Raw genomic sequence first — 113,271 nt, 5'->3', positions numbered from 1 at the left:
GGCCACTGGTTGGGTGTGTAGTCGACCCGGCAGCCCTGTGCGGCTACGGCCGGGCCGGTGAGCAGGGCCGTACCGGCCGCGGTGACGGCGGCCAGCGCGGCGACGGCCGCCATGAGCGGGGCGGGGCGGGCACGGAGAATCGTCATGGGAAGTCCTTCGGCGTCGGACAGGGCGCAGCCGCGCGTCCTCGTCGGACGCGGCGGTGCGCGAGGGTGCGGCGCGGCGGTGCGCCACGGTGAGTGGTCGATGCGTACGACCGATGTGCCCGGCTCGAAGGCGGCCCGGTCAGCCGCCGGGGTCCGGTTCTCGCGGACCTCGGCGGCGCCCGAGCCCAATCTATTTACCGTCGCCTATCCAATCAAGGCCTCCGCCCGCGCGGATGCCCGTCATCCCGGATCGGCGCCCACGCCGCTGCGCAGGGGTTGCCAGCCGTCGCGGTAGCGCACGCCGCCGGGTCGCAGCCGGACCCGGTCGTGCGGCGTACCGGGGACCGGCTCTGTCCGGATCACCTGTGGCCGGTCCACCACGACGCAGACGTCCTCCCCCGGCCACCACCAGCCGCAGGAGCGGGCCAGGTCGGCCCAGGTGTCCAGGTGTCCGGCCTCGTCCGGCCCGTACCGGGCGAGGCCGAGCCGGCGCAGCACGTCGTAGTAGGCGATCCAGGACGCGTCCTGCTGCCCGTACCAGCACACGGGCACCGGACCGTCACCCGCGAGCGCCGCACGCACCGGTAGGTAGAACCCGTGCGCGAGGCTGCGGTGCAGCGCCGCGCGTACCCCCTGGTGCAGCACGACGGCGAGCGGTACGCCGCCGTCGAACGCCCGCTGCGGCGCCAGCTCGGGCCACGGCTCCTTGGCCTTGCCCCGGCGCGCGGGCGTCAGCTCGGGATCGGTGTGCACGACGCCCGCGCTGAGCGCGCCCCGGAGCTGGGAGACGACCATGGCGATGTCGCTCGCCAGCAGCGGCGTCCGGGGCGGCCGCACCGCCCGGATGCGCTCGTGTAGCCGGTCGAGGGTGGGCCAGCCGCTGACCAGAGGCAGTGCCTTCGCCGGCGAGTCGACCCATTCGAAGCGAGGTCGCGGCCGCGACGCCCTCGCGTAGACGGCGGTCAGGCAACGCTCGGCGGTCTGCCGGTCGGCCGGCTGTGTGGACAGGGCGTGGTCGAGCCATTCCTGGCGGATCCGGACGGCCTGCTGCCACAGATCGTACGGGATCTTCGCGGCGTCGTCGCGCCGCGGGGAGGCGCTCATCGCGCCGGGGCGTCGCCGCCCTTCCGGTAGGAGATCATGGAACGACTCTGACCCATGTCTCGGCACCGCTCAAGCGAATTCCGTACCGTGACCGCATCCGCAGTGCCCGGCCAGGAGAGAAGGGAACACCGTTGCCCGTGGACAGTGACCGTTTGACCCGACCCCCTGTCATCACCGCGCAGATGCTCATCCGCCGGCCCGCCGCCGAGGTCTTCCAGGCGTTCGCCGACCCGGCGGTGACCACGAGGTTCTGGTTCACCAGGAGCAGCGGCCGGCTGGAACCCGGTGCCGTCGTCACCTGGGACTGGGAGATGTACGGCGTCTCCACGGTCGTGACGGTCAAGGACGTGGAGGAGAACCGCCGCATCCTGGTCGAGTGGGATCCGGAGTCCCCCACCCGGGTCGAGTGGCGGTTCCTGCCGGGTGCGGACGACACCACGCTGGTCCGGGTCACCGAGACCGGCTTCGCCGGCACCGCCGACCAGGCCGTGAGCAAGGCGATCGACTCGATGGGCGGCTTCACCATGGTCCTCTGCGCCTGCAAGGCGCTGCTGGAGCAGGGCGTGCTGCTGAACGCCGTCGGCGACGCCCACCCGGCGGGCTTCGAGGACTGACCACGCCCGCCGCAAACGAAAGCGGCGTCCCCGCCGTCCGGCCGCCGCTGCCGGCTCGGCGAACCGGTCAGGCGCCGGCCACCGGCGCGAACAGGGGCGGTGCCGGATCGGTTGCCCGGATCGCGGCCACGAGCTGCGCCAGCTGCGGGTAGTCGTCGCGGGCCGCGCGGAGAAGGTGGTCCGCGTCGGCGTGGTTGCCGAGGTACGACTCGGCGGCCGCCCGCAGAAGGAGCGCGACGGCACAGAGGTCGACCGGCTCGGCACCCGGGCGGACGTCGAGGAGCAGCGAACGCGCATCCTCGGGCCGCTGGTTGAGCAGATGTGCCAGGCTCATCGCGATCCGGGCGGAGAACGCGTGCGGCTGTGTCCGGGCGGCGATCCCGGCGAGTTCCGAGATCTCCCGCACCTCCCGCCATGCCACCGGCGAACCGGTCACCACCGCGGCGTACAGGTACCACAGCCCGAACTGGACGCTCAGCATCTGCCCGATGGCCGCGGCGGTCGCGGGATCGGTGCTGCCCGCGCGAGCCAGCGCCGCGAGCCGCTCCGCCTCCGTGATCAGTTCCGCCGACCGGGTGGATTCCGCCATCAGTCTCTGCTGGTAGGCAGCGAGCGGATCGCTGCCGGCCCGCGGCTGAATCCCGACCCGGTGGACGTCACCACCCGCTCGGGTAACCGCCCACAGTGCCCTGATCACCTCCTCCTGGTAGTAACCCGCCCGCAGCCCGTCACGGGCGGCTGCCGGAGCCCGGAGCCAGCGGAGCAGGTTCTGGCCGTCGCTGCAGGTCGAACGCCCCGGAAGGAGGAGGTTGGTCAGGCCGAGCAGCGCCCCGACGAACGCGGCGCAGAGCAACGTCAACCGCGTCAACGCCGTACCGGTGGACGTCGACGCGACGGCGAGTGCCGTCGCGACGCACAGGTTGGTCAGCGGGCCACCGAGATTGAACAGCACCATCCGCAGCGGCAACCCCGGCATCGACGGCGAAGGCCGGACCGCCACCTCGTTGCGCCAACCGTTGAACGGCGCGATGCGGACCGCGACGACCGGCAGACGCAGCAGCTTCGCCACGACGAGGTGCCCGCACTCGTGCAGCACGAGGTGCAGCCACAGCGACGCGCAGGTGAGGCCGGCGGCGGCGATCGCATCCGTCACGGACTCGGTGACGAGCAGCGCGAACGCCGCCGTCTCCACCGCCAGGAGGAGTGACACGGCGACCAGCCGGCGGCGGAGCTTCACCAGGAGAGGGTACGGCCGGACGGGCGGCCGCGGGGGTACACGCGCCCTCGCGCCCGGCATCACCGCAGCCCCACAGTACGGCCGTCAAGCCGCTGCCCGGGTTGGACGACGTGTCGTAGGCTTCGCCGGTGCTTGAGGTGTCGGGGGACTTCGAGATCCATGTGACGGCCCAGCCGCACGACGCGGAGAGGCTGTCCGCCCTCGCCGCGCGGCACGGACTGAAGTTCGTCCACATCGTCCTCGACCGGGGTGCCTACGCCTCCCAGCCGATGGTCACGCTGACCGGGCGGGGCACGCACGCCGAGCAGCAGGCCGCGGCGGAGCGCCTGCAGGGCGAGGTGGAGGCGTCCGGGATCCACGTGTGCCGCACGAAGATCGAAGTGGCGCCGTGGGCTGCCGGTGTGCCGAAGTCGGACGAGGAGGCCGCGGCGGAGCCGCCCGCCCGCTACTTCGAGCATCACATCAAACTGCTGCTGGCCGGGCCGACGGTGGCGCGGACACTGGCGCTCACCGGCCTGGTCGAGCCGCACGGGGCACGGCTGTCCCGCAACGCACGCCGGGTACGCGCCGACGGTGTGCAGGAGCGGTTCGTCACCCAGCGCTGCTACCGCGTCGGGCTCGCCACGGCCGGGCAGCGCCTGGAGGCCCTCGTCGCGGCCGTGTCCGCCGCCGGCTTCGAGATCGCCGCGGTGGAGCAGGAGTACGTGGTGTTCGACAGCCGACCGGTTCGCGACCTCGGCTGGCTAAACCCGCCCGGAAGCCGGGAGGAGCCGCGGCCGAACGACTGGGTGACGAGGCGCGAGAACGCCATGCGGTCCGCGCCCGCCCGGTCCCGGGGTTTTCCGCCGACCTACCAGCCGCTGCCCGCCGACGCTCCCGTCCGCCAACGCGCCGCGTTCGATCCCGCTCTGAAGCACTACCCGAACGCGTACCGTGCCGGTGAGCCGGACTTCCTCGTGCCCGAGACCGGCCGGCGGTGGAGCGCCGCCCGGCGTACCGCGCTCACCGGCGTGCTGGCGGCGATCGCGGCGGCGCCCGTCGGCCGTCACCTGGTACTGCGGGGCAGTGCGCTGATGCCGGTCCAGGTCGGCGCCGCCGCACGTGAGCCCGGCGATCTGGACTTCGTCGTCGTCCCGCACACGGTCACCAGCGGCAGCGACGAGGCCCGTACGCTGCTCGACGCCGTCAAGGCCGCCGTCCGGAGCGTGCCGGACGCCGGCCTGCGCCCGGACCGGATCAGCGAGGCGGCCATCTGGACGTACGAGCGGGCCGACGGCCGCCGCCTCGTCGTCCCGTTCGGCATCGCCGGAGCGCCGGATGGCCACGTACAGATCGATGTCGTCTTCGGCGAGGAGCTGCCGCTCCCGCCGGAGACGGTGATGCTCCCCGGTGTCGCCGCCGCGGTGCTCGCCGCGCCCGCCGCGCTGGCGCTCGCCTGGAAGCTGCTGTGGCTTGCCACCGACGCGTACGCGCAGGGCAAGGACCTGTACGACGCGGTCCTGCTGGCCGAGACCACGAGCGTGGACCGGGACCTCGTCCGCCGTCTGATGCGGCCGGAGCTGGGTGCCGAGGCGGACGGCTTCAGCGCCGAGGATGTGCTGACGTGGAGCATCGACTGGGACAACTTCGTCGACGAGTACCCCGGGATCGAGGGAACCGAAGAGCAGTGGACGAGGCGGCTGGCTCTGGCCCTCGAACGCGCCTGGGGATAGCCGGACCACTAGCGGCGCGGACAACCGTCGGCCTGAAGATCGAAGAAGGAGGCCCGGCTCGACCGGTTGCCGCCGGATGACACGCTTGCGCCGATGGACGCGTTCGTCTCACAGTTGCCGGCGCTGCTCGGCGTCGTCGTCGGTGCCCTCGGTACGGGTCTGGTGACCTTCCTGTCCACCAGAAGTCAGTGGAAGCGCGGTCAGTCCGTACGGTGGGACGAACGACGACTGGAGGCGTACGGCGAGTTCGCACAGGTGCTCAAGGAAATCCAGGCGATCTCGCTGCGGGTCCTGTCCGCGGCGGACGGCGACAAGTACCGCTCAGGGTTTGACAAAGCCGCGGCGCTGCCCCGGCTCGCCGACGCCGACATCAGGCACACCCTCGCGTGGGAACGCCTGTTGCTGCTCGGGGACGCCGCCACAGTCGCCGCCGCGCAGGACTGGCGCGAGGCGGTCTGGCGGCTGGAGCACCGAGCCCGCGAGGTCGGGGAGACCACCGAGCCGCTGAGCGGCCTCTATCAGCAGGCCAACGCGAGCCGTGATCGCTTCTATGATGCGGCTCGACGCGGCCTGGGCGTGAGCGGCGGATCAGTCGCCCAGTCCGACCGCCTGCAGCAACGCCTCGCATCCCCCGAGGACCACCAGCCCGAGGCCCCCCGCAGCTGATTCTGGACTTCGTCCCGCTCCGGGTGCGATGAGTTCGCCCGCCCTGGCCGGTCTGAACTGTGTATCCGATCGGATACGGAGAACCGGCAGACCGCCAGGAGGGACGAGAACCATGACCGTTGCCGACACCACTCCCCAGCCCGTCGCCCGCGGATTGCACCGGACGTTGTGGGTGCTCCAGGTTTTCCTCGGCGTCTTCTTCATCGTCGCCTCGGCCGCTCCCAAGCTGTTCGGCGAGACGAACGCGGTCCAGACCTTCGAGGACATGGGCGCCGCGCCCTGGTTCCGCTACCTCGTCGGCCTGCTGGAACTGGCCGGCGGCATCGGGCTGCTCGTGCCGAGGCTGGCCGGCCTGGCCGCTGTCGGGCTCGCGCTGCTCATGATCGGCGCCGCCGTCACCCAGGCGTTCATCCTGGACGGCGGCGCGCTGGTCCTCACACCGGTGGTGCTGTTCTTCCTGTTCGTGTTCATCGCCTGGGGCCGACGCGACTCGACAGGCCGGCTCTTCAGGCGATGAGCGGGCGGTCCACCAGGGGGTGCGTCCGGCGGCCGGTCAGGGCGTCCAGCGCACCCCCGGGTTCACCCGCCCGGACCAGTCGAAGAGGGCCATGTTGTCCCATCCGTTCCCGGTTCCGTTGATGTTCGCCGGGTCCCAGCCGTTGCCGGGGACGGCGTACCAGGTGGGTTCCCAGTAGAAGACCCCGAGCGCGCCGGCGTTGCGCGCGGTGTTCTGGACCCAGTCGAACTGCTGGGCCTGCCCGGCCCACGTCGCGCTGATGCCGTCGCAGGTGGCGTCGCCGATCACGTTCGGCTGGCCGTCCGCGTCGTCCCGGGTGAAGGGGTACGCGGTCTCCACGATCACCACCGGCTTCCCGTAGCGGTTCCGCAGGTCGACGATGTTGTTGTAGAGGTTCGCCAGGCTGCCGTGCCACATGCAGTAGTACGACAGGGCCGTCGTGTCCCACTGCACGCCCTGGGCGCGGATGCCGTCGTAGAACCAGCGGGCGTTGGCGTTGCTGTCGGCGTTCGCGGTGTGGATCATGACGGGGATGCCGCCGCCGCACGCCTTCACCGCGTTGTAGCCCTGCTTGAGCAGCCCGGCCAGCGGGGCGAAGTCGTTGTTCACGACCTTGCCCTCGTTCCACAGCATCCCGACGTTGATCTCGTTGCCGATCTGCACGCTGTCCGGCAGGGTGCCCTGCCCGCGCAGGGCGGCGCAGACGTCGTAGGTGAAGGCGTACACGTCGTTGCGCAGCTGACCGAGGCTGTGCCCGGCCCAGGCGGCCGGCTTGTACTGCTTACCGGGGTCGGCCCAGGTGTCGGAGTAGTGGAAGTCGATCAGCACCTTGAGGCCCTTGGCCTTCGCGACGCGTGCCTGGGCCAGCACCTTGGTCTTGTTGTTGTAGCCACTGGCCGGGTTGTTCCAGACGCGCAGCCGGACGTAGTTGAGACCGACGGACCGCAGGATGTCCAGCGGGTCACGGGCCACCCCGCCCGCGTCGTAGTACTTCGCGCCCAGGTCCAGGCTGCGCTGCAACGAGGAGACGTCGGCACCGCGCATGCTGAGCGTGTTCGCGGCGGCGACCGGCGTGGGCGTACCCCCGAACGTGGTGGTGACGGCGAGGACGACGGCCGTGACGGCCCCGACCAGGGCGCGGCGGCGGTGGCGTGTGGTCACGAGACTCCCTCTCAGCCGACGGTGCACGGGGCGCCGTTGAGCGAGAACGCGGTCGGCGGCGCGTCGCTGGCGCCCCACCGGCCCTGGAAGCCGAAGGTCGCGGATCCGTTCGGCGCGATGACCCGGTTCCAGTCGACGTTGCGGGCGGTCACTGTGGCGCCGGTCTGCCCGACTGTGGCGTTCCAGGCGTTGGTGACCTGCTGGTCGCCGGGGAATCCGAACGTGACGATCCAGCCGTCGACCGGCGCCGTCCCGGTGTTCTGCACCGTCACCGTGGCCACGAAGCCACCGGCCCACTCGGACTGGTTCCGGTAGGTCACCCGGCAGGTCGAGGGCGGCGGTGGCGGCGGAGTGGACGTCGTGGGCACGGTGACCGTGTTGGAGGCGATCGACACGTTGCCGGCGGCGTCCCGGGCCCGCACGTAGTACAGGGTGCGCAACGGCGTCGACGGGGGCAGCGGCCCGGTGTACGTGGTCCCCGGCACGGTGGCGACGAGCGTCGAGGTGAACCAGCCGTCGAACCGGTAGACGTTGTACCCGAGCACGCCGACGTTGTCCGTCGACGGCGCCCAGGACAGCGTGGCGGCGGAGCCGGTGACCTCGCCGACTGTGAGGTTCTGCGGGGCGCTCGGCGGGGTGGTGTCCGGGCCGGTGTCAGTCACCGGGGTGACCACCGTCAGCGTGTCGGTGGCGGCCGAGCGGCGGCCGTCGCCGTCGCGGGCCGACACCCGGAACGAGTACTGCCGGCCCGGCTGGATGTAGTTGGTGATCGTGGCGGTGGTGACGTCGCCGAGGCTGAGGCTGTAGATCACGTCGTCGAACGCCTGGTAGTAGGTGATGTCGTACCCGACGACGGGGCAGCAGCCGCGCGTGGCGGCCGTCCAGGTGAGGGTGACCGAGGTGGTCCGCACCTGGGTGGCGGTCAGGTTCGTGGGCGGGCTCGGCGGGAACGGCGTGGTGCTGGGCGGTTCGGGCGTGCTGGGCGTCGACGTGGGCGGCGAGACGGTCCCGGTCGGGTCCGCGGCGGGCACCGCCACGCCGCCGGGCGCCGGCGCGGCAGCGGGGTACGCGGTGCCGGCGCCGGCCGACGGCACGGCGATCAGTGCGCTGCCGAGCACGGCGGCGGACAGCACGACGGCGGCCGGCAGACCCGGCCGCAGGCGGCGGAACAGCGAGGACGACGAGACGGCAGCCATACGTCGACGATGCCGCCAATACATCGATGATCGCCAACGTATCCCACGCCTCGGTCGGCGCGGCAGCCCGTCGCGGGGCGCAACCTCTGCCTGATTCATCGTTTTGCGCCGCTTATGTCAGCAATCAGCCACAATCGGGACGACAGGGTGAGCCGCTGCGGAACGGCCACCGCACGCACGAGCGGCTGGACGGGAAGCGGCGATGGCCACCTTCGAGTACCGCTGCCCGCAGGACGGCAGCTTCGACGTCGTGATGCCGATCGGCACCGCGGGCCCGTCGACGAGCTGCCCCCGGTGCGGACAGCCGGCGACACGGGTGTTCTCCGCGCCGCGGCTCGCCCGCATGCCGGCGGCGCTGCGCGAGGCCGTGGACCGGACCGAGCGCAGCGCGGAACAGCCGGAGGTGGTCGGGCGGGTGCCCGGCCGTCGCCCGGCGCGCCGCTCGACGAACCCGGCCCACGCCCGCCTGCCCCGATGGTGACCACGAGAAGGGCTCAACGCCGTGCCTGAACTGCTGTTCTCTCTCGACTCCACGAAGAGGTTCACCGACCAGGAGAAGGTCGGGCACAACCGCTGGCATCCCGACGTCCCGCCCGTGGCGACGGTACGGCCCGGACAGTCGTTCCGTGTCCACTGCCGCGAGTGGTTCGACGGCGCGATCCACAACGACGACTCCGCCGAGGACATCCGGGACGCTCCGCTGACCCGGGTGCACGCTCTCAGCGGCCCGTTCGCCGTCGAGGGCGCCGAGCCGGGCGACCTGCTCATGGTCGACATCCTCGACATGGGCCCGATCCCCCAGGAGTCCGGTCCGCTGGCCGGCCAGGGCTGGGGTTACACGGGCATCTTCCCCACCGGCAACGGCGGCGGCTTCCTGACCGAGCAGTTCCCCGACGCCTACAAGGCGGTCTGGGACTTCACCGGCCGCAAGGCCACCTCCCGGCACATCCCCGGCGTCTCGTTCACCGGGATATCCCACCCGGGACTGATGGGCACCGCCCCGTCCGCGTCGCTGCTCGCGACCTGGAACCAGCGGGAGGGGGCATTGATCGCCACCGCGCCCGACCGGGTGCCGCCGCTGGCCCTACCTCCCGAGCCGCAGGACGCGATCCTCGGCAGCCTCACCGGCGCCGACTTCGACCGGGTGGCCGCGGAGGCGGCGCGAACCGCTCCGCCCCGGGAGAACGGCGGGAACCAGGACATCAAGAACTTCACCGTCGGCAGCCGGGTCTTCTACCCGGTGTTCGTACCGGGAGCCAACCTGTCCCTCGGCGACCTGCACTTCTCCCAGGGCGACGGAGAGATCACCTTCTGCGGCGCCATCGAGATGGGCGGCTTCGTCGACCTGCACGTCGACGTGATCAAGAACGGCATGCAGACGTACGGCGTCGCCGAGAACACGATCTTCATCCCGGGCGACACCCCGCCGCAGTTCAGCCAGTGGCTGGCCTTCTCCGGGCTCTCGGTCACCCTCGACGGCGAACAGCGCTACCTCGACTCGCAACTCGCCTACCAGCGCGCCTGCCTGCACGCCATCGACTACCTGACCCGCTTCGGCTACCAGCCGGAACAGGCGTACCTGCTGCTCGGTGCCGCACCGATCGAGGGCCGGCTCTCCGGCGTGGTGGACATCCCCAACTCCTGCGCGACCGTCTACCTGCCCACCGAGATCTTCGACTTCGACATCCGCCCCTCGGCCGCCGGTCCGACCCGGATCGACCCGGGCAAGGGCGCCCCGAAGGCCACCATGCCGTGAGCAGGTGACCCTGAAGGCCGGTGGTCCGGCGACGGGCGACCACGCTACGGTTCGCGGATGACCGTCCTGCCCGGCGCGACGAGGAGAGGGGACACCTCATGCAGAAGTCATCCCTGACCGCACTGGCCCGCGAACAGCTGAAGCTCGCGCACGCCTCCTCCAGCGGCCGCAGCAGCTCCACCGTCTACGGCGGTCACGAGCACAGGCTCCGCCAGACGATGATCGCGCTGACCGCCGGGCAGATGCTCGGCGAGCACGAGAACCCCGGCGAGGCCACCGTCCACGTCCTGCACGGGCGGGTCCGGCTCGGCGCCGGCGAGACGTCCTGGGACGGCGCACCCGGCGATCTGCTGATCGTGCCGGACCGCCGGCACACGTTGGAGGCGCTCGAAGACTCGGCGGTGCTGCTCACCGTCGCCAAGCGCTGACGACCCGGCCCCCGGGGGCATCCGGCGCCCGCCCCGGGCGGCCGGTCGTGGGCAGTGGCGCGAACCGGGCCTAGACAGCCTCCGCCAGGTCCGGACGCGTCCGTTCGCCCCATCGGACGACCGCCGGGGCGGCCAGACCGACCGCGACGAAGACGGCGCCCATCAGCAGCCAGCCCGGTGCGCCCCAGGCGATGCAGAGCAGACCCAGGATGGAGGGGGCGGCGACGTTGGCCAGGCCCGCGCCGAGCCCGGCGACTCCCGTGTACTGCCCCTGCGCGTGTGCGGGCGCGAGGAGGAACTGCAACTCGAGCGAGCCCGCCGTGTGCCACAGCTCGCCTACCGTGTGCGCGGCGACTCCCAGCGTCATCAACGCCACGGCGAGCCATCCGGGCATCGTCGACGTGGCGGCGATCAGGGCCATCCCCAGCAGGAACGCCAACCCGGAGCGACGCATGGCCCGGCCGGCCGCCGGGCCGGTGTCGATCCCCCGGCTCGCCCGGACCTGAAGCGCCGCCACGAGCGCGGTGTTGACGAGCACGGCCACCCCGACGAACCAGCGCGGCGCGTCGGTGCGCGAGATGATCCATACCGGCAGCGCGAAGACGAGCACCTGGCCCTGGATTCCCATGACGGCGTCGAGCACGGTGACCGCCATGAAGGGCTTGTCCTTCAGGGCGATCCAGCGTCCGCTCGTGCGGGGCACCGCGATGGGCGGCAGTGAGGGCAGCCGGGTGATGACGGCGGCACAGGCCACGAAGCAGACGGCGTTGCCGGCGATCAGGGTCAGGTAGGCGGCGCGGGTGTCCAGTTGCACCGCGGCGCCGGCGACGAGGGCTCCGCAGGCTCCGGCGAGGTTGGCGACCGAACGCAGATAGGCGCGGTACCGGGACAGGTTCGTGCCGCCGAAGCCGCGCACCAGCGGGCCGCGAGAGGCCCCGCCGGCTGATTGGGCGAGTTGGTTGAGGCAGACCAGGACGACGAACGGCCAGAACGTGTGGACGAAGACGAGGGCGGCCGTGGTGGCGGCCCGGACGACAAGCGTCAGCAGGTAGATCTCGCGTGGGCCCCGCCGATCGGCGAGATGCCCCGTCGGGATCCCGGCGAGCATCCCGACCAGAGCCGCGATGCCCATCCCCAGGGCCACCTGCGCGAGGGGAAGCCCGACGGAGCGGGTGAAGAAGAGCACGGCGCTGGTCATGAAGACGCCGATTCCCACCATGTTGACGAAGGTCGCGACGGCCAGGACGCGCCGAGGGCCGCGCTCGGGGACGAGTCCCCGAGCCAAGGGCCAGGAACTGCGCGGCGGAGGTGTGGAGTGGGAGGTGACGGCTGCACGCAAAGGGTGAGACCTTCCGTCGAGGGTCGTGGACCGGTGGCGGGGCGCCGCTAGTCGAGGCCGGCCAGTTCCTCGGGCGACAGGCGCAGCGCCCCGGCGGCCAGGTTCTCGACCAGATGGTCGGGGTCGCCCGTACCGGGGATGGCGAGCATGTGCGGCCCGCGGCTGAGGGTCCACGCGATCCGTACCTGCGCCGGCGTCGCGCCGTGGGCCCGGGCGACGGCCGCGACCGCCTCGTTGCCGGACACGCCACCGGCCTCACGTCCGGCGCCGGCGATCGCGAAGAACGGCACGAAGGCGATGCCCTGCTCCCCGCAGGCGCGCACGAACTGGTCGTGCCCGCGTCGGGTGTCGACGCCGTACGGGTTCTGCACGCAGACCACCGGGGCGATCGCCTGTGCCTGCGCGAGGTGCTGCGGGCGGATGTTCGACAGGCCGAGATGCCGGATGAGGCCGGCGTCGCGCAGGTCGGCCAGCGCGCCGAAGTGCTCCGCGACCGACTCCAGCCCGTTCTGGCGCAGGTTGACGACGTCCAGGTGGTCGCGGCCGAGCTGGCGCAGGTTCTCCTCGACCTGTCCGCGTAGCTGGTCGGGCCGGGCGAGCGGCAGCCACTCCCCGGAGGGATCGCGGCCCGGCCCGACCTTCGTGGTGATGACCAGTTCGTCTGCGTACGGCGAGAGCGCGGTGTTGATGATCTCGTTGGCCGATCGCAGCGGGGAGAAGTAGAACGCCGCCGTGTCGATGTGGTTGACCCCGAGCTCGACCGCCCGGCGCAGCACGCCGATGACGCGTTCGCGGTCGCTCGCCGCACCGCCCTTGCCGGTCAGGCGCATCGCGCCGAATCCGATCCGGTTGACGGTCAGGTCGCCGAGCGTCCAGGTGCCTGCGGACGCGGCAGTAATCATGGTGGGCACCGGGCGAAACTAGCCATCCCCGCTGGCCTGCACAGCCGGTCATCTGCCCGATACCGATCCCCGGAGATCACTGTTAACTTATCTACAGTGAACGACGATGCGTTCCCCGTAAGGAACGACGGCACTGACGTCGCCGGGGTCGAGACCCTACGCGCCGCCGAACGGCGCCTTCAACGTGCCCAACTGTCCTCCGACGTCGCGGCGCTGGATCGGTTGATCGACGACCGCCTCGTGTTCAGCGGGCCCGACGGCCGCCTCTACTCCAAGCAGGACGACCTGCACGTGCACCGATCCGGCCGGCAGACGATGACCCGGGTGGCTGAGGCTGCCGTCAGATCGCGGCGAGCGCCCTGGTGATGTTCCACTCGGCGAGGTCCAGCATCCACTTGCGGTCCGGGAAGTCGGTGTCCGCGATCCGTAGTGGCCCTTCGATCAGGGACAGGGTCTGCGCGTACCGGTAGAGCTCCAGCCGGTGGGGATCGAGATCGACCGGACGCAGCGCTGAGTAGGCCTCGTCGAAACGCATCTGCAGCCAGGCATGGTCCCACTCGACGTCGAAATACGTCAGCCCTTCGAAATCGATCATGACGGCCTCACCGGCGGGTGTGACGAGCACGTGATCCGGCCCGAGTTCGCCGTGCACCAGCCCGTACTCCTCGCGCGGGGCGACCGCGCTCCTGAGACGGCTTACGTGGGCGGTGATCCGGTGATGGGCATCGGCCAGCCGGGCGTCGCGGGCCGCTGCCGCGTCGAGGTGGCCGAGCGCGCGGTCGACGATCACGTCCTCGGTCCGCCGCGTCTGGGATGCCTCACCTCGGGCGACGGCCGCGACCTTGCCGTAGTGCGGGCCGAAGGCGGTGTGCATGCGGCGCAGGGCGTCGCCGAGCGCGGACAGCGGCGTGGCGGCGGTGGCCGGATCATCTTCCAGTAACGCCTCGAGCCGGAGCGCGCCGGCGTCCTCGACGAGCGCGATGTCGGCGTCGAGGTGCCGGCCGTCCCGGTCGATCATCATCAGACGCGGTACGCGCACACCCGCCGCCGTGAGCGCCGCGTGGGCGGCGGCGAAGAGATCGGCGCCCGATGCATCCGTGAACGGGTCGTCCGGGACTACCGGTGACGGAGGCCAGTAGTTCTCGGCCGCGGCCCACACGTACAGCATCACGGTCGTCCGGTCGTCCAGCCGGAGCCGGTAGACGCCCTTCTTGGTGCCGCCTGTCAGTCGGTCCAGGACGGCGAGGCGCCGGTCGGAGCCGAACTGGTCCGACACGAGGTCGTGCAGGTCGTCCGGTTGCAGGAAGGTCCGAGTCATGGTCGCCTCTCGTCAGGCCGAGGCAGCCAGGCTGCCAGGCCGGGCAGCGGCACACAACCGAGTTGACGGCCGTCCGGTGCGCCACCGCCCGCCCGCCGATCAGGCGCGGGTGCGCTGCCGCTGCCGCGTCGACACGATCGCGACGACAGCCATGAGGACCGCGACGACCAGGGACGGCAGGGCGTCCGGCCGGCGCAGCAGTTCCCCCGTCAACCCGGCGTTGTCCAGCTGGTGCAGCGTGCCCAGCAGCAGGGTGGGGACGACGGCGATCAGCAGGCGCTGGTCGGCCGTCGCCACCCACAGGAAGGCGCCCACCCCGGCGATCACCAGGGCGGCGGCGACGATCCGCGGACCCGCGTCGACCATGCGGAGGCCACCCGCGGGGATGAGATGCAGGGCGAGAATGCCGGCGGTGACCAGGACGGCGTTGGCCCGGGGCGCCGGCGGCACGTCCGCCGGGCGCCGCAGGCCCAGCACGATCAGCGGCGCGGCGACGACCGGCGCCCACCACTGCGGCAGGCCGTTGAGGAACAGGTACGGCGAGATCAGGCTCGGCACCACCGCCGCGGTCACCGCCAGGACGGCGGCGGTGCGGGTACGGCCCGCGACGAGCGCCACCAGCGCGGCGGTCAGCACGACCTCGTGGACGCCCTGGTAGCGCAGGACGGTCAGCGGGTCCGTGAGCCCGCCGTACTGGAACGCCTCGACGAGGTCGTCCAGGCCGATGAGGACTCCAAGCGCCAGCACCGCCAGGGCGCCGAGGTGGAGGCCCTGCCAGAACAACACGGCGGTGGGACGGGCGGCGGTGCTGCCGCCGTACACCCGCAGGCCGCCCTGGACGAGCGAGGCCGCCTCCCGGGCGCTGGGCCAGCGACGGGTGGTGGGTTCGTCACCGATCAACGTGTCGAGCAGTTCGTCGGCGCGGTCGCGGCGGTAGCCGGCCGGGTAGGCCCGCAGCAGCATGCGGTAACGCTTCTCCAGGACATCGGAAGTCATGCGGGTCTGATCCTCACGGTGGAAGGGTGACGGGCACTTGCCTGCGATGCGACCCGGCCTGGCAGGCGGTCCATGACCACCCGGGCGGCCTGGGCGAGCCGGTCGGCCTCTTCGGTGAGTACGCGACAGCCCTCGTCGGTGAGCCGGTAGTAGCGACGGGCACGCCCGTTGACGATCTCCTCACCGTCGGCGGTGACGAGGCCCTCGCCGAGCAGCCGGTCGATCACCGAGTACAGCGATCCGGCGGCGAGGGTCACCCGCCCGTCGGACAGCTCGGTCACCCGCTTGATCACGGCGTAACCGTGGAGCGGCCCGCCGAGCAGGGCCGCGAGGACGAAGTACGACGGTTCCCGTAGCGCGGAACGCGATGCCGATCCCATGAACCGAATATACATCCTACTTGAGTATCCGTCCAAGGTGACTGTTCACAGTGACCCTTGCCCAAATCATCTTAATGATTAAGGTAATTGGATGAGCACATCGACGGACTTCTCGGTGGCGATTTCCGGAGCCGGCCTCTCCGGCCTCTGTCTCGCCCAGTACCTGACGCGCGCCGGCATCGACGTACACGTCTACGAGCGGGACCCGGGCCCTTTCGTCCGGCGGCAGGGATACCGGATCATCCTCGACCGGTACGGGCTGGCGGCACTGCGTGAGAGCCTGCCCCGGCCCCTGTACCGGCTGGCGCTGGCCACCGGCGACGAGCCCGGCGGGCACCTGCGCTTCACCGACAGGCGGCTGCGGGACGCCGTCACGATCACCTTCAAGGACGACCCGCACGAGACCCGTCAGGTGGACCGGCTGACGCTGCGGTCGATCCTGCAGTCCGGGCTGGACGGACGCATCCACTACGGCAAGGACGCCGTCGCGGTGGACAGCGGCGGCCCGGCCGGGCTGCGGTTGCGGTTCTCCGACGGCGGAGCCGCCGCGGCAACAGTCGTGGTGGGCGCGGACGGCGTCGGCTCGGCGCTGCGCGCGCAGCTCATGCCGGACGCCCACCCGGCGGACACCCCGATGGCCGGCATCTACGGCCGGTCGCCGCTACGGCGTGACGGCGCGAGCGTCATCCCGGACGCGCTGCGTACCAGCGGGGTCCTCGCCATCGCCGACCGGCCGGGCAGCGCCTTCTTCTTCACCTCGATGCGGTTCGGCGAGAGCCCGCGGGAGGCGTTCACGCGCCTGGCTCCGGGCAGCTACGCCCCCACCGGCGACGACTACGTCATGTGGGCACTGCTGCTCCGGCGGGACGAGTTGCCCACCGGCGTCCGCGGGGACCTGCGGGCGCTGTGGCACGTGGCCGCCCGGAAGAGCATCGACTTCCATCCGCTCGTCCGGCGGCTGGTCGACACGGCCGAACTGGACGCCACGGTGCTCAACCTGTTCGCCACCGGCCGGCGCCCGCACCGGTGGACGGTGCCCCGGGCGACGATGATGGGCGACGCCGTACACGTCATGCCGCCGTTCGGCGCTCACGGCGGCAACACCGCGCTGCGCGACGCCGCCCTGCTCGGCCACAAGCTGGTCGAGGCCCGGCGGAACGGCACACCGGTGGAGGAGGCGATCGCGCGATACCAGAACGAGATGGTGCCGTACGCCTTCCACGCCGTCGACAACGCCGCGAGGCTGATGCACCGCCTCACCGGCGGCGCCGCCGCACCGCACTGGGTGCTCACCCGCGTGCTACCTCGGCTGCACCGGGTCACCGTGCCGGAGGCATGATTGCCCGCATGTCCCACGATTCGGCCCGCGCTTCCGCGATCGCCGACCTCATGCGCGCCGGGCGGGAGACGTCGCGACTGTCCATGGTGTTCCGGTACGCCATCGCGGAGCGGCTGGGCCTCGCGGTGAGCGACCTGGAGTGCCTCGACTACCTGGCGGACATCGGCTCCGCTACCGCGGGGCAGATCGCCGAGCGGACCAACCTCACCACCGGTGCGGTCACCAGCATGCTCCGCCGGCTCCAGCAGGCCGGCTACGTGACGACCGAACGCGACCCGGCAGACCGGCGGCGGGTCGTCGTCACCATACGGCCGGAGCGGATCGCCGACCTGGAGCGGCCGTACGAACGTTTCGCCGAGCGGGCGGGACGGCTCGTCGAGGGCTACAGCGCCGAGGAGGTCCGGCTGCTGGTCCGGCACCACGACCGCCTGCAGGCGATGTACCTCGCCGAGTTGGATCACCTCCGCGACGGCGACACCGCGCAACGGTCCGTCTGAGCCGGCGTCTCCCGCCGCTATCCCACGGTCGCCAGGAAGTCCGAGTAGAACAGGCCCAGGCCGGCCGCGACGCAGACGCCGGCCACGATCCAGAAGCGGACCACGATGGTGGACTCGCTCCAGCCCGCCAGTTCGAAGTGGTGGTGCAACGGCACCATCCGGAAGACGCGCCTGCCGGTGGTCCGGTACGAGACGATCTGGATCACCCAGGTCGTGGTGATGATGACGAACAACCCGGCGATCAGGATCGAGAGCAGCGTCGTACGGGTCACCACCGCGAGCCCGCCGATCAGGCCGCCCAGCCCGAGCGCCCCCACGTCACCCATGAAGATCCGCGCCGGGGAGGTGTTCCACCACAGGAAGCCCACGCAGGCACCGGCCGCGGCGGCCGCGATCATGGCGATCTCCAGCGGGTCGCGGACCTGGTAGCAGTACTCGTTCACGCGGGCGTACCCGTCGTCGGCGCACCAGTGCCGGTACTGCCAGAAGCCGATCAGCGAGTACGCGCCGAGCACCAGGATCGACGCGCCGGTGGCGAGGCCGTCGAGGCCGTCGGTGAGGTTCACGCCGTTGGACATCGCCGTGATCACGAAGATGAAGACCATCACCGCGCCGACCTTGCCGACGTCCAGCCAGCTGATGTCGCGGATGAGCGAGATGTGCTCGCTGGCCACGGTCTGGCCGTTGGTGCTGGGCACGTACAGCGCGGCCACGCCGAACCCGCCGCCGACGAGCGCCTGGCCGAGCAGCTTGCCCTTGGCGGACAGCCCGTCGGAGTTGCGCCGGCGCACCTTGAGGATGTCGTCGAAGAAGCCGACCGCGCCGCAGAAGACGAACAGCCCGAGCAGCACCAGGGCCGTCATGGTTGGCCCCTCCTGCGCGATCTGCCGTTCGGGCAGCGTGGTCAGGGCGAGGTGCCCGGCGACGTATGCGAGGACCGTCGCCACGATGAAGACGACGCCGCCCATCGTGGGCGTACCCACCTTGTGCTCGTTGCTGGCGAGCCCGATGGACCGGATCGGCTGACCGGCCTTCAGCGCGGTGAAGACGCGAACCGCCACCGGCGTACCGAACAGGGAGATGACGAACGCGACAGCGGCCGCGACGATGACGGCCCTCACCGGCGTACCTCCACGAGGTCCGGATCTCGTACCGCGTCCCCACCGCTGTTCGCGAAGTCGTCGACCACGACTCGTGAGCTTGCCATCCGGCGGCGGACGGAGCAGCCCCCCGACCGTCACCACGCCGAGGCTGGCGCGTACGCCGTAGCGTCGACGGCATGAGAACGGTGCTGGTGTCGCTCGCGGTGATCGTGGTGGTGGTGCTCGCGCTCGTCGTCTTCGTCGCCCGGCGCGACCGGACGAGGCGCCCGTCGGACGAGGACTCGGCTGCGGTTCACCAGGCCCGCGCCGACCGGCACCGGCACGACGCGCAGCGGCAGGTCGCGTCGGGCCTCGCCGAGCGGCACCGCAACCCGCCGAGCACATAGTCGCGACCCGGCGGTGTGGGCCGGTTTTATCGGTGGCCCCGCGGCGACCCATCGCGCAGGATCACCTGGTGGTCCCACCCGACACGGTTCTCTCCGACCTCCGCGAGGCGTGGCGCCGCACGCTGGCGGACAGCCTTCTCGGCCTGTACCTGCACGGCTCGCTCGTGACCGGCGACTTCGACGTGAACCGCAGCGATCTCGACCTGCTCGCGGTGCTCGCCGGTGACCCGGACGAGAAGCTCCTCGACGTCCTCGCCGACCTGCATTCCGGCCTCGACCGGCGGCACCCGCTGTGGGCCGGCCGGATCGAGGTGGAGTACGTGTCACTGGACGCGGTGCGCGCCGTTCCCGGCCGGGACCACATGATCGCCCGGATCAGTCCCGGGGAGTCGCTGCACCTGCTGCCTGCCACCACTCACCGCGTCGTGACCTGGGTCGCCGTGCGCGACTACGGCCGTACGCTGCTGGGACCGCCGGCCGGCGAGCTGCTGCCCGCCGTCGAACCCGGCCTCGTGCGCGCTGCTCTGCGGGACCACGTGCGCGACTGGCCGGTCTGGGTACTCGAGATGACCCCACCCGGAGCCCAGTCGTACGCGGTGCTCACGCTCTGCCGGGCCTACCAGCGCCTGGGCGACGGGCGGCAACTGTCCAAGCGGCAGGCCGCCGAGCAGACCGCCGCCGCCCTCCCGCGATGGGCGGACCTGATCGTCTGGGCGCGCGACTGGTGGTACGACTCCGGCCAGGACAGCGATCCCGGCCGGTTCGACGAGGTCCGGGCGTTCGTGCACGAGGTCAGCGGCGCCATCCTGGCCGAGGAACCCGACAGGCGATGACAGCTCGCCTACTCCTTCAGGCCGATGTTGTCGATCGGCGGAGCGTTGAGCAGCCGCCGGACGGGCCACACCGTGCTCACCAACGCCAGCAGTGCCGTACCGCCGAGCACCGCCGCCCACCCGAGCGGCGGCACGTACGGGATCGGGCTGCCGGTCAGTCCGTTGACGATCGCGCTCAGCGTCAGCACCGCGATCGCCGCGCCGATCAGCACCGCGGTGCCGAGCAGCCCGGCCTGTTCGGCCCGGACCATCCGGCGAATCTGACGCCGGGTGACCCCGACGAGTTGCAGCAACGCCAGCTCGCGGCGGCGGGCCAGTGCCGCCATCACCATCGTGGTGGCCGCCGCCAGCGCCGCGTACCCGACCATCACGCCGATCAGCAGCCGGTTCAGCCAGGCGCCGAGCGCCAGATCGGTGCCGAGCAGGCGCGTACGGGTCGCGGCGTCGAGGATCTCGGTGCCGGGCCGTGCCGCCGCCCACGTGGCCAGCGCGGTGCCGGCGTCCGGGCCGCCGCGGACCAGCACCTCGTCGACGGTGTTCCCCGCCGTGTGCCCGGCGACCGTCCCGGCGGCCAGTGTGACGTCGCCGAAGCCGAGGCCACGGTCGTAGATCGCGATGACGTCCAACGTGACCGGGGTGCCGTCGCCCAGCCAGAGGTCCGCCTTGTCGCCGACGTCCCAGCCGGACGAGGACGCCTGCATGGTGGACAGGGCGACGGTGCCGGCGCGCAGGTCGGCCAGGGTGCCCTCGCGCACAGCGAGGTCCATCGTCGACGTGAGGCCCGCCGGGTCGACTGATTGCGCGCCGACCGGCTCGATGCCGCCGAGCGCCCGCACCACGACCTGGGTGCGGCGTACCCCGGTGGCTGCCTGCACCCCGTCCAGCTCGCGGATCTCCCGCGCCGCGTCCGCCGGCAGTCCGCCCGGAGCGGTGAGCACCCGCTCGGCGAGGGTTCCCGCGCTGCTCTGCGTGGCGGTCTGCCGTTCCAGGTTGTCCTGCAGGAACCAGACCGAGCCGCCGAACCCGACGGACAGCACGAGGGCGGTCAGGACGGTCGCCATGCCCTGCGCGTTCGCCCGCAGATTGGCTGCGGCCAGGTAGCCGCCGGCCCGCCAGATGCGCGGCAGCACCGGGGTGAGCAGGCGTGCCGCGTACGCGTTGATGTGCGGTGCGAGCAGCGCCACCGCGATGACGAACAGGTAGAGCATGCCGACCGCGCCGGCCAGCGCCCCGGCCGACCCGGCGGCGCCGAGCGTGAACGCCCCCGAGCTGCCGGCCGCCATCAGCGTCAGCACGCCGGCGATCAGCCGTACCGGGCCGCTGCGCCGAGGTTCGACGGCGATCTCACCGAGCGCCTCGATCGGCTTGATGGCGGTGACCCGGCGTGCGGCGATCAGTGCGGCGACCACCGCGACGAGGACCGCCGTACCGATGGCGGCCGGCACCGCGAACAGACCGCCCGCCATCGGGAAGCCGGCCGGCACGAACCCCCGCCCGACCAGTTCGCCGTGCACCCAGCGGGCCGCCAGCAGGCCGGCCGGGCCGCCGATCGCGGAGCCGGCCAGGGCGAGCACCGCGGCCTCGGCGACCAGCATGCGGCGTACCTGCCCCGGTGTGGCGGCGACCGCGCGCAGCAACGCCAGATCACGCCGTCGGTGCCGGACGGACAGCCCGATGGTGCCGGCCACCACGAACACGATCAGCAGGACGACGTACCCGCCGAAGGCCGACCCGGCACTGACCAGCAGACTCCGGGCGGCCAGGTTCGCCGACTGCTCGGCGTTCCCGCGGTCCTTCCCGGCGTACGTCGTGGCGCCGGCCGCCGTCGCGATCTCGCGCACCGCACCGAGGTCGGCGCCGGGCGCCATCCGTACGCCGATCGCGTCCACCCGGCCCGGGTGGGCGGACAGGCGCGCGGCCTGCGCGTCGGTGAAGAACACCTCGGCCGAACCGGTATCGGCGGTCCCGCTCACCCGGTACGACCGGCCGATCCCGCCCACGACCAGCTCGATGCGGTCGCCGGGTGCCACCCCGAGCCGGGTGTCGGCCACCACCTCGCCGTCGTTCTGCGGTGCGGCGCCGGCGGTGAGGGGACGACCGGTGAAGACGTACGTGTCCCAGCCGTGTCCCACGGCGGCGGGTGAGCCGATCAGCACCCGGTCGTCACCGGTGACTGCGGTGACGCCCGGCACCCGGCGGATCCGGTCCACCAGGTCGGCGTCCACAGTGCCGCCCTCGGGCAGCGTCACGGTGCTCGTGGTGGTCTCGCCGTCGAACTCCCGGAACGTGTGGCTGACCGTGCGGTTGGCGACGACCACGTCGGCGCTCGCCCAGAGCCGCGGCTCCGGGCGGAACCGCAGCCCTGATTCGACGAGCGTGCCCATCGCCACCAGGATCAGCACGCCGACGATCAGGGCCAGCAGGGTCGCGGCGGCGGGGCCGGTGCGGTGCCGCAGCAGGCGGGCGGCGAGGCCGGTCATCGGAGGACCCGCCCGTCCAGCGACGCCAGGTGCTCGGCGATCCGGACGGCGCCGAGCTGCGGGAGGTCCGCGACCATCGCACCGTCCGCCAGCACGAGCACCCGATCCGCGTACGACGCGGCGATCGGATCGTGGGTCACCATCACCACCGTCTGCCCGTGTTCGTCCACGACCGCGCGCAACAGCGTCAGCACCTCCGCCGCGGTCCTCGAGTCGAGGGCGCCGGTGGGCTCGTCCGAGAAGATCACCTCGGGGCGGGTGGCAAGCGCCCGGGCGATAGCCACCCGCTGCTGCTGACCGCCGGACAGCGCCGCCGGCCGGTGGTGCAGCCGATCGGCGAGGCCGACCCGCTCGACCACGTGGGTCAGCCAGGCCCGGTCCGGGCGGACGCCGGCCAGGCGCAGGGGCAGCACGATGTTCTCCTCGACGGTGAGCGCGCCGATCAGGTTGAACGCCTGGAAGACGAACCCGATCCGGGTACGCCGCAGCTCGGTCAGGCGCGTCTCGGACAGCCCGGACAGGTCGGTGCCGCCGACGACCACCCGGCCGTCCGTGGGGCGGTCGAGTCCGGCCGCGATCTGCAGCAGCGTGCTCTTGCCGGAGCCCGACGGCCCCATCACCGCGGTGAAGGTGCCCCGGCCGAAGCCGACATCGACGCCCGCGAGCGCGGTCACCTGGTTGCGGCCGGTGCCGTATACGCGGGTGAGTTGTTCGACGCGTACCGCCGGCTCGACGGTCTGTCCCATTCTGGTGGCCTCTCTCCGTGTCATCGGCAGCAACTGCGCGCACCAGAAACGCTATTGACGTGGGAGAACGGCAACCATCCAGCGGGCTGCCCAGTCCGGGTACAGCAGGCACTACCACCACCGCCCTCCGGGCCTGGGCAGCGCCCACTGGCGCATTGCTCCGCACGGCTACGGCGGCCGGGTCGCTACGCTCCTCGGGTGACGAATGGTGCCGGTGTCGCACTGGGTGTCGAGGCCGCTCGGCGGTTGGCACAGCTGAACCTGGTGGACATCCACCCCGGGCTCACGGACGCCGAGTTCGCCGGCATCGAGCGACGGTTCGGCTTCGAGTTCGCCGACGATCACCGCGCCTTCCTCGCGGCCGGGCTGCCAGTCCGGACACCTGGCCGCGACGACCACCCCGACAGAGCGAGTTGGGGTTGGCCGAACTGGCGCCGGCTCGACCGCACCGATCTGCGGGAGCAGGTCGACTGGCCGCTCACCACCGCTCTCGACCACATTCGGCAGGGCGAGTGGCCGCCCGGCTGGGGCAATCGCCCGCGCGACCTCGTCCGGCGCATGGCCGAGGCGGAGCGCCTCATCGCGGACGTTCCCCGGATGATTCCCGTGTACGCCCACCGCTACCTGCCGGCCGGCACCGGCTCCTTCGGGCATCCCGTGCTGTCCATCCACCGGCTGACCGACACCATCGTGTACGGCCACGACCTCGCCCACTACATCGACCAGGAGTTCCGGCAGCCCGAGGTGACCGCGCCCCTCTGGCGTGACTACGTGTGAGACGCGAAGGCCGGCACCTGTCAGCTCCTCACGTCGGCCGCACCTCAGCGGGCCGGCGCCGGAAGGTGGAGGCGGCCGTCGTGGACCTCGGCGATCTGGTCGACGGCGGTGAGGTGCGTGCGGTCGTGGGTGACCAGGACGGTGGCGGTGCTCTGCTGGTGGGTGAGGCGGGTGATCAGGTCGATGACGGCGGCGCCGCGTTCGTGGTCGAGGGCGCTGGTGGGTTCGTCGACGAGCAGGACGGTGGGGTCGTTCATCAGGGCGCGGGCGATGTTGACGCGCTGGCGCTGGCCGCCGGAGAGCTGGTGCGGCCGGCGGTCGGCCTGGCCGGCGAGGCCGACCGCGTCGAGGAGTTCCACGGCGCGGCAACGGGCTCCGGCCGGCGGGCGGCCGTCGATCTGGGCCATGACCTGGAGCTGCTCGGCAGCGGTGAGGGAGGGCAGCAGGTTGGGCTGCTGGAAGACGATGCCGATCTTGTGGCGGCGCAGGTCGGCGAGTTCGCTCCGCATCAATCCGGTGGTGGGGGTGCCGTCGATGGTGACGGTGCCGGAGTCGGGCGTGATGAGTGTCGCGGCGACCGCGAGGAGGCTCGACTTGCCGGAGCCGGAGGGACCGATCACGGCGGTCAGGCTGCCCTTGGGTACGTCCAGGCTGACGCGGTCGAGGGCGGTCAGGCGGCCCTCGCCGTCGGGGTAGGTGAGGGTGATGTCGAACAGGTTCAGGCTCATCGGGCGCTCCCCAGGGCGGTCAGCGGGTCGACGGAGGTGATGCGGCGGATGGCCAGAGCGGCTCCGAGGGCGCCGAGGACGACGATCACGGCCGCGGGAAGGAGGACGGTCACCGGGGTGAGGAGGAACGGCACCGTGGACCCGGCGACGAGGGCGCCGAGGGCGGCGGCGATGCCGGTGCCGAGCAGGGTGCCGCCGGTGAGCAGCACGACGGCCTGTCCGAGGGCGTCCTTGAGAAGGTTGGCGGTGGGGGCGCCGAGCGCCTTGAGCACTGCGACGTCGCCGCTGCGCTGGATGGTCCAGACGGTGAAGAAGGCCCCGATGACGAGGGCGGAGATGGCGAACAGGAAGCCGCGCATCAGCTGCAGGGAGCCGTTCTCGGAGGTGTAGGAGCCGATCGCGGACAGCGAGTCGGCCACGGAGACCGTCCTGGTGCCCGCCTGCCGGTCGGTGGCTCCCGGATCGGCGTCGGAGGTGGTGGTCAGGGCGACGACGGTGGCCGTCTGGCTGCCGTCACCGGTGCCGGTGGGAGGCGCGCTCTTCTGCCACACGCCCAGGCTGATCCACACCACGGGGGTGTGGCTGAAGGAGGCGTCGCCGCGTACGGCCGCCACCGTGAGTCGCTGCCCGGCCAGGGAGACGGGGTCGCCGGCCTGCACCCCGAGGTCGTCGGCGGCCTTGGTGGACAGCACCGCCGAGCGGTCGTCGATCCGGCCGCTGTCGGGGGCCAGGCGGGAGCCGGGCTGGACGCCGAAGGCGGAGACCCCGGCGCTCCTGTTCCCGGCGGTGGCCCTGGTCGTGGTGATGCCCAGCGGTTCGGCGCCGGTGACGCCGGGGGCCTCGGCCCACTGCCGCCACTGCTTCTCGGTGACCGTGGAGTTGGAGTACGACACGTCCTGGCCCTCGCCGGGCGTCTGGAAGGCGATCCTGTCGACGGGCAGGTCGGTGATGGCGGAGATGTTCTGCCGGCCCAGTCCGGCCGTCAGCCCGGACAGCAGCCCGACCAGCAGGGTGATCAGCACGATGACGGTCCCCATCAGGGCGAAGCGTCCCTTGGCGAACTTCAGGTCTCTCCAGGCGACGAACACGGCAGTGGCCTGTCCTTTCGGCGGTGGAAGCGGTACGACTCCACCATCGCGGCCGGCGCCCGTGTGCGCGTCTGGCGTAGGGCGGCACTTCGCGGGCCGAAGGACGGCGCCCGGGTTCTAACTTTCGATAGAGGCCCTCGGGGCGCCGGCGTCGGTAACGTGGGACGCACTGTGAGCACCGCTGCCCCTGCCCTGACCCCGACCACCCGAGCCCTGGCCTGGTGCCTGCACCTGCTGATCGTCGGCCTGCTCGTCCTGGCCGCGGGCCGGGCGGTGGCCGACGACCGGCCGCACGCCGGGTCGATCGTGGCCGTGGCGGTGGCGTGCGGTCTGGCGTACGCCATCGGGCCGCTCCTTCCCCGCATCCGGCGTTCGCGGCGGGCCGCCGCCTGGTGGCTGGCCGCCGTCGGGGCCGTGTGGCTGGTGTTGCTGGGCCTGTCCCCCGACGCGATCTGGGTGGCGTTCCCGCTGTACTTCCTCCAGCTCCACCTGTTGCCGCGCCGCGCCGGCCTGGCCGCCGTGATCGTCACCGCCGTGGCGGCCGTCGCCGGGTTCGGCGCCCACACCGGCTCCTTCACCCCGGCCACGGTGATCGGTCCCGCGCTCGGTGCCGCCGTCGCCGTCGGGGTGGTGTGGGGATACCAGGCCCTGTATCGGGAGAGCGAGCAGCGCAGGCAGCTGATCGAGGAACTCACCGCCACCCGGGCCGACCTGGCCCGGGCCGAGCACACCGCCGGCGTACTCGCCGAGCGCGAGCGTCTGGCCCGCGAGATCCACGACACCCTCGCCCAGGGCCTGTCGAGCATCCAGCTGCTGCTGCGCGCCGCCGAGCGCGCCCTGCCCGGCCGGCCCGGTGCCGCCTCCGGTCACGTCGACGCGGCCCGTCAGGTCGCCGTGGACAACCTCGCCGAGGCCCGCCGCTTCGTCGCCGCGCTCACCCCGCCAACCCTGGAAGGCACCACCCTGGCCGGGGCCCTGGAACGCCTGTGCACCACCACCAGCGCCCGCCACCGCCTCACCGCCCGCTTCCACCTCGTCGGCGACCCCGTATCGCTGCCGACCGCCCACGAGGTGGCGCTCCTGCGCATCGCCCAGTCCACAGTCGCGAACACGGTCCGCCACGCCCAGGCCACCACCGCCGAGGTCACGCTCAGTCATCTCGGCGACCGCATCGTCCTTCACGTCGTCGACGACGGGCGCGGCTTCGACCCGGACCACCTGCCCGCCCCCGACGTCGACGGCGGCGGCTTCGGCCTGGCGGCCATGCGCGCCCGCATGGCCGCCCTCGGCGGCACCCTGGCCGTCGCATCCGCGCCCGGCCACGGCACCGCCGTGACCGCCGAGCTTCCCCTCACCCCGCCCACCAGGACCGAGCCCGAGGGCCGCCCGTGACCGACGACGTTCCCATCCGCCTCCTCCTGGCCGACGACCACCCGGTCGTACGGGCCGGACTGCGCGCCGTGCTGGAAACCGAACCCGGCCTGGTCGTCGTAGCCGAAGCCGCCACCGCCGAGGAGGCCGTCACCCGCGCCGCCGCAGGCGACATCGACGTCGTGCTGATGGACCTGCAGTTCGGCAAGGGCATGGGCGGCGCCGAAGCCACCGCCCGGATCACCGCCCGCCCGGAGGCGCCGCGTGTGCTGATCGTCACCACGTACGACTCCGACGCCGACACCCTGCCCGCCATCGAGGCCGGCGCCACCGGCTACCTCCTCAAGGACGCCCCACCCGAGGACCTGGCCGCCGCCGTCCGCACCGCCGCCGCCGGGCGCACCACGCTGGCGCCCACCGTCGCGAACCGGCTGATGAACCGCCTGCGTACGCCGGGCACCACCCTGACCCGGCGCGAGACCGAGGTACTCGCCCTGGTCGCCGACGGTCTGTCGAACCACAGCATCGGCACCCGGCTCCACCTGACCGAGGGCACCGTCAAGTCCCACCTGGCCCGCATCTACGCCAAGCTCGGTGTCGAGTCGCGTACCGCCGCCGTCGCCACCGCCACCGAACTCGGCCTCATCCGCCGCTGACCCCGGGCAGGTGCGGGTCGTCACGGTGCGTCGGCCACGCCGGCTGCCGGCTCAGCGATTGAGCAGGTCACGGCCGGGGTAGTGGGCCTCCTCGCGGAAGATCGATCGGCGGCCGGTCCCGGTCCGCCCGGCGAGAGGGGGACGACCGGTGCGGACCTGGGTACGCGACGCCGCCGGGCGGTTGCGCAGCGACGGGATGACAGTGGTCGAGCTGACCGCCGCCGCTGTGGTCGCCTGGATCGTGGCGGCGCTGGTGATCCGTCACCCGGACCCGTTCTTCGCACCGACCGCCGCGCTCGTCGTGCTCGGCGAGTCCCGCGGGCGACGGCTGCGGCAGACCGTCGAGATCCTGCTCGCCGTGGCAGCCGCCGTGCTCGTCGCCGAGCTGCTGGTGTACGCGCTGGGCCCGGGCACCGAGACGGTCCTGCTGGTGCTGCTGCTGACCACCACGACGCTCGTGGTGATCGGGGCCCGACGTGCCCTGGTCGTGCAGGCCAGCGTCTCGGCCATGTACCTGGTCGTGGTCTCCGCGCCGAACGGGACGCTGATGCCGTTCCGCTTCGTCGACGCGCTCATCGGCGGCGCCGTGGCGCTCGCCGCCAGCCAGCTGATGGCCGCCCGCGACCCGCTGGCACCGCTGGTGGCCCAGGCCCGGCGCAGCTACACCGACCTGGCCGACCTGCTCGACCAGGTCAACGCGGCACTGAAGGGCTGCGACGAGGACGCCGCCCGCGCCGCGCTGGACCGGGCGCGGCAGGTGGACGACTGCGTCGCCGAGATGCAGGCCGCGGTGCTCGCCACCGGCGAGACGCTGCGGCTGGGACTGCGCCGCCGGCACCTGGGCAAGCTCGCCGAGGTGGAGGCCACTCTGCGGCAGCTCGACTACGCCGCCCGCAACATCCGCGTGCTGGCCCGGGCCGGCGTGACCCTGACCCGCCGGCACACCGCCACGCCGCCGGAGCTGGCCGCCGCGATCGGCGCGCTGACCTCCGCCGTACGGTCGGCTGGTGAGGCCATGGCCCACGACCTCACCGGCGCCGACGCCGACCGGCACGCGCAGCGGGCCGACGCGGCGGCGCTGGAGGCGGTCCGGATCGCCGCGGGCCTGCTGCGGACCGATCCGCCGCTGCCGGTCACCATGATCGTCGGCCAGATCCGGGCGACCGCGATCGACCTGCTGCGCGGGGTCGGCCACGACGACGTGACGGTGCTGGACCGGGTCGACGAGGCGCTCGGCCTGACCCGGGGGTGACGAGCATGCCGCCGGCTCGGTCAGCGATGGTGGATCGGGGTGTCCAGTTCCGTCAGCCGGCGGCCGGACCCTCCCGCGGCCAGCGCGACGAACTCGGCGGCGATCGCCACGGCGGTCTCCTCCGGCGTCCGCGCCCCCAGGTCGAGTCCGATCGGTGAGGAGAGCCGGGCGAGGGCGGCCTCGTCCACACCCGTCTCGCGCAGGCGGCGCAGCCGGTCGGCGTGGGTACGGCGGCTGCCCATCGCGCCGATGTAGCGGGCCGGGGTGCGCAGGGCGACCTGGAGCAGCGGGACGTCGAACTTCGGGTCGTGGGTGAGGACGCAGAGCACCGTCCGCTCGTCGACGGCTGTCGACTCCAGGTACGTGTGCGGCCACTGGACGACGAGGTCGTCGGCATCGGGGAAGCGCTTGCGGGTGGCGAACACGGGACGGGCGTCGCACACCGTGACGTGATAGCCGAGGAAGCGGCCGATCCGGGCCACCGCGACGGCGAAGTCGATCGCGCCGAAGACGATCATCCGTGGTGGCGGCAGGTACGACTGGACGAACACGGACACCTCGTCGTGCCGCTGCTGCCCGCGCGTACCCAGCTGGATGGTTCCGGTGGTGCCGAGGGCGAGCATGCCCTCGGCCTGCCGCGCCACCGCGCGGTCCAGGTCGGCGTCGCCGAGCGTGCCGGCCACCCGGTCCGGCCAGACCACCATCTGGGCCGTCCCGGCCGACGCCGTCGCCACCGGCGCACCCGCGCGGATCGCGGCGAGCACCGCGTCCGGCTCGGTCAGCACGACGTCCGGCTGGACCAGGACCTCGATGGTGCCGCCGCAGGTCAGGCCCACCTCGAAGGCGTCGTCGTCGCCGACACCGTACGTCTCGGTACGTGCCTGGCCGGTGCGTATGGCCTCCTGGCAGAGCTCGTACACCGCGCCCTCGACGCAACCTCCCGAGATGCTGCCGACGACCTCACCGTCGGCGCCCACCGCCATGGCCGCGCCCGGCGGCCTGGGCGCCGACTTCCAGGTCCGCACGACTGTCGCTACGGCGAACCGGACGTCTGCGGCACGCCACGCGGTCAAGCCGTCGACGATGTCTCGCATTGCCGCACGATCCGTGAGCAGCAGCGGACCGTCAACGCCGACCTAAGGACTTGCTTAGGTCGGCGTTGACTTCCGCGGGCACCGGCACCACATTGACGACTTCCGGAGGTGCGATATGCAGGTGCCGGCCCCGTTCGAGTACGAACGAGCCACCAGTGTGGACCACGCCATCAGCCTGATGGAACGGCTGGGCAGCACGTCCCGGCTGATCGCCGGCGGGCACAGCCTGCTGCCGATGATGAAGCTGCGGCTGGCCACTTTCGACTATCTCATCGACATCAACGATCTCCACGACGAGCTCGGCTACATCGAGGCGGGCCCGGACGAGCTGCGCATCGGTGCGCTGACCCGGCATCGGGAACTGCTCGAGTCCGCCACCCTGACGGCGGCCTTCCCGATCTTCGCCGACGCCGAACGGGTGATCGCCGACCCGGTGGTGCGCAACCGGGGCACACTGGGCGGCTCCCTGTGCCAGGCGGACCCGTCGGAGGACCTGTCCGCGGTCTGCACCGCCCTGGACGCGAGCTGCGTGATCCGCGGGCCGGGCGGCGCCGAGCGGGTGGTGTCCATGGAGGAGTTCCACGTCGGGCCGTACGAGACGGCCGTCGGCGACGGGGAGATCCTGGTCGAGGTCCGGCTGCCGGTGCGGCCGGGCTGCGGCAGCGCGTACGAGAAGGTGGAACGCCGGGCCGGAGACTGGGCGGTGGTCTCGGCCGGCGCCGCGGTCTGGCTCGACGGCGACGTGATCTCCGACGCTCGGGTCGGGCTGGCCGCCGTGGGCCCGAACACCACCGGTATCCCGGAGATCTCCGCGGCGCTGCGCGGGCAGACACCCAGCGAGAGCCTCTTCGAGCAGGCCGGTGCGATCGCCGCGCGCAGCTGCGATCCGGCCACCGACCAGCGGGGCAGCGCGGACTACAAGCGGCACCTGGCCGACGAGCTGACCAGACGGACCCTGCGCCGGGCCGTGGAACGGGCGAGGAGCTGAGCATGCAGGTCACCATGACCGTCAACGACGTCGAGGTCACCCGGGAGATCGAGGGTCGCCTGCTGCTTGTGCACTTCCTGCGCGACGTGCTGGGCCTGACCGGAACGCACTCGGGCTGCGACACCAGCAACTGCGGCACCTGCGTCGTCTGGCTCGACGGCGAACCGGTGAAGTCGTGCACCGTGCTGGCCGCGATGGCCGGCGGCCACCAGGTGCGTACCGTCGAGGGCCTGGCGAAGGGTGCCGAGCTCGACCCGGTCCAGCAAGGTTTCATGCAGTGCCACGGCCTGCAGTGCGGCTTCTGCACGCCCGGGATGATGATGACTGCTCGCGCGCTGCTGAACCGCAACCCGGACCCGACCGAGGCGGAGATCCGCGAGGCGATCTCCGGTCAGATCTGCCGCTGTACGGGCTACGCCACCATCGTGCGATCGGTGCGCTGGGCCGCCGTACACGAGGCGAACGCGGCCGCCGCGGTCACCGAGACCACCGAATCACGCGAAGCCGGCGAGATCGACAACGCCGGCCGGCCCGCCGGGAGCGTCGTATGACGACTGTGCACGAGCGCGTGGACACGTTCCACGACAACGACCAGAAGCCGGTGGGCTACGGCCGCATGCTGCGGAAGGAGGATCCGCGGTTCGTCCGCGGCCGGGGCCGGTTCGTCGACGACGTCCGGCTGCCCGGCATGCTGCACCTGGCCATCCTCCGCTCGCCGGTGGCCCACGCGCGGATCCTGAGCATCGACACGAGCGCCGCCGAGGCATCCCCCGGCGTCAAGGCGGTGGTGACCGGGGCGATGCTGGCCGAGCAGGGTCTGGCCTGGATGCCGACGCTCTCCAACGACGTGCAGGCCGTGCTCGCCACTGACAAGGTGCGCTTCCAGGGCCAGGAGGTGGCGTTCGTCGTCGCCGAGGACGGGTACGCGGCGCGGGACGCGCTGGAGCTGATCGACGTCGAGTACGACGTCCTCGATCCGGTCGTCGACGCCCGCCGCGCGCTCGAGCCGGACGCCCCGGTGATCCGCGACGACCTCGAAGGCAAGACCGACAACCACTGCTTCGACTGGGAGACAGGCGACGAGGCGGCCACCGCGGCGGTGTTCGCCCGGGCGGACGTCGTGGTGAGCCAGGACCTGGTCTATCCCCGGGTGCACCCGGCGCCGATGGAGACCTGCGGGGCGCTCGCCGACTTCGACGCCGTCGAGGGCAAGCTGCGCCTCTGGTCCACCACGCAGGCGCCGCACGCGCATCGCACCCTCTACGCCCTGGTGGCGGGCATCCCCGAGCACAAGATCCAGGTGATCTCGCCGGACATCGGCGGTGGCTTCGGCAACAAGGTGCCGATCTATCCGGGATACGTCTGCGCGATCGTCGCGTCGATCGTCACCGGGAAGCCGGTGAAGTGGATGGAGGACCGCTTCGAGAACCTGATCAGCACCGGATTCGCCCGCGACTACATCATGCGTGGTGAGATCGCGGCGACCCGCGACGGCCGGATCCTGGCCATCCGCACCAACGTCCTCGCCGACCACGGCGCCTTCAACGGCACCGCCGCGCCGGTGAAGTACCCGGCCGGCTTCTTCGGGGTCTTCACCGGCAGCTACGACATCGAGGCCGCGTACTGCAAGATGACGGCGGTCTTCACGAACAAGGCGCCGGGCGGCGTGGCGTACGCCTGTTCGTTCCGCATCACCGAGGCCGTCTACCTCGTCGAGCGGATCGTCGACTGCCTCGCCGACGAGCTGGGCATGGACCCGGCCGAGCTGCGGCTGAAGAACTTCATCCGGCCGGAGCAGTTCCCCTACACGACGAAGACCGGCTGGGTGTACGACTCCGGCGACTACGAGCCGACCATGCGCCTGGCGATGGAGATGGCCGGCTACGCCGACCTGCGGCGGGAGCAGCAGGAGAAGCGGGCCCGGGGCGAGCTGATGGGCATCGGCATCGCGTTCTTCACCGAGGCCGTCGGCGCCGGCCCGCGCAAGAACATGGACATCCTCGGCCTGGGCATGGCGGACGGCTGCGAGTTGCGCGTGCACCCGACCGGCAAGGCAGTGGTCCGGCTCAGCGTGCAGTCCCAGGGCCAGGGGCACGAGACGACGTTCGCGCAGATCGTCGCCGAGGAGATCGGCATCCCGCCGGACGACATCGACGTGGTCCATGGCGACACCGACAACACGCCGTTCGGTCTCGGCACGTACGGCAGCCGGTCGACACCCGTCTCCGGCGCTGCGGCGGCCCTGGTCGCCCGCAAGGTGCGCGACAAGGCCCGGATCATCGCCTCCGGCATGCTGGAGGTCTCGGTCGCCGACCTGGAGTGGGACAAGGGTTCCTTCCGGGTCAAGGGCGACCCGGGAAAGAGCGTGACGATCCAGGACATCGCGATGCGGGCCCACGGTGCCGGCGACCTGCCCGACGGCATCGAGGGCGGGTTGGAGGCGCAGATCTGCTACAACCCGTCGAACCTGACGTATCCGCACGGGGCGTACATCTGCGTGGTGGACATCGACCCCGGTACCGCGCAGGTCAAGGTGCGGCGGTTCATCGCCGTCGACGACTGCGGCACCCGGATCAACCCGATGATCATCGAGGGGCAGGTGCACGGCGGGCTGGCCGACGGGGTCGGCATGGCTCTCATGGAGATGATCGCGTTCGACGAGGACGGCAACTGCCTCGGCGCGTCGCTCATGGACTACCTGCTGCCGACCGCGCTGGAGGTGCCCGACTGGGAGACCGGCTTCACCGTCACCCCGTCCCCGCACCACCCGATCGGCGCGAAGGGCGTGGGCGAGTCGGCCACCGTCGGGTCGCCGCCGGCGATCGTCAACGCGATCGTCGACGCCCTCGAACCCTTCGGCGTACGGCATGCCGACATGCCGTTGACGCCGTCGCGCGTCTGGGACGCGATGCGCGGCAACGCCCGCCCGCCGGTCTAGGGGAGGTGGCCATGACGACGATCGCCGGCCGTACGCGTGAGCTGACCGTCTCGCGCGCGCCGTTCGTGCACGCCACAGTGGTCCGGGCGCAGGACCCGACGTCGGCCCGGCCCGGCGACGACGCCGTGATCCTGCCGGACGGCACCATCGAGGGTTTCGTCGGCGGGATGTGCGCCGAGAACTCGGTGCGGGCGGCTGCCCTGGACGCCCTGCGGGACGGCAGCGCGCTGCTGCTGCGGGTCCTGCCGGACGGCGCGCCCGCCTTCCCCGACACCCCGGGAGCGCGAGTCGTGGTCAACCCGTGCCACTCGGGCGGCGCACTCGAGATCTTCCTGCGCCCGGTGCTACCGGTACCCGTACTGGGTCTGGTCGGCGACACGCCGATCAGCGCGGCGGTGGCCACCCTGGCCGCCTTCCTCGACTTCGAGGTGGCCACGCCCGGCGACTACGCCGGCGCGACCGCGGTCGTGGTCGCCGGCCTCGGCAAGGGCGAGCAGGACGCCATCCGCGCCGCGCTTGATGCCGGCGTGGGCTACATCGCGCTGGTCGCCAGCCGGACCCGCGGCGCGGCGGTGCTCGACGAACTGGCACTGTCCGACGCCGAACGCGCCCGGGTCCGGACCCCGGCCGGGCTGGAGATCGGGGCGCGCTCACCGCAGGAGATCGCCCTGTCGATCATGGCCGAGGTGGTGCGGGCGCTCCGGGTGGACGGCCTCTCCTCCTCCCCCGCCGCGCCCGTCGCGCTCCCCCAGCAGGCAGTCGACCCGGTGTGCGGGATGACCGTCCTGGTCGGGCCGGACACCCCGCACGTACGGATCGACGGCACCGACCACTGGTTCTGCTGCCCCGGCTGCCTCGACCGGCACGTGGCGGCGTAACCGTGTTCGTGACCGGCCTGGTCCTGGCCGCCGGGGCGTCGGTGCGCCTCGGTGAGGCCAAGCAACTGCTGCCGTACCGCGGGCGGACGCTGCTCGACGCCACCCTCGACCTGGCCCGCTCGTGCGCCTTCGACCAGTTGCTGGTGACCCTCGGCGGCGCCGCCGACCTGATCCGCGAGCGGGTGGACCTGACCGGGGTCCAGGTCGTCGAGAACGCCGAGTTCAGCACTGGTTGCGGTTCGTCGATCCGCGCGGCGACACAGGCGGTTGACCCGCGCGCCGACGGGCTCGTGCTCCTGCTCGGCGACCAACCAGGTGTACGGGCCGCCGACGTACGCCGGGTCGCGGCGGCGACCACCCCGCTCGCGGTGTGCCGGTACGCCGACGGCCTGGGACACCCGTTCTGGTTCGCCAGTGACGTCCTGCCGGAGCTGCGTGTCCTGCACGGCGACAAGGCGGTGTGGAAGCTGCTGCACTCCGGCCGGCACCCGGTCACGGAGGTACCGGTGGACGGGCCGGTGCCGATCGACGTGGACACCCGCGCGGACTACCGGCGGCTGCTCTCGGGCGAGGCGCGGTGAAGGATCCGCAGGCCGTCCGGCGCCGGCTCGACGCCGTCGACTACCTGGCCGACGACGGCATGGCGATGGCCGTCTTCCTCGCGCTCAAGCTGGGCAAGCCGCTGCTGCTCGAAGGCGAACCCGGTGTCGGCAAGACGGCGGCGGCGAAGGCGCTGGCGCGGGCGCTGGACACGACGCTGATCCGGCTGCAGTGCTACGAGGGCCTGACCCCCGGCGAGGCGCTGTACGAATGGAACTACCAGCGGCAGTTGCTCGCCATCCGGCTGGCCGAGGCCCGGCACGCCTCGCTCACCGACGCCGACCTGTTCGCCGCGGAGTTCCTGCAGGAACGGCCGATCCTGCGGGCGGTACGCCACCCGGGGCCGGTCCCGCCGGTGCTGCTGATCGACGAGATCGACCGGGCCGACGACGAGTTCGAGGCGCTGCTGTTCGAGTTCCTCGGCGAGTCCGGGATCACCATCCCCGAGCTGGGCACGTTCACCGCGACCACGCCGCCGGTCGTGGTGCTCACCTCCAACCGCAGCCGCGACCTGCACGACGCACTGCGCCGCCGCTGCCTGTACCACTGGATCGAGTTCCCGGAGCCGGACCGGGCCACCGAGATCGTCCGGCGGGCGGTACCGGGCGCCACCGAAGGGCTGATCCGCACGGCGACCGCCTTCGTCGGCGACGTCCGCGCCCTCGGCCTGGACAAGGCGCCCGGTATGGCCGAGGCCATCGACTGGGTAGCCGCGCTATCAGTGCTCGGCGCCGCCGACCTCGCCGCCGACGACGTCGTCCGGACCATCGGCACCATCGCCAAGACCCCCGACGACCGCGCCGCCGTCGCCGCCGCGCTCGCCGCACACCAGGAGAGGCCGGCATGAAGATCACCAACGAGTTCACCGTCGACGTCCCGATCGCGCGGGCGTGGGCGATCCTCACCGACCTGGAGGGCATCGCACCGTGCCTGCCGGGCGCCCGGCTGACCGGCGTCGACGGCGACGTCCACCAGGGCACGGTGAAGGTCAAGGTCGGGCCGGTCGTCTCCGAGTTCGCCGGCACCGCACGCTTCGTCGAGAAGGACGAGGAACGGTACCGGGGTGTGATCGAGGCGAAGGGCCGCGACCGGCGGTCGGCGGCGAACGCGTCCGCGCTGGTCACCGCCCACCTGCGGCCGGACGAGCAACGCACAGTCGTCAGCGTGGACACCGATCTGAAGATCTCCGGGCGGCTGGCCCAGTTCGGCAGCGGCATGATCAAGGAGGTGTCGAGCAAGCTGCTGGCCCAGTTCGTCGCCAACCTCGAGGCGAGGCTGGCGGCCGAGAGGACTGGCGACAGCACGGCCGGCGACCCGCACGAGACCACCGCGCCTGACGCATCCGGGCCCGCACCCGCAGTCGCCGCCGCACCCGAGCGCGCCACGTCCGCCGTGACCGGCCCCGACGCCTCCGCGGCTCGCACCCTCGCGGCCGAGGCGGCAGCGCCCGACACCGCCTCGCCCGGCACCGCCCCGCCCGCCGGGCCCTCGTCCGCCACACCGCCCGGAGCCACCGTGGCCGGTACTCCCGTGGCCGCCTCGGCGTCCACCGGTCGACCGGATGCCGGCACCGAACCGGAGACGCTGGACCTGCTCGGCATCGCCGGTGGTGCCGTCGTCAAGCGCCTCGTGCCGGTGCTCGTCGGGATCGTGGTCGTCGGTGGGGTGATCGCCTGGTGGGTCGCCCGCCGGTGAGCGACGGTCTGCTGCGCGGCGTCGACCGCGCGGCGTTCGCCACGGCGTTCGCCGGCCGGTTGCGGCGGGCCGGCGTGCACGCCGGACTCACCGAGGCCGGTGACTTCGTCCGGGCGCTCGCCGTGTGGACGCCCGGGGAGACGAGCGCGCTCTACTGGGCCGCCCGGATCAGCTTCGTTCGGCGGCACGCCGACCTCGCCGCCTTCGACCGCGTCTTCGCCGCCGTCTTCGCCGACGCGCCACCGCTGCCGCTCACCCGGTCCACGGCCCCGCCGGCCGCCCGTGGCGACGTACACCTGCCGGTGCCCGCCGCCACCGACGACACCGGCGACGGTGGCGGGCTGCCGTGGGCGACGCTGCCGGCGCCCGTCGCCGAGGCGGAGCCCTCCGACGCCGGGGTGCGGCTGCCCGAGCGACGGCCCAGCGCCCTCGCCGGGCTCGCCGACCGGCCGTTCGAGGACCTCGACGACGCCCAGCTCGAACTGCTCGGCGAGGCCCTGCGTGAGGCCGTCGCGCGCTGGCCGTCCCGGCGCACCAGACGGCACGCCGCGGGCCCGGCCGGGCGGCGGGTCGCGCTGCGCCCGACGATCGCCCGGGCCCGTCGCACCGCGTGGGAGCCCGTCGAGGTCGTCCGCGAGCGACAGCTACGCCGCCCGCGCCGGGTCGTGCTGCTGTGCGACGTCAGCGAGTCGATGCGGGCCCAGGCCCACGCGTACCTGCACCTGCTGCGGGCCTTCGCGGTGACCACCGACGCGGAGGTGTTCGCCTTCGCCACGACGCTCACCCGGCTCACCGTCGCGCTGCGGCAGACGTCGGCGTCCGCGGCGATCGCGCACGCCGGCGCCGCCGTGGCCGACCGGTTCGGGGGTACGCGCATCGCGACGAACCTGCGGGCGCTGCTCGCGTCCCCGCACGGCGAAGCGGTTCGCGGGGCGGTGGTGCTGATCGGCTCGGACGGCTGGGACAGCGACCCGCCGGCCGAACTCGCCGCCGTGATGGCACGGCTGAGCCGCCGCGCCCACCGGATCGTCTGGCTGAACCCGCGGGCCGGCGCCCCCGGCTTCGCTCCCCTGGTGGCGGGCATGGCCGCCGCCCTGCCCTACTGTGACCGGCTCCTGCCGGCCGCGACGTTCCGGGACCTGCTGGACGCCGCCGGTCAGCTCCAGAGCGTCACGTGCACCGAGGGCCGGAAACGGTTCACCGCGACGCCCACGCCGCGCATCATCGCCTGAATCGCCCGGGGCGTCGACGCGAAGCGGCACAGCTCGGCTGCCGCGGACGGAGTGCCGGGGGTGACGAGTACCAGCGAATGCCACACCGCCTCGGCCGTCGCGTGCGGCCCCGGCAACGCCACGAGCTGGCCGCCCCGGACGTCCGGCGCGACGGTGAACGACAGCGCGGGCGCGATCCCCCGGCCGCGCTGGGCCTCACCCAGCGCCGCCGCGTGGCTCTGGAAGATCTGCTGCCGCTCCTCGGGTACGCCGAGCCGGCGCAGCATCGCCGGGACAGCGCCCAGGGTGTTGGTGGCCGAAGGCCCGAGCAGCCAGGTCTGGTCGCGCAACTGCCCCGGTGACGCCGGCACACCGGCCAGCGGATGATCCGGGCCGGCGACAGTCACGAGCCGGTAGTTCATCATGGGCCGGCAGGAGATCGCCGGATCGGCCACCGGCGGCAGCGGACCCATCGCGATGTCCGCGGCCCGGGTCACCAGCAGCGACTCGAAGGAGCCGGGGTCGCAGACGCTCAGCTCGATGTCGAGGTCGGCGGCGCGTCTGGCGAACAGCTCGATCAGTCTCGGCGCGGCGTACTCGGCGAACTCGCTGGACGCGGCGACCCGCAGCATCCGGCGGCCGTGTGCCGCCGAACTGACCTCCAGGACCGTACGGTCCTGCAGGCCCAGCATCTCGGCCGCGCGGCTGGCGAGCCGCAGCCCGCCGGGGGTGAAGGCCAGCCCCGCCGCCGTCCGGGTGAACAACTGATCTCCGAACTCCCGCCGCAGTTGGCCGATGAGCAGCGAGACCGCCGACTCGGAGACCTCCAGCTGCGCGGCGGCCTGCTTGACGGACCCCAGCCGGACGACAGCGACGTAGGCCCGTAGCTGCGTCGGAGTCATCGGCGTCGACCCGCCCTTCTGCGGCGCCGTGGACTGCTGCGGGCAGCCCGCGGTGTACCCCGATCATTCCCCGCCGATCGCCCCGCCGCCAGGGACAGCGGACCTCGGAGCGATCCGGCCGGTACGCGGGGTGAGGGCCCGATCAGGCGTCGGCGTCGGTGAGCAGTCGGGCGGCCAGGGCGCGTATCTCGTCCTTGAGTTCGTCCGGACGGTCGATCGTGAACGACCAGCCGAGCCCGGCGAGCATCTGTGCCGCACCGTCGAGCCGTTCGGCTCGGGCGGTGAGGCGCACTCCGCCGGGAACCTCGGTGAGCGTGCCGACCGAGGGCGGGATCCGTCGCTGCGCCTGCGCCAGGCTGGTGTGCAGCACCACGGAGATCTCGTGCGCGTACGGCACTGCTGCCAGACCGGTGAGTACCTGCGTGGTGGGATCGAAGCCGGCCGGGATCTCGAACCTGCCCGGGGTGGGGCGGGCGGTCCCGATGCGGTCGAGCCGGAACGTCCGTACGGCCCGGCGGTCGTGGTCGTGGCCGGTGACGTACCACCGGCCGGCGTGGAAGACCAGCCCGTACGGGTCGAGCCGGCGCTCGCCGGACTCGCCGCGCCAGGTCGTGTAGGTGATGTTCACCGGTTGCTGATGTCGGGCCGCGTCCGCGAGCACCAGCAGCACCTCGATGCCGGCCGGCGCGGACTTCCGGACCCGTGCGGTGAAGTCCACTGTGTCCAGCAGCGAATCGATCCGCCGGGCGAGAACGGCCGGCAGCACCCGGCGGATCTTCGCGGTCGCGCTCTCGGCGGCCGCGCCTTCGGCGGTGACCAGCCCGGCCCGGCCGGCGGCCACGAGCCCGAGCATGACGGCGACCGCCTCCTCGTCGGTGAGCATGAGTGGCGGCAGCTTGTATCCGGGCGCGAGCCGGTATCCGCCGTAGCGACCGCGCCGGGCCTCGACCGGGATGCCCAGGTCGGCGAGATGCGCGGCGTATCGGCGGACTGTGCGCTCGTCGACGCCCAGCCGACCGGCCAGGTCCGCGACGGTGAAGTCGCCGCCGGCCTGGAGGATCTCCAGCAACGCCAGTACGCGCGCGGTCGGCCGGGTCACAAATCCCCACTTCCAATCCGGGCGGAACCTGTCCGGTATTGATCGTAGCGTGTCAGGCATGACGACCTTCGTACTGGTTCCGGGGTTCTGGCTCGGCGCATGGGCCTGGCGCCCCGTCACCGCCGCCCTGCGCGCGCACGGCCACGAGGTGTACCCGCTGAGCCTGACCGGCCTTGGCGAGCGCGCCCACCTGGCCCGCCCGGACACCGACCTCGACGTCCACGTCACCGACGTGGTCAACCTGCTGCGCTACGAGGACCTGCACGACGTGGTCCTCGTCGGGCACAGCTATGCCGGCGCGGTCGTGACGACAGCCGTTGCCGACCGCATGACCGACCGCATCGCCCAACTGGTCTTCGTCGACACCGGCCCGCTGCCCGACGGGGCGGCGAACGAGGACTTCAGCCCGCCCTCGGAGCGTGAACGCAACGCGGCGGTGGTCGCCGAACACGGCGACGGCTGGCGGCTGTCACCCCCGCCGTGGGCCGAACTGGCGGCGGGAGCAGCAGACGTGGATGAATCGGTCGTCGCGTTGCTCGGCGAGCGGTCGGTGGCACAACCGTGGGCGACTGCCACCACCCCGGTGCGACTCACCGGGGCGTGGGAGAAGCTGCCCCGCCTCGGCGTGCTGTCGAGCTTCACCGCCGAGCAGGCACGCGAGATGGCCGCCACAGTGCCGCTGTGCCGGCACATGGCCGGCGATTCGTGGCGTTACGAGGAACTGCCGACATGGCACTGGCCGATGCTCAGCCGGCCGGACGAGCTGGCCGGGATCCTGCACGAAGCCAGGCCGACGGCATAGCCCGCGGTGCCCGGGCGACCGCACCCAGGTCACCCGGGCACCGGCACGGGGGAACCATCGGGCGGGTCCAGGTCCCTTAATGAGGTATGGGCTTGCTTCGCAGAGCGGAACCTGTCGGCTACGAGGAATTCGTCGCCGGCCGGTATCGCGAGATCGTTCGGTTCGGCGTGCTGCTGACCGGTGACGGCCGGCTGGGCGAGGACCTCGCCCAGGAGGGTCTGATCGCGGCCTACCGGTCGTGGCGCCGGTTGGGCGTGCCGGAGGGGCGGCCGGAGGCGTACGTGCGGCAGGTGATGGTTCGTGCCGCGATGCGGGCCAGGCGTCGGCGCTGGCGCGACGAGGTGCCGACCGGGGAGCTGCCGGAGGCGTCCCGTGGTGGGTTCGCGGATCAGTCGGATCTCAGCGTGCAGGTGCTCGCCAGCCTGCGGCGGTTGCCTGCCGATCAGCGGGTGGTGCTGGTGTTGCGGTTCTGGGCCGATGCCTCCGAGGCCGAGGTGGCGCAGACCCTCGGCGTCGCGGTGGGAACGGTCAAGAGCCGCACGTCCCGTGCTCTGGCGGCGTTGCGCGCCAGCGGTCTGTTCGCCGAATCTTCCAAGGAGACGCCGTGAATCCCACCCACGTCAGCGAACTGCTCGACCGTGCGGCCGCCTCCGTGACGCCGGCCGAGACCGATCCCGCCTCCCGGCTGGTCCGCCTCGGACGGCGCAGCGTGCAGCGCCGCCGTCGTGCCTTCGGAACTGCCGGCTCCGTCGCCGTCGCGGCCGCGGTCGCGGCCGTCGTGGCCCTGCCCCAGGTGAGTACGCCCCCGGAACGGTCTGAGACCGCGGGGGCCACGGTGAGTCTGGGTGGCCTGTCCGTCGCCGTCCCGCAGGGCTGGCGGACGAGCGAGGTCACCACCTTCGACCCCTGCACCGCCGAGCCGCACACCGTCTACCTCGCCGCGCGGTGGGGCTCCCCCCGAGGTGTGCAGCCCAGCTCCGATTGCCCATCCGAAGGTCAAGCGTGGATCGCTGTCGTCCAGGACTCCGTACCCCTGTACGTCAACCCGAGGCGGCTGGTGGTCAAGGACGGGCAGTTGCTCCAGGTCTCGGAGGACATCACGCAGTCCCAATGGACCTACCGCGCCTTCAACAAGGAGATCACCGCGACGGGAGTCTTCATCTCGGGTGACGCGAAGGGTCGCGACCAGCTGCTCAAGCGCGTCACCTGGCCCGCCGGCCCGGCGGCCCCGGCCTCCGGCGGCCTGGTGTTGCCCGACCGCATCACCAGCGCCGTCAGCGAGAACGCGGGCCCCATGGTCACCGCGATGGACGCCAAGACGCTGACCCGGATCCGGACAGCCCTCGCCGACCTGCGCGACCCCGTACCCGCCGGTGAGGAATGCGAGCTACAGCTGCCGGGTTCGGTCGGAATCGCTCTCAACGGCGGCGTCACGGTGGTGCTGGGTGACGCGAGCTGCCCGCAGGCGATCTCCACCGGCGGCGGTCGCGTCCGTGTCCCGGCCGGGCTGGGCAAGGAACTGCTCGACCTCATCGTGGCGAGCGACCGCGCCGCGGCCGAGCGGGCCCACAAGGATTGACCGAACCACTCCCGCAATCGGCGTCACGCCGGATCAGCTCGCGTCGCTGCTCCATCCCGTCTTCGGGTTCTCTCCCGGCCGGGCGGTCAGACGTCGAAGCGGAACCTGGACGGCAGAGCCCGGTCGGCGAAGCAGTCCGTTGGCGACCAGCTCGACGGTCACCGCGACGGCGATCGCCTCGACGGCCAGGAGCGCCACCAGGACCAGTAGCTGGGCTGCCCCGGCCTGGACTGGTGTGCCGCCGCCGAGCAGCACGCCGACGAAGGCACCGGGGAGCGTGACCAGGCCGACGGTGCGTGTCTGGTCCAGCGCGGGCACCAGCGCCTGCCCCGCGCTGGGCCGGCAGATCTCCAGCGTCGCATCCCGCGGCACGAGGCCCAGCGCCAGGGCCGCCTCGTACTCGCCATGGCGGTCGCGAAGCTCGTCCAACGCGCGGCGGCCCGCCAGCGAGGTGGCCGTCATCGCCCCGCCGATGAGGATCCCGGCGATCGGAACGACCGCGACCTCGGTCAGCGGCACCGTGCCGGAGGCCACGACGAGGGCGCAGGCCGGGAGCGCGCCGACCGCGATCGGCGCCAGCACCGGCCAGCCGAGGCGAAGCGAGCTGACCCGGCGCGCGGAGGTCGCCGTCGCGACCAGGACCATCAGCGTGATGAACCCGGCGCTGGCCCACCACGACCGCAGGACGGCAGTGATGAGCAGCGCCACGGCGCACAACTGCACCACCGCGCGCAGCGCCGCCGTGGCGATGCCACGGGCGTGGCCGAGCCGACTGGCCCGCACCGTCGCCACGGCGACGAGCACGAGAACGACGAGTACGGCGGCGAGCGCCGGACCGACCGCGACTGCACCTTGATCCATTGGAGCATTCGACCAGCCGGCGCCCCCTCAGATGTTGGAGCCGTCCGGCGGCAGGCCGGGCGGTGGCTGCGGGGATCCGCCCCGGCCGGCCGCCGGTGGACAGGACATGCCCAGGGTGTAGGCCGTCATGGACAGCGAGCCGTAGGCGTAGCCGTCGACGAGGACCTCGGTGTCGGGGGTGTCCGTGGCCGCGGCCAGACCGGCGAGGTACAACGCGGGGATGAAGTGATCCGGTGTCGGTACCGCACGGCGGAAGTCCCCGTGAGCGTCGAGGGTCGCGTACTCGCCCGGGTCGGTCAGCATCCGGGCCTTGGCGTCCTCGTCGAAGCGTCGCGCCCAGTCGAAGCCGTCGTCGGTCAGCGCCCAGTCCATGCCGCGCAGGTTGTGCACGACATTGCCGCTCGCCACGATCAGCACGCCGCGCCGGCGCAGTGGAGCGAGCCGGGCGCCGAGTTGAAGGTGGTAGTCCATCGGCTTGTCGGCGTTGATGCTGAGCTGGACGACGGGAATCGTCGCGTCCGGAAAGGCGTGCATCAGCACCGACCAGGTGCCATGGTCGATGCCCCAGCTGTCGACGTCCGCCCCGACCCAGGTCGGATGGACGACGTCACTGACCTCCTCAGCCAGCTCGGGCAGCCCCGGCGCCGGGTACTGCACCTCGAACAGCTCCTGCGGAAACCCGTAGAAGTCGTGGATGGTCCTCGGCCGGGGCATCGCGGTGACGGCCGTGGCGTTGATGTACCAATGGGCACTGACCACCAGGATCGCGCGGGGACGCGGCACCGCGGCGCCGAAGGCTCTCCACGCGGACGTGTACCGGTTGACCGCGAGGGCGTTCATCGGGTTGCCGTGGCCCAGGAACGCCGCGGGCATCAAGACATCCAAGGCCGGATGTACGTCTGAAGGCACGTGGACACGATAGTGCCGCCTCCAGCGGTTCCGGCCTGAATCACGCTCCCCGGCAGGCTGCCCATTCGGGCGGCTGCCGAGTGACCCCTGGCGATGGGACCATGATCGGGTGACGCCCTTCCAGATCGATGTGCCCGAAACCGTCCTGGACGACCTGCGCGCTCGGCTCTCGCGGACAAGGCTCGCGCCGGCCGCCCCGGGAGAGCCGTGGGCCGCAGGCACCGACCCTGGGTACCTGGCAGATCTGGTGCGGTACTGGCTCGACGGATTCGACTGGCGTGCGGTCGAGCGTGCCCTCAATCGGCACCCTCAGTTCGTCACCACGATCCGGGGCACGCCGGTCCACTTCGTTCACGTCCGCTCGGCATCGCCCGACGCCACGGCGCTGATCCTGACCCATGGCTGGCCCAGCACGTACACGGAGATGCTGCCCCTGGTGTCCCGGCTCGCAGATTTCGACCTCGTCATACCGAGCCTGCCCGGCTTCGTCTTCTCCGGACCACTCGCCGAGGGCCCGACGACCGAGGCGGCCGTCGCGGACGTGTGGGCCGAGCTGATGACCCGTCTGGGCTACGACCGCTTCGGCGCCTACGGTGGCGACATCGGGTCCGGCGTGACGACGTGGCTCGGCGCCCGCCACGCAGATCGGGTCGTCGGGGTCTTCTCGCAGCACATCAAGTTTCCGCCGGCGGACCGCAGGGGCAACCTCAGCCCGGCCGAGGAGGCGTTCGTCGCCATGCTCGACGCGAAGGCCCAGGACGACTGGGGCTACGGAGTCATCCAGGAGACACGGCCCGACACGCTTGCGGCCGCGCTGAGCGACTCGCCGTCTGGACTGGCCGCATGGATCGTCGAGAAGTATCAGCGCTGGAGCGACTGTGGTGGTGAAATCTCCCGCCGGTTCGGCTTCGACGAGCTGCTGACCACCGTGATGCTGTACTGGGTCACCAACTGCATCGGCACGTCCTTCCGTCCCTACCGTGACGACCGCCTGGCCCCACATCTGCCGATGGTCACCGTGCCCGCCGGTATCACGGTGAGCGTGGAGGACGCCGGCCTGCCCCGGTCGTTCGCCGAACGCACCTACGCCAACCTCACCCACTGGCGCGAGCCCACGGTCGGCGGCCACTTCCTCGCCCAGGAAGAGCCCGATCTGCTCGCTGCCGACCTGCGCGCCTTCTTCAGCGCACTGCGGTAATCCAGGAGCTCAACCGCGGCACCGCTGCCGGTTACGGTCGGGGTGCAAGGCCGGCCTGGACCGCCAGGGTGGCGGCTCGTACCCGGTCGCGGCGGCCGGCCTTGGCCAGCACATTGGTCACGCGGGTCTTGACGGTGCTCATCAAGAGGTAGAGGCGTTCGGCGATCTCAGGTGTTGTCGAGCCCGGCACCGATCAAGGCGAGCACGTCGGTCTCCCGAGCGGTCAGCCGGTAGGCCGCCAGTTCCACGCGATCGGACGCCTGGTGGCGCGCCGCCACGCCACCGCAAGCCGCTCCCTCAAGCTGGTCAACGACTCCACCGCGGCCTCGTCGGAGAGCACGACAAGGCTCACGGCGTCCCGAACCGACGCCAACGCCGGATGGCTCAGGCCCGTTCACCACAGCGGACCGGTCACTCAGCTCGCCGGCGAGGGCGGACACGTCAACCTTCAGCGCACGCGCGATGCGATCCAGCATGTGGATGCGCGGCGGCAGCTGTCCGATGCCCCCAGTCGGGCACGGCCCTGCGGCGACCGAACGCGAGGTTCTAGCACGGTTGTTCCGTCTTCAGCCAGTCCGGTGTTATGGGTTGCCGTCGCGTTCGCTGCCCCTCTGCTGCTCCCGCGCCTGTGCTGTCCATCCACCAGCCGACCGACACCATCGTGTATGGCCACCGACCTCGCCCATTACATCGATCAGGAGTTCCGACAGCCCAGGGTGACTGTGACCTTCTGGCGTGACGACGTGCAAGAGGCGAGGGCCGACGCCCGACTGCTTGACCTCCTAGATCAACCGCGACGGCGGTGGCACCAGCAGCACGTAGCGTCCTGGCTCCGGCACGCCGCCACCCTACAGAGCGTGGGCTGGGAGGAGCAGGTGACGCGCTCGGCAGCTCCAGTGCAGGTAGACGGCCCCCACCAAACGGCGAGCGCTTCTACTTCCGCTCCCGGCATAGTGACGTGTCGCTGGGCATCGGAGGCGACGGCCCCGCCGACATCTCCGAGCGGGAAGAGACCGAGTCCCACCCGGAAGCCAGTTGGCTCTCCGCAGCCGAGGGCGAGGCCATCATCAGACGGCTGCTCTCGGGTACACAGGCCGGAGCAAGCCACCTGCATGAGTGCCGCCAGTTTGGAGCATACCTGAAATCGTGCGACGGCCGCCCCGGACAATCTCGCCGGATCTTCCTGCGCCCATAAGGGTGTGCGCGTCGATTGTCCAACGACCGCGCAAACGGGCGGTAGGCCGCTGGGCCCACCGCCCGCGAAACGAGGGAATCGCTCCTCGGCGCGGAAACTCTTGCGCCGAATTACGGATCGTCTCACGGCATTCGCCGAACCAATTCACATCCCCCGTGTCGTTACCGCGCGGATCAGTGTCGACCGACCCTAGTGATCACCGATCCACAACCAGTCGGTGCAATCGTCGCCGCCACCCCCGGTGTTGCTTTCGCAGAGGCGGAACTTGTAGATCGTGTCAGGAGCCAGCGCGGACCCACAGCCGCCGCTGGCGCCGTTGGTGTCGCCGCGCACACCCGTAGAACCCGGGGGGTAGACGTACTCGACCCGGACGCCCCGGTTGTTGGCCGCGGTGTCACAAGCGGTGGCGTTACTGTGGTTGGAGTTGACGGTGGCGTAGCCCCACGACCTACTGATGGTGTGGCTGCTGGCGGACGCCGGCATTTCCATACCGACGAGAGCCACGGTTACTACGGCCCCTCCGACCAGCACTCCTTTGAGAGCCTTACGCATTGTTCTCCTTCAGTCGCTATTGGACGGATGGGGAACTCTAACATCGCGTCCCAGAAACTTCTGCCCCGTAACCACTGACGCCTTGATAGGCGGCCGGAGCAGCGCCTGAAAGCTGCATTCTCGCCATCCTGTCGGCCATCGACCCGCCCTCCGGGGAGCGGGCCGCCGCCCGGCCCGCCACGTCAAGCGGACCTTGACGCCCATACGGACGCTGGCGGGCCGGGCCGGTGGCCCGCTCGGCTTCCCCGGGTCGATGGCAGGCGGGATGGCCTAACCCCCACGGACAACGACCCGCCGGCGAAGCCCCAGCCATCCTGGAGCCGGAGCACCCCCGCCGGAGGCGCACTAGCCGCAACCCCGCGACCGCCGCCAGCTCGCCGACACGGCCGGCGTCCGCTCCCCCACACCGCGCGGGCTCGCGGACACGTTGCCCGCCGTGTCGCGGGCGGTCACCACGAGGGTGTACGGGGTGTCCGCGCTCAACCCGGCCACCGGGCACGAGGTGCCGGTGGCGCTGCCCACCTTCTCGGTGCCGGCGGCGTCGACCCGGTGCACGTCGTACCCGGTCACGCCAGCGTCCTTCCCACTTCTTAAGGCGGTGCCACCGTGACGTACCGGGTGACCAGGTCTGGAAGCTCAGCGACCGGCACGACGGGCTGAGCGACTCGCGTACCGGGGTCGGTGGGGGCCGGGCCCCACCGACCCGGCCAGGTCATCGAGCGCCTTCCTTCAGGGCATGCGCCGAAGGTGATCGTGAGGAACTGATGCGCGGCGCCGCTTCCTCGCCTAAGCTGCGTCACACATACATCGATAATGATCAATAGTAGGTGTCGGCGGCCGGGGCCGGTCAGGCAACCCACGAGCCTCGCATTCACCGACTCCGATTGGAGTACCCGATGACCTGGCGTCCAACCATCGCCACACTCACCGGCCTGTGCCTGGCGCTCACCACCGCACCAGGCCCCGCCGGCGCCGCACCCGCACCCCCGACACCTCGGGACGCCGCTAATGTGAACGTTCACACCGACCCGCTCGCCGGCCCACCCGGCGCGCCCCCCGGAGTCTGCCTGGGCGGCACCGGGTACGGCCCGCCCCTGCCGGCCGGCTCCGTGTCCGCGACGAAGATCCAGAGCGGGTTCTCGTTCCTCGAAGGACCGGTCTGGATCGCCGACGGCGGCTACCTGCTGATGTCCGACATGGCCGCGGGCACCGGGCCGAACAACGTGCAGCCCTCCACGATCCGCCGGCTCACGCCGCCGGCCACTTTCGACACCTTCATCGCCGACGCCGGCAGCAACGGCTTGGCACTCAGCCCCGACACCCAGCAGATCATCGCCGCCACCCACGACCAGCGGAGCGTCTCCGCATACCGGCTCAGCGACCGGACCCGCAGTACCGTCGCCGCCGACCACCAGGGCCGGGCGTTCAACTCACCGAACGACGTCGCGGTCCGGTCCGACGGCGTCGTCTACTTCACCGACCCCAGCTTCCAGCGCGGCAACCGGCCCGACCAGATGAGCGGACGTACCAGTGTCTTCCGCGTCTCCGGCGGCCAGGTATCGCTGGTGGACGACCGGCTGCGGCAACCCAACGGCATCGCGCTCTCCCCGGACGGCAGCACGCTCTACGTGGGCGCCTACTCCGAGAACAAGATCTACAAGTACGTCGTCCAGCCCGACGGCAGCACCGGCGCCCGCAGCGTCTTCGTGAACTACCTCGGCGGTCCCGACGGCGTCACCGTCGACTGCGCCGGCAACGTGTACTGGGCGTCCGGCGCGGACGGGCTGATCCACGTCTACTCGCCCGCCGGCGCGCAGCTCGGCACGATCCGCTCCGGCGGCACCGGCACCACGAACGTGGCGTTCGGCGGGCCCGACCGGCGGACCCTCTACATCACCTCCGGCCGGACGAACGACTCCGGCCTGTACAGCGTGCGACTCAACGTCCCCGGCTACCCGTACTGACCAAGAACCCTGGGAAGGAAAGCACCCGTGCGGACTCATCCTCGCCAGCTCCGACACCGCGTACCGCTCGCCCTGCTGATCTGCGCCGGCACCGTCCTGACCGGCGTACCCGCAAACGCCGCGGCGGCCGCACCGGCGACCGGGAGCCGGTCGGCGGCTCTGCTCGCCGCCGACACCAGCCCGCCCACCCGGCCGACCGGCCTGCGCCGCACCCGGCTGACCTGCCAGTCCGTCACGCTCGCCTGGTACGCGTCCCGGGACAACGTCGGCGTCGCCTTCTACGACATCTACCACGACGGCCAGCTCGTCACCTCGGTCTCGGGACGGACGCTGACCGCCACGCTCAGTGTCGTGCAGGGTGTCACCTGGGGCTGGTACGTCAACGCCCGCGACGCCGCCGGCAACGTCTCGCAGGCCAGCTCCACGCTCTCGGTCACCCCGCCGTTCTGCCAGCAGGACACGTCTGCGCCCAGCACGCCGACCGACCTGGCCGCGACGGTGAACGGCACGGCCGTGACCCTCACCTGGTCGGCCTCCACCGACAACGTCGCGGTCACCGGCTACACCATCCTGCGCAACGGTACGGCGGTCGGCTCCACCACCGGCACCGCCGGCAACCCGCCGGCGACCACGTTCACCGACACCGGGCTGACGCCCGACACCGACTACCGGTACACCGTGACCGCCCGGGACGCCCAGGGCAACGTCTCCGGGGCGAGCGTCGCGGTCACCGCGCGCACCGGCTCGGGCTGCACGAACCCGGTCTGCGGCGCCACGACGGTCACCACCGAGAAGGACCTTCCCTGGGGCCTGGTGCAACTGCCCGACGGCACGGTCCTCTACGGCCGGCGCGACCTGTTCGACATCGTCGCCATGAACCCGGACGGCACCGACAAGCGCAGCATCGGCACCGTGCCGAACGTAGCAGGCACCAGCGGCGAGGGCGGCGTGCTCGGGCTGGCCGTCTCGGCCACCTTCGCCACCGACCGCTGGCTGTACATCTACCACACCACCACGACCGACAACCGGATCGTGCGCATCCGCTACGACGGCACGCTGCAGACCGACACCAGGCAGGTGCTTGTCACGGGAATCCCGCGCAACAAGTACCACAACGGCGGCCGACTGCGCTTCGGCCCCGACGGCAAGCTCTACGCCGCCACCGGCGACGGACAGGACCCGGACGTGGCCCAGGACACCAACAACCTGGGCGGCAAGGTGCTGCGGCTCAACCCCGACGGCAGCGTGCCGGCGGACAACCCCTTCGGCAACCACGTGTGGAGCTACGGGCACCGCAACCCGCAGGGACTCGCCTTCGACTCCCAGGGCCGGCTCTTCGAGCAGGAGTTCGGCAACAACGTCATGGACGAGACCAACATCATCGTCAAGGGCGGCAACTACGGCTGGCCCGCCTGCGAGGGCACTTCCGGCGACTGCGCCAACCCGAACTTCCGGGCCCCGATCCGGACGTACCCGGTGGCCGAGGCCTCGTGCAGCGGCATCGCGATCGTCCGGGACGTGCTCTACATCGCCTGCCTGCGCGGCAACCGGATGTACCGTGCGGAGATCAGCGGCAACACGCTCACCAACGTCCAGCAGTACTTCGTCGGGACGTACTTCCGGCTGCGCACCGTCGAACCGACCCTCGACGGCAACCTGTGGCTGACCACGAGCACCGGCGGGGACAAGGACAGCACCCCGAACAACAGCAACGAGAAGATCCTCAAGGTGACCCTCGGCGGGGCGGCGTCCGGCTCCACAATCTGAGGGCGGGCCGGGAATCCGGCACCGCCAGCCGTCGGAGGGTGCCCGCGCGACGCGGGCACCCTCCGAGCGGTCCGGGCCAGTACTGCAGCTGACCACCGCCGGAGTGTCGACGAGGTGGCAAGTCAGGTGACGCCGATGTTCAGGTAGAAGTGGCCGAGCTTGAGCGACAGAGAGGCGCCTCCGAAGTGGTGGATGACCAGGGCCAACAGGATGACGATCAAGATGCAGACGACGAGCCAGATCAGGGACCACACGAACCTCGGGATCCCGTAGCGACCGACGCGAGCCATTAGGCTCGCCCCCTCGGCGTCGGCGCTGCAGCAGGCGCCGCCACGCATGGCCTTGTCGGCTGTTGATAACTGCGCCCGACGCTAGCGGACGTCTCCATACCCCCTCCTTCATCGAGGTGTCCGCGAAACTTCCCTACCGAGGCTCGCGTCAAACTGGGACGGAGCAGTTGACCATCGGCCCGGCCGGGACCCGCCAGATCCGGTACCCGGGCTGGCAGCCGTCGACCGACACCCCCTGCCTAATTGGCGGTGACGGCAGAATTCCCCTCCAAGGCGGCGAGCCCGCGGCCGGCGGTGGCTCGAACGGCCCGGGGCCAGGTCCATGCGGCGCGCAGGATGAAGGCCAGGAGCAGCAGCTCGAGCCCGATGGAGAAGCCGTAGAAGTAGAGATAGGTCCAGGACTCGCCGTCCGCGTTGTACACCGTGACGGGGACGTAGAGCGTTGCCACGACGAGGTTGGTCGCGCGGTTGACGCGGGCGGGGAGGGTCGCGGAGAGCAGGATCATGAGGATCGGGACGGCCATGAGTGTGAGCGCGAGGGCGACGAAGGTCGGGCCCGTGTCGAACTCGTGCACGGCACCGGCCAGGATGCCGTTGATGAAGCCGGGCTTGTACAGGGCGAGGTAGTCGACGTAGATGTAGAGGAACATGAAGCTGGCCCAGGCCGCGGCGAGCTTCGCCTGGACCGGGATGCGCGCTTCCTGGAGCGCACCGGCTCGTCTGTCGGTTCTGGTCATCACGTCTCCTGTTTGCTGGCGTCAGCCGGGTCGGCTCACTCGATGTCTCCACCATGACCAGCGTTGGCAGGCGCCACATCCGCTTGCGGGCTCGGGCTGTCCTGGCCCCGGGCCCGGGAAACTCGCCGTACTTTCGGCTGATCCGCCCGAGGGGCGGCCCCCTTACGTTCTCCGGAAAGGGGGGAAGCATGCTTGCTGGGATCTGGGCTGAGCCTCGCCCCACAGGTGCGCCGGTGCGGGTGTGGCGGGACTGGGCGGTGTCCTCGGCTCTTGTCGTGATCTCGGTCGTCGAGCTGCTGCTGCGCGACGACAGGGCATGGGCGCCGCTGCTGGTCGGTGTCAGCCTCGTGGTCGCGGCGTGCCTGCTGTATCGACGCACGCGACCGCTGGCCGCGGTAACCGTTGCCTTCGGAACCGTTCTCGCCTTCGACCTCGCGAGGATCGCGGTCGTCGACGCCACCGGCCTGCTGGGCATCGCAGGACTGCTCGTGTTGCCCTACGCCCTGCTGCGCTGGGGGGCAGGTCGCGAGGCTGCCCTCGGACTCGGCGTCATCCTCATCTGGCTACCCGTCACCCTCGTCGCGGAGCCGACCTCACCCGCGGAGAAGGTCGCCGGTTACGGCTTCTTCCTGTGCTCGGCCGCGCTCGGAGCGGCAGTGCGCTACCGCACCAGAAGCCACGACCGCGACGTCGAGCAGATCCGGCTCCACCAGCGCAACGAACTCGCCCGCGAGCTGCACGACACGGTCGGCCATCACGTTTCGGCCATCGCCGTCCAGGCACAGGCAGGTCGCGCGCTGGCCGCCGCAGATCCGGAGCGCGCGCTGGCCACCCTGGTCACCATCGAGGAAGAGGCGTCCCGGACGCTCAGGGAGATGCGAGCCCTCGTGGGCGTGCTGCGCGACGGTACGGACGCCGATCTCGCCCCTCGGCGAGGAGTTGCGGACATCGAGCGACTCGCTCGTCCCGGCGGCGAGGTGCTGGGCGTCCGCGTGCAGGTCTCCGGTGACGCCGAGGCCGTTGAGCCGGCAGTCGGCACCGCCCTCTACCTGATCGCCGCCGAGGCGGTCACCAACGCGACCCGCCACGCCCGCGGCGCCACCGGAGTCACCGTCGACGTCACCGCATCCCGCGGCCAGGTGCATCTGCGGGTGCGCGATGACGGCGAGGCGACCACGACCAGTTCCCCGCACGCCGGCTACGGGCTGCGCGGCATGGCCGAGCGGGCGAGCCTGCTCGGCGGCACCCTCCGGGCGGGACCTGCCCCGGACGGCGGCTGGAGCGTCGACGCCTCGCTGCCTCGGACAGCGCTGACGTCATGACCATCCGCGTGCTTGTCGCTGACGACCAGGACATCGTCAGGGCAGGGCTCTGCATGATCCTGAACGCCCAACCGGGCATCGCCGTCGTCGGCGACGCCGCCGACGGCCGCCGGGCGATCTCCATGGCCCGTTCGCTGCGTCCCGATGTGTGCCTGCTGGACATCCGCATGCCCGAGGTCGACGGAATCGAAGCCACCCGCCAGCTCGCCGGGGCCGACGTCGCCGACCCTCTGGCCGTCGTCGTCATCACCACCTTCGACCTCGACGAGTACGTCTACGGCGCGCTCAAGGCGGGCGCGCGAGGCTTCCTCCTCAAGGACGCCGGCGCCGAGATGCTCGCCCAGGCCGTCCATGCCGCCGCCCGAGGCGACGCCCTGATCGCACCGAGCATCACCGCGAGGCTCCTGTCCTCCTTCGCGAACAGCCGCCCGCGCTCGGTGCCACCTGAACCTGTCGAGCCGCTGACCGCTCGCGAGGAACAGGTCCTGCTGGCTGCCGCTCGCGGGCGGACCAACAGCGAGATCGGCGACGAGCTGTCCATCAGCCTCAGCACCGTCAAGACCCACATCGCCGCCCTGATGCGCAAGCTCAACGCCCGCAACCGCGTCGAAATCGTGATGTGGGCCTACGAGACACGCCGCGTCGGCACCTGATCGGCACCCGAAGGCTCGAGTCGCGGAAACCAACGCCGACCACTTCGGTGTGAGCAGTTGGCGAGCCGGTCGGCTCAGGCTCGATGCGAGGTCAGAGGGCCTGGTGTGGCTCGTCTCGATCGGGCTCGGCTGGCACGGTTGCGGTACTTCGCTGCTGCGCTACCGGCATGAGGTGGCCGGTTTCCCTGGTCCAGCCGAGGAAGCGGCGGTGCAGCACGCCGGCCGGCGTCCAGGGCAAGTCCTCGGTGGCCTGGACGAGGTAGGCACCGAGGTAGAGGGCCAGCGACACCGGAGCGCCCGCGTACTCCGCCCGCAACTCCCGCTTCCGGGTGGGGCACGGCCAGGGCAGGTCGCAGCCGCCGCAGCTCCAGACCGGCATGACCGGGCCGTGGGTGGTCACCGCACACCCTCCAGGAACCGCGCCGTGATCGCCCGCGCCTGCCGGCTCGTCGCCCATTCCACCTGCCAACAGGGGTACGGAGTCAGCCGTGCCCACCACAGCCGGCAGCCCGTACACATGCCGTCGAGCCCTCGAACGTGTACCGCGAGGATCGCCTGTTCCTGCCCGCCGGTCACTGCTCGCCCTCCTGTGGCCAGTGGCCACGATTGATCGGTATCCGGTGCCGGGCGTGGCAGGGCAGGTCGGACCCACAGCGGCAGATGCGCCGCCAGAGCCGCCACGACCACACCGGCCGGTGCCTGCGAGCAAGAGTCAGCGCGGTGGCGGAAAGGTATTCGTCATACGAGACGCGCCGCTCTCGCGACATCGATGTGTCCCCGGCGCCGGCCGGGGCCTGTTGCCCGCCGCGCGCCTGGTCCAGCAACCGCCGCCGGGCGATGTCCTGCTCCATCATCTGGATGCGCTGCCCGACGCCGTACGCCGTCGGAATCGACGATAGGTACCGGCCTACGAGTCGCCGCAGGAGCCCGACAGGCACCGTCATCTTCTGGCCCTCCGTGATGAGGGCACGAAGGGCACCTGCTGATGTGCCTCGATCCGCGCCCGGTTCAGTGGGGTCCAGCGTCGCGCCGTGCGCGTCTACAATCCAGAAGGTGACTGTCCGCTAACCAGGTGTGCTGTCCGCTGTTGATCGCCCGCCCGGCGCGTACTCAACGCACAGTTCACGGAACATCGCGGCGTCGGGCACTCCGAGATCCTCAACCTTTGCCAGCAGTTCCGCAGCTCGCCACCAGTTCGACGGCACCACTCGGCCGGATGCCACAGCCTGCGCCCCGAGCGCAACCGCTTCCTCCGGCTGACCGGCGGCGACAAGGGCAAGTCCGAGGTCGAGACGCGCCGATGCCGAGCGGCGTGGCCGCGTTCCCCCATCGCCGTGCGGATCCAGATCGGCCAGTACGGCCCGAGCCACCTGCTCGGCGCCCGGGTCACCGGCCCATGCCAAAGTCGTGGCCGTGTAGGCGGCGGCCTTGGCAGGGTCGTAGCGATAGTGATGCTCGGCTCGCTCGGGTACGGGCAGATTCGCCGCCAATCGCTCTACCCGGTCCAGGGTTCGTCGGGTGGCAGCAACGTCTCCGATGCGAGCCCATGCACGGGCCTCCTGAGCAGTCGCCTGGATCCTGGCAGAGCTGCCCGAAGGCGCGACTCGTTGCGCCTGCCGGGAAAGATCGAGTGCTGAACGGTGGTCACCTTGCGTCAACACGTCCCAAGCCCGCGTCTCCAGACACCACGCCTGGATCTCGGGATGCTCAGCATGTTCAGCAAGGTCACGAGCAGCTCGCAGGTGAGCAGCCGCAGAATTCCGCTGCCGCAGGTCGATGTGAACCGTGGCCCTCAGCACCGCCAGCCAACCGCCGGCAACCAGCAGCCGCCGCTGTTGAGCAAGCGTTAACCGTCCGTCGAGCAGCCGCACCACATAGGAGAGGTGCCGCCGTACCAACGGCAAAAGATCCGCCGGGGCCATCGTCGGATAGGAGCTGGCGAGGTCGTCAACGCCCTGCTCGATCCGTTCGAGCGTGTCGTTGCTGACATCACTGGCGGCGACTCTCGCCCGCAACTCGCCTGCCTCGGCCGCATGGTCGATCGGCGCATCGACCAGCCGAGCAAGCACTCCCCCGGCGTCGAGGATACGGTCCAGGTGGCGGGCTGTGTCGACCGTCGGAGCTTTGAGCCCTGCCTCCAACTCGTGGAGATGGCTCTTACTCCGGTGAGCGAGTTGCCCGAGAGACCGAAGCGACAGGCCACGCCGCTCCCGAAACTCCCGCAGAGCTACCCCAAAGCGCGGATCGACGGACGAGGCCATAGCGCCGCTCCCAGCTCAAGAGGCCTGGCGAATCAGCAGGCCGCCACTCCATCGACGGTACCCCGACTCTTCCCACGTGGACGTCCCAGGCTGCTCGCTTCTCAGTGAAGTGGCCTTGGGCCCCGCCGCGCCCCCGGATCAAACAGTGATCTCTTCGGTGTGAACGTCCGTCTCGCTTGCCGTTGCGGTCCAGCGGCTGCCGTTTGTTGGTGCCACGTCCTGGCTGGTCACCAGCAGGGGCCGCCCAGTGACACATGGCGCTGAGCCTCTTGCTGACTTCTTGCTGACCTCAGAGGCGACAGGCTGCCTGGCCAGATGCCTGGGGGCGATCTGCTCGAAGCAGGACATTTCCGACCGTCGCCCGATGTCGTATGCCTCACCTATCGTAAGCGGGTGCGTACAAACGTGCTCCTCGTAGAGTTTGGCGTCGAGCTTGACCTATCCCGGGACGACCTAGGCCAGCCTGACCTTCCCGGACTGTGGGAGCGGCTCTACCGGCACTGCCGGCCGGGCATGCTCCAGTGCATCGACCCGGAGCACCCGGTGGGGGCGCCGCCTTGGCTGTACCTCCGCGTGAACGAAAACGGGACGCGTGAGGCACGGCACATCAGCGCCGAGGGCGAGCACCGTACGCCCGGCGAGAGCGACGAACACAAGGCGCTCAAGGAGAGGATCGCCCGTGCCGCCGAGTCTGGCGGATTCGAGGCTGTGGTCGAGCAGCGGCCGAAGCACCGCAGGCGACAGACCGACGTCCTGGTCCGCGGTGACGGGGTGCTCCTCGGCTGCGAGCCACAGCTCTCGCCGATCACCGCCGCGACGGTGCGACGCCGGTCGAAGGTGGCGACCGACGACGGCATCACGCCTATGTGGATGACGAACAGCCCGACGTCGAAGGTGATCGACCAGGCACCCTGGGCGCGGATCGATCGGAAGGTGTGGCATGAGTACCTGAACGACACCGAACTGCCGGTTCGCGGTGGTGTCCGGGGACTTGTTATCGAGGAGTGCTCCCGCATGGCCACCGTATGTCCAGATAAAAGAGCTGGGCGTCGTTGTTCGGGCTGGCACGGTTCCTGGACGGACGCCCGCGCACTGGAGCGCTTCGATGACCTGATTGTCAAGGCGGCCGCCCGTGAACTGGTGCCGGTCAACGTGCAGCGCACCGCTACCCGGTCGGTCTGGTTCTGGGTGCCGGCCTCTGACCTAGAAAAGATCGAGACCATCGGGCCCTTCGCAAGCGATGGGACGCTCAACGACATCATCCTTCGAGTCGACAGCCGGCCGAGGCTGCGTGATCAATCCTGCCGGTACGGGCAGGACAGCGGTCACCGGTTGCCACCCGCGGCCGCGCGGGATTCGGGGGAGCCGGTGAGCATTTCGCTCGCGGCACCGCCGGCCCCGCCGAAGATGATGTTCCTAAATTGGAGCGGTCGGCAGCACTGGGCTGCGCAGGCGTTGCCGTGCCGAATCTGCCGCAAGGCGACGAACATGCGGGATGAACAGGCCCGGCCGTGCCACAAGGCCTGCGCCGAGGAGGAACTCCGGTGGGGGTGAGCACTGTCCAGTCGCCCACCCCGGCCGCCCATCACAACGCCGCGTTGATCTGGTGGAGACCCTGCTGTGCGAGCTCGCGGACCTCTTCCCGGGCCGCATCAATCGCGAGGGGCATAAGGAAACCCTTGAGGGCAGCGAGCACCCGGCGGACCCGCCGTGCCTCCGGGTTCGGCTGCTGCACCTCGGCCAGCACCTCGTTCGCAGCCGCCTCGATATCCTGCTGGTCGTCCGGGTCCAAGCCGAAGGCCGGGATCTGATTCAGGAGTGTGGCGACGGCTTCCGCAAGCGGCTCGAACCCCGGCGCAACGGCCTGGTTAGTCTGGTTCTGCGTCACGTCACGGTTGCCCCACGCCCACTGTCCACCCTGAGCGTTCCCTTGGATCACCGGTCCGTGGTAGTTCGTCGGCCCATAGCCGCGCTGGTCCCGCAGGTATTGCGACACGTTGCCCTCCCAGTCGGTGACGCAGTCGATGCCCTCGCTCGTGATCCCGGCCCGCACCGGGCCGCGGAGCTGGTCGACGCTGACACCTTCAATCAGCCGCTTGTCGGAGAGGTACTCGGCGGCGTCCTGGATCTCGACGTCCGAGAAGCGCGTGCCTTCCCAGAGCGCCTCGTCGTCCTGGCCGAAGTCGCCGGTGATCGGCATGTGAACCTGAGCGACCCGCTGCCGGTAGAACCATCGCAGAAGGCCAGTCCGGCACGCCCCCGCGCGCAGCGCCGGGTCCGCGCGCCGACGCCGACGCTCTAGGACGTCGGCGATCCCGTACGACGTGAGGAGAGCGCATGGGTTGCCCATCCCCGATGCCTTGTCGTCCAGGAGGCCCTGGTCCCGACAGAACCGGAGCAGCGTGTAAGCACCGTCCCGATCCAGGCCCACGCCTTCGGCGAACTCCACGATCGGGATGTTCTCGGTGACGCTTCCATGTGCCTTCTCGTAGACCCAATCCACAAGTTGATCACGAAACGCGACAGAGTTGGCCATGGCTGATCTTCCAAACGCTCGGTGACAGTCCATCGGAGACCGTACGGGGCAGCACCGACAGATCCGCTGTCACCACTCGAACAGGAGCGCTTGTGTCGGTTGCAAGACACTAGGGCACGGCACAATCTTCCCAAAGGCGGCTATTTGCCTCGGCGGTATCGCGACGGGCCGGGCCTCGCATTGCACGCAGATGGCACGAAACCTTACTGTTACGGGGCGCACATGGGGAGGATGAATGCTCAACGTTCGGTACGTATATGCGGAGCACGACGTAAGTCAAGGGAAGTTTCGTCAGTACATCGCTGGCATGCTTGATCACGAGACGTGGCGGCCCGCTGCGCTTACCGCAGACCGCTCCTTCGCGCAAATGGCAGGCCTTCCGGACAGTGAGTCAATAGGGCCTCTGAACACACGCTATAGGAGAGGTTCCGGCGTTACCGGCAGGGGTACTGGCGACGTATTCTTCCGCCCAGGTGCGCTCGTGTTCATCACTAACGTCCGTGAACCTAGGCGCCCAGAGGACCGGTTCAATTACGAAATCATGGAGTCCTCTCCAGTCTTTGGTCGCGTCAGACTCCGCGAGGGCATATTAGTTGGAATCGTCTCTCGAGGAGACGTGGATATTGATGAGGCACTGCAGGGTTTTCTGCAAGCGTTCGAGAATCAGGCAGAGGCTCGGGTAGACGAGAAGCTCGAATTCGACTGGACTCCAATTGACCTCGACTCGCCCAGACTTGAAAAGCTTCTAGAGAAGTTGAATACGGACACCGCCGCTGCCCGCTTTTCTACACCCGACTTGAACGACGAGGCGCTAAGGGGTGCGAGTGTCCTTAGTGGTAAGCCTAACCGGGAGTTGTTAAGAGAGCTGAGCGAGGCTGGCTTCGGAAGAGTGGCCGACATTCTTGCGAGGAGGGGGGACAAGAAGGAAGAGGTCCAGTCGGCCCTCGCCGAGTTAGCTCAAGCGGGACTAACTCACGCCGAGGTCCTGCTCGTTTGCAAAGCCACTTCGGCACCTCTTGCTCGCTTTTCAGAGGCCGAAGAAGTCAAATCGGAGCCCATCGCATCTGTGCGGTGCGGGAAATGCCCTAGGACCTACTCCCAGGAGCTTGTTAGCGAAGGCTACAGCGTCTCCCCGCTCGGACGATCGCTCGCACAGGGGTCTCACTGGATGACAGTGTGGGTAACGAGTCGGCTTGTGGATCTCGGTATACCGCTGACATCGATCGTCTGGAATCTCGAAGATTCAGGCGAGGAAGTCGACATCATCATCGAGTTCATGGGCAAACTCTGGATCTTCGAACTAAAAGACCGGGAGTTTGGCCCAGGGGATGCGCATCCGTTCAACTATCGCCGGGTCCGATACGGTGCCGACGAAGCGTTTGTCATAACCACCGACAAGGTGTCGGCCGACGCAAGACGGGTATTCGGTGATCTCGCTTCCGGTCGCGCCGGCACCACGACCCCTATTATAATCGAGGGCCTAGAGAACGTGGAAAAGGAAATCCGCAAGCGCCTCGAAGCCGCATATCTCATACGGGCACTCGAAGCTCTGGTAATGCCAAGTCTAATGGTGGGATACAAGCTCGATGCGGTAGCGGCAGAGTGGCTGCCCAGTAATTCAATTCCCAGTAGCGTTGCTCGGCGCGTGAGCGAGATGTACTACTACTACTAGGATCGTGTCTCCATAAACCTCTTGTCTCGTTTCCGATGCTTGACCGTCTGCGCTTGGAACCGAAAGCGGCGTGGAAAGGGTGCGCATGGCCAGATGGTGGGAGGTTGCCCTACCAATTGCTGGAACTCTCGGCGGGACGATAGCGGGTGCTTTGCTTCAAGGGTGGAATGCTGGAAGGCAGGCACGGAGCCAGGCGACCTATCAGCTGCGGATGCTCGTCGCTGGGGAAAAGGTCAAACTTTACGTCGAAGTCCTTGGGCTCGTGCGCGCTGCGCAACTCGCCTATGACTCGATGCTGCTACTAAGGGAGCGGATGGCTTCCTCGGAACACCCGGACCAAGCCGAAATAGAGGGGGTTGCGAGGGAGTTTCAGGAGATCTCGGAAGAATTGCAGCGCGGCTTATTGGATCTGCGGAACGTGGAGGACCGTATGCAAGCCTATGCGCCGCCTCGCCTCTATGAGGCTTTCAACCGCCTGGACAATTTCGGCTTGCATGGTCCGGCCCCATTCGATGAGATCCGAGATTTGATTCGGGTCGACCTGGGCGTCGCGACCGAGATCTTGCGGTCGAGGTCGCTCTTCCGGCGCCGCCGCCGTAAGCCCTCACTCGTCGGGGTGCGAAACGAAGCTGCCGAGGCCTTGTAGCTGTAAGCAGCGCCGAAGCTCCACCAACGAGGCCGATGTCATCCCGTCTGCCGCCGACCCACACTCCGTGGAGCGGGCCAGGGCCAGGGTGACAAGGTGGAGCGCCCTACTGGACGTACGACCTTGTCACCCTGGCCCTGGTCTGCTCGGGTTGCCTGGGTCGGTGGCGGACGGGATGGCATCCCACCTCACCACCCACCTACCCGGAACCGTCGGCAACTCCATCCTGGAGTCGTCTGGCCCCCGCCGGAGGCGTTTCTAACCGTGCCCTATCCCTGACCTCTCACCCCTCCCACCGCCTCCACCCTTCCTGGGCCTCAGCGGCCTCGCACGGACCGTTCGGCAATCCGGATCCTCGTGTGGTGGCCTCGGCCTTCCTGTGGGTCTCTGGACCGTCGAGAACGTTGAGATCGTGTCCGCCTTGGCCCTGGTCATCTCCGGGACTCGTCTCCGGGGTCATTGACTGACCCCGGGGTGACGCGCGGGGCGGGGCGTGGGTTTCGGGCCGGGCTGACTTTCCGCCCCGGCGCCGTAGGCGGCCGGGGCGGCGGCTCCGCAGGAGCCGTTTGCCGCGCCCCGGCCCGCGCCGCGCGGAGCGCCTTGATCTAGTACAGACGAATTCGGCAACAGCTCGCTACTGCGCGCTACTGCGCTGCTGCGAAGAACGAAGCGGAGGTCATCGACCGCCCAGTAGTAGCCGCAGCTTCGTAGCCGCTGTCCACAGCGCATCGGAGCCTGGGACGGTTCTGAAGCGGCGGGAACTGGCGTCGGCGAGGCGGCCGAGCTGACCTGCTGGCATGACTGCAGATGCGCCGGCTTACGCCTTGGCGAAGGGTTCGCTGACCAGCCGCTGACGCTGCTGCTGTACGGCAGCAGAAAGGCCACCTCCCGAAGCCGGGAAGTGGCCTTTGACCTGCGTGGGCGATACTGGGATCGAACCAGTGACCTCTTCGGTGTGAACGAAGCGCTCTCCCGCTGAGCTAATCGCCCTCAGCGCGCATGACTCTACCCGATCACCCGCCCGGACCAAAAACCGGGCCTCAGTGCGTCGCGAGGTAGTGCAGCGCCTCCGCCACCACGTCGATGCCGAAGCTGTACTTGAGCGAGAGCCACACCACCACGGACACGAACGCGAGCCCGACCGCCCCGAGCACGAACCGCACACCCAGCGACCGCATCTTCACCCAGCGCGTCCAGGAGTTGACGTGCCGGCGGGTGAACGCGAGCAGCCGTCGCGCCCAGTGGAACTCGACCGCCCAGACGCCGAGGCCGGCGATGACCAGCAGCCAGCCGGGCCCGGGCAGCGGGATCAGCGCGATACCGACTGTGACGACGATGGCGCCGAGGATGCCGATGAAGATCTTCAGGGCGACGCGGCCGGTGGGGTTGGCGCGGATCAGGTCGAGCGTGGTGTGCAGGCGCAGCCGCCAGCCCCTTCGCCGCCGGCGCTGCTCCATGAGAGCGCCTTGCGACCGCCCTTCCACCGGCACCTCGTACCCCCGACTTTCGGCTGCTCGGGCCGCACCTTTCGGCGATTCGGCCGTGGTCCGCGACGTCACCGAGGAGCCCCTCGTGACCATTTCCACCCCCAGTGTCGCGCGGGACCGTCACCCCTGCTCACGACTGGACGTTACCGGAGTAAGTCGACGACTGAACCACCCGTTGCCGGGCGGAACGACGGAGTGGGCGGAACCGGAAATTCTACGCGGGGCCACGCGGTCCCGGGGGCTTTCGGAACCCCTTCCCACCACTGGGTGAAGTCAGCGTATGGCGGAGCGTAGCCAGGAGCAGCACCTGAGTATGGGAAAAGCGGGACACGCGCGTTCCGCAGCGGTGCCGGGGGGAGAACGTCCATGAGTGTCATCCGACCGACGACCGTAGAGGTCGAGACGTCGCTAAGGCTCGTCGCGCCTGACGCCACCGCCTTGCCGGTGCGTGCCAGTCTGCGTTACGACCCTGCTGACCCGTATGCGGTCCATGTCCTGTTCCATGCCGAGTCCGCCGGCGGCGAGGCGGTGAGCTGGTCGTTCGCTCGCGAACTGCTGGTCACCGGCCTCGACGAGCCAGCCGGCATCGGTGATGTGCGGGTCTGGCCGTGGGCCACCCCGCGCGGCGACTTCGTCGCGCTGGCGCTGTCGTCGCCGGACGGCAACGCCCTGTTCGAGGTTCCGCGCAGCGTGCTGGTGCGCTTCCTGCGCCGGACCTACGTCGTCGTCCCGCGCGGCCGCGAGGCCGAGCACCTGGACGTCGACACCGCGGTGAACCGGCTGCTGGCCGGTCGCTGACACGGCGACACCCGGGGCCGCGCGGATCTGCCGAGTCCGCGCGGCCCCGGGCCGTCTCCAACCGGGGGTACGCGTCAGCCGCGCGTGGTGATCCCGCCGTCGACCGGGATGACCGCTCCGGTCAGGTACGCGCCGGCGCGGGACGCCAGGTAGATCGCCGTGCCCGCCATGTCCTCGGGGCGGCCGATCCGGCCCAGCGGCACCTGCTGCTCGATGGCCGCGCGCGACTCGGGGTCGTCCAGCGCGAACGCCATCATCTTGCTCTCGAACGGTCCGGGCGCGATCGCGTTGACGGTGATCTGCTCGCCGGCGAGCTGGTGCGCGAGACCGCGGGTGAGCATGTGCACCGCTGCCTTGGTGGCCGAGTACGCGTACACCTCCATCCACGGCACCCGGATGCCGTCGATCGACCCGATGTTGATCACGCGGGCCGGGTCGTCGGCGCCGGCCGCGGCGCGCAGTTGCGGCAGCAGCGCGGTGGTCAGCCGGAAGACGGCCTTGACGTTGACCGCCCAGAGCTTGTCGAAGGCGCCCTCCGGGTACTCCTCCAGTGGCGCGCCCCAGGTGGCGCCCGCGTTGTTGACGAGCACGTGCAGCCGGTCGTGGCGCTCCCGCACGGCCTCGGCGAGCGCCAGCGCGCCCGCGTCGCTGCCCAGGTCGGCCGGGATCGCCTCGCAGTGCCCCTCGGCGGACAGTTCCTTGGCGACCGACTCGCACACGTCGGCCTTGCGCGACGAGATGATCACCTTGGCGCCGGCCCGGACGAAGCCGCGCGCGATCATCAGCCCGATCCCGCGTGAGCCGCCGGTGACCAGGACCGTCTTGCCGTCGACCGAGAACAGATCCGTCATGCCCATCCCATCGCCGTCGCCCGGCCGCGGGCCGGTCGGCCGGGGCCGCGTCGGCCGGGTGCGCGACGCACACCGGCCCGGGGTCTTACCGATCGGTAACCTAACCGTCCGGCTCGGGTGCCGACAAGAGCGGCTCGAGCGGGTGAAACCGTCGAGATGCAACGTGCGGGCGCTCCGGTTACCGTCGGGATGATGGTCACTACCGGTCAGCCCTCCCCGGCCACCCGCACCGGCCTGCCGGAGCTCCGCCCCGGCACCGACGAGATCGTCACCGGTGTGCTCGGCGACCTCGCTGCCGAGCCCGGCTGGCCCCGCCCGGTCCTGCTCGACCGTGATCTGCTGATCCTGGTCACCCACGGGCACGGCACCGCCGAGCTGGACTTCCGTCCGGTCCCCTGCCGTCCGGGCACGCTGCTGCGCGCCCGTCCCGGCCAGGCGCTGCGGTTCGTCGGCGCGCAGCTCGACGCGACTGTGGTGAGCTGGCGGCCGGACGCGCTGCGCGGCCTCGACGTCGACCCGGACGCGGTGCCGGCCCACCGCCAGCTCGCCGGTGAGGACGAGGACGCGGTGATCAGCGAGGTGAGCCAACTCGCCGTGGACGCCGAGCGGCACGCGCTGGTGCCGGCCGCCGCGGCGCTGCTGCGCCACCAGCTCGCCGTCCTGCTGCTGCGGCTGAGCCTGCTGCCGCACCCGCGCGACGGCGCGACGCCCCGGGCCGAGACGGAGACGTTCCGGCGGCTGTGCCGCGAGGTGGAACGCGGCTACCGGCACACCCGCCGGGTGGAGGACTACGCCGCCCAGCTCGGCTGTTCGGTGCGTACCCTGACCCGGGCCTGCCTGGCGGTGACCGGCCGCAGCGCCAAGCAGGTGATCGACGAGCGGGTGGCGTTGCAGGCGTGCCGGCTGCTCGCCGCCACCGACGAGTCGATCGCCGCGATCGGCCGGGAGCTGGGTTTTCCCGAGCCGACGAACTTCGGTCGCTTCTTCACCCGGGAGGTCGGGGTGAGCCCGGGGACGTTCCGGGCCGAGCGGGAACGCCCGTTGCCAGTCCGTCTGGTGCGACCCCGGCCGCCCGCCGACTCCCCCGTACCCGGCGGCCAGGCATGATGGCACTGTGCAGATCTCCGCGCGCGGCGACTACGCGGTCCGGGCAGCCCTGAGCCTGGCCACCGCGTACCCGACCCTGCTGTCCACCCAGGCCATCGCGGCGGAGCAGGACATGCCGCGCAAGTTCCTCGAGGCGGTCCTGGCGGACCTGCGCCGGGCCGGGGTCGTCCGGGCCCAGCGCGGCGCCGAGGGCGGCTACACGCTGGCCCGGCCGCCGCGGGAGATCACCATCGGGCACGTGTTGCGCGCCGTCGACGGTCCGCTCGCCGGGGTACGCGGGCTGCGCCCCGAGGAGACGCGGTACGAGGGGGCGGCGGAGAACCTGCCCCGGCTCTGGGTGGCGGTACGTGCCTCGGTGCGCCGGGTGGTCGACGAGGTGAGCCTGGACGAGCTGGTCAGCGGCCGGCTACCGGCCCACGTACGGAAGCTGACCGCGCAGCCGGACGCGTGGGAGCCCCGCTGACTCACAGCGTGCCGACCACCTCCTCGTAGGGCAGGCGCGGCAGCCGTTCCCGCCAGGCGTCCGGTGCCGGGCGGCCGATGTTCATCAGCAGCAGTACCCGGTGCCGGCCGCCGGGGAAGAACTCCCGTTCCGCGCCTGCGGCGTCGAACCCGGCCATCGGTCCGGCGGCCAGCCCGGCGGCGCGTACGCCGACCAGCAGGTAGCCGATCTGGAGCGCGGCGTTGAACCGGGCCTGTGCCTCCCGGCCGGCCGGGTCGCCGGTGAACCAGTCGCGGGCGCCGGGGCGGTGCGGGAACAGCTCGGGCAGCCGGTCGTGCCAGTCCACGTCGGCGGCGAGCACAGCGGTCAGCGGCGCGGTGGCCGTCTTGTCCCGGTTGCCGGCGCTGACGTACGGCAGCAGCCGCGCCCGGGCCGCCGCGGAGCGCAGCAGCAGCACCCGCAGCGGCTGGGCGTTCATCGCGGTCGGGCCGTACCGGATCAGGTCGTGGATGGCGCGGACGTGCTCGTCGGCGACCGGCTCGTCGGTGAACGCGTTGGCCGTGCGGGCCGCCCGGAACAGCAGGTCCTGGGCGGCCCGGTCGAGCGCGATCAGCTCCTCGGCGGCGGTGGTCACCACGCCTCGGGCCAGTCGCCGAGCGTGGTGGTGTAGGTGCCCCGGTGGTGCAGCAGCGGGTCGCCGTCCTCGCCCGCGCCGAGCGCGAGCGGCTCACCGAGCAGGATGGTGTGGTCACCGGCTTCGATCCGGCGCACCACGCGGCACAGCAGCACGGCGAGCGCGTCGCCGATCAGCGGCACCCCGAACGGCCCGGTGGTCCAGCCCGGGTGGGCGCTGAACCGGTCGATGCCGCTGGTGGCGAAGATCTGGGCGATCTCCTGCTGGCCGGAGGCGAGCAGGTGCACCGCGACGTGCTCGGCCTGCTCGACTGTGGGCCAGCTCGACGACGCGTGGCCCAGGCAGACCGAGACCAGCGGCGGGTCGAGCGACACCGACGTGAACGAGGTGGCGGTGAAGCCGGCCGGCGGCAGGTCCGGCCGCATCCGGTTGCCGCGCAGGCCGGGCGTGGTGACCACGGTGACGGTGGACGCCTGGCGGCGCAGCAGGCCGCGGAACGAGTCGACGTCGACCGGGCGCAGCTCGACGGTGGTGGCGCCGGGCCGGTCCACGGTGGTCACGACGCCACCAGCTCACGACGTGACGGTGCATGCACGTGGTCCACGAGAGCCTCCAGTCCAGGGGTAGCAGCGGCGGCGCTGTGTTCTCTCTCGGTACCCCCGGATGAGGGAAGCGATGCGGGGCGACCCGGCACTCATGCTGCCGACCACTCACGGCGCCGGTCAACGCCCTTCCAGTCAGTGAGACTTTCATCGCTGGCTTTGTTACGGCACGCATCCACCAGCATTTACTACTCCTTAACACCTACCCGTTGGATAGAGATTTTGCCGGGCGCCGGTCCCACCGTCCAGAGCGGATCGGGCAGGGTTTCGCGAATCGTCGATCCGGGCATGTTCGATGCCGCGAAGGCATGCAGACGACTGCAGAGGCAGGGAGACGAAGGAGGCACCCCCGATGGGCGTCCAGTTCCGCAAGCGTAAGAAGTACGGGCCGCTGATCCTCCACTTCACCCAGAACGGCTTCTCGTCGTGGAGCATCAAGATCGGCCGCTGGTCCTGGAACTCGAACACCCGCGCCCACCGCGTGGATCTTCCGGGGCCGCTGTCCTGGAAGCAGGACAAGGCCTGACCTTCCAGGCGACGAGCGGGGTGCCGGCGATTCGCCGGCACCCCGCTCGTCGCTTGCGGACCGGGATCGCGGTTCCGCCCGTCACGGCGTTGCGGTGGCCGGAGAATCGCGGCATGGCGGACCTGTTGCTGCGGCGGATACGACGGCGGGCCGTGGCGGCCTGCCTGCTCATGCTCGTCGGCTACTTCCTGGTGCCGGTCGAGGCCGACCCGAACGGCCTGCGGCTGGTCCTGCGCTCGGCCGGCACGCTGGTCCTGGTGGCAGTGATCGCGTTCCTGGTCACCGGTCAGGTCCGCCGCCAGCTCGTCAAGGACCAGCCGACCGGCCGGGACGAGGACCGGGCGCTGACCCGGCTCGCGGTCGCGCTGATCGCCGGGCTGCTGGTCTTCGCGCTCGGCGACTACGTGGTGGCGAACACCCGGCCCGGCGAGTTCGTCGGCCTGCGCACCCGGGTGGACGCGCTCTACTTCGCGCTCGCGACGCTCACCACTGTCGGCTACGGCGACGTGCACGCCCAGGGGCAGATCGCCCGGGTGGCGGTGTGCGCGCAGATGGTGTTCAGCATCGGGGTGGTCGCGACCGGGGCGTCGATAGTGGTCAAGCAGATGACCCAGCGTTCTCCACGGCGCTGATCGTCACGTCCCCGCCGAGCCGGCCGTGCTCCGGGTCGCGCGTCACCGCGCCCGAGGCGAGCAGCGAGGCCAGCGCCCGGTTGGCGTCGGCGGCCCGGTAGACGGTCGCTGTGGTGGCGAAGCGGCGCAGATCGGTGACCGTCTGCGGGCCGGAGCGGGCCAGTTCGGCCAGCAGTTCCCGGCGCAGCGGGCCGGGTTCGGGGTCGAGCGAGATGTCGAGCAGCCGGCCCTGCGGGTCGGCCGGGTCGCGGTAGCGCACGCCGGCGTACTCGTCGACCGCCCAGAGCGCCTCCTTGACCGCCTCCAGCCCGCGGTCGGAGCCGGTGCCGTAGCCGAGCAGCCGCGCCGGGCCGTCCCCGTCGGGCACCAGCTCGACCTCGGTGACGAGCGGGAACCCGGCGCCGCTGAGCGCCGGGCGCAGCGACCGGCCGGGCGTGGTGACGAGCAGCAGCTCGGCCGGGCGCCCGGACGCGGCGGCGGCCAGCAGGGCCGGATCCGGGTCGGCGCCGTCGGCCACGACGAGCAGCGGAGCGCCGGCCGCACCGGCGGCCTTGAGCGCCACCGGCAGCCGGTCCGGGCCGCCGGGCACCAGGTGCACGGCGACGTCGGCGGGCAGGGTGGCCTCGACGGCGCCGAGGCGTACCGGCAGGTCGGTGCCGTCGTCGGCGACCACCAGCACGGTCAGCCGCCGTCCGCGCAGCCGGTCGGCGAACTCGGCCACCACCCGCAGCGCGTCCTCCGCGCCGGTGGCGTCACCTCCGGCGTACGCGAGCGCGAGCGTGGCCCGCCGCGCCCGGTGCAGCGCGGCGGGGAGCCAGTGGTCGAGCTGGCGGACGAGCAGCTCGCGCAGGACGGCGTCGGTCGGCATGGTGCCGTTTCTACCGCACGGCGCGGCGGGCCCGGCCGCGAACCCCGCTCAGACCGGCACGGAGATGCCCACGCCGCCGCGGGTCTGCCCGCCGTAGCGCTGCCGCTCGCGGTCGAGGTCGAGCCGCCCGATGCGGGTACGCGCGGCGAGCGCGGCGTCGTCGAGCAGGTCGGCCGGGACGATCCAGACGATCTCGAACTCCAGCCCGTCCGGGTCGCGGCCGTAGAGGCTCTTGGTGGTGCCGTGGTCGGACGCGCCGACCAGCGCTCCGGCGGCGGAGAGCCGTTCGGCGGTGGCGGCCAGCTCGTCGAGCGTGTCCAGCTCCCAGGCCAGGTGGTAGAGGCCGACGGTGGCCCGGCCGGCCTGGGACGCCCCGGCCGCCGCGCCGATCTCGAACAGGCCGAGGTCGTGGTCGTTGGTGGAGTCGGGCGCCTGGAGGAAGGCGGCGCCGCGGAAGCCCTCGGGCGTCATCGGCACCCGGCGGAAGCCCAGCACGTCGCCGTAGAAGGCGACGCTGCGTTCCAGGTCACTGACGTAGAGGACGGCGTGGTTGAGTCGGTGGATGCCCATGTCACCGACCGTACCCCGGTTTTGTTGAGCGTTCAACTATCGACGGTATGATGGGCGTCATGACCCGGTGGCTGGACCCCGACGAGCAGCGGACCTGGCGGGCCTTCCTGACCGCCTCCCGAGGGCTGATGGAGACGCTCGACCGCGAGCTGCAACGCGACGCGGGCATGCCGCACGCGTACTACGAGATCCTGGTCCGCCTCTCCGAGGCCCCCGACCGGCGGCTGCGGATGAGCGAGCTGGCCGAGCTGACCGGCTCGTCGCGCAGCCGGCTATCGCACGCCGCCGCCCGGCTGGAGGCGTCCGGGTGGATCCGCCGGGAGGACTGCCCCACCGACCGGCGCGGGCAGGTCGCCGTGCTCACCGACGAGGGCTTCGCCACCCTGGCCGCCGCCGCGCCCGGCCACGTCGAGGGGGTACGCCGGCACCTGTTCGACGCGCTCAGCCCGGCCCAGGTCGACCAGCTCCGCCGGATCAGCGAGACACTCGCCGACCACCTGACGGATTCGGGACCAAACTGATCCACTCCGGGTCTTGTACATACCGTCGCCGGACGAGCACGATGGGGCGTGTCCTCCGGCTTCGCTGACCTGACCGTCCAGGCGCACCATCTGGTGTCCGAAGGCGACCTCGACGGCGCGCACCGGCTGCTCGCCGACGCGCTCAGCGACGCCGATCCCCGACCCGGCAACGCCTCCCCCGAGCTGGCCGAGGCGGCCGGGCTCCAGGCCAAGGTGCTCGTCGCGCTCGGCGAGCCGCACTCCGCCCGCGGCTGGGCCGCGTTCGCGTACGCGGCCGCCACCCGGCTGTACGGCCGCTCCGACGAGCGCACCGTCACCGCCGCCGCGACGCTCGCCGCGGTGCTGCACCGGGTCGGCAGCGACGCCCGGGCCGCCCGGCTCTACTCCGACGTCATCATCGAGCTGACCGCCCGCAACGGCCCGGAGTCGCAGCAGGTGCTGGCCGCGCACGCCGATCTGGCCACCGTGGAGTACGCGCGCGGCCAGTGCGAGGTGGCCCGCGACCGGTTGCAGGACGCCTGGGAGCTGCACCGCGAGGTGTACGGCGACGGCCACCCCAGCGGCATCAAGATGCTGGCGAAGCTCGGCGCGATGGAACGCGACTGCGGCCGGTACGCCGACTCGCACGAGCATCTGACGCTCGCCGAGGAGCTGTGCCGCCTGCACCTGGACTTCGACGACCCGCTCGCCGCCCAGGTGGCGGCGCTCGCCCGCGCCGCCGCCGACCCGGACCACGTCTGCCCCGCCCCCGCCCCCGCTCCCGAGCCGCCGCCCGCGCGGACCACGCCTGTGGTGCCCGCCGCCCGGGTCCCCCCGCCCGCCGAAGGGCCGCACGACCTGCCGCCCTACAGTCCGCCCGCGCTCGACGAACCGGTCGAGACGCCGCTCTACCACCCGCCCGGACGCGCCGCCGAGACCGCGCACGTACCGACACCGCGTACCGCACCGGAGGCCGACGGGCTCGACGACTACCCGTGGCCGCCCGACGAGCCGGCCGAGCAACCGTGGCGACCGGGCGCGGACCCGCTGCCGCCCACTGTGGTCGGGCTCGCCGACGACCAGCCCGACGGGGTACGCCGCGTGCCGCCGCCACCGCCCGAGCCGCCGTCGCGCTACCTGCCGGTGCACGTGCCCCGGCCACCCGCGGCCGAGCGGCGCGCCCGTCCCTGGCTGCCGCTCGTGGTGCTCGGCGTGGCGGTGGCGCTGCTGCTCGGCACCATCGCGGTGATCGCCGGCGTGTCCCGGGTCGACGACGGCCGCGGCACCCCGCCGCCGACCTCCAGCGCGCCGCCACCGACCTCCGCCGCTCCCGCGCCGTCCACTCCCGCCGCCGCCGAGCCCGGTACGCCACCCGGACGACTCACCCTCACCGACCGGCGCGACAGCATCGTGCTGAGCTGGACGTACCCGGCCGGCGCGGAAGGACCGGTGGTGGTCGCCGGGGGCCGGGCCGGGCAGCCGCAGGGCACGTTCGCGACGCTGCCCGCCGGGTCGGCCGACTACATCGCCTACGGGCTCGACCGCACCACCGACTACTGCTTCACCGTGGCGCTCGTCTGGTCCACCGACAGCGTCGCCCGCACCGGGCCGGTCTGCACGAAACGCCGCTGACCGCTCACTCCGGCTCGGGCTCGGCCAGCGCGGGCAGCCGTACCGTCGCGCGCAGCCCCGGCGCGGCCGCGCCGGGCGTCGCGTCGGCCAGCTCCACCGTGCCGCCGGCCCGGCGCACCAGCTCGCGCACGATGGCCAGGCCCAGGCCGGCGCCGCCCGCGTCGCGGGCCCGCGCGTCGTCGAGCCGGGTGAACCGGGCGAACACCCGCTCCCGGTCCGCCGCCGGGACGCCCGGCCCGTCGTCGGTCACCGTGACCAGGTGGTACGCACCGTCCGGCCCGCTCACCGCCAGTTCCACACCGGTGTACGCGTGCCGCAGCGCGTTGTCCACCAGGTTCACCAGCACCCGGCGCAGCTCCCCCGCGTCCCCCTCGACCCACCGGGGCGCGTCGGGCGGCGTCAGGCGCAGCGGCGGCGACGGGTAGCGGGCGGCCACCGTACGCAGCAGCTCCCCCAGCTCCACCGGGCCGACCGGGGACGGCCGGGCGTCCTGCTCGTCGAGGCGAGCAAGCAGCAACAGGTCGTCCACCAGGCGGCTCAGCCGCTCGGTGTCGGCGAGCAGGTCGTCGGCGACCGCCGGCCAGTCCGTGTCGTCGCCGAGACGCCGGGCCACCTCCAGCTCGGTACGCATGTTCGTCAGCGGGCTGCGCAGCTCGTGCGCGGCGTCGGCGACGAACGCCCGCTGCCGGTCCCGGGACGCCGCCAGCCGGTCCAGCATGTCGTTGAGCGTGACCGCGAGCCGGTGGATCTCGTCCTGCCCCGCCGGTACGGGAAGCCGCTCCGCCCCGGCCCGGCCGGTGATCTCGGCGGCGCCGCTGCGCAGCTGTTCGACCGGCCGGAGCGTCGCGCCCACCACCCGCCAGGCCACCACGCCGAGCCCCGCCACCAGCAGCGGGAAGCCGACGAGCAGCAGGTTGCGGACCACGTGCAGGCTGTGCCGCACGTCGGTGAGCGACTTGGCCACGAGCACCGTCCGCGGCTCCTGCGGTGTGCCGGCCGGCACCGTGACCACCCGGACCGGGCCGGGCATGCCGGCGCGCCGCCCGTCCACCACCAGCCGCTGCCGCTGCCCGGGACGCAGCTCGTCCGGGCCGAGCATCGGCACCAGGCGGTCCGCGTCGATCGAAGCGGCCCGGATCCGGCCCTGCGCGTCGACCACCTGCACCCGCAACTGCCCGCCCGCGACCGGCAGCGGGTCCGGCAGCGCGTCCTCGGCGGTCAGCAGCGCGACCGCGTCGGCGGTGCGCAGCGCCTCCTCGTCGACCGAGCGTTGCAGCGTCCAGCCCAGCGCGCCGAGCAGCAGCGCCCCGCCGAACGCGAACCCGACCACGAGGCCCAGCACGCCCAGCGCGAGCAGCCGGGCCCGCAGGCCCAGTCGCGGCAGCGGGCCACGTATCCACCGGCTCATGTGGCCAGCCGGTAACCGGCGCCGCGTACCGTCTCCAGCCGCTCCCGGCCGATCTTGCGGCGCAGGTAGCCGACGTAGACCTCCACCGCGTTCGGCGCGGTGTCGACAGAGGCGTCCCAGACGTGGTCCAGCAGCTCGGTCTTGGAGACCACCTCGCCGGGGCGGCGCATCAGGTAGTCCAGCAGCGCGTACTCCCGGCTGGTCAGCACCACCTCGGTGTCGGCCCGGGTGACCCGGCGGCGGGCCGGGTCCAGGCGCAGGTCGCCGACGGTGAGCACGGTCGGCCGCCGGGGCGCGCCACGGCGCAGCAGCGCCCGCAGGCGGGCCAGCAGCACCACGTACGAGAAGGGCTTGGTGAGGTAGTCGTCGGCGCCGCAGTCCAGGCCGTCGGCCTGGTCGTACTCGCCGTCCTTGGCCGACAGCATCAGCACCGGCAGCCAGCGCTGCTCGGCGCGCAGGCGGCGCACCACCTCGTAGCCGGACAGGCCCGGCAGCATCACGTCGAGGATCATCGCGTCGTACTCGCCGTGCCGGGCCGCGTCCAGCCCCTCCGGGCCGGTGGCAGCCACGTCGACCACGAAACCCTCCGCCGACAGGCCCCGGCGCAGCGCCGCCGCGAGCCGCGTCTCGTCCTCCACCACCAGCAACCGCACCGGTCCAGGGTGCCACCACGGGCTCGCCCGTAGGGGATCTCCTCAGCGTGGTCACAGCGACGGTCGCGCAGCATGGAGCGCAGGAGGTGCACACTATGTCAGTGATGAAGAACCGCGCCGTGCTGCGCTGGCTGGTCCCGGTGACCGCGGGGGTCGCCGTGATCGGCGGTGGCGCCGCCGTCGGCACGTTCGCCGCCGGCGCCGACCCGGCGCTGCCGCCGCGCAGCGCCGCCCAGCTCCTGGAAGACCTGCGCACGTCCCGCCTGGACGGGCTCTCCGGCACCGTGGTGCAGCGCGCCGACCTGGGCCTGCCGCCGATCGCCGCGCTCGCCGGCCAGGCCACCGGCAACGACCTGGCCGGCCTGGTCTCCGGTACGCACACGCTGCGCGTCTGGTACGGCGGCGAGGACCGGCAGCGGCTCGCGCTCGTCGACACGCTCGGCGAGCAGGACATCGTGCGCAACGGGCGGGACGTCTGGACCTGGAACAGCCGGGAGAACACCGCCACCCACCGGACGTTGCCGGCCGACGCGCCGGACCGGGCCACCGTGCCGGCCACCCCGGCCGACGCCGCGGACCGGGCGCTGGAGGCGATCGACCCGACCACTGCGGTCACCGTCGGCCGCACCGCCACAGTCGCCGGGCGGGACGCGTACGAGCTGGTGCTCACGCCGCGCGACAAGGCGTCCCTGGTCCACCAGGTCCGGATCGCGCTGGACGCGAAGGAGCACGTGCCGCTGCGCCTGCAGGTGCTCGCCGACGGGCAGGACGAGCCGGCGTTCCAGGTGGCGTTCACCCAGGTCGACTTCCGCACGCCGGAGGCCGACCAGTTCCGGTTCAACCCGCCGCCCGGCGTGAAGGTCACCGAGGCGACCGAGGGCGAGCGGCCCGGACCGGCGGGCAAGCGGTTCGAGAAGAAGGACGCCGAGAAGCCGGACGTCCGTACCGTCGGCACCGGCTGGACCACGGTGGTGGTCGCCAAGATCGGCGACGCGTCGACCGGCGGCGGCGCGAAGCCCGGCGCGGACGCGCCGGATGCCCAGATGCTGGCCGGCGTGCTCGGTGACCTGCCGAAGGTCAGCGGCGACTGGGGCAGCGGCCGGCTGCTCAGCGGCAAGCTGTTCAGCGTGCTGCTGACCGACGACGGCCGGGTGATCGCCGGTCTGGTCACGCCGGAGCGGCTCTACGAGGCGGCAAAGGGCTGAGAATCGCCGTGCCCGGGGCTCGGTCGGCTGACGCCGGCCGGGCCCCGAGTCGTGTCCGGGCTTGGTCGGGTGGCTGCCGACGCGCTATCTTTCTCAGTTCAGGCACAAAAAAGGAATGGCTTCTGAATGCCATTCCTGCGGCAATTCTAGTCAATGAGGAGCCGGATTGTCAACGCACTCCGACGTGTCGGCTGACCTGCGCCAGGACGACGAGATCGGCCGGGAGCAGGAATACGTCTCGATGCTGTACGACCGGCTGGACGGCATGCGGGAACAGGCCGCCCGGCGGCTCGACGAGGAGTTGCGCCACACCGGTGGCACGCAGCAGGCCCGCTCGCAGCGCGACTCGACAGTGGCGATGTACGCCGACCAGGTCGAGCAGTTCTCCGCGGTGGAGAGTGGCCTGTGCTTCGGCCGCCTCGACGGCGACGACGGCGCGGTCCGCTACATCGGCCGGATCGGGATCTTCGACTCGTCCGGCGACTACGACCCGCTGCTGATGGACTGGCGCGCCCCCGCCGCCCGGCCGTTCTACCTGGCCACCGCCGCCAACCCGCAGGGCGTACGCCGCCGGCGCCATCTGCGCACCCGCGACCGCAAGGTGACCGGCCTCAACGACGAGGTGCTGGACATCACCGCCGCCTCCCCCACCGCGCACGAGGAGCTGACCGGCGAGGCGTCGCTGCTCGCTGCTCTCAACGCCGGGCGCACCGGCCGGATGCGCGACATCGTCGAGACCATCCAGGCCGAGCAGGACCGGATCATCCGGGCCGACCTGCCCGGCGTGATGGTGGTGCAGGGCGGGCCCGGCACCGGCAAGACGGCCGTGGCGCTGCACCGGGCCGCGTACCTGCTCTACACCCACCGCCAGCAGCTCTCCACCCGGGGCGTGCTGCTGGTCGGCCCGAACGCCACGTTCCTGCGCTACATCTCCCAGGTGCTGCCCACGCTGGCCGAGACCGGCGTGCTGCTGCGTACCCAGGCCGACCTGTTCCCCGGCGTACACGCCCGCCGCGCGGAGCCGGCCACCACCGCGGCGCTCAAGGGCCGCGCGGTGCTGGCCGACGTGCTCGCCGCCGCCGTCCGCGACCGGCAGTGGGTGCCCGACGAGCCGGTCACCATCGAGCTGCCGCAAAGGGAGGTGCTCACGCTCGACCCGGAGACCGTGCGGCAGGCCCGCGACCGGGTACGCCGCACCGGCCGCCCGCACAACCTGGCCCGCGCCCTGTTCGACGTGGAGATCGTGCACGCGCTCGCCGACCAGGTGGCCGAGCGGATCGGCGCCGACCCGCTGGGCGGGGAGAACCTGCTCTCCGAGGCCGACCGCGCGGAGATCCGCCGCGAGCTGCGCGAGGAGCCGGAGATCCGGGCCGCGCTGGACGAGCTGTGGCCGGTGCTCACCCCGCAACGCCTGCTCGCCGACCTGTACGCCTCGCCGGAGCGGATCGCCACCGCCGCGCCGATGCTCACCGACGACGAGCGGGCCGCGCTGCACCGCGAGCCGGGCGGCTGGACGCCCGCCGACGTGCCGCTGCTGGACGAGGCCGCCGAACTGCTCGGCGAGGACGAACGCGCCGCAGTGGCCCGCCGGGAGCGGATCCGGGCGCTGGAACGCGAGTACGCCGAGGGCGTGCTGGAGATCTGGCGCGGCTCCCGCTCCATCGACGTCGAGGACGAGGCCGACGGCGGTGAGATCCTCGGCGTCACCGACCTGATCGACGCCGACCGGCTCTCCGAGCGGCAGGAGGAGTCCGACCGGCTCACCACCGCCCAGCGCGCCGCCGCCGACCGGACGTGGGCGTTCGGGCACGTCATCGTCGACGAGGCGCAGGAGCTGTCGCCGATGGCGTGGCGGCTGCTGATGCGCCGCTGCCCGAGCCGGTCCATGACGATCGTCGGCGACGTGGCGCAGACCGGCGCGCTCGCGGGCACGCCGTCGTGGGGTGAGGCGCTGGCGCCGTACGTGGCGGACCGGTGGCGGCTGGAGGAGCTGACGGTCAGCTACCGCACCCCGGCCGAGATCATGGCGGTCGCCGCCGACGTGCTGGCCGCTATCGATCCGGCGCTGCGGCCGCCCCGCTCGGTACGCGCCACCGGCGTACCGCCGTGGGACCGGACCGTGCCGGCGGACCGGCTCGTGGCGGAGCTGGTCGAGGCCACGGCCCGGGAGGCCGCGTCGCTCGGCGACGGGCGACTCGGCGTGCTGGTGCCGACCGGCCGGGTGGACGAGCTGGGCGGCGCGGTGGTGACGGCACTGCCGGAGGCGACCGTCGGCGAGCAGCCTGAGCTGGCGAACCGGATCGTGGTGCTGACCACCGAGCAGGCAAAGGGCCTGGAGTTCGACTCGGTGCTGGTGGTCGACCCGGCCCGCATCGTCTCCGAGTCCCCCAGGGGCCACAGCGACCTCTACGTGGCCCTCACGAGAGCCACCCAGCGCCTGGGCATCCTCCGCACCCCCTGACTCCCCCTGTCCCGCCCGCCCGTGCCCCCTCGCCCTCGCTCCGCGATCATGGAGTTGCGGCCCCGGAAAACTCCATCAAACGGACAATCTTGGGGGCGGAAGTGCAAGATCGACGGGTGCCGGCTTTGCGGGGCGGCGGGGACGTGTCCGGGCGGCCTGTTCGCACCAGTTCGCCGGAGTGGCGGCCCGTTCGCCAGATCGGGGAAACGGCTACATCATGGCCGCCCTGACTGCGCCACTTCGGCGAAGTGGCGGGTGCGCAAGGGCGGGGCGGCCGGAGGCCGTCCCGCCCTTGCCGTGCTGCCTCGGTCAGCCCGGGTTGGGGCGGTTGTCGGTGAAGTTGCCCACCTGGGCACCGGTGGCCGAGTTGTCGCTCGTGGAACCGCCGGCCGGGGTGCTCAGGCCACCCGTACTCGCGTCGCCGGTCGTCGTCGGGGCCACCTTGCCCGGGTGCTTCTCGGGCTGGCGGGCCACCCGGCGCACACTCGCCGGACCCGCGGTACCGCCGGTCGTGGTCACCGCGCCCTGACCCCGGGTCGGTCCGCCGTCGCGCAGCACCGTCGGGTCGACGGGTACGTCCGCCGGGTCGTCCGGGTCGAGTTCCTGCCGCATCCGCTCGACGTCGGTCTGCGGCACCGTGACCTCGTCCAGCGCGCCCTCGCCGTACACGCCTCCGGCGACCCGCTGCTCGGCCCGCCGGGCTGCGTCCTGCCGCATGTCGTCCTCACGCACGTCAACCACCTCGCAGCTCTCTCGGGGTATCGGTGGTGCGTGCCCGAGGGCGGGTGGCTGAAACCGGAACCGGCGGCGGGAGGCCCGGTGTGCGCCCGGATGTCCGGTTCCGGCCGTGAGCCGAGCGCGGGGCCATTCGACGATGACCGGCGGTTACCTTGTCTCCGGGCCCGGGTAGACCCAGGGTGCCCCCGCCACAGAGCGCGAACCGCGCCGTGGCCGACCTGCGGTAGCGGGGCGAGGGTGTGCAGGTTAACGACTCATCAAATCCTGAGGAGGACCAGATGAGCACGCAGGCTGCATCCACCAGGCCGATGAACCGGCCGATGTCCGACGTCCAGAACCGGTCGAGCATGCAGGACACGTCGACCCGGCACATGCCGTCGATGCACGACGGTCACCGGGAGAACATGCCGTCCCCGGGTACGGAGACGAAGCAGGCGTTCCTGACCACCGAGTTCTGGGTGTACGCCGCAGCGGTCGCGGTCGTCGTGATCGCCGCGTTCTGGCGAGGCGCCGCCACCAACGGCCTGAACATCAACAACCCGAACCAGGCGTGGTGGTACCTGACCGCGCTGACCGGCGCGTACCTGGTCAGCCGTGGCCTGTCGAAGGCGGGCAGCGCGCGCCGCTCCGGCAAGGAGCGCCGCGGACGTTGACCGCACGCCGCGCGAACGGCGACGCCCCCGGGATCCGTCCCGGGGGCGTCGTCGCGTCTGCTCACTCCTCGCCGAAGTCCCCGAAGTCGTCGCCGCCGCCGTCGAACGCGTCGTCGAGCATCTCCCCGGCGATCATGCCGCCGGCGACACCCAGCGCGGCGCCCGCGACCACGCCGCCCATGCCCGGGCCGCGCCGTCCGTGGCTGGCGTAGCCGTGGTGACCCGGGTAGCCGTGGCCGCCGTGCGGCATGCCGAAGCCCTGGGCCCGCATGGTGCCGTAGCGGCCGGTGGTCTCCCGCAGCCAGCCGTCGACGACCTGCACCCAGTCGGTACGGGTGGCGTCGCTGTGCGGGACCGAGTAGCGGCCGATGACGTCGTGCCCGGGGCTGAGGAAGCCGCCGCGCTTGTCGCACTCCAGGATCACCTCGACGCCCTGCTGGCTGGTCACGAACGTCAGCTCGACCTCGGTGACCGTCTGCGCGTACTGCGGCGCGGCGAAGAACTCGATCTCCTGGTAGAACGGCAGCGTCTGCGGCACGCCGTAGATGTGGCCGCGCTCCAGGTCGGCGTGCTTGAACCGGAAGCCGAGCGCCTGGAACGCCTCCAGGATCCGCTCGTGGATCGGCAGCGGGTGCACCGACACCTGGTCCAGGTCGGACTTGTCGACGGCGCGGGCCACCGCCAGCTCGGTGCGCAGGCCCATCGTCATGCCGTGCAGGCGCTGGCCGTACACGTCGGTGATCGGGGTCTCCCACGGCACCGGCATCTGGAACGGGATGGAGAGCTGCTGCTTCGGCGCCAGCTCGAAGGCGCCGCTGACCGGCATCCGGTGGAACTCCATCACGCCCGCGTACTCGTGGTCGCCGCTCTCGATCTCGACGCGGGTGACCAGGCCGAGGTTGATCTGCTCGATCCGCGCCGGGCTGTCGCCGCCGACCAGGTTGACGTGACCGTCCAGGGTCAGCCCGGGCCGGGTGTTCGGGTTGGTGAGCACCGTGTCGACGCTCGGGCCACCCACGCCGAACGCGCTCAACATCTTCTTGAAGACCATCGGTCACTCCCGCTGAACGGCACTCCGACATGGACCGTCGGACGTTTCGTCAGGGCACCCTAAACGGCGGGGCTGAGAAGTGGCTGTGAGGCACGCCGCGGCCTCAGTCGGCGCGTACCACCACCAGCTCGCCGACCTGCTCGCCGAGCTGCCGGCGGGCCTCCGGCGGCAGGCCGCCGTCGGTGATCAGCACGTCCGCCTCCTCCAGCGGCGCGATGGTGGCGATGCCGATGGTCTCCCACTTGGTGTGGTCGGCGAGCACCACCAGCCGGCGAGCGGACCCGATGAGCCGCCGGTTCACCGCCGCCTCCAGCAGGTTCGGCGTGGTGAACCCGGTACGCGGGCTCATCCCGTGCACGCCGAGGAAGAGCAGATCGACGTTGAGGGCGGCGATGGCCGCCTCGGCGACCGGGCCGGTCAGCGCGTCCGACGGGGTACGGATGCCACCGGTCAGCACCACCGTCTGGTCGGCGCGGGGATTCTGGTAGAGCGCGTCGGCCACCGGGATCGAGTTGGTGACCACAGTCAGCCCGCGTACCTCGGCCAGCCGGGCGGCCAGCGCGGCGGTGGTGGTGCCGGCGGACAGCGCCACCGCCATCCCGGGCTCGACCAGGCCGGCGGCCCGCTCCACGATGGCGCGTTTCTCGGCCTGCTGGCGTACCGACTTGGCGGCGAAGCCGGGCTCCTCGGTGGAGCCCGGTCCGGCCAGCGTGGCGCCGCCGTGCACCTTGTCGATCAGGCCGCGGTCGGCCAGCACCTCCAGGTCGCGGCGGATCGTCATGTCGGACACACCGAAGCGGCTAACCAGGTGACTGACCCGGACGCCGCCGCTCTGGCGGATCAACTCCAGAATGGCGCTCTGCCGTTGCTGGGCGAGCATGGGGGACCTCCTCGGCGCGAACGGCCACGTACCGGTCAGGCGGTCGCGGGCACGGGCGCGGGCTCCTCGCGGACCACCGCCACCTCACCCGCCGGCACCTCCAGATCGCCGTCGCACCGGACGCCGCCGAGCAGCTCGGTGCCGGTGACCGCCAGCCGGGCCGGCCCGGTGGTGTGGTTGACCACGAACAGCCAGCTCCGATCCGCCGAGCGACGGCGGACCACCTCCACTCCGGGCGGCGCGCCCACCGGCGGACGGACACCCGTCTCGTCGAGCAGCCGGGCCACCAGCCGGTCGGTGGCCTCGTCGTCGAGCCGGGTGCCGACGTACCAGGCGGCGCCCGCGCCGACGGCGTTGCGGGTCAGCGCCGGCACGCCGGGCAGCGGCCCGTCGGTGTACGCGGCCAGCACGTCCGCGCCCTCGGCGTGCAGCCACTCGGTCCACACGTCGGCGCGGGCACCGTCGTCGAGGCGTACCGTCTCGCCGGCCCGCAGCGGGAAGAACTCCTCGACGCGTACGCCGAGCAGGTCGCGGAACGCGCCGGGATAGCCGCCGAGCCGGATGTGGTCGTGCTCGTCGACGATGCCGCTGAAGTAGGTGACCACAGCCGTGCCGCCCGCCTCCACGAACCGGCGCAGCGCGTCGGCGTCGGCGTCGCGGACGAGGTAGAGCGTGGGCACCAGGACGAGCCGGTAGCGGGACAGGTCGGCCGACGGGTGCACCACGTCGGCGGTGACCCCGGCCCGCCAGAGCGCGGCGTGCAGCGCGGACAGCCGGTCGGTGTAGGTGACGTCGACGCTCGGGTGGGAGTCGAGTTCGGCGCCCCACCATGCCTCGTAGTCGAACAGGATCGCCACGTCGGCGTCGACGCGGCTGCCGCGTACCTCGGCGAGCGCGCGCAGGTCGGCACCGAGCCGGCAGACCTCGCGGAACACCTTGGTGTCCGGCCCGGCGTGCGGCACCAGCGCCGAGTGGAACTTCTCCGCGCCGGCCCGGGAGGCCCGCCACTGGAAGAACAGCACCCCGTCGGCGCCGCGCGCGACGTGGGCGAGGCTGTTGCGGCGCATCTGGCCGGGCGTCTTCGCCACGTTGCGGGGCTGCCAGTTGACGGCGCTGGTGGAGTGCTCCATCAGCAGCCACGGCGCACCGCCGGCGACGCCCCGGGTGTGGTCGGCGGCCAGCGCCAGGTTGACCTGCGGCTGCGGGTCGGCGGCGGTGAGGTAGTGGTCGTTGGCGACCACATCCACGTCGGAGGCCCACGAGTGGTAGTCCAGATACTTGATGCCGGTGCCGATCATGAAGTTCGTGGTGACCGGCTGCGGGACGAGCCGGTTCAGCAGCTCCCGTTCGGCGCGCAGCTGGGCGCGCTGCTCGTCGGAGGAGAACCGCAGGAAGTCCAGCTGCTGGGTCGGGTTGGCGAACGTCGGCGCGGTACGCGGCGGGTTGATCTCGGCCCAGTCGTGGTAGCGCTGGCTCCAGAACGCGGTGCCCCAGGCAGCGTTGAGCGAGTCCAGGTCGCCGTAGCGCTCGCGCAGCCAGCCGCGGAACGCCTCGGCGCTGACGTCGCAGTAGCAGTGCACGTTGTGGCAGCCGAGTTCGTTCGAGACGTGCCAGAGCACCACGGCGGGGTGTCGCGCGTACCGGCGGGCGACGGCCTCGACCAGGGCGAGCGAGTGGTCCCGGAACACCGGCGAGCTGGGGCAGTACGCCTGCCGGCCGCCGGGCCAGAGCACCGTGCCGTCGGCCCGGCGGGGCAGCGTCTCCGGGTGCCGGTGTGCCAGCCACGGTGGTGGGCTGGCGGTGGCGGTGGCCAGGTCGACGCTGATGCCGCCGTCGTGCAGCAGGTCGATCGCCCGGTCCAGCCAGTCGAAGACGTACCGCCCCGGGGTGGGTTCGATCAGGGCCCAGGAGAAGATGCCGACCGAGACCAGGTTGACCCCGGCGCGTCGCATGAGGTCGACGTCCTCGGCCCACGTCTGCTCGGGCCACTGCTCCGGGTTGTAGTCGGCGCCGTACCAGATGCCCTCGCCGTGCCAGTTCCGCATGACAGCAGAGGTTGCCCCCGAACAGCACCCCAAGTCAACACTTTCCAACATCGACTGAAGTTCCAACGTTTACCGGCTCTTTGCCCTGTCCTGCCGCTGACAGCGTCGTCTTTTTGCCCTCTTGACAGCGCCGCGCCAAGGGGTAGCTTCAAGCGCCACCGGCTGTTTGTGTTCGGACGTGTGGATTCTCGGTGGATCTGCCACGGCCGACACGAACACCGCTCACCGCCAACGATCACGGTCCATGAGCGCAGCGCACCTCTTCCACGCAGGAGGCACCATGTCCCGTCCCCGCTCGCAAGCCGAATACCTCGCCCGGCTCGTACCCCCGTCCGTCGCCGGCCTGAACCGGCGCTCGCTGCTCGCCGGCGCGGCCGGCGCGGGGGCGCTGCTCGGCACCGGGCTGCTCGCCGGCTGCGGCGACTCCGACTCCGGGTCCGGCGGCGACGCCAAGAGCGTCTCGCTCGGCTCGAACCAGTCGGACCCGAAGCCCAAGGACGTCGTCGCCAAGGTGATGGACGGCTTCAAGACGTCCTCCGGCGTGACCGTCGACATCAACACGGTCGACCACAACACGTTCCAGGAGAACATCAACAACTACCTGCAGGGCAAGCCGGACGACGTGTTCACCTGGTTCGCCGGCTACCGGATGCGCTTCTTCGCCGCCAAGGGCCTGGCCGGTGACCTCAGCGACGTGTGGGGCAAGCTCGACGGCTACTCCGACGCGTTCAAGAAGGCGTCCACAGGCGACGACGGCAAGCAGTACTTCGTACCGGCGTCGTACTACCCGTGGGCCGTCTTCTACCGCAAGTCGGTGTGGCAGCAGCGCGGCTACGAGGTGCCGAAGACGCTGGACGACCTCAACACGCTCGGCGCGCAGATGAAGAAGGACGGCCTGAACCCGATCGCGTTCGCGGACAAGGACGGCTGGCCCGCGATGGGCACGTTCGACATCCTCAACCTGCGGATCAACGGCTACCAGTTCCACATCGACCTGATGGCCGGCAAGGAGGCGTGGACCTCCGACAAGGTGAAGAAGGTCTTTGACACCTGGGCCGGGCTGCTCCCCCTGCACCAGCCGGACTCGCTCGGCCGCACCTGGCAGGAGGCCGCGCAGTCGCTGCAGCAGAAGAAGAGCGGCATGTACCTGCTCGGCCTGTTCGTCGGCCAGCAGTTCAGCGGCGCCGACCTGGAGGACCTGGACTTCTTCACGTTCCCCGAGATCGACTCGACCATCGGCGCAAAGGCGCTGGACGCCCCGATCGACGGCTACATGATGGCCCGCAAGCCGAAGTCCAAGGACGCGGCGCAGAAGCTGCTGACGTACCTCGGCTCGAAGGAGGCGGCGGACATCACGGTCAAGAACGACCCGAGCACGCTCGTGGCCAACAGCGGCGCGGACACCGGCGCCTACACCGCGCTGCAGAAGAAGGCGGCCGAGCTGGTCGGCTCCGCCACCGAGATCGCCCAGTTCCTCGACCGCGACACCCGGCCGGACTTCGCCTCCACCGTGATGATCCCGGCGTTGCAGCAGTTCATCAAGGACCCGAAGGACATCAGCGGGCTGCTCACCAGCATCGAGAACCAGAAGAAGTCGATCTTCACCAGCTGACGGCGGAAGGGGGAAGGACATCATGTCCGACCTGCCCCTGATCCAAGCGGATCGCGCCGTGCCGCCGCCGGCCGCGACCACCACCAACGGTGGTCGCGGCCGCCGGCTACGGCTCCTGTCCCGCACCGACCGCGTGGTGATCACGCTGATGGTGCTGGTACCCCTGTTGCTCGTCACCGGGCTGGTCTGGCTGCCCGCGGTGGCGACGGTGCTGCTCTCCGGCACGAACTGGGACGGCATCGGCCCGATCAGCGAGATCGAGTGGGTCGGGGCCAAGAACTACGACGACGTGGTGAACATCTACCCGCCGTTCGTCCCCGCCGTGCAGAACAACCTGCTCTGGCTGGCCGCGCTGTTCGTGGTGGCCACCCCGTTCGGCATGTTCCTCGCCGTGTTGCTCGACAAGGAGATTCGGGGGAGTCGCTTCTACCAGACCGCGCTCTACCTGCCTGTGGTGCTGTCGCTGGCGCTCATCGGCTTCGTCTGGCAGCTCATCTACAGCCGCGACCAGGGGCTGCTCAACGGCGTGTTCGGCGGCGAGACCGACTGGTACGGCGACCCGAACGTCAACATCTGGGCCGTGCTTGTGGCGGCCGGCTGGCGGCACGTCGGCTACATCATGTTGCTCTACCTGGCCGGCCTGAAGGGCGTCGACCCGTCGTTGCGGGAGGCCGCCGCGGTCGACGGCTCCTCGGAGACCAGCACGTTCTTCCGGGTCGTCTTCCCGGTGATGCGCCCGATCAACATCATCGTGCTGGTGGTGACGGTGATCGAGTCGCTGCGCGCGTTCGACCTGGTCTGGGTCATCAACAAGGGCCGCAACGGGCTGGAACTGATCTCCGCGCTGGTCACCCAGAACGTGGTGGGCGAGGCGAGCCGGATCGGCTTCGGCTCCGCGCTGGCGACCATCATGCTGGCCGTCTCGCTGGTCTTCATCACCATCTACCTCTGGACCGTGATGCGGGAGGACAAGCGATGACCGCCGTCTCCGCCGGCCGCCGCCGCCCCGTGCGGCCCGCCCGGGTCGTCCTGCACCTGTTCCTGGGTACGGTCGCCGTGGGCTGGCTGTTCCCCATCCTCTGGGCGGTGCTCACCTCGTTCCGCTCCTACGAGTACACCGCCGCCAACGGCTACGTGTCGCTCGGCGGCTGGACGGTCGACAACTACGTCACCGCCTGGCGTACCGCCGAGTTCGGCAAGCACTTCCTCAACTCCGCGTACATCACCGTCCCGGCGGTGCTGCTCACGCTGTTCCTCGCCTCCTGCGTGGCGTTCGTGATCGCCCGGTTCAGCTGGAAGCTCAACATCGCGCTGCTCGGCCTGTTCACCGCGGCGAACCTGTTGCCGCAGCAGGCGCTGCTCATCCCGCTGTTCCGGATGTTCACCGAGATCCCGCTGCCGACCTGGATGAGCGACTCGGAGCTGCTGTACGACAGCTACTGGGGGCTGATCCTGGTCAACGTCGCGTTCCAGTGCGGCTTCTGCGTGTTCGTGCTCAGCAACTACATGAAGGCGCTGCCGCACGAGCTGTACGAGGCCGCGATGGTCGACGGGGCGAACGTGTGGCGGCAGTACTGGCAGGTCACGCTGCCGCTGTGCCGCCCGGCGCTCGCCGCCCTCGCCACGCTCGAGGTCACCTGGATCTACAACGAGTTCTTCTGGGCCACAGTGCTCATGCGTACCGGCGACAAGTTCCCGGTCACCAGCTCGCTGAACAACCTGCGCGGCGAGTTCTTCACCGACAACAACCTGGTCTCGGCCGGCTCGGTGCTGGTCGCGATCCCCACCCTGGTGATCTTCTTCCTGCTCCAGAAGCAGTTCGTCCGGGGTCTGACGCTGGGAGCCTCCAAGGGATGACGATCGTCCACCTGCGCCGCGCGCGGACCAGCCTGGTGCTCGACGCCCGCGGCCCGGGGCTGCCCCGGGTCGTGCACTGGGGCACCGATCTCGGCCCGCTGCCCGACGAGGACCTGCCCGCAGTCGTCGACGCCACGGTGCCGCCGGTGGTGCCGAGCAGCTTCGACGCGCCCACTGTGCTGTCGCTGCTGCCCGAGGCGAGCGCCGGGTGGAGCGGGCGGCCCGGTCTCGCCGGTCACCGCGACGGCCGGGACTGGTCGACGGCGTTCCGCCTCACCGGCCTCGACGTGCACGACGAGCCCGCGGCACCGGCGCCGCCGCTCGACGGTGTTGCCACGAGCGGACCCGGCGTGTTAGGAGGGGACCCTTTACCTGCACCAGGCGTTATCAAGGGGCCCTTCCTTTCCTCCGGGCGGGTCACGGTGCGGGCGGCGGACCCGGGCGCGGGGCTGAGCCTGACCGTCGAGATCACGCTGGACGCGGCGGGCGTGCTGACGCTGCGGCACCGGCTGCGCAACGACGGCGACGGCCGGTACGAGGTCCGGGAGCTGACGCCGGTGCTGCCGGTGCCGGCGGTCGCCACCGAGCTGCTCGACCTGACCGGCCGGTGGTGCCGGGAGCGCGCGCCGCAGCGGCACCCGTGGCCGATGGGCGCGTGGGTACGCGAGGGACGGCACGGCCGCACCGGCCACGACGCCACGCTGCTGCTGGTCGCGGGCACCGCCGGGTTCGGCTTCCGGCACGGCGAGGTGTGGGCGGTGCACACCGCGTGGAGCGGCGACCACGTCACCGCCGCCGAGCGCCGTCCGACAGGTGAGTCCACGCTCGGCGGCGGTGAGCTGCTCGCACCCGGCGAGATCGTGCTGGGGCCGGGCGAGGAGTACGCCACTCCCCTGCTCTACGCGGCGCACTCGGCCGACGGGCTGGACGGGCTCAGCGACGCGCTGCACACGCACCTGCGAGCACGCACGTCGCACCCGCGCACGCCCCGGCCGGTCACGCTGAACGTGTGGGAGGCGGTCTACTTCGACCACGACCTGGACCGGCTGCGGACACTGGCCGACCGGGCCGCCGAGGTAGGGGTGGAACGCTTCGTGCTCGACGACGGCTGGTTCTGCGGCCGGCGGCACGACCAGGCCGGGCTCGGCGACTGGTGGGTCGACGGCGAGGTCTGGCCGGACGGGTTGCAGCCGCTGATCGACCACGTTCGCGGGCACGGCATGCAGTTCGGGCTGTGGGTCGAACCGGAGATGGTCAACCCCGACTCCGACCTGTTCCGCGCCCACCCGGACTGGGTGCTCCAGGCGCCGGGCCGGCTGCCGCCACCGTGGCGGCACCAGCAGGTGCTCGACCTGGCCCACCCGGACGCGTACGCGTACCTGCTCGAACGGCTCGACGCGGTGCTGAGCGGGCACGACGGGCTCGCGTACCTGAAGTGGGACCACAACCGCGACCTCACCGAGGCCGGGCACGCCGGACGGCCGGGGGTGCACGCGCAGACCCTCGCGGTCTACCGGCTGCTGGACGAGCTGCGTGCCCGGCACCCGGACGTCGAGATCGAGAGCTGCTCCTCCGGCGGCGCCCGGGTCGACCTGGAGATCCTGCGCCGCACCGACCGGGTCTGGGCCAGCGACTGCAACGACGCGCTGGAACGGCTGTCCATCCAGCGCTGGACCGGCCTGCTGCTGCCGCCGGAACTGATCGGCACGCACATCGGCCCGGAACGCTCGCACACCACGCACCGCGTACACGACCTGAGCTTCCGCGCGGTCACCGCGCTGTTCGGCCACCACGGCATCGAGTGGGACATCAGCGCGATCGACGCCGGCGAGCGGGCCGAACTCGCCGCCTGGGTGGCGCTGCACAAGCGGCTGCGCCCGCTGCTGCACACCGGCCGGGTGGTCCGGGTCGACCACCAGGACCCGGCCGTGCAGGCCCACGGCGTGGTCGCCCACGACAGCTCCCATGCGGTGTACGCGGTCAGCCGGCTCGCCACCTCCGCGGCGCAGGTGCCGGGCGCGGTACGGCTGCCGGGGCTGGACCCGCAGCGGCGCTACCGGGTCCGCCCGCCCGCCGGAGTGCCGGAGCCCGCGGCGCTGGAGATGTCCCCGCCCGGCTGGCTGGCCTGGCCGGGCGACGGCATCACGGTGAGCGGTTCGGTGCTGGGCACTGTCGGCGTTCAGCTCCCCGCCCTGCACCCCGAACAGGCCCTCCTCCTGGAGGTCGCCGTCGTTGGCTGAGAGACGCCGGCAGCGGTGACCGGCCCGTTCAACCGCGGAGGCCTACGCGCCCCGGACGTTCATGGGGTCACCGGCGCCGCCGCGGGACGCGGGCCGAGGTGGCCGCAGCCCCACCGACCAATGGATGGGGCACGGCCGCCGGGCGGGACTCGCCGGTCGAGCGCCACAGCTCGTGGAGCGTGGGCCACCAGTCGGGGTGGCTCTCCACCACCTCGACCAGGACGGGGCTCTGCTCCAGCATGTGCGCGGGCCACCGGTGCCAGGAGTGGGCGAATCGGAAGTCGGGCAGCAGCCCGGCCACCTGCAGCTCGCACTCCAGCACGTCCGCGAGTAGCTCCGCGAGGGTGATCACGACGGACCGGTCGGTGTCGGTCGGCGCGGAGGGCTTCCGGTCGAAGAAGTATGCGCGAAGCGGCGGATTCTCCAACAGGCGGTCGTGCCAGGCGCGAGACAAGTTGTTCACTTCCATCAGCGCGGTGGCCGAGCCGATGCCGTTGTTGATGCGGCCCTGTTTCGCCACCTCCCGCGTCTGCACGGCGGAGAAGCACAACGACACCGCGACCAGCATCAGACTGACGAAGCCCAGAATCGTTTCCCACATGTCCCCGCCCTTCAGGGAGTACGACTCCCCTCACGCTAAGCGGAGAGCGCAACACCCTGAGTCACCACGTTCCGGCCGCCTTCCTCCCGGCGGCAATCAGCGGTCCGGTCGTCCTCAGGCGGCGGCGCGACGGACGGTGTCCCGCAGGGCCAGGGCCACTGCGGCGAACAGGGCCGCGCCGCACCCCACACCGGAGATCAGGCCGACGGTGCCGGCGCCCGCGCCGAGCGCGTGGGCGAGGAACCCGGCCAGGCCGAGCGCTGTCATCACGGCGCCCAGCCAGTGGTAGAGCGGCATCCGCCAGACGTGGGCGAGGCCGAAGAAGTGCACGCCGACGACCACCGCGACCCAGGCGACACCGACGGCGGGACGGTCCAGCACGTTGTTGATCACGAACAGGCCGCCGAAGAGCGCGACCGCCTCCAGCGCCACCACCAGCCAGTAGCGGCGGTCCATGAACCCGGCGGCCTCCCGCTGCGGGGCGGGCGTCTCCCGGCCGGCCACCCGGAACAGCGTGACCAGGAGCATCGCGGCCACCAGCAGGCCGGCGACGCGCAGCACCAGCGGCCAGGGCGCGTCCAGACCGCCGCTGTTGACCAGCACGAACACGGTGCCGAACGAGATGGCCACGAGCGAGCCGATCACCAGCCCCGACGCTCGTCCCCTGGTTCCCGTGCTCATGACGTCGCCTCCGGTCCCTCGCGCTCGCGCCTCGACCCGCGATCAAGGGCGTGGCGTCTGTACCCGCGCCCGGACGCGGCGCAAACTCCTTGATCACTATGTCGGAGAGCGGTGGCCGGGCCCGCACGGGACCCGGCCACCCGGTGGATCAGCTCGCGGTGCAGGTAGTCGCGGGGGTGGAGTTGGTGCCGGTCCAGCTGCCGATGAAGCCGAACGTGGTGCTCGCGCCGGCGCCGAGGCGGCCGTTGTAGTCGACGTTGCGGGCGGTGTACGCCGACCCGCTGTTGCTGACGCTCGCGTTCCACGCCTGGGTGACGGACTGGCCGTTGGCGAACGTCCAGCGCACCGTCCAGCCGGTGATCGCGGCGGCTCCGGCGGTCACCTTGACCTCGCCCTGGAAGCCGCCCTGCCACGAGTTCGCGACGGTGTAGGTGGCGGTGCAGCCACCGGCCGGCGGGGGCGTGGTGGGCGGCGGCGGCGTCGGGCTGACGGTCGGGCTGGTCGTCGGGCTCACGGTGGGACTGACCGTCGGGCTGGCGGTCGGGGTGGTGCTCGCGTACACCGACGCCTCGCGGGACGTGGCGGCGATGCCGTTGGCGCCGTTGAAGATCCGCTGACCCCAGCTGGTGAGCTGGGCCGGGTTGAACGCGGTGGTCATGTCGAGGTACTCCACGCCGCCGCCGTTGCCGCTCCACGACCAGCCGAGGTAGCCGATGCCGTTGGCCTGGGCGTACGCCATGATGGCGTCCTCGTCGGGGTTGCCGTCGGAGTGGTTGAAGCCGAACTCGCCGACCACGATGGGCAGCCCGGCGGTCCGGAACCGGCCGAGGTAGTCGCTGATCTCGGCGGCGGTGTCGAACACGCCGTACATGTGGATGGAGAAGACGGTGTTGCGCTGCGGGTCGGCGGCGAACACGGTGCCGGCGTTGTCGCGCATGGTGAACGACCAGTCCTGGCCCCAGTTGGGCGCGTCCACCATGATCGTGTGGGTGAGGCCGGCGGCGCGCAGCCGCTTGATCGCGTTCGAGGTGTCGGTGGTCCAGGCGCTGTAGCCCTGGTTGCCGAACGGCTCGTTGCCGATGTTGACGATGACGTACTTCTCCTGGCCCTTGAGCACGTCGGCGATGCTCAGCCAGTAGTCGGTGGCCTTCGCCAGCGTGGTGGCGGCGCCGTCCTCGCCGTACCCGGTGGTGTCGTGCACCTCCAGCACGCAGATCATCCGGTTCGCCTTGCACAGTGAGATCACGTTCGCCACGTCGGCGGCGCTGTTCTTCGTCCAGCGGTCGCCGCTGGACAGCACCACCCGGACGGTGTTCGCGCCGAGCGCCTTGATGTTGGCGAAGGAGCTGGTCTGCTGCGGGTACCAGGTGTGCGCGTGGTTGACGCCGCGCATCACGAACTCGACGCCGCCTGCGTCGTAGAGCCGCCCGTTGGAGACGGAGAACCCGGTGGCGGCGTTGGCCGGCTGCCCGAGGGCGAAGACGGCGGCGAGGGCCGTCAGCAGGGCGGCGCCCGCGACGGAGAGCAGTTTCTTCATGGCTGTCCTCAGGGGAAGGTCTCCCCCGTGCCCGAGCGGGGGTGCGGTGACGGTGACGAGGTGGTGGCGACTGAGCCCGGTAGCCGCCGCCCGGTTCCCGAACGGACGCAGGCATCAGCGTAGGGCGATGGAAGGCTTTAGGCAACCGGTTAAGCGGAACGCGCCGGTAGACGACGGGGGTTGACCGGCCACGCGTACTGAACCGGTTAAGACAACCGGCCGAAGGCGGGCGGCGAAGCGGACAGCAGGGTTGACCCGCGCGGGGCGGGGTATCCGGGGACGATCCGCCCGGGAAGGAGACGTGCCATGGTCAACGTCGGTTACACCCTCATGTGCGAGCAGGCCGGCCCGAAGGAACTGGTCGACCACGCCGTACGCGCCGAGGCCGCCGGCTTCGACCATCTGGTCATGTCCGACCACTACTACCCCTGGCTGGAGTCCCAGGGCCACTCCCCGTACGCCTGGTCGGTGCTCGGCGCGGTCGCCCACGCCACCAGCCGGGCCGAGCTGATGTCGTTCGTGACCTGCCCGATCCGGCGGTACCACCCGGCGGTCGTGGCGCAGAAGGCCAGCACCATCGGGGTGCTCTCGGACGGGCGGTTCACGCTCGGTCTCGGCGCCGGGGAGAACCTCAACGAGCACGTGGTGGGCGGATGGCCGCACGTGCAGCAGCGGCACGAGATGTTCGAGGAAGCGCTGCAGATCATCCGGCCGCTGCTCAACGGCGAGACGCTGACGTTCTCCGGCAACCACTTCGACGTCCCCGACGCGTACGTCTGGGACCGGCCGGAGCGGCCGGTGCCGATGGCGGTGGCCGCGTCCGGGCGGCAGTCGGCCACGCTGGCCGCCGAGTACGCCGACGCCATGATCGCCACCGACCCGCTGTCCCACCTGATCGACATGTACGAGGAGGCGGGCGGCGCGGGCCGCCCCCGCTACGGGCAGGTCGCCATCTGCTACGGCCCGGACGAGGACGAGTGCCGCAAGATCGTGCACGACCAGTTCCGCTGGTTCGGCCTGGGCTGGAAGGTCAACGCCGACCTGCCCGGCCCGGAGTCGTTCGAGGCGGCCACCCAGTTCGTCCGCGAGGACGACGTGGCCGAGGGCATCTCCTGCGGCCCGGACACCGACCGGCACGTCGAGGCGTTCAAGAAGTTCGTCGACGCCGGCTTCACCCACGTCGCGCTGGTGCAGGTGGGCGGTGACACCCAGCCGATGTTCCTCGACTGGGCCCAGGAGGAGCTGCTGCCCCGGCTGCGCGAGCTGTGACCGCTGAGGAGTTGACGCCATGCGTATCGGGAACACCGAGATCCGTCCCGCCGGAGGCGGGCTCGGCTGCCTGCTGATGATCCTCTTCTCGATCGTCGCCTCGGTGGTGCTCACCGTGCTGCTCAACCTGGTCCTGTAGAACCCGGCCCGGCGCGCTCGGCGGCGGCACCAGAATGGGGCATGCCCCTGCTGACCGCGCTGCCGCTGGCGCTGGAGATGGTCGCCGGGTCGAAGCTCGTCAGCGCCGTCGTCCTCGCCGGCGGACACCACCCGCGCCGCAGCTCGACGGCCTTCCTGGGCGGCGTGGCGGTCGGCGTGCTCGGGCCGTTGATGCCACGTACGCCTTCGGTCTGGGGCTGGTGCTCGCCGTCGCGGTGCCGAGCGACGAGCTGGTCATGGCGTCGGTCGCGGGCAGCATGGCCGGGCACGGCCGTCCGTGGTGGCATCTGCTGCCGTTCACGGCGCTCACCCTGCTGCTGCTGGCGCTTCCGCTGCTGGCGCTGCTGCTGTTCGGCGAGCGCGCGGACCGGCTGCTGCCGGTGTTCCGCTCCTGGACCGACAGGCACTCCTGGCTGGTCAGCGAGGCGGTCATTCTGATCTTCGCGGCCTTCGTGGTGGCCGATCTGGCGTCCGGGTCGGTCAGCCGGCCGTGACGTCCACGTCGGCCAGCACCGGATAGTGGTCCGAGGCCGTGTCCGCGTCACCGTCGCGGACCACCCGCACCGCGCGTACCCGGCCGGCCAGCGCCGGGGTGGCGAGCAGGTAGTCCAGCCGCATCCCGGCGAACTCGGCGCCGCCGTGCCGGGTCGGCACGGTCAGGCCGCCGGGTTCGTCGCCGCCGGACCGCGGCCACAGATCCACCAGGCCGGCGTCGAGCAGCCGGGCCACCGCGCGGGTGTCCACGGTACGGCCGTCGCGGCGCAGGTGCCGCCGCCGGTACGCCGTCGCCAGCCCGGCCAGCCGGGCGGTGTGGTCGACGGCGGGCTCCAGCGTGTTCAGGTCCCCGGCGAGCAGGGCCAGCTCTCCCCCGGTACGCCGCAGCGCGGCGGCCAGCCAGTCCGCCTCCATCCGCCGCCGCCCACCCGAGTAGGGGTACAGGTGCGTGCTCAGCACGGTCAGCGGTCCCGCGCCGGTGGCGACCTGCACCCGGGCGGCGGCGTGGTGGAACGGGCGGCGGACCCGGCCGGCACGCAGCACCCGCAGCGGCGGGCGGACCAGCACCGCCACCGGCTGACCGAAGCAGGACCGGGCCGGGTACGCCGCCATCCCGAGCCGGTCGGCCAGGCCGTCCAGCGTGGCGTCCATGCCGCGCAGCTCCTGCAGGGCCAGCACGTCGGGGCGCTGCGCGGTGACGACCGAGACGATCCGGTCCCGGCGGTCGGCGCCGCCGCCGTCCCGCCCGCCGGTCCGGATGTTCCAGGTCATCACCCGCAGCATCGGCTCAGTCCGGCCGCGCGGCCTTGGCCAGCTCGTCGTCCAGCTCGTCGACCTGTTCGGACTCGATCGCCGGCTGGTTGCCCTCGTGGACGTCGGCGTTGGGCTTGATCACCCAGTACAGCAGCGACAGCCAGAGCGCGCCGAGCAGGATCGCGCCCATGAAGTCGGTCGGGTGGTGCATGCCCCGGTACATCCGGGAGGTGGCCACGCCGACCGGCATCAGCACGGCCATGCCCACGAACAGCCACCGCCACCACCTGTCGGTACGCGGGAACACGATGACCGCCATGGCCACCCAGAGGCAGATGGTCGCCGCGATGTGGCCGGACGGGAACGACGAGGTGGGCATCTGCCCGTCCAGGTTCTCCACCGGCGGCCGGGGCCGGTCCACCACGCGGGCGCTGGCCAGGAACAGGCTCAGCTCGCCGAACATCGCCAGCACCACGTACAGCACCGGCCGCCAGCGCCGCCACACGGCCAGCACGATCGGGCAGAACACCAGCGACACCAGCAGGATCGCGTGGGTGTCGCCGAACTTGCTCCACCACCAGCTCAGCTCCGTGAGCGCGTCGGTGTGCCGCTCGGCGAACCAGCGCGGCACCTCGGTGTCGAGCGTGTCGAAGAACGTGCCCTTGGCGTGGTAGCTGACGAACATGCCGAACGCGTAGAGCACACCGAATACGATCACCCAGCCGACCAGCAGCTCGGCCACCGCCGAGCGCGGGTGCTCCAGCACCTTCTCCTCGTCCGGCGCGAGCGCCAGATCCTCGCCCGCCTCCGGCTCCAGGCCCTCACGCAGCGGCGGCACCGGCCGGCCGCGCTCGCGCCGCCACAGCCGGAAGGCGTACGCGGTGACGCCCAGCCAGGCCGCGCCGAGCAGCCAGCCGCCGATCACGTCGGACACGAAGTGCACGCCCAGCGCGATCCGGGTCAGCCCGACCAGGAAGATCAGCACGCCGGCGACGGCGATGGCGGGCTTGCGCCAGCGCGGCGACATGGCCGGCAGGAACACCAGCAGCAGCGCCCCGTACGCGACGAACGAGCCGAGCGCGTGACCACTGGGGAAGCTGTTCCCCGGCGCGCTGGCGATCGGCACGTCCACCACCGGGCGCAGCCGCCCGACCAGCGCCTTGAGCGACGGGTCGAGGATCAGCCCGCCGGCGCCGGTGACGATCAGGTAGACCGCCAGCCGGGACTGGCGGCGGATCAGCAGGCCCACCACCGCGATGCTGACCAGCCAGATCAGCACCGGCCGGCCGCCCAGGTCGGTGATCGCCTGGAGCACTGTGACCAGCGGGCCGTGCGGGGCCACCAGGTTGTTGAACCACTCGGCCGTCTCGTGGTCGGCGTGGTAGAGCGGGCTCCACCGGAACCGGACCAGCATGAGCAGCACGCCGAACCCGACTCCCGCACCGGCCACGGCGAGCAGGCCCGCGAGGCTCCGCTCCGCGAAATGGCTGAGCGGCCGGCTCCCGGCTTCCTTGACCGCGGTCACACCGCACCTCCCTCGTTCTTCTGCGAGGCGCGCTGTACCCGATCGGCGTGTCCCGTACACGCCGTACCGGCGCGGCGTCTCACGCCGGACGGGCGCGGCGTCTCACGCCGGACGGGCGTGGCGTCTCACGCCGGACGGGCGCGGCGTCTCGCGCCGGACGGGCGTGGCGTCTCACGCCGGACGGGCGTGGCGTCTCACGCCGGACGGGCGCGGCGTCTCGCGCCGGACGGGCGTGGCGTCTCACGCCGGACGGGCGTGGCGTCTCACGCCGGACGGGCGCGGCGTCTCGCGCCGGACGGGCGTGGCGTCTCACGCCGGACGGGCGTGGCGTCAGAGCGAGGTCATCTCACCGGTGTCGAACAGCTCCGCCCGCTGCGCCTCCGGCTCCCACAGGTCCGGCTTGGCGGGCTCCTCCACGCCGATGCGCATCGCTTCGAGCTGCGCGGCGAACGCCAGCCCGCCGAACAGCGCGATCCCGGTGAGGTTGGCCCAGAGCAACAGGGCCATCATGCCGGTCAGCGCACCGTAGGTCTGGCCGAATCCGCCGCTGTACTTCACGTAGGCGGCGAGCAGCAGGCTGGCCAGCCACCAGATCGCGATGGCGATGGACGCGCCGAAGAAGAGCCAGGACAGGCCGGGCTGGCGGCGCCGGGGCGCGTGCCGGAACAGCACCGCGACGGCGAGCACGGTGAGGCCGAGGCTCAGCGGCCAGCGGATCACGTCCCACCCGGCCATGGCGACGTCGCCCCACTCGTAGTGCCGCCGTACCGACTCGCCCATCGCCCGGCCGCCGACCAGGATCAGGAAACCCGCAAGCGCGGGCACGCCGGCGACCACCGCGAGGATCGCGGCGCGCAGGTACTTCGCCAGCGCCGGGCGGTCCCGCTCGACGCCGTAGATCCGGTTGGCGCCCCGCTCGATCTGCGCCATCGTGGTGGTCAGCGCGACCAGCCCGGTGAGCAGACCGAGGGTCAGTGCCAGTTCGCCGGCGTCCTCGGTGCGCTCGCTGTCGGTGAGCAGGTCCTGCACCATGGCTTCGCTCTGGCCGGGCGTGATGGCCAGCACCGTGTCGGCGACGACCTTGCCGCCCTCGTCCACACCGAGGTCGGTGATCAGGCCGGTGAGCGCGATCAGGAACGGCACCACGGCCAGGCAGAGCTGCAACGCCAGCGCCCGGGAGTGGCTGAACCCGTCGCCGTAGCGGAACCGGATGAACGCGTCCCGCAGCAGGCACCAGCCGCCGTGCCGGCGCAGTGTGTGCCAGGCGTCGTCGGCGGACAGCTCGTTCTCGGTCATCAACCGGGTCTCGGGGACCAGCTTGGTGCTACTCACGGCGGGCCTCCTCGACCAGGTGCTCTCCGCGCTCACCGGCCGCGTCGGCGTCCACCGCCAGGTCGGGGTGCTCCTCCGGGCGCGGTACGCAGAGCCAGAGCGACTCGGGCCGGATGGTGGCCTTGAGCGACCGGCCCGGCTCGATCAGGTCGCCGTCGAGCTGCCGGGCCTGAGCCCGGGTGCTGGTGATCTCGACCGAGCGTGCCCGGAACACCTCCATCCCCGGCACGCTGTCGCGGCGGCGCAGCACCGCCCAGCCCATCGCGAGCCAGTGGCGCAGCGTACGCGGCGTCAGCACCGCCACGTCGAGCCAGCCGTCGTCCGGTTCGGCCTCGGTGAGCAGGCGTACCCCGCCCTGCAGGCGCCCGACGTTGGCGACCAGGACCGAGCGGGCCCGGCGGCGCAGCGGCGGCTTGCCGTCGATGCGCACCGAGACCCGCATCGGCCGGTCGCGCAGGTGGCGGGCGGCGCCCACCACGTACGCGGGCCAGCCGATCCGCTTCTTCGTGGTCTCCGAGGTGGAGTCGAGCATCTGGGCGTCGAAGCCCATCCCGGCCATCACCGCGAAGCACTTGTCGCCGACTACGCCGACGTCGAGGCGGCGCATCCCGCGCTCGACGGCGACCTCCAGCCCGGCGGCCAGGTCGTTCGAGAGGCCGAGGTTGGCGGCCAGCAGGTTGCCGGTGCCCTGGGGCAGCACGGCCAGCGCCACGTCGGTGCCGGCCAGCGCGGTCACGCAGGCCATCACCGTGCCGTCGCCGCCGCAGGCGAAGACGACCTCCGCGCCCGCCTTCACGGCCTGTTCCGCCTGCCCGCGGCCCGGGTCCTCGACCGTCGTCTCGTACCAGGTCGGGGCCGGCCACCCGGCGGCGGCGAGCGCGCCGTCCACGGTGCGGCGGAACTCGTCCAGGTCGGCCACCTTCACCGGGTTGACCACCACTGCCGAGCGCGGGGTGCGGTTCTCCGCGTTCACCGGGCGCTTGTCGTCTGCACCGTCCACGGCGTCAGTGTGCAGGACACGGGGCGTGACGGCGACCCGGCGCAGCGGGACGTTGCGAGGACCGCAAACAGGTTTGAAATCCGGGTGCGGGTCAGGCCGCCTCGCGCAGCGCCGCGTCGACGCGCCGCCGCAGGTCGTCGATGTCCACCCCGGCCTCGGTAAGCACCACGGCGGCCAGGCCGTCGCCCTCGCGCAGCAGGCCGAGCAGGATGTGTTCGGTGCCGATGTGCCGGTGGCGCAGCCGCAGCGCCTCGCGCAGCGACAGCTCGAGCACCTTCTTGGCGCGGGGCGAGAACGTGCCGTGGTGCGGCCCGCGACGCCACCACCGGCGCGGACGCGGGGTAGCCTCGCGCAGCGCGTCGGGGCCGAAGGACTCCTCGATTCGGGCCACTATCGCGGCGAGGTCGATGCCGATCTCGCGCAGTGCCGCGGCATCCGCGGCGCCGAGCCCGTCCACGCCCTGCGCGGTGTGGCGGGCCACCGCGGCGCGCAGCGCGTCGGCCTCGACGCCGCCGGCCGCGAGCAGCCGTACCGCCAGGTTGTCGCGGTCGGCGAGCACGCCCAGCAGCAGGTGTTCGGTGCCGACCGGCCGCCGTCCCTCGGTGCGGGCCTCGTCGAGCGCGTGGTGCACCACGCTGCGGGCCCGGTCGGTGAATCGTTCGAACATCACGCCTCCCAGCTCTCACGCACCGCCGGTCGTCCGGCGTGCTTCTTGTGGACCGCCTGCCGGCTGACCTCGAGGGCGTCGGCGATCTCCTGCCACGACCAGCCCTGCCGCCGGGCGTTGTCGACCTGGATCACCTCGAGCCGTTCGAGCAGCCGGCGCAGGGCGAGCACGGCGCGCAGGCCGACCTTGGGGTCGGTGCTGCCGGCCGCCGCCGCGAGTTCCGTCGCCTGACTCATGCTGTCAATCTAGGTTGACAGCACCTCACCTGTCAACCTTGGTTGACACGCGACCCGGCCTGCCGCTGTCCGGCCCGTCCCGGTGTTACGGTCCGCTGGTGTTCCGCCGCCGTCCGCTGGACCGGCCGGTCGAGTCCGCGCGCCGGCTCACCGCCGGCCGCCTCACCCTGGAGATCGCCGGGGGCAGCGTGGTCGGGCACCGCTACCCGGAGAACTACGACGTGCTGCACGTCGACCCCGAGCTGCCGTTCGCGGTGGTCTGCGACGGGATGGGCGACGGCGAGGGCAGCCGCGTGGCGGGCACGACGGCGGCCCAGACGTTCACCGCGCAGGTCCGCGCCGGCTGGCCCGCCGTCGGCGCCGCCGCGCTGCGCACCGCCGTGGCCGAGACCCAACGGCGGGTACGCCAGGCCGGCGCGGCGCAGCCGGGCCTGACCGGGTGCACGCTCACCGCGCTCGTCGTCGAGCCGGACGGCGAGCAGGGCTGGCTGGTGCAGCTCGGCGACTCGCGGGCGTACCGGCTGCGCGACGGGCTGCTCGAACTGGTCACCGTCGACCACACGATGGCCTGGCTCGGCCTGCTGCACGGCTGGTGGCCGGCCGACTCGCCGGAGGCGGCCCGGGCGCGCTACCAGTTGCTGCGCTACGTCGGCCACCCGGACCGCCCCGAACCGGACCTGCTCGCCGTGCCCCTGCGCCGCGGCGACACCTGGCTGCTGTGCACCGACGGCATCAGCGACCAGCTCGGCTACCACCGGCTGCGCGACCTGCTCGCCGCGCGGCGCGACCCGGCGCGCACCGTCGAGGCCCTGCTCGCCGCCAGCCTGGACGAGGGCGGCGAGGACAACGCCACAGCCGTCGTACTGCGCGTCCACCCGGCGCTGCCCGCCCCGCGCTGACCGCCAGTTCCGCCGACCCGCTCCGGCACAACCGGTCCCGCGACTACGGTGAGTGAAAAGCACGGGTCGGGAGGTGAGCCGGGGTGGCCGCACCCAGCCACGGCGCGGTGGTGGTCGGCGTCAGCCGGTCCGAGGCCGATCTGACGGTGGTCCGCACGGCCGCCGCCGAGGCCGCCGCCCACGACCGGCCGCTGCACCTGCTACACGCGTTCAACTGGGCCGCCACGCCCGGACCAGCCCCGGCCGGCGGCACCCGCACGGACGCGGAGAACGTGCTGGAGCACGCCGGGCAGGTCGTCGCCGAGTGCGCGCCGCAGGTGCCGGTCAGCGGCCGGATCGTCGAGGGCTCGCCGGTCGAGGCCCTGCTGCGGGTCGCCGACACCGCGTTCCTGATCGCGCTCGGTGACGGCGGCATGTCCGCCCACCCGGACCGCGTACCGGCCGACACGCCTGCCGTGGACGTGGCCGCCCGGGCCGGTTGCCCGGTGCTGGTCGGGCGCACCCAGCCGGCCCCGCCCGGGCCGCTGCTCGTCGGCTTCGACGGATCACCCAGCTCGCAGGCCGCCCTCGGGTACGCCTTCGACTGCGCGCAGCACCGCGGCGCCCGCCTGCTCGCCGTCCGGGTGATCGAGCCGGACTCCGGCGACCGCGACGACGGGCGGCTGGAGGAGGCGGTCACCCGGACGGCCCGGCGGTACCCCCGGGTCACCGCCGACTGCGAGACCGTCCACGGTGAGCCGAGGTCCGTCCTGCTCGACCGCTCCCGCGCCGCGCAGCTCGCGGTGGTGGCCGCCTGGGGAGACGGGCCGGTAGGGTCCACTCTGGGCGCGGTCAGCCAGTCTCTGCTCTACCACTCGCCGGCTCCGCTGATCGTCGTACGGGGCACCCCCGCCGATGCCGGAGACGGGTCATGACGCCCGCGCGAGGCGGGACCTACGGCCCTGACCGGCGACCCCCGATGGGGACGACGCTGGACGCGCCGGGGGAGAAGGCGTGGTCCCCGAGTGGCGGCCGACCCCGAACCACGAGAGGCTAAGGCAGCATGGACACCGCGGTGAACCTGCACAGCCCCCTGACCGAAGCCGAGTTGCGCCGGCTGGACGCCTACTGGCGCGCGGCGAACTACCTGACCGTCGGCCAGATCTACCTGCTCGACAATCCGCTGCTGCGCGAACCGCTCAGGCCCGAGCACGTCAAGCCGCGCCTGCTGGGCCACTGGGGCACCAGCCCCGGGCTCAACCTGCTCTACACGCACCTCAACCGGGTCATCGTGAACCGGGACCTGTCCGCCATCTTCGTCACCGGCCCCGGCCACGGCGGCCCGGCGCTGGTGGCGAACACTTGGCTGGAGGGCACCTACAGCGAGCTGTACCACCACATCCCCCGGGACGAGACCGGCATGCAGCGGCTGTTCCGGCAGTTCTCCTTCCCGGGCGGCATCCCGAGCCACGTGGCGCCGGAGGTGCCGGGTTCGATCCACGAGGGCGGCGAGCTGGGGTACGCGCTGAGCCACGCGTACGGCGCCGCGTTCGACAACCCGGACCTGCTCGTGGCCTGCGTGATCGGCGACGGCGAGGCGGAGACCGGCCCACTGGCCGGGAGCTGGCTGTCGAACGTGTTCCTCAACCCGGCCCGCGACGGCGCGGTGCTGCCGATCCTGCACCTCAACGGCTACAAGATCGCCAACCCGACGGTGCTGGACCGGATCCCCGCCGAGGACCTGCGGGACATGATGCGCGGCTTCGGCTACGAGCCGTACGTGGTCGAGGGCGACGACCCGGCCACCGTGCACCAGCTGCTGGCCGGCACGCTCGACCGCGCGCTCGACGAGATCGCCGCGATCCAGCGCCGGGCCCGCTCCGGCGAGCACGTCGAGCGTCCCCGCTGGCCGATGATCATCCTGCGCACGCCGAAGGGCTGGACCGGTCCGAACCGGGTCGACGGCAAGCAGGTCGAGGGCACGTTCCGCGCCCACCAGGTGCCGATCTCCGAGGTCCGGGACAACCCGGAGCACCTGGCCGAGCTGGAGCGCTGGCTGCGTAGCTACCGGCCGGAGGAGCTGTTCGACGCCACCGGCGGCCCGGTCGCCGAGGTGGCCGCCCTGCCGCCCACAGGTGACCACCGGATGAGCGCCAACCCGGTCGCCAACGGCGGCCGGCTGCTGCGCAACCTGGAACTGCCGGACTTCCGCGACTACGCGGTCGACGTACCGACACCGGGTGAGCCGATGGCCGGCGCGACGGGTGTGCTCGGTCCGTGGGTCCGGGACGTGATCGCCCGCAACCCGGAGACGTTCCGCCTGTTCGGCCCGGACGAGGTGGCCTCGAACCGGCTCGGCGCGGCGTTCGAGGTGACCGACCGCGCGTTCGTGGGCGCCGAGGTGCCCGGCGACGACCACCTCTCCCCCGATGGCCGGGTGATGGAGGTGCTCTCCGAGCACCTGTGCCAGGGCTGGCTGGAGGGCTACCTGCTGACCGGCCGGCACGGCATCTTCACCAGCTACGAGGCGTTCATCCACATCGTCGACTCGATGGTCAACCAGCACGCCAAGTGGCTGAAGGTGACCCGGAACATCCCGTGGCGGGAGCCGGTGGCGTCGCTGAACTACCTGCTGTCCAGCCACGTGTGGCGCCAGGACCACAACGGCTTCTCGCACCAGGACCCGGGCTTCATCGACCACGTGATGAACAAGAAGGCCGAGGTGGTCCGGGTCTACCTGCCGCCGGACGGCAACACGCTGCTGTCCACTATGGATCATTGCCTGCGCAGCCGGCAGTACATCAACGTGGTGGTGGCCGGCAAGCAGCCCGCGCCGAACTGGCTGACCATGGACGAGGCGATCCAGCACTGCCGCCGCGGCCTGGGCATCTGGGACTGGGCCAGCAGCGACGACGGCACCGAGCCGGACGTGGTGCTCGCCTGCGCCGGCGACGTGCCGACGCTGGAGACGCTCGCCGCCGTCGACCTGCTGCGCCGGCACCTGCCGGACCTGAGGGTGCGGGTCGTCAACGTGGTCGACCTGATGCGCCTGCAACCGCCGTCGGAGCACCCGCACGGCCTGCCGGACAACGAGTTCGACACCATCTTCACCCGCGACAAGCCGGTCATCTTCGCCTACCACGGCTACCCGTGGCTGATCCACCGGCTCACCTACCGCCGGACCAACCACGAGAACCTCCACGTGCGCGGCTACAAGGAGGAGGGCACCACCACGACGCCGTTCGACATGGTGATGCTCAACGACCTGGACCGCTTCCACCTGGTCATCGACGTGATCGACCGGGTGCCGGGGCTGCGGTCGCGCGCCGCGCACCTGCGCCAGGACATGGTGGACGCCCGCCAGTCCTGCCGCGACTACACCCGGCGCTACGGCGAGGACGACCCCCGGGTCGCCGAGTGGCGCTGGATCCGCGAGAACGACCCGGCCGTGAGGAGTGGCGAATGAGCGGCGAGGAGATCCTGGTCGGCTACGACGGTTCCGCCGACGCGTCGGTGGCCCTGAACTGGGCGCTGGACGAGGCGGGCCGGTCGGGGCGGCCGGTACGACTGGCGTACGTCTTCGAGTGGCTGACGGTGACCGGCTGGATCGGCCCCGGTGTGGCGCCGGGGGTGTGGCCGGACGAGGCCGCCCGGCAGCAGGTCGACGAACTGGTCCGCAAGGCGGCGGCGGACGCCGCCGCCGACCGGCCGGGCCTGACCGTGCACGGCGAGGTGTTCGACGGGCCGCCCGCGCTGGTGCTCCAGGAGCGGTCCGCCGACGCCGGGATGCTGGTGCTCGGCAGCCGGGGCCACGGCGGCTTCGGCGGGCTGCTCGCCGGCTCCACGGCGGTCTCGGTCACCGCGCACGCCCACTGCCCGGTGGTGGTGGTCCGCGACGGCCAGGCCGCCACGTCCGGGCCGGTGGTGGTCGGCTCGGACGGCTCGGAGTCGGCGCTGCGGGCGCTCGGCTTCGCCGTCGAGCGGGCCGCGCAGCGGGACGTGCCGCTGCGGGTGCTGCGGGCCTGGGAGCCGCCGGGCGACAGGTGGGTGCCGCCGGACTTCGACCCGGAGCAGGTCGCCGCGAGCGAGCGGGCCGCCGCCGAGGCGGAACTGGCGCCGTGGCGGGAGAGCTTCCCCGACGTGCCGGTCGAGATCGAGGCGGTACCCGGCAGCGCGTCCGCGCTGCTGGTGGAGGCGAGCCGGTCCGCGCAACTCGTGGTGGTCGGCAGCCGGGGCCGGGGCGGCCTGCGCGGCATGCTGCTCGGCTCGGTCAGCCAGCAGCTCATCCAGCACTCCCACTGCCCCGTCGCTGTGGTACGCGAGCGCTGACTCAGCGGCCGGGCGCGGTCGAGCCGTCCTCCGGGTTGAGCGAGAAGTAGTCCTCCTCCTCCTGGGCCAGGTGCAGGCGCAGCACCGCGTCCAGGCCGTAGAGCGCGGCCAGCAGATCGGGCACCTCGTCACGGCGCAGCCGGCCGTCCGGCTGCGCCGTGAGGTGCCCGCCGATCCGCTCCACCAGCCGCACGATCTCCACGTGCGCCCGGCTCATCGTGGAGGTCGCCTCGTCGCTGCCGAGCGGCCCGGCCAGCGCCGGGTAGAGCTGCCGGTCCTCGGCCGCCTCGTGCGGCAGCACCTCGTCGACCAGGCGCCGGTGCACCTCGCGCAGCGCCGGCAGGCACGCCGGGTCGTCCGGGCGGGTCGCCACCATGTCGGCGGTGTCCCGCAGCGCCGCCAGCACGTCGCGGACGCCGCCGTGCTCGCCCGCGTACCGGTCGAGCAGTTCGCGGGTGTGCGCCGGCAGGTCCCGCCGCCGCAGGCCGCCGCCGAGCGCGCGCAACGCGTTGAGGATCACCAGGACGTCGATGCCCTCCTGGAGGAACGCGCCGGCCACCGGGGGCAGCCGGCCCGCCGCGGCCACCAGCATCGCCAGCACCGCCAGTCCCATGCCGACGGTGGCGCTCTGCACCGCGATGCGGCGGGCGTACCGGGCGATCTCGACGGCGTCGGCGAGCCGGTCCAGCCGGTCCACGGTGAGCACCGCGTCGGCCACGTCCGCCGAGGCGGTCGCCCCGGTCGCGCCCATCGCCACACCGACGTGCGCCTCGGCCAGCGCGGGCGCGTCGTTCACGCCGTCGCCGACCATCACGGTCACCGCATGCGCCGACTCCTGGCGTACCCGATCGGCCTTCTCCTGCGGCGAGCACCGCGCGATCACGTCGTCCACGCCCACGATCTGCGCCACCTGCCGGGCCGTGCCCGGACGGTCGCCGGTCACCATGACCAGCCGGGTCAGGCCCGCCTCGCGTAGCCGCCGCACGGTCCGGCGGGCGTCCGGGCGGACCGGGTCCTCCAGCAGGATCGCGCCGAGCGGCCCCTGGTCGTCGCTGACCCAGACCGCGGAGCGCCCGGCCCGTTCGGCGCGTTCACCGAGCCGGCCCGCCCACTCGGGCGGTTCCCCGGCGAGCTGCCCGACGTGCACCATCCGCCCGTCGACGCGGCCGCTCACCCCGTGCCCCGGCTCCTCGGTGACCTGCGTCGGCTCGGCCAGCGCCAGCCCGCGCTCGCGGGCCTGCCGGACCAGCGCGGCGGCCAGCACGTGCGGGGAGAGCTGCTCGACCGAGGCGGCCAGCCGCAGCACCTCGTCCCGGTCGCCGCCGGGCGCCACCACCACCTCGGCCGCCCGGGGCCGCCCGGCGGTGAGCGTGCCGGTCTTGTCCAGCAGCAGGGTACGGGCGCGGCCGAGCTGTTCCAGCGACCCGCCGTCGCGGACCAGTACGCCGCGCCGGGCCACCCGGGACAGCCCGGACACCACGGCGATCGGGGTCGCCAGCAGCAGCGGGCACGGGGTGGCCACCACGAGCACCGCGACCGCCCGGGTGAACTCGCCGGACAGCAGCCACGCCAGCCCGGCCAGCACCAGCGTGAACGGCACGAAGGCGGCGGCGTACCGGTCGGCCAGCCGTACCATCGGGGCCTTGCGGACGGTGGCCTCGCCGGCCAGGCGGACGATGCCGGCGTAGGTGCTCTCCGCCGCGTTGCGGCTGGCCCGCAGCCCGAAGCCGGCGCCCGCGTTGACGACGCCGCTGGCGACCTGCTCCCCGGCCGCGCGAGTGACCAGCTGCGACTCGCCTGTGACCACCGACTCGTCGAGCGTCGCCGCCTCCTCGACCACGCCGTCCACAGGCACCACGTCGCCCGGCCCGACCACGAGGCGGTCCCCCACCTCGACGCGGTCCAGCGGCACCACCTCGATCCCGCCGTCCGGGGTGCGCCGCCGCGCCTGCCGGGGCGCGCGTTCCAGCAGCGCCCGCAGGTCACGGGTGGCGCGGCGCTGGGCGTACTCCTCCAGCGCCCGCCCGGTCGCGACCATCACCGCGATCACGGCACCGGCCAGGAACTCCCGCACCAGCAGCGCGCCGAGCAGCGCCAGCACCGCGATGACGTCCACCCCGAACTGCCGCAGCCACAGCTGGCGCAGCGTCGTCCAGGCCGCCGGCACCAGAGCGACCACCGTGACCGCCGCCCAGACCAGCCGCGCGGCGTCGTGCGCGCCGGCGAACCACAGCGCCGCACCGGCCAGCACGGCCACGGTGAGCAGCACCAGCGGCGCCCACTCGGCCCGGGCCCACCGCCGGGCGCGGGCCGGCTGCTCGGGTACGCACTCGCGTGGCTCGGTTCCCACGTGTGGATCGTCTCAGCCCGGACGTGGGACGGACAGGGCGATGCGGGTAATCCGGGGGATGGAACGGCGTCCCCACCCGCCCGTGGGGCACGATGGGGAAAACAGGAAAGGTCGTGACGATGAGCCACGAGACGCCGGCCGGCGATCGCCCGTTGACCACCGCGCTCGCGGAGGCCGCCGGAATGGCCGGCCACGCCCCCTCGGTGCACAACACGCAGCCGTGGCACTGGACGGTCCTGCCCGACGCGCTGGAGCTGCGGGTGGTCCGCGAACGGCACCTCAGCGCCATGGACCCGGAAGGGCACCTGCTGGTGGTGAGCTGCGGCGCCGCACTGCACCACGCCCGGGTGGCGCTGGCCGCCGAGGGCTGGACCCCGGTGGTGGAACGGCTGCCCGACCCGAAGGAACCCGACCTGCTGGCCCGGATCACCAGCCTGAAGCACACCGGCGCCGACCCCGACGCCATGCGCGTCGTGCAGTGCATGCAGGTGCGGCACACCGACCGGCGGCCGGTCAGCGACGAGCCGATCCCCGCCGACGCGCTGAACGACATCGACCGGGCCGCCACGCTGGAGGGGGTGAACCTGCAACTGCTCGACGACACCCAGAAGATCCAGCTCGCCGCCGCCGCCCAGCAGGCCGCCGCCGTCGAGGCGGACAGCCCGGAGCTGCGCGAGGAACTGGCGTACTGGACCAGCCGGGCCGGCACCGGCACCGGGCTGCCGCCGGAGGTGCTGCCCGAGCAGGCCCCGCAGACGACCGTTCCGGCCCGCGACTTCGGCCGCGCCGGCTCGCTGCCGATCGGGCCCGGCCACGACAAGGCCGCCGTCTACGGGATCCTGTGGGGCTCCGACGACGAGACGATGAGCTGGCTGCGCGCCGGTGAGGCCCTCTCCGCCGCGTGGCTCACCGCCACCCGGCACGGGGTGTCGCTGGTGCCGCTGTCCGGTGTGGTGGAGGTCGAGGGCACCCGCGAGGTGCTGCGGCAGATGCTCTCCGGCCTGGGGTTCCCCTACATCAGCATGCGGCTCGGGCTGGCCGACCCGACGCACGCCGGACCGCCGCACACGCCCCGGCTGGACATCACGCAGACGGTCGACACCTCGGCGGTCCGCGACCGGCTCACCTGACCGGTCTCGATCACGGCGGCCACCAGGCGATACCATCGCCGGGTGGCCGCCGCACCCCAGTCCCGGCACGAGCACAACACACCGTCGCTCGGGCTGACCCCGCTGTCCCGTGTCCGTCTGGACGAACTGCTCCAGGAGATGCTCGACCGCGTCGGCGAGGTGGTCACCAGCCGCGAGCGGCTACGGGCCCTGCTGGACGCGGTCGTCGGCATCGGGTCCGACCTCGATCTGCGCAGCACGCTCCAGCGGATCGTGCAGTCGGCGTGCGAGCTGGCCGGCGCCCGCTACGGCGCGCTCGGCGTCATCGGTCCCGACCGCATGCTGCACGACTTCATCGTCCACGGGATCAGCCCCGAGCAGCACGCGAAGATCGGCGAGCTGCCGCACGGACGGGGCGTACTCGGCCTGCTCATCGACGAACCGAAGCCGCTCCGCATGCCGGACATCACCAAGCACCCCAACTCGTACGGCTTCCCGCCCAACCACCCGCCGATGCACAGCTTCCTCGGCGTGCCGGTACGCATCCGCGACCACGTCTGGGGCAACCTCTACCTGGCCGAGAAGCAGGGCGCGGCCGAGTTCACCGAGGACGACGAGGAGATCGTGGTGGCGCTGGCCGCCGCGGCCGGTGTGGCGATCGAGAACGCCCGCCTCTACGCGCTGGCGCACCGGCGGGAACGCTGGCTCGCCGCCGCCGCGGAGATCACCTCGGTGCTGCTCGGTGAGGTACGCCGTACCGACGCGCTGACGCTGGTGGCCCGCCGCGCCCGCGAGGTCGCCGAAGCCGAGCTGGCCCTGGTGCTGCTCTACGACGAGGACGAGGCGCAGTTCACCGTCGAGGTCGTCGACGGCGCCGACCCGGTCAGCCGGGAACTGGTCGGCGCGGTGCTGCCGGCCGCCGAGACCAGCTTCGCCGCGTCCGTCACGCAGGGCCGCCACGACCAGGTCGACGACCTCGCCGCCGCCGCGCCCTGGCCCCGGCCCGTGGTCGCCGGGCCCGCAGTGGTGTCCCCGCTCGCCGCCGCCGACACGCTGCACGGTGTCCTGGTGATCGGCTACCGGCCCGACCACGGCCCCGCCGCCGACGACGACCTCGCGCTGCTCGCCAGCTTCGCCGGGCAGGCCGCGCTGGCAATGGAACGCGCCCGCGGGCAGGAGGAGCGGGAACTGCTGGTGGTCCTGGAGGACCGCGAACGCATCGCCCGCGACCTGCACGACGTGGTGATCCAGCGGCTGTTCGCCACCGGCCTGCAACTGCAGAGCGGCGCGATGAACGCCCGTCCCGAGGCGGCCAAGCGGATCAACCAGGCCGTCGACGACCTGGACGCCACCATCCGCGACATCCGCCGCACCATCTTCGAGCTGCGCACGCCGATGAGCGCGGCGCTGCGCACCGAGATCCGCGAGGCGATCGAGGTGGCCGCCGAGTCGCTCGGCTACCGGCCCGAGCTGGAGCTGATCGGCCCGATCGACAGCGCCGTCCCGGACGACCTGCGCCCCGAACTCACCGCCGTGCTGCGCGAGGCGCTGTCGAACGCGGTACGCCACGCGCAGGCCGGCCGGGTGTCGGTGCGCGTACGCGTCGACTCCGGCCGGGTCGAGATCACCGTCACCGACGACGGGATCGGCTGCGACCCGGAGGCGGCCCGCAGCGGGCTGGTCAACCTGCGGGAGCGGGCCGAGCGGCTCGGCGGCGAGTTCTCGCTGCGCCGGGCCGAGCCGCGCGGCACCGAGGTGCGCTGGAGCGTCCCGCTCGACTGACCGGCGTCAGGTGTTCTTGCCGAGCAGGCGGGTGGCCAGCACCGCCGCCTGCGTACGCCGCTCCAGGCCGAGCTTCGCCAGCACGCTGGAGACGTAGTTCTTCACCGTCTTCTCGGCCAGGAACATCTTCCCGGCGATCTCGCGGTTGGTGAGCCCCTCCGCCACGTACTCCAGGATCCGCCGCTCCTGCTCGGTGAGCGACTTCAGCTCGCGCGGCTGCTCCACCCCGCTGCGGATGCGTTCCAGCACACGGGTGGTGATCGCCGGGTCGAGCAGCGACTGGCCGGCCGCCACCCGGCGGACCGCGTCCACCAGGTCGGTGCCGCGGATCTGCTTGAGCACGTACCCGGCGGCGCCCGCCATGATCGCGGCGAACAGCGCCTCGTCGTCCTCGTACGAGGTGAGGATCAGTCCCTTGATCGAGGAGTCCACCGCGCGGACGTCCCGGCACACGTCGATGCCGTTGCCGTCGGGCAGCCGGGCGTCGAGGATCGCCACGTCGGGGCGCAGCGCCGGAATGCGGCGCGCCGCCTCCTGGGCCAGGCCGGACTCGCCGACCACCTCGATGTCGCCGCTGCTCTGGAGCAGGTCGGCAAGGCCACGACGGACGACCTCGTGGTCGTCGAGCAGGAACACCCGGATCATCAGTCCTTTCTACCCGCTTTCCCGCCCCCGTAGCACGGGTCGAAAGTCCCGTCCTGCGCGCGCCGGCCGGGACCGACGGCCGGGCCCAGGTGGGGACCTCCGGCCCTGCTCACCGCGCCGCCCGCTGACGCACCGTAGTGGTGTACCCGGCCGGGGGAGCCGGCGCCGCACGAGAGGGAGCACCGCCATGACGACCGAATACACCGGCGAGCAACTGCGGGCCGCGGTCGCCGACGCAGTCCGGGCGCCGTCGCTGCACAACACCCAGCCGTGGCGGTTCCGGCTCGTCGACGGCGGCATCGAGGTGTCCGTCGACCCGCTGCGCGGCCTGCCCGCCACCGACCCGACCGGCTGGGGCGCGCGGATCGCCGCCGGTGCGGCGCTGTTCAACCTGCGCCTGGCGCTCGCCGTGGCGGGCACCCCGGCCACTGTGCGGCTGCGTCCGTACCCCGCCGACCCGGACGTCGTGGCCCGGCTGGTCCCGGACGTGCCGCGCCGCCCCACCCCGGTCGAGCAGAGCCTGTACGCGGCGATCAGCCACCGGTTCAGCAACCGCGCGCCGTTCTGGCCCGACCCGGTGCCGGCCGAGGCGCGCTGGCGGCTCGGCGAGGCGGCCCGCGCCGAGCAGTGCTGGCTGGAGCTGGTGATCGGCACCAGCGCCGTCAACGCGGTCGCCGAGGTCGCCCGCAGCGCCCACCGCGTGCTGGAACGCGACCCCGCGTACGTGGCCGAGCGGGCCGAGTGGATCCGCTCCGAGCCGGCCCCGGACGGCGTGCCGACCGGCGCCGGCGGGCCGCAGAGCGAACCGCAGGACCTGCTGCCGCAGCGCGGCTTCGGCGGACGCAACCGCGCCCCCGGCCGCGACTTCGAGCCGGAGCCGCTGGTCGCCGTGCTCGGCTCGGCCGGCAACACCTCGGCCGACCAGATCCTGGCCGGGCAGGCGCTGCAGCGGGTGCTGCTCACCGCCACCGACGCCGGGCTGAGCGTGTCGATGCTGTCCCAGCCGATCGAGGTGCCCGCCGCACGGGAGGCGCTGCGGATGTCGCTGGGCCGGTTCGGCACCCCGCAGATGGTGATGCGGATCGGATACGGCCAGCCGGGCCACGCCACCCCGCGCCGCTCGGTCGAGGAGGTGCTCGACCTGCCGGTCGTGCCGGCCTGACCCGTACCCCTCCGCGGGTCAGGTCGGCCACGGCCCTGCCTCTCTGGGTCAGGCCGGGAGCGCGGCCAGCAGGGCGGCTTCCCGCTCCGGCGCCAGGCCGACCGGGGCGCGCGCCGGCCGCCCGGCCCGGTCCGGCACGCGCCCCACCTCGCGCAGCCACCGCCAGGTGTCGGCGACCGTCTCGGCCACCGGCCGGCAGACCAGCCCCGCCGCGTACGCGCGTTCCACGTCCCGCTCCTGCATCCAGCGGTACTCGTGCCCGCGCGGAATCCACACCGGCAGGTCGTTCCACGGCACCACCCCGGCCGCCAGGATCGGCTCCGGCGCGGTCCACCGCAGCGTCGCGTCCGACCCGGTCACCGTCACCGCCGCGTCGAGCAGGTCACCCATCGTCGCGTGCCCGGTGCGACCCACCACGTTGTACGCCCCGCCGACGCCCTCGGCACCCCGGTCCAGCAGCCAGGCAGCCAGGTCCCGGACGTCCACGTACTGGATCGGCAGGTCACGCGGCCCCGGCGCCAGCACGTCCCCGCCCCGGGCGACCCGGTTCAGCCACCACGGCAGCCGCCCGATGTCCTCCCCCGGCCCGAGGATCAGCCCGGCGCGTGCCAGCAGCGCCCGGTCGCCGAACACCCGCGTCGCGGCGAGTTCCCCGCCGGCCTTGTTCGCCGGGTAGTCACCGTCGTCGGCGTCCGCGTCGGCCGCGACTGTCGGCGCCTCCTCGCCGCTGCCGGGCGCGACGGGTGGCGCGTACACCGATCCGCTGGACACGTAGACGAAGTGCGGCACCGCGTCGACGAGCGCCGCCGCCGCGTCCCGTACCGCCCGGGGCGCGCCGTCCCACGTGTCCACCACCAGGTCCCACTCGCCGCCGGTGAGCGCGGCCAGCCCGTCCGGCGCGGTCCGGTCACCCCGCAACCGGTGTACGCCGTCCGGCACCCGACCGTGCACACCCCGGTTGAACACTGTCACCTGCCAGTCGCGGCGTACCGCCTCGGTCACCACGGCACCGCCGACAAAGCCCGTACCACCAAGCATCAGGAGTCGCATGCGTCCCAGCGTGCCGCCCCGCGCCGCCCGGCAGGCCCCCCGTTCACGGTAAGCGGATCTGCCAACGGCAGAACCACGGGTCAGCCCGGCGCAGACGGGCGCGCCGCGCTGCGCGCGGCGAGCGGGAGATCTGCCGCGCCGTCCGCCCCCGCGCACCCGCACCCCTGCCCCGCCGATCTTGGAGTTGTGGTGCCACGAATTGCCCCGTTCAGCCCCCTTCGCGAGGTGCCACAACTCCAAGATCGCCAAGCTGAGCAAGATCACGGCACTTCCCGGCGCCCCTGAACGCCGCTCGCCAGGGTCACCCGCGATCTTGCACTTAGGTACCCCGTATAACGCCCAAAAGGGACGACGGTAGGGCCCAACCTGCAAGATCGGCGCGGCCCTCGCGGCGCCTCTGTCCACCCCTCGCTCCTCCCCTCCCCCGAGGCGTCGATCATGAACTTGACGGCGCCTGGTGTCCGTTTTGTCGCCGCTAACCTCATGATCAACGCTGCGGGAGGGATGCCCGGGAAGGGCTTCTCCGGGTGATCAAGGAGTTTGTGGGCTCAAGGGGGCCGGAAAGCGCCGCGAACTCCTTGATCACAGGGTGCAGGGCGAGGTGCTCGGCTGGGCTCGGTGAGGGTTTGGCGTGTGTGGGGTGGGTGTCCGGGTTGGGGGTGGTGGGCGGCACGCTGGTGGCGGAATCGTGGGCGGGCGGATGGCGTTGTAACCGGGTGAACGACCGAGCACCGGCCGCCGCCGAGCGAGGCGGTGCCGGCTGTGGGCACCAGGCCCAGGGCCGCGGTCGTTGAGTACGTCTCCGACGGCGTGAGCCGCAGGGATCATCCCGCCCGGCTGGTCGTTGACGATGGTTGCGACGACGCGTCAGGGCCCCGGGAATCATCCCGGCCGGCGGGTCGTTGAACACGGTTCCGACGACGTGAACTCTCCGCGCCGCACCCCCGGTGTTGGCGTGAAGGCCCCGGGAATGATGCCGGACCGCTGGTCGTTGGACATGCTTCCGGCGCCGCGTAGAGGCCCCCCGCCCCCGCGAGCAGCCGAGAACCCCCCAAGACTTTGAGCGCCTGACGGTGCCCACGCATCCCGCCCCCCGGCGGGTGCGTCGACCCCCGAATGGAGCACACGTGATGAACACGATTCTGCGTAAGAGCGTTCTGGGTATTGCTGGTCTGGCTTTCA

General features: G+C 71.9%; 111 protein-coding genes, 1 tRNA gene and 1 pseudogene (1 of these 113 only partly in view). 58 read left to right on the top strand and 55 right to left on the bottom strand.

The annotated features are described in order from the left end of the window. Positions 1-146, bottom strand: partial view of a cellulose-binding domain-containing protein gene (locus tag OC439_RS03110; protein ID WP_262012095.1) — the 5' portion only. 1,120 nt of this gene lie to the left of the window's left edge; the window shows 146 of its 1,266 coding nt (coding positions 1-146); the start codon lies at positions 144-146; its stop codon lies off the left edge, out of view. A gap of 240 nt (positions 147-386) precedes the next feature. Beyond that, positions 387-1,250, bottom strand: coding sequence for a DUF6745 domain-containing protein (locus OC439_RS03105; RefSeq protein WP_262012094.1), 864 nt, complete (start codon positions 1,248-1,250; stop codon positions 387-389). A gap of 152 nt (positions 1,251-1,402) precedes the next feature. Here OC439_RS03105 and OC439_RS03100 point away from each other — a divergent pair, with 152 nt between their 5' ends. Continuing rightward, positions 1,403-1,864, top strand: a complete 462-nt coding sequence (locus OC439_RS03100) for an SRPBCC family protein (RefSeq protein ID WP_262012093.1) — start codon at positions 1,403-1,405, stop codon at positions 1,862-1,864. Between the two features lie 67 nt (positions 1,865-1,931). Here the strand turns inward: OC439_RS03100 and OC439_RS03095 are convergent, their stop codons facing one another. Beyond that, a complete protein-coding gene (locus tag OC439_RS03095; protein WP_262012092.1) occupies positions 1,932-3,101 on the bottom strand; it encodes a hypothetical protein in 1,170 nt (389 codons plus the stop codon). Positions 3,102-3,229: 128 nt separating this feature from the next. On the opposite strand from OC439_RS03095, the gene OC439_RS03090 reads away from it, so the two are divergent. The 3 genes from OC439_RS03090 to OC439_RS03080 all read left to right on the top strand — a co-directional run bounded on the left by OC439_RS03090 (position 3,230) and on the right by OC439_RS03080 (position 5,996). Beyond that, a complete protein-coding gene (locus tag OC439_RS03090) occupies positions 3,230-4,813 on the top strand; it encodes a nucleotidyl transferase AbiEii/AbiGii toxin family protein (RefSeq protein WP_262012091.1) in 1,584 nt (527 codons plus the stop codon). A 93-nt stretch (positions 4,814-4,906) separates the two neighbouring features. Further along, the gene (locus OC439_RS03085; protein WP_262012090.1) at positions 4,907-5,479 is read left to right on the top strand and encodes a hypothetical protein; all 573 of its coding nucleotides are present in this window, start codon (positions 4,907-4,909) and stop codon (positions 5,477-5,479) included. A 112-nt stretch (positions 5,480-5,591) separates the two neighbouring features. Further along, on the top strand, positions 5,592-5,996 hold the full coding sequence (locus OC439_RS03080; RefSeq protein ID WP_262012089.1) for a DoxX family protein: 405 nt from the start codon (positions 5,592-5,594) through the stop codon (positions 5,994-5,996). Between the two features lie 36 nt (positions 5,997-6,032). On the opposite strand, the gene OC439_RS03075 is transcribed toward OC439_RS03080, so the two are convergent. Further along, the gene (locus tag OC439_RS03075) at positions 6,033-7,157 is read right to left on the bottom strand and encodes an arabinogalactan endo-beta-1,4-galactanase (RefSeq protein WP_262012088.1); all 1,125 of its coding nucleotides are present in this window, start codon (positions 7,155-7,157) and stop codon (positions 6,033-6,035) included. Positions 7,158-7,168: 11 nt separating this feature from the next. After that, on the bottom strand, positions 7,169-8,353 hold the full coding sequence (locus OC439_RS03070; RefSeq protein ID WP_262012087.1) for a cellulose binding domain-containing protein: 1,185 nt from the start codon (positions 8,351-8,353) through the stop codon (positions 7,169-7,171). A gap of 202 nt (positions 8,354-8,555) precedes the next feature. On the opposite strand from OC439_RS03070, the gene OC439_RS03065 reads away from it, so the two are divergent. The 3 genes from OC439_RS03065 to OC439_RS03055 all read left to right on the top strand — a co-directional run bounded on the left by OC439_RS03065 (position 8,556) and on the right by OC439_RS03055 (position 10,537). Next, positions 8,556-8,834 carry an FmdB family zinc ribbon protein gene (locus OC439_RS03065; protein ID WP_262012086.1) on the top strand — a complete coding sequence of 93 codons (279 nt, stop codon included), beginning with the start codon at positions 8,556-8,558 and terminating at the stop codon, positions 8,832-8,834. A 21-nt stretch (positions 8,835-8,855) separates the two neighbouring features. Beyond that, entirely contained in the window at positions 8,856-10,109 is a 1,254-nt protein-coding gene (gene fmdA / locus OC439_RS03060; RefSeq protein WP_262012085.1) for a formamidase, read from the top strand. A gap of 98 nt (positions 10,110-10,207) precedes the next feature. Next, a complete protein-coding gene (locus tag OC439_RS03055) occupies positions 10,208-10,537 on the top strand; it encodes a cupin domain-containing protein (RefSeq protein ID WP_262012084.1) in 330 nt (109 codons plus the stop codon). Positions 10,538-10,607: 70 nt separating this feature from the next. Here the strand turns inward: OC439_RS03055 and OC439_RS03050 are convergent, their stop codons facing one another. Then, positions 10,608-11,822: an MFS transporter gene (locus OC439_RS03050; RefSeq protein WP_262012403.1), complete on the bottom strand. Its 1,215-nt coding sequence runs from the start codon at positions 11,820-11,822 to the stop codon at positions 10,608-10,610. A gap of 101 nt (positions 11,823-11,923) precedes the next feature. Next, positions 11,924-12,778, bottom strand: coding sequence for an oxidoreductase (locus OC439_RS03045; RefSeq protein WP_262012402.1), 855 nt, complete (start codon positions 12,776-12,778; stop codon positions 11,924-11,926). A 96-nt stretch (positions 12,779-12,874) separates the two neighbouring features. On the opposite strand from OC439_RS03045, the gene OC439_RS03040 reads away from it, so the two are divergent. Continuing rightward, positions 12,875-13,144, top strand: coding sequence for a nuclear transport factor 2 family protein (locus OC439_RS03040; RefSeq protein ID WP_262012083.1), 270 nt, complete (start codon positions 12,875-12,877; stop codon positions 13,142-13,144). On the opposite strand, the gene OC439_RS03035 is transcribed toward OC439_RS03040, so the two are convergent. The 3 genes from OC439_RS03035 to OC439_RS03025 all read right to left on the bottom strand — a co-directional run bounded on the left by OC439_RS03035 (position 13,119) and on the right by OC439_RS03025 (position 15,472). Then, entirely contained in the window at positions 13,119-14,096 is a 978-nt protein-coding gene (locus tag OC439_RS03035) for a phosphotransferase family protein (RefSeq protein ID WP_262012082.1), read from the bottom strand. The genes OC439_RS03040 and OC439_RS03035 overlap by 26 nt on opposite strands. 99 nt (positions 14,097-14,195) lie before the next feature. After that, the gene (locus tag OC439_RS03030) at positions 14,196-15,092 is read right to left on the bottom strand and encodes a hypothetical protein (RefSeq protein WP_262012081.1); all 897 of its coding nucleotides are present in this window, start codon (positions 15,090-15,092) and stop codon (positions 14,196-14,198) included. Further along, on the bottom strand, positions 15,089-15,472 hold the full coding sequence (locus tag OC439_RS03025; RefSeq protein WP_262012080.1) for a PadR family transcriptional regulator: 384 nt from the start codon (positions 15,470-15,472) through the stop codon (positions 15,089-15,091). Before OC439_RS03025 ends, OC439_RS03030 begins: the two co-directional genes overlap by 4 nt. Positions 15,473-15,563: 91 nt before the next feature. Between OC439_RS03025 and OC439_RS03020 the strand changes: the two genes are divergently transcribed. After that, positions 15,564-16,811, top strand: a complete 1,248-nt coding sequence (locus OC439_RS03020; RefSeq protein WP_262012079.1) for an FAD-dependent oxidoreductase — start codon at positions 15,564-15,566, stop codon at positions 16,809-16,811. 8 nt (positions 16,812-16,819) lie between these two features. After that, positions 16,820-17,308, top strand: a complete 489-nt coding sequence (locus OC439_RS03015; protein WP_262012078.1) for a MarR family transcriptional regulator — start codon at positions 16,820-16,822, stop codon at positions 17,306-17,308. Between the two features lie 17 nt (positions 17,309-17,325). Here OC439_RS03015 and mraY read toward each other — a convergent pair whose 3' ends face one another. After that, positions 17,326-18,429, bottom strand: coding sequence for a phospho-N-acetylmuramoyl-pentapeptide-transferase (mraY, locus tag OC439_RS03010; protein ID WP_262012077.1), 1,104 nt, complete (start codon positions 18,427-18,429; stop codon positions 17,326-17,328). A gap of 158 nt (positions 18,430-18,587) precedes the next feature. Here mraY and OC439_RS03005 point away from each other — a divergent pair, with 158 nt between their 5' ends. Together OC439_RS03005 and OC439_RS03000 are read left to right on the top strand one after the other, a co-directional pair. Next, positions 18,588-18,797 (top strand): hypothetical protein, encoded by a 210-nt coding sequence (locus tag OC439_RS03005; protein ID WP_262012076.1) that lies wholly within the window; start codon positions 18,588-18,590, stop codon positions 18,795-18,797. A gap of 68 nt (positions 18,798-18,865) precedes the next feature. Next, positions 18,866-19,630, top strand: a complete 765-nt coding sequence (locus OC439_RS03000; RefSeq protein ID WP_262012075.1) for an aminoglycoside adenylyltransferase domain-containing protein — start codon at positions 18,866-18,868, stop codon at positions 19,628-19,630. A gap of 8 nt (positions 19,631-19,638) precedes the next feature. Here the strand turns inward: OC439_RS03000 and OC439_RS02995 are convergent, their stop codons facing one another. Both OC439_RS02995 and OC439_RS02990 read right to left on the bottom strand, forming a co-directional pair. Continuing rightward, entirely contained in the window at positions 19,639-22,110 is a 2,472-nt protein-coding gene (locus OC439_RS02995) for an ABC transporter permease (RefSeq protein WP_262012074.1), read from the bottom strand. Continuing rightward, positions 22,107-22,856 carry an ABC transporter ATP-binding protein gene (locus OC439_RS02990; RefSeq protein WP_262012073.1) on the bottom strand — a complete coding sequence of 250 codons (750 nt, stop codon included), beginning with the start codon at positions 22,854-22,856 and terminating at the stop codon, positions 22,107-22,109. Before OC439_RS02990 ends, OC439_RS02995 begins: the two co-directional genes overlap by 4 nt. Positions 22,857-23,054: 198 nt before the next feature. Between OC439_RS02990 and OC439_RS02985 the strand changes: the two genes are divergently transcribed. Then, positions 23,055-23,633 (top strand): hypothetical protein, encoded by a 579-nt coding sequence (locus OC439_RS02985; protein WP_262012072.1) that lies wholly within the window; start codon positions 23,055-23,057, stop codon positions 23,631-23,633. 44 nt (positions 23,634-23,677) lie between these two features. Here the strand turns inward: OC439_RS02985 and OC439_RS02980 are convergent, their stop codons facing one another. Together OC439_RS02980 and OC439_RS02975 are read right to left on the bottom strand one after the other, a co-directional pair. Continuing rightward, positions 23,678-24,361: an ABC transporter ATP-binding protein gene (locus tag OC439_RS02980; protein WP_262012071.1), complete on the bottom strand. Its 684-nt coding sequence runs from the start codon at positions 24,359-24,361 to the stop codon at positions 23,678-23,680. Continuing rightward, positions 24,358-25,449: an ABC transporter permease gene (locus OC439_RS02975; protein WP_262012070.1), complete on the bottom strand. Its 1,092-nt coding sequence runs from the start codon at positions 25,447-25,449 to the stop codon at positions 24,358-24,360. Before OC439_RS02975 ends, OC439_RS02980 begins: the two co-directional genes overlap by 4 nt. A 171-nt stretch (positions 25,450-25,620) precedes the next feature. Here OC439_RS02975 and OC439_RS02970 point away from each other — a divergent pair, with 171 nt between their 5' ends. From OC439_RS02970 to OC439_RS02960, 3 genes are all read left to right on the top strand, one after another. Further along, positions 25,621-26,841: a sensor histidine kinase gene (locus OC439_RS02970; RefSeq protein WP_262012069.1), complete on the top strand. Its 1,221-nt coding sequence runs from the start codon at positions 25,621-25,623 to the stop codon at positions 26,839-26,841. Further along, entirely contained in the window at positions 26,838-27,476 is a 639-nt protein-coding gene (locus OC439_RS02965; RefSeq protein WP_262012068.1) for a response regulator, read from the top strand. The genes OC439_RS02970 and OC439_RS02965 overlap by 4 nt, the downstream gene beginning before the upstream one ends. Positions 27,477-27,624: 148 nt before the next feature. Then, positions 27,625-28,728, top strand: a complete 1,104-nt coding sequence (locus tag OC439_RS02960) for an FUSC family protein (RefSeq protein WP_262012067.1) — start codon at positions 27,625-27,627, stop codon at positions 28,726-28,728. Positions 28,729-28,748: 20 nt separating this feature from the next. Here OC439_RS02960 and OC439_RS02955 read toward each other — a convergent pair whose 3' ends face one another. Then, complete coding sequence (locus OC439_RS02955; RefSeq protein WP_262012066.1) at positions 28,749-29,822, bottom strand: XdhC family protein; 1,074 nt, start codon at positions 29,820-29,822, stop codon at positions 28,749-28,751. Between the two features lie 115 nt (positions 29,823-29,937). Here OC439_RS02955 and OC439_RS02950 point away from each other — a divergent pair, with 115 nt between their 5' ends. The 8 genes from OC439_RS02950 to OC439_RS02915 are packed head-to-tail and all read left to right on the top strand — an operon-like array spanning position 29,938 to position 38,153. Beyond that, on the top strand, positions 29,938-30,810 hold the full coding sequence (locus OC439_RS02950; RefSeq protein WP_262012065.1) for an FAD binding domain-containing protein: 873 nt from the start codon (positions 29,938-29,940) through the stop codon (positions 30,808-30,810). A gap of 2 nt (positions 30,811-30,812) precedes the next feature. Next, the gene (locus OC439_RS02945; protein WP_262012064.1) at positions 30,813-31,361 is read left to right on the top strand and encodes a (2Fe-2S)-binding protein; all 549 of its coding nucleotides are present in this window, start codon (positions 30,813-30,815) and stop codon (positions 31,359-31,361) included. Then, positions 31,358-33,748 (top strand): aerobic carbon-monoxide dehydrogenase large subunit, encoded by a 2,391-nt coding sequence (locus OC439_RS02940; RefSeq protein WP_262012063.1) that lies wholly within the window; start codon positions 31,358-31,360, stop codon positions 33,746-33,748. The genes OC439_RS02945 and OC439_RS02940 overlap by 4 nt, the downstream gene beginning before the upstream one ends. A gap of 11 nt (positions 33,749-33,759) precedes the next feature. Next, positions 33,760-34,626, top strand: a complete 867-nt coding sequence (locus OC439_RS02935) for an XdhC family protein (RefSeq protein ID WP_262012062.1) — start codon at positions 33,760-33,762, stop codon at positions 34,624-34,626. Between the two features lie 8 nt (positions 34,627-34,634). Beyond that, complete coding sequence (locus OC439_RS02930) at positions 34,635-35,207, top strand: NTP transferase domain-containing protein (protein ID WP_262012061.1); 573 nt, start codon at positions 34,635-34,637, stop codon at positions 35,205-35,207. Then, positions 35,204-36,073, top strand: coding sequence for an AAA family ATPase (locus OC439_RS02925; RefSeq protein ID WP_262012060.1), 870 nt, complete (start codon positions 35,204-35,206; stop codon positions 36,071-36,073). The genes OC439_RS02930 and OC439_RS02925 overlap by 4 nt, the downstream gene beginning before the upstream one ends. Next, positions 36,070-36,921: an SRPBCC family protein gene (locus tag OC439_RS02920; protein WP_262012059.1), complete on the top strand. Its 852-nt coding sequence runs from the start codon at positions 36,070-36,072 to the stop codon at positions 36,919-36,921. Before OC439_RS02925 ends, OC439_RS02920 begins: the two co-directional genes overlap by 4 nt. Next, positions 36,918-38,153 (top strand): vWA domain-containing protein, encoded by a 1,236-nt coding sequence (locus OC439_RS02915; protein WP_262012058.1) that lies wholly within the window; start codon positions 36,918-36,920, stop codon positions 38,151-38,153. The genes OC439_RS02920 and OC439_RS02915 overlap by 4 nt, the downstream gene beginning before the upstream one ends. Here the strand turns inward: OC439_RS02915 and OC439_RS02910 are convergent. After that, a complete protein-coding gene (locus OC439_RS02910) occupies positions 38,078-39,034 on the bottom strand; it encodes a LysR family transcriptional regulator (RefSeq protein ID WP_262012057.1) in 957 nt (318 codons plus the stop codon). The genes OC439_RS02915 and OC439_RS02910 overlap by 76 nt on opposite strands. A gap of 142 nt (positions 39,035-39,176) precedes the next feature. Beyond that, entirely contained in the window at positions 39,177-40,133 is a 957-nt protein-coding gene (locus tag OC439_RS02905) for a helix-turn-helix transcriptional regulator (RefSeq protein ID WP_262012056.1), read from the bottom strand. 58 nt (positions 40,134-40,191) lie between these two features. Here OC439_RS02905 and OC439_RS02900 point away from each other — a divergent pair, with 58 nt between their 5' ends. The 3 genes from OC439_RS02900 to OC439_RS02890 all read left to right on the top strand — a co-directional run bounded on the left by OC439_RS02900 (position 40,192) and on the right by OC439_RS02890 (position 42,514). Next, a complete protein-coding gene (locus tag OC439_RS02900) occupies positions 40,192-40,935 on the top strand; it encodes an alpha/beta fold hydrolase (protein ID WP_262012055.1) in 744 nt (247 codons plus the stop codon). Positions 40,936-41,027: 92 nt separating this feature from the next. After that, the gene (locus OC439_RS02895) at positions 41,028-41,543 is read left to right on the top strand and encodes a SigE family RNA polymerase sigma factor (RefSeq protein WP_262012054.1); all 516 of its coding nucleotides are present in this window, start codon (positions 41,028-41,030) and stop codon (positions 41,541-41,543) included. Further along, positions 41,540-42,514: a hypothetical protein gene (locus OC439_RS02890; protein WP_262012053.1), complete on the top strand. Its 975-nt coding sequence runs from the start codon at positions 41,540-41,542 to the stop codon at positions 42,512-42,514. The genes OC439_RS02895 and OC439_RS02890 overlap by 4 nt, the downstream gene beginning before the upstream one ends. A 33-nt stretch (positions 42,515-42,547) precedes the next feature. Here OC439_RS02890 and OC439_RS02885 read toward each other — a convergent pair whose 3' ends face one another. Together OC439_RS02885 and ygiD are read right to left on the bottom strand one after the other, a co-directional pair. Further along, on the bottom strand, positions 42,548-43,375 hold the full coding sequence (locus tag OC439_RS02885) for an ABC transporter permease (RefSeq protein ID WP_262012052.1): 828 nt from the start codon (positions 43,373-43,375) through the stop codon (positions 42,548-42,550). Between the two features lie 27 nt (positions 43,376-43,402). Further along, positions 43,403-44,248: a 4,5-DOPA dioxygenase extradiol gene (gene ygiD, locus OC439_RS02880; RefSeq protein WP_262012051.1), complete on the bottom strand. Its 846-nt coding sequence runs from the start codon at positions 44,246-44,248 to the stop codon at positions 43,403-43,405. Positions 44,249-44,393: 145 nt separating this feature from the next. Here ygiD and OC439_RS02875 point away from each other — a divergent pair, with 145 nt between their 5' ends. After that, positions 44,394-45,482: an epoxide hydrolase family protein gene (locus OC439_RS02875; RefSeq protein WP_262012050.1), complete on the top strand. Its 1,089-nt coding sequence runs from the start codon at positions 44,394-44,396 to the stop codon at positions 45,480-45,482. A gap of 31 nt (positions 45,483-45,513) precedes the next feature. Here OC439_RS02875 and OC439_RS02870 read toward each other — a convergent pair whose 3' ends face one another. The 4 genes and pseudogenes from OC439_RS02870 to OC439_RS02855 all read right to left on the bottom strand — a co-directional run bounded on the left by OC439_RS02870 (position 45,514) and on the right by OC439_RS02855 (position 47,799). Continuing rightward, the gene (locus OC439_RS02870; RefSeq protein WP_262012401.1) at positions 45,514-45,624 is read right to left on the bottom strand and encodes a hypothetical protein; all 111 of its coding nucleotides are present in this window, start codon (positions 45,622-45,624) and stop codon (positions 45,514-45,516) included. A gap of 109 nt (positions 45,625-45,733) precedes the next feature. Beyond that, a pseudogene (locus OC439_RS02865) lies at positions 45,734-45,976 on the bottom strand (XRE family transcriptional regulator); the annotation flags it as partial. Between the two features lie 890 nt (positions 45,977-46,866). Next, complete coding sequence (locus tag OC439_RS02860; protein WP_262012049.1) at positions 46,867-47,229, bottom strand: hypothetical protein; 363 nt, start codon at positions 47,227-47,229, stop codon at positions 46,867-46,869. Between the two features lie 345 nt (positions 47,230-47,574). Next, positions 47,575-47,799, bottom strand: a complete 225-nt coding sequence (locus tag OC439_RS02855; RefSeq protein WP_262012048.1) for a hypothetical protein — start codon at positions 47,797-47,799, stop codon at positions 47,575-47,577. A 326-nt stretch (positions 47,800-48,125) separates the two neighbouring features. Here OC439_RS02855 and OC439_RS02850 point away from each other — a divergent pair, with 326 nt between their 5' ends. Together OC439_RS02850 and OC439_RS02845 are read left to right on the top strand one after the other, a co-directional pair. Next, complete coding sequence (locus tag OC439_RS02850) at positions 48,126-49,193, top strand: SMP-30/gluconolactonase/LRE family protein (protein WP_262012047.1); 1,068 nt, start codon at positions 48,126-48,128, stop codon at positions 49,191-49,193. A gap of 27 nt (positions 49,194-49,220) precedes the next feature. Then, positions 49,221-50,960, top strand: a complete 1,740-nt coding sequence (locus OC439_RS02845; RefSeq protein ID WP_262012046.1) for a PQQ-dependent sugar dehydrogenase — start codon at positions 49,221-49,223, stop codon at positions 50,958-50,960. A 122-nt stretch (positions 50,961-51,082) separates the two neighbouring features. Here the strand turns inward: OC439_RS02845 and OC439_RS02840 are convergent, their stop codons facing one another. Then, complete coding sequence (locus tag OC439_RS02840; protein ID WP_262012045.1) at positions 51,083-51,298, bottom strand: hypothetical protein; 216 nt, start codon at positions 51,296-51,298, stop codon at positions 51,083-51,085. Positions 51,299-51,489: 191 nt separating this feature from the next. After that, positions 51,490-51,987, bottom strand: coding sequence for a DUF6326 family protein (locus OC439_RS02835; protein ID WP_262012044.1), 498 nt, complete (start codon positions 51,985-51,987; stop codon positions 51,490-51,492). 275 nt (positions 51,988-52,262) lie between these two features. Between OC439_RS02835 and OC439_RS02830 the strand changes: the two genes are divergently transcribed. Together OC439_RS02830 and OC439_RS02825 are read left to right on the top strand one after the other, a co-directional pair. Further along, complete coding sequence (locus tag OC439_RS02830) at positions 52,263-53,309, top strand: sensor histidine kinase (RefSeq protein WP_262012043.1); 1,047 nt, start codon at positions 52,263-52,265, stop codon at positions 53,307-53,309. Next, positions 53,306-53,962, top strand: a complete 657-nt coding sequence (locus OC439_RS02825) for a response regulator (RefSeq protein ID WP_262012042.1) — start codon at positions 53,306-53,308, stop codon at positions 53,960-53,962. The genes OC439_RS02830 and OC439_RS02825 overlap by 4 nt, the downstream gene beginning before the upstream one ends. A 91-nt stretch (positions 53,963-54,053) precedes the next feature. Here OC439_RS02825 and OC439_RS02820 read toward each other — a convergent pair whose 3' ends face one another. The 3 genes from OC439_RS02820 to OC439_RS02810 form a co-directional block, all read right to left on the bottom strand. Further along, positions 54,054-54,362, bottom strand: a complete 309-nt coding sequence (locus tag OC439_RS02820; protein ID WP_262012041.1) for a hypothetical protein — start codon at positions 54,360-54,362, stop codon at positions 54,054-54,056. Next, complete coding sequence (locus OC439_RS30245; RefSeq protein ID WP_315985906.1) at positions 54,359-54,697, bottom strand: hypothetical protein; 339 nt, start codon at positions 54,695-54,697, stop codon at positions 54,359-54,361. Before OC439_RS30245 ends, OC439_RS02820 begins: the two co-directional genes overlap by 4 nt. 329 nt (positions 54,698-55,026) lie before the next feature. Continuing rightward, complete coding sequence (locus tag OC439_RS02810; RefSeq protein WP_262012039.1) at positions 55,027-56,223, bottom strand: helix-turn-helix domain-containing protein; 1,197 nt, start codon at positions 56,221-56,223, stop codon at positions 55,027-55,029. 393 nt (positions 56,224-56,616) lie between these two features. Here OC439_RS02810 and OC439_RS02805 point away from each other — a divergent pair, with 393 nt between their 5' ends. Then, on the top strand, positions 56,617-57,777 hold the full coding sequence (locus tag OC439_RS02805) for a hypothetical protein (RefSeq protein WP_262012038.1): 1,161 nt from the start codon (positions 56,617-56,619) through the stop codon (positions 57,775-57,777). Between the two features lie 31 nt (positions 57,778-57,808). On the opposite strand, the gene OC439_RS02800 is transcribed toward OC439_RS02805, so the two are convergent. Beyond that, positions 57,809-58,759, bottom strand: a complete 951-nt coding sequence (locus OC439_RS02800) for a hypothetical protein (protein ID WP_262012037.1) — start codon at positions 58,757-58,759, stop codon at positions 57,809-57,811. Between the two features lie 235 nt (positions 58,760-58,994). Here OC439_RS02800 and OC439_RS02795 point away from each other — a divergent pair, with 235 nt between their 5' ends. Then, positions 58,995-60,431 carry a hypothetical protein gene (locus tag OC439_RS02795; RefSeq protein ID WP_262012036.1) on the top strand — a complete coding sequence of 479 codons (1,437 nt, stop codon included), beginning with the start codon at positions 58,995-58,997 and terminating at the stop codon, positions 60,429-60,431. A gap of 211 nt (positions 60,432-60,642) precedes the next feature. Beyond that, positions 60,643-61,077, top strand: a complete 435-nt coding sequence (locus OC439_RS02790) for a hypothetical protein (protein WP_262012035.1) — start codon at positions 60,643-60,645, stop codon at positions 61,075-61,077. 918 nt (positions 61,078-61,995) lie between these two features. Here OC439_RS02790 and OC439_RS02785 read toward each other — a convergent pair. Both OC439_RS02785 and OC439_RS02780 read right to left on the bottom strand, forming a co-directional pair. Continuing rightward, positions 61,996-62,067: transfer RNA gene (locus tag OC439_RS02785), tRNA-Val, on the bottom strand. Between the two features lie 50 nt (positions 62,068-62,117). Beyond that, the gene (locus OC439_RS02780; protein WP_262012034.1) at positions 62,118-62,657 is read right to left on the bottom strand and encodes a TIGR02611 family protein; all 540 of its coding nucleotides are present in this window, start codon (positions 62,655-62,657) and stop codon (positions 62,118-62,120) included. A gap of 273 nt (positions 62,658-62,930) precedes the next feature. Between OC439_RS02780 and OC439_RS02775 the strand changes: the two genes are divergently transcribed. Further along, positions 62,931-63,362 carry an SsgA family sporulation/cell division regulator gene (locus OC439_RS02775; protein ID WP_007457244.1) on the top strand — a complete coding sequence of 144 codons (432 nt, stop codon included), beginning with the start codon at positions 62,931-62,933 and terminating at the stop codon, positions 63,360-63,362. Between the two features lie 74 nt (positions 63,363-63,436). Here OC439_RS02775 and OC439_RS02770 read toward each other — a convergent pair whose 3' ends face one another. Next, positions 63,437-64,213, bottom strand: a complete 777-nt coding sequence (locus OC439_RS02770) for a glucose 1-dehydrogenase (protein WP_091427952.1) — start codon at positions 64,211-64,213, stop codon at positions 63,437-63,439. A gap of 189 nt (positions 64,214-64,402) precedes the next feature. Between OC439_RS02770 and OC439_RS02765 the strand changes: the two genes are divergently transcribed. Next, positions 64,403-65,320, top strand: a complete 918-nt coding sequence (locus OC439_RS02765) for a helix-turn-helix transcriptional regulator (protein WP_194802603.1) — start codon at positions 64,403-64,405, stop codon at positions 65,318-65,320. Positions 65,321-65,327: 7 nt separating this feature from the next. Continuing rightward, a complete protein-coding gene (locus OC439_RS02760) occupies positions 65,328-65,783 on the top strand; it encodes an RrF2 family transcriptional regulator (protein WP_013284925.1) in 456 nt (151 codons plus the stop codon). 1 nt (position 65,784) lies between these two features. Here the strand turns inward: OC439_RS02760 and OC439_RS02755 are convergent, their stop codons facing one another. Both OC439_RS02755 and OC439_RS02750 read right to left on the bottom strand, forming a co-directional pair. Next, positions 65,785-66,396, bottom strand: coding sequence for a malonic semialdehyde reductase (locus OC439_RS02755; RefSeq protein WP_262012033.1), 612 nt, complete (start codon positions 66,394-66,396; stop codon positions 65,785-65,787). Next, positions 66,393-66,956, bottom strand: coding sequence for a flavin reductase family protein (locus tag OC439_RS02750; protein WP_194802601.1), 564 nt, complete (start codon positions 66,954-66,956; stop codon positions 66,393-66,395). Before OC439_RS02750 ends, OC439_RS02755 begins: the two co-directional genes overlap by 4 nt. Before the next feature lie 394 nt (positions 66,957-67,350). Between OC439_RS02750 and OC439_RS02745 the strand changes: the two genes are divergently transcribed. Next, entirely contained in the window at positions 67,351-67,524 is a 174-nt protein-coding gene (locus tag OC439_RS02745; RefSeq protein ID WP_064498970.1) for a DUF4236 domain-containing protein, read from the top strand. 113 nt (positions 67,525-67,637) lie between these two features. Continuing rightward, a complete protein-coding gene (locus OC439_RS02740) occupies positions 67,638-68,156 on the top strand; it encodes a potassium channel family protein (RefSeq protein WP_262012032.1) in 519 nt (172 codons plus the stop codon). Here the strand turns inward: OC439_RS02740 and OC439_RS02735 are convergent. Continuing rightward, complete coding sequence (locus OC439_RS02735) at positions 68,122-69,024, bottom strand: hypothetical protein (protein WP_262012031.1); 903 nt, start codon at positions 69,022-69,024, stop codon at positions 68,122-68,124. The genes OC439_RS02740 and OC439_RS02735 overlap by 35 nt on opposite strands. 48 nt (positions 69,025-69,072) lie before the next feature. Beyond that, a complete protein-coding gene (locus OC439_RS02730) occupies positions 69,073-69,594 on the bottom strand; it encodes a VOC family protein (RefSeq protein ID WP_120570912.1) in 522 nt (173 codons plus the stop codon). 50 nt (positions 69,595-69,644) lie between these two features. Between OC439_RS02730 and OC439_RS02725 the strand changes: the two genes are divergently transcribed. Next, positions 69,645-70,115 (top strand): MarR family winged helix-turn-helix transcriptional regulator, encoded by a 471-nt coding sequence (locus OC439_RS02725; protein WP_262012030.1) that lies wholly within the window; start codon positions 69,645-69,647, stop codon positions 70,113-70,115. A 48-nt stretch (positions 70,116-70,163) separates the two neighbouring features. After that, complete coding sequence (locus OC439_RS02720; protein WP_262012029.1) at positions 70,164-71,726, top strand: tetratricopeptide repeat protein; 1,563 nt, start codon at positions 70,164-70,166, stop codon at positions 71,724-71,726. 4 nt (positions 71,727-71,730) lie between these two features. Here OC439_RS02720 and OC439_RS02715 read toward each other — a convergent pair whose 3' ends face one another. Next, positions 71,731-73,134, bottom strand: a complete 1,404-nt coding sequence (locus tag OC439_RS02715; protein WP_262012028.1) for a sensor histidine kinase — start codon at positions 73,132-73,134, stop codon at positions 71,731-71,733. Beyond that, complete coding sequence (locus OC439_RS02710; protein ID WP_262012027.1) at positions 73,131-73,787, bottom strand: response regulator transcription factor; 657 nt, start codon at positions 73,785-73,787, stop codon at positions 73,131-73,133. Before OC439_RS02710 ends, OC439_RS02715 begins: the two co-directional genes overlap by 4 nt. A 95-nt stretch (positions 73,788-73,882) precedes the next feature. Here OC439_RS02710 and OC439_RS02705 point away from each other — a divergent pair, with 95 nt between their 5' ends. After that, on the top strand, positions 73,883-74,992 hold the full coding sequence (locus tag OC439_RS02705; protein WP_262012026.1) for a LolA family protein: 1,110 nt from the start codon (positions 73,883-73,885) through the stop codon (positions 74,990-74,992). Between the two features lie 241 nt (positions 74,993-75,233). After that, a complete protein-coding gene (locus OC439_RS02700) occupies positions 75,234-77,453 on the top strand; it encodes a HelD family protein (protein ID WP_262012400.1) in 2,220 nt (739 codons plus the stop codon). A gap of 309 nt (positions 77,454-77,762) precedes the next feature. Here OC439_RS02700 and OC439_RS02695 read toward each other — a convergent pair whose 3' ends face one another. Then, on the bottom strand, positions 77,763-78,185 hold the full coding sequence (locus OC439_RS02695; RefSeq protein WP_262012025.1) for a hypothetical protein: 423 nt from the start codon (positions 78,183-78,185) through the stop codon (positions 77,763-77,765). A gap of 284 nt (positions 78,186-78,469) precedes the next feature. Here OC439_RS02695 and OC439_RS02690 point away from each other — a divergent pair, with 284 nt between their 5' ends. Next, a complete protein-coding gene (locus OC439_RS02690) occupies positions 78,470-78,844 on the top strand; it encodes a hypothetical protein (RefSeq protein ID WP_036343163.1) in 375 nt (124 codons plus the stop codon). 61 nt (positions 78,845-78,905) lie between these two features. Here the strand turns inward: OC439_RS02690 and OC439_RS02685 are convergent, their stop codons facing one another. The 3 genes from OC439_RS02685 to OC439_RS02675 all read right to left on the bottom strand — a co-directional run bounded on the left by OC439_RS02685 (position 78,906) and on the right by OC439_RS02675 (position 82,820). Then, the gene (locus OC439_RS02685; protein WP_262012024.1) at positions 78,906-79,895 is read right to left on the bottom strand and encodes a sporulation protein; all 990 of its coding nucleotides are present in this window, start codon (positions 79,893-79,895) and stop codon (positions 78,906-78,908) included. Positions 79,896-79,998: 103 nt separating this feature from the next. Beyond that, positions 79,999-80,775: a DeoR/GlpR family DNA-binding transcription regulator gene (locus OC439_RS02680; protein WP_194802589.1), complete on the bottom strand. Its 777-nt coding sequence runs from the start codon at positions 80,773-80,775 to the stop codon at positions 79,999-80,001. Between the two features lie 35 nt (positions 80,776-80,810). Further along, positions 80,811-82,820, bottom strand: a complete 2,010-nt coding sequence (locus OC439_RS02675; protein ID WP_262012023.1) for a beta-galactosidase — start codon at positions 82,818-82,820, stop codon at positions 80,811-80,813. 280 nt (positions 82,821-83,100) lie between these two features. Here OC439_RS02675 and OC439_RS02670 point away from each other — a divergent pair, with 280 nt between their 5' ends. From OC439_RS02670 to OC439_RS02655, 4 genes are read left to right on the top strand one after another with little or no spacing between them, the layout of a single operon-like run. Beyond that, positions 83,101-84,432 (top strand): ABC transporter substrate-binding protein, encoded by a 1,332-nt coding sequence (locus OC439_RS02670; RefSeq protein ID WP_262012022.1) that lies wholly within the window; start codon positions 83,101-83,103, stop codon positions 84,430-84,432. A gap of 22 nt (positions 84,433-84,454) precedes the next feature. Further along, entirely contained in the window at positions 84,455-85,411 is a 957-nt protein-coding gene (locus OC439_RS02665; RefSeq protein WP_262012021.1) for a carbohydrate ABC transporter permease, read from the top strand. Beyond that, on the top strand, positions 85,408-86,289 hold the full coding sequence (locus OC439_RS02660; protein ID WP_262012020.1) for a carbohydrate ABC transporter permease: 882 nt from the start codon (positions 85,408-85,410) through the stop codon (positions 86,287-86,289). Before OC439_RS02665 ends, OC439_RS02660 begins: the two co-directional genes overlap by 4 nt. Then, positions 86,286-88,529 (top strand): alpha-galactosidase, encoded by a 2,244-nt coding sequence (locus OC439_RS02655; protein WP_262012019.1) that lies wholly within the window; start codon positions 86,286-86,288, stop codon positions 88,527-88,529. Before OC439_RS02660 ends, OC439_RS02655 begins: the two co-directional genes overlap by 4 nt. A 67-nt stretch (positions 88,530-88,596) precedes the next feature. On the opposite strand, the gene OC439_RS02650 is transcribed toward OC439_RS02655, so the two are convergent. The 3 genes from OC439_RS02650 to OC439_RS02640 all read right to left on the bottom strand — a co-directional run bounded on the left by OC439_RS02650 (position 88,597) and on the right by OC439_RS02640 (position 91,348). Continuing rightward, positions 88,597-89,130, bottom strand: coding sequence for a hypothetical protein (locus tag OC439_RS02650; RefSeq protein ID WP_262012018.1), 534 nt, complete (start codon positions 89,128-89,130; stop codon positions 88,597-88,599). A gap of 114 nt (positions 89,131-89,244) precedes the next feature. Further along, on the bottom strand, positions 89,245-89,811 hold the full coding sequence (locus OC439_RS02645) for a hypothetical protein (protein ID WP_262012017.1): 567 nt from the start codon (positions 89,809-89,811) through the stop codon (positions 89,245-89,247). Between the two features lie 148 nt (positions 89,812-89,959). Continuing rightward, on the bottom strand, positions 89,960-91,348 hold the full coding sequence (locus tag OC439_RS02640) for a cellulase family glycosylhydrolase (RefSeq protein WP_262012016.1): 1,389 nt from the start codon (positions 91,346-91,348) through the stop codon (positions 89,960-89,962). A 306-nt stretch (positions 91,349-91,654) separates the two neighbouring features. On the opposite strand from OC439_RS02640, the gene OC439_RS02635 reads away from it, so the two are divergent. Both OC439_RS02635 and OC439_RS02630 read left to right on the top strand, forming a co-directional pair. Further along, positions 91,655-92,617 carry a TIGR03557 family F420-dependent LLM class oxidoreductase gene (locus OC439_RS02635; RefSeq protein ID WP_262012015.1) on the top strand — a complete coding sequence of 321 codons (963 nt, stop codon included), beginning with the start codon at positions 91,655-91,657 and terminating at the stop codon, positions 92,615-92,617. A gap of 359 nt (positions 92,618-92,976) precedes the next feature. Then, on the top strand, positions 92,977-93,270 hold the full coding sequence (locus OC439_RS02630; protein WP_262012014.1) for a GAP family protein: 294 nt from the start codon (positions 92,977-92,979) through the stop codon (positions 93,268-93,270). Here OC439_RS02630 and OC439_RS02625 read toward each other — a convergent pair. From OC439_RS02625 to OC439_RS02600, 6 genes are all read right to left on the bottom strand, one after another. Beyond that, on the bottom strand, positions 93,257-94,054 hold the full coding sequence (locus OC439_RS02625) for an endonuclease/exonuclease/phosphatase family protein (protein ID WP_262012013.1): 798 nt from the start codon (positions 94,052-94,054) through the stop codon (positions 93,257-93,259). The two genes, OC439_RS02630 and OC439_RS02625, sit on opposite strands and share 14 nt — an antisense overlap. A 4-nt stretch (positions 94,055-94,058) precedes the next feature. Continuing rightward, entirely contained in the window at positions 94,059-95,549 is a 1,491-nt protein-coding gene (locus OC439_RS02620) for a phosphatase PAP2 family protein (protein WP_262012012.1), read from the bottom strand. Between the two features lie 330 nt (positions 95,550-95,879). Then, positions 95,880-96,881: a YihY/virulence factor BrkB family protein gene (locus OC439_RS02615; RefSeq protein WP_135239032.1), complete on the bottom strand. Its 1,002-nt coding sequence runs from the start codon at positions 96,879-96,881 to the stop codon at positions 95,880-95,882. Further along, positions 96,874-97,881: a diacylglycerol/lipid kinase family protein gene (locus tag OC439_RS02610; RefSeq protein WP_262012011.1), complete on the bottom strand. Its 1,008-nt coding sequence runs from the start codon at positions 97,879-97,881 to the stop codon at positions 96,874-96,876. The genes OC439_RS02615 and OC439_RS02610 overlap by 8 nt, the downstream gene beginning before the upstream one ends. A gap of 91 nt (positions 97,882-97,972) precedes the next feature. Next, the gene (locus tag OC439_RS02605; RefSeq protein WP_262012399.1) at positions 97,973-98,548 is read right to left on the bottom strand and encodes a Clp protease N-terminal domain-containing protein; all 576 of its coding nucleotides are present in this window, start codon (positions 98,546-98,548) and stop codon (positions 97,973-97,975) included. Then, a complete protein-coding gene (locus OC439_RS02600; RefSeq protein ID WP_030275209.1) occupies positions 98,548-98,784 on the bottom strand; it encodes an HTH domain-containing protein in 237 nt (78 codons plus the stop codon). Before OC439_RS02600 ends, OC439_RS02605 begins: the two co-directional genes overlap by 1 nt. 98 nt (positions 98,785-98,882) lie before the next feature. Between OC439_RS02600 and OC439_RS02595 the strand changes: the two genes are divergently transcribed. The 4 genes from OC439_RS02595 to OC439_RS02580 all read left to right on the top strand — a co-directional run bounded on the left by OC439_RS02595 (position 98,883) and on the right by OC439_RS02580 (position 103,991). After that, the gene (locus tag OC439_RS02595; RefSeq protein ID WP_262012010.1) at positions 98,883-99,683 is read left to right on the top strand and encodes a PP2C family protein-serine/threonine phosphatase; all 801 of its coding nucleotides are present in this window, start codon (positions 98,883-98,885) and stop codon (positions 99,681-99,683) included. A gap of 83 nt (positions 99,684-99,766) precedes the next feature. Continuing rightward, on the top strand, positions 99,767-100,597 hold the full coding sequence (locus tag OC439_RS02590) for a universal stress protein (RefSeq protein WP_262012009.1): 831 nt from the start codon (positions 99,767-99,769) through the stop codon (positions 100,595-100,597). A gap of 128 nt (positions 100,598-100,725) precedes the next feature. Continuing rightward, positions 100,726-103,128: a phosphoketolase gene (locus OC439_RS02585; RefSeq protein ID WP_262012008.1), complete on the top strand. Its 2,403-nt coding sequence runs from the start codon at positions 100,726-100,728 to the stop codon at positions 103,126-103,128. Continuing rightward, entirely contained in the window at positions 103,125-103,991 is an 867-nt protein-coding gene (locus OC439_RS02580) for a universal stress protein (protein WP_262012007.1), read from the top strand. Before OC439_RS02585 ends, OC439_RS02580 begins: the two co-directional genes overlap by 4 nt. Before the next feature lies 1 nt (position 103,992). Here the strand turns inward: OC439_RS02580 and OC439_RS02570 are convergent, their stop codons facing one another. Then, positions 103,993-106,341, bottom strand: a complete 2,349-nt coding sequence (locus OC439_RS02570; protein WP_315985902.1) for a heavy metal translocating P-type ATPase — start codon at positions 106,339-106,341, stop codon at positions 103,993-103,995. Positions 106,342-106,460: 119 nt separating this feature from the next. On the opposite strand from OC439_RS02570, the gene OC439_RS02565 reads away from it, so the two are divergent. After that, positions 106,461-107,471, top strand: coding sequence for an Acg family FMN-binding oxidoreductase (locus OC439_RS02565; RefSeq protein ID WP_262012006.1), 1,011 nt, complete (start codon positions 106,461-106,463; stop codon positions 107,469-107,471). Between the two features lie 93 nt (positions 107,472-107,564). Further along, the gene (locus tag OC439_RS02560) at positions 107,565-109,232 is read left to right on the top strand and encodes a GAF domain-containing sensor histidine kinase (protein WP_262012397.1); all 1,668 of its coding nucleotides are present in this window, start codon (positions 107,565-107,567) and stop codon (positions 109,230-109,232) included. Between the two features lie 6 nt (positions 109,233-109,238). Here the strand turns inward: OC439_RS02560 and OC439_RS02555 are convergent, their stop codons facing one another. Beyond that, complete coding sequence (locus OC439_RS02555; protein ID WP_013284884.1) at positions 109,239-109,877, bottom strand: response regulator; 639 nt, start codon at positions 109,875-109,877, stop codon at positions 109,239-109,241. A gap of 187 nt (positions 109,878-110,064) precedes the next feature. Here OC439_RS02555 and OC439_RS02550 point away from each other — a divergent pair, with 187 nt between their 5' ends. Beyond that, positions 110,065-111,039, top strand: coding sequence for an Acg family FMN-binding oxidoreductase (locus OC439_RS02550; protein WP_262012005.1), 975 nt, complete (start codon positions 110,065-110,067; stop codon positions 111,037-111,039). A gap of 48 nt (positions 111,040-111,087) precedes the next feature. On the opposite strand, the gene OC439_RS02545 is transcribed toward OC439_RS02550, so the two are convergent. Next, complete coding sequence (locus tag OC439_RS02545) at positions 111,088-112,089, bottom strand: NAD-dependent epimerase/dehydratase family protein (RefSeq protein ID WP_262012004.1); 1,002 nt, start codon at positions 112,087-112,089, stop codon at positions 111,088-111,090. Positions 112,090-113,271 lie beyond the last annotated feature (1,182 nt).

The organism is Micromonospora sp. Mcm103, from assembly GCF_024519755.1.
In the GTDB taxonomy this organism is placed as follows: domain Bacteria; phylum Actinomycetota; class Actinomycetes; order Mycobacteriales; family Micromonosporaceae; genus Micromonospora; species Micromonospora aurantiaca.
This window is presented reverse-complemented; position numbering and strand designations above follow the sequence as displayed.

Bases quoted from the DNA above. Each gene is read 5' to 3' on its own strand.
- OC439_RS03105 (WP_262012094.1), bottom strand. From the start codon at position 1,250: ATGAGCGCCTCCCCGCGGCGCGACGACGCCGCGAAGATCCCGTACGAT.
- OC439_RS03085 (WP_262012090.1), top strand. From the start codon at position 4,907: ATGGACGCGTTCGTCTCACAGTTGCCGGCGCTGCTCGGCGTCGTCGTC.
- OC439_RS03080 (WP_262012089.1), top strand. From the start codon at position 5,592: ATGACCGTTGCCGACACCACTCCCCAGCCCGTCGCCCGCGGATTGCAC.
- OC439_RS03070 (WP_262012087.1), bottom strand. From the start codon at position 8,353: ATGGCTGCCGTCTCGTCGTCCTCGCTGTTCCGCCGCCTGCGGCCGGGT.
- OC439_RS03065 (WP_262012086.1), top strand. From the start codon at position 8,556: ATGGCCACCTTCGAGTACCGCTGCCCGCAGGACGGCAGCTTCGACGTC.
- OC439_RS03055 (WP_262012084.1), top strand. From the start codon at position 10,208: ATGCAGAAGTCATCCCTGACCGCACTGGCCCGCGAACAGCTGAAGCTC.
- OC439_RS03045 (WP_262012402.1), bottom strand. From the start codon at position 12,778: ATGATTACTGCCGCGTCCGCAGGCACCTGGACGCTCGGCGACCTGACC.
- OC439_RS03035 (WP_262012082.1), bottom strand. From the start codon at position 14,096: ATGACTCGGACCTTCCTGCAACCGGACGACCTGCACGACCTCGTGTCG.
- OC439_RS03030 (WP_262012081.1), bottom strand. From the start codon at position 15,092: ATGACTTCCGATGTCCTGGAGAAGCGTTACCGCATGCTGCTGCGGGCC.
- OC439_RS03025 (WP_262012080.1), bottom strand. From the start codon at position 15,472: ATGGGATCGGCATCGCGTTCCGCGCTACGGGAACCGTCGTACTTCGTC.
- OC439_RS03020 (WP_262012079.1), top strand. From the start codon at position 15,564: ATGAGCACATCGACGGACTTCTCGGTGGCGATTTCCGGAGCCGGCCTC.
- OC439_RS03015 (WP_262012078.1), top strand. From the start codon at position 16,820: ATGTCCCACGATTCGGCCCGCGCTTCCGCGATCGCCGACCTCATGCGC.
- OC439_RS03005 (WP_262012076.1), top strand. From the start codon at position 18,588: ATGAGAACGGTGCTGGTGTCGCTCGCGGTGATCGTGGTGGTGGTGCTC.
- OC439_RS02995 (WP_262012074.1), bottom strand. From the start codon at position 22,110: ATGACCGGCCTCGCCGCCCGCCTGCTGCGGCACCGCACCGGCCCCGCC.
- OC439_RS02990 (WP_262012073.1), bottom strand. From the start codon at position 22,856: ATGGGACAGACCGTCGAGCCGGCGGTACGCGTCGAACAACTCACCCGC.
- OC439_RS02980 (WP_262012071.1), bottom strand. From the start codon at position 24,361: ATGAGCCTGAACCTGTTCGACATCACCCTCACCTACCCCGACGGCGAG.
- OC439_RS02955 (WP_262012066.1), bottom strand. From the start codon at position 29,822: ATGCGAGACATCGTCGACGGCTTGACCGCGTGGCGTGCCGCAGACGTC.
- OC439_RS02950 (WP_262012065.1), top strand. From the start codon at position 29,938: ATGCAGGTGCCGGCCCCGTTCGAGTACGAACGAGCCACCAGTGTGGAC.
- OC439_RS02945 (WP_262012064.1), top strand. From the start codon at position 30,813: ATGCAGGTCACCATGACCGTCAACGACGTCGAGGTCACCCGGGAGATC.
- OC439_RS02940 (WP_262012063.1), top strand. From the start codon at position 31,358: ATGACGACTGTGCACGAGCGCGTGGACACGTTCCACGACAACGACCAG.
- OC439_RS02935 (WP_262012062.1), top strand. From the start codon at position 33,760: ATGACGACGATCGCCGGCCGTACGCGTGAGCTGACCGTCTCGCGCGCG.
- OC439_RS02920 (WP_262012059.1), top strand. From the start codon at position 36,070: ATGAAGATCACCAACGAGTTCACCGTCGACGTCCCGATCGCGCGGGCG.
- OC439_RS02910 (WP_262012057.1), bottom strand. From the start codon at position 39,034: ATGACTCCGACGCAGCTACGGGCCTACGTCGCTGTCGTCCGGCTGGGG.
- OC439_RS02900 (WP_262012055.1), top strand. From the start codon at position 40,192: ATGACGACCTTCGTACTGGTTCCGGGGTTCTGGCTCGGCGCATGGGCC.
- OC439_RS02885 (WP_262012052.1), bottom strand. From the start codon at position 43,375: ATGGATCAAGGTGCAGTCGCGGTCGGTCCGGCGCTCGCCGCCGTACTC.
- ygiD (WP_262012051.1), bottom strand. From the start codon at position 44,248: ATGCCCGCGGCGTTCCTGGGCCACGGCAACCCGATGAACGCCCTCGCG.
- OC439_RS02870 (WP_262012401.1), bottom strand. From the start codon at position 45,624: ATGAGCACCGTCAAGACCCGCGTGACCAATGTGCTGGCCAAGGCCGGC.
- OC439_RS02860 (WP_262012049.1), bottom strand. From the start codon at position 47,229: ATGCGTAAGGCTCTCAAAGGAGTGCTGGTCGGAGGGGCCGTAGTAACC.
- OC439_RS02850 (WP_262012047.1), top strand. From the start codon at position 48,126: ATGACCTGGCGTCCAACCATCGCCACACTCACCGGCCTGTGCCTGGCG.
- OC439_RS02840 (WP_262012045.1), bottom strand. From the start codon at position 51,298: ATGCGTGGCGGCGCCTGCTGCAGCGCCGACGCCGAGGGGGCGAGCCTA.
- OC439_RS02835 (WP_262012044.1), bottom strand. From the start codon at position 51,987: ATGACCAGAACCGACAGACGAGCCGGTGCGCTCCAGGAAGCGCGCATC.
- OC439_RS02825 (WP_262012042.1), top strand. From the start codon at position 53,306: ATGACCATCCGCGTGCTTGTCGCTGACGACCAGGACATCGTCAGGGCA.
- OC439_RS02810 (WP_262012039.1), bottom strand. From the start codon at position 56,223: ATGGCCTCGTCCGTCGATCCGCGCTTTGGGGTAGCTCTGCGGGAGTTT.
- OC439_RS02800 (WP_262012037.1), bottom strand. From the start codon at position 58,759: ATGGCCAACTCTGTCGCGTTTCGTGATCAACTTGTGGATTGGGTCTAC.
- OC439_RS02795 (WP_262012036.1), top strand. From the start codon at position 58,995: ATGCTCAACGTTCGGTACGTATATGCGGAGCACGACGTAAGTCAAGGG.
- OC439_RS02790 (WP_262012035.1), top strand. From the start codon at position 60,643: ATGCTCGTCGCTGGGGAAAAGGTCAAACTTTACGTCGAAGTCCTTGGG.
- OC439_RS02780 (WP_262012034.1), bottom strand. From the start codon at position 62,657: ATGGTCACGAGGGGCTCCTCGGTGACGTCGCGGACCACGGCCGAATCG.
- OC439_RS02775 (WP_007457244.1), top strand. From the start codon at position 62,931: ATGAGTGTCATCCGACCGACGACCGTAGAGGTCGAGACGTCGCTAAGG.
- OC439_RS02770 (WP_091427952.1), bottom strand. From the start codon at position 64,213: ATGACGGATCTGTTCTCGGTCGACGGCAAGACGGTCCTGGTCACCGGC.
- OC439_RS02765 (WP_194802603.1), top strand. From the start codon at position 64,403: ATGATGGTCACTACCGGTCAGCCCTCCCCGGCCACCCGCACCGGCCTG.
- OC439_RS02745 (WP_064498970.1), top strand. From the start codon at position 67,351: ATGGGCGTCCAGTTCCGCAAGCGTAAGAAGTACGGGCCGCTGATCCTC.
- OC439_RS02740 (WP_262012032.1), top strand. From the start codon at position 67,638: ATGGCGGACCTGTTGCTGCGGCGGATACGACGGCGGGCCGTGGCGGCC.
- OC439_RS02735 (WP_262012031.1), bottom strand. From the start codon at position 69,024: ATGCCGACCGACGCCGTCCTGCGCGAGCTGCTCGTCCGCCAGCTCGAC.
- OC439_RS02730 (WP_120570912.1), bottom strand. From the start codon at position 69,594: ATGGGCATCCACCGACTCAACCACGCCGTCCTCTACGTCAGTGACCTG.
- OC439_RS02725 (WP_262012030.1), top strand. From the start codon at position 69,645: ATGGGCGTCATGACCCGGTGGCTGGACCCCGACGAGCAGCGGACCTGG.
- OC439_RS02715 (WP_262012028.1), bottom strand. From the start codon at position 73,134: ATGAGCCGGTGGATACGTGGCCCGCTGCCGCGACTGGGCCTGCGGGCC.
- OC439_RS02705 (WP_262012026.1), top strand. From the start codon at position 73,883: ATGTCAGTGATGAAGAACCGCGCCGTGCTGCGCTGGCTGGTCCCGGTG.
- OC439_RS02700 (WP_262012400.1), top strand. From the start codon at position 75,234: ATGCTGTACGACCGGCTGGACGGCATGCGGGAACAGGCCGCCCGGCGG.
- OC439_RS02690 (WP_036343163.1), top strand. From the start codon at position 78,470: ATGAGCACGCAGGCTGCATCCACCAGGCCGATGAACCGGCCGATGTCC.
- OC439_RS02685 (WP_262012024.1), bottom strand. From the start codon at position 79,895: ATGGTCTTCAAGAAGATGTTGAGCGCGTTCGGCGTGGGTGGCCCGAGC.
- OC439_RS02680 (WP_194802589.1), bottom strand. From the start codon at position 80,775: ATGCTCGCCCAGCAACGGCAGAGCGCCATTCTGGAGTTGATCCGCCAG.
- OC439_RS02675 (WP_262012023.1), bottom strand. From the start codon at position 82,820: ATGCGGAACTGGCACGGCGAGGGCATCTGGTACGGCGCCGACTACAAC.
- OC439_RS02670 (WP_262012022.1), top strand. From the start codon at position 83,101: ATGTCCCGTCCCCGCTCGCAAGCCGAATACCTCGCCCGGCTCGTACCC.
- OC439_RS02665 (WP_262012021.1), top strand. From the start codon at position 84,455: ATGTCCGACCTGCCCCTGATCCAAGCGGATCGCGCCGTGCCGCCGCCG.
- OC439_RS02660 (WP_262012020.1), top strand. From the start codon at position 85,408: ATGACCGCCGTCTCCGCCGGCCGCCGCCGCCCCGTGCGGCCCGCCCGG.
- OC439_RS02655 (WP_262012019.1), top strand. From the start codon at position 86,286: ATGACGATCGTCCACCTGCGCCGCGCGCGGACCAGCCTGGTGCTCGAC.
- OC439_RS02650 (WP_262012018.1), bottom strand. From the start codon at position 89,130: ATGTGGGAAACGATTCTGGGCTTCGTCAGTCTGATGCTGGTCGCGGTG.
- OC439_RS02645 (WP_262012017.1), bottom strand. From the start codon at position 89,811: ATGAGCACGGGAACCAGGGGACGAGCGTCGGGGCTGGTGATCGGCTCG.
- OC439_RS02640 (WP_262012016.1), bottom strand. From the start codon at position 91,348: ATGAAGAAACTGCTCTCCGTCGCGGGCGCCGCCCTGCTGACGGCCCTC.
- OC439_RS02635 (WP_262012015.1), top strand. From the start codon at position 91,655: ATGGTCAACGTCGGTTACACCCTCATGTGCGAGCAGGCCGGCCCGAAG.
- OC439_RS02625 (WP_262012013.1), bottom strand. From the start codon at position 94,054: ATGCTGCGGGTGATGACCTGGAACATCCGGACCGGCGGGCGGGACGGC.
- OC439_RS02605 (WP_262012399.1), bottom strand. From the start codon at position 98,548: ATGTTCGAACGATTCACCGACCGGGCCCGCAGCGTGGTGCACCACGCG.
- OC439_RS02600 (WP_030275209.1), bottom strand. From the start codon at position 98,784: ATGAGTCAGGCGACGGAACTCGCGGCGGCGGCCGGCAGCACCGACCCC.
- OC439_RS02585 (WP_262012008.1), top strand. From the start codon at position 100,726: ATGGACACCGCGGTGAACCTGCACAGCCCCCTGACCGAAGCCGAGTTG.
- OC439_RS02580 (WP_262012007.1), top strand. From the start codon at position 103,125: ATGAGCGGCGAGGAGATCCTGGTCGGCTACGACGGTTCCGCCGACGCG.
- OC439_RS02565 (WP_262012006.1), top strand. From the start codon at position 106,461: ATGAGCCACGAGACGCCGGCCGGCGATCGCCCGTTGACCACCGCGCTC.
- OC439_RS02555 (WP_013284884.1), bottom strand. From the start codon at position 109,877: ATGATCCGGGTGTTCCTGCTCGACGACCACGAGGTCGTCCGTCGTGGC.
- OC439_RS02550 (WP_262012005.1), top strand. From the start codon at position 110,065: ATGACGACCGAATACACCGGCGAGCAACTGCGGGCCGCGGTCGCCGAC.
- OC439_RS02545 (WP_262012004.1), bottom strand. From the start codon at position 112,089: ATGCGACTCCTGATGCTTGGTGGTACGGGCTTTGTCGGCGGTGCCGTG.